Source organism: Cytobacillus gottheilii (assembly GCF_018582665.1).
Lineage (GTDB): Bacteria > Bacillota > Bacilli > Bacillales > Cytobacillaceae > Cytobacillus > Cytobacillus gottheilii.
In genome coordinates, this window is sequence record NZ_CP071709.1 from 1,874,560 (window position 1) to 1,989,902 (window position 115,343).

Annotated in this window: 107 protein-coding genes and 1 pseudogene (2 of these 108 only partly in view); 105 read left to right on the forward strand and 3 right to left on the reverse strand. The window is 40.1% G+C overall.

Annotated elements, in window-relative coordinates:
- On the forward strand, nt 1–500 hold the 3' portion of the coding sequence (pyrF, locus tag J1899_RS09320; protein ID WP_214478474.1) for an orotidine-5'-phosphate decarboxylase. It extends 217 nt beyond the left edge of the window; 500 of the gene's 717 nt are visible here — the last part of the coding sequence; its start codon lies off the left edge, out of view; it ends in the stop codon at nt 498–500.
- Entirely contained in the window at nt 497–1,132 is a 636-nt protein-coding gene (pyrE, locus tag J1899_RS09325; RefSeq protein ID WP_214478475.1) for an orotate phosphoribosyltransferase, read from the forward strand. Before pyrF ends, pyrE begins: the two co-directional genes overlap by 4 nt.
- 302 nt (nt 1,133–1,434) lie before the next feature.
- Here the strand turns inward: pyrE and J1899_RS09330 are convergent, their stop codons facing one another.
- Together J1899_RS09330 and J1899_RS09335 are read right to left on the reverse strand one after the other, a co-directional pair.
- Nucleotides 1,435–1,653: a hypothetical protein gene (locus J1899_RS09330; RefSeq protein ID WP_214478476.1), complete on the reverse strand. Its 219-nt coding sequence runs from the start codon at nt 1,651–1,653 to the stop codon at nt 1,435–1,437.
- 594 nt (nt 1,654–2,247) lie between these two features.
- Nucleotides 2,248–3,957: an Rqc2 family fibronectin-binding protein gene (locus J1899_RS09335; protein ID WP_214478477.1), complete on the reverse strand. Its 1,710-nt coding sequence runs from the start codon at nt 3,955–3,957 to the stop codon at nt 2,248–2,250.
- Between the two features lie 311 nt (nt 3,958–4,268).
- Here J1899_RS09335 and J1899_RS09340 point away from each other — a divergent pair, with 311 nt between their 5' ends.
- The 17 genes from J1899_RS09340 to spoVM all read left to right on the forward strand — a co-directional run bounded on the left by J1899_RS09340 (nt 4,269) and on the right by spoVM (nt 22,573).
- A complete protein-coding gene (locus tag J1899_RS09340) occupies nt 4,269–6,947 on the forward strand; it encodes a calcium-translocating P-type ATPase, SERCA-type (RefSeq protein WP_214478478.1) in 2,679 nt (892 codons plus the stop codon).
- 134 nt (nt 6,948–7,081) lie between these two features.
- Entirely contained in the window at nt 7,082–7,951 is an 870-nt protein-coding gene (locus J1899_RS09345; protein ID WP_214478479.1) for a YicC/YloC family endoribonuclease, read from the forward strand.
- 59 nt (nt 7,952–8,010) lie between these two features.
- Nucleotides 8,011–8,274 (forward strand): extracellular matrix/biofilm regulator RemA, encoded by a 264-nt coding sequence (gene remA / locus J1899_RS09350; protein WP_066446766.1) that lies wholly within the window; start codon nt 8,011–8,013, stop codon nt 8,272–8,274.
- 6 nt (nt 8,275–8,280) lie between these two features.
- The gene (gene gmk, locus J1899_RS09355) at nt 8,281–8,898 is read left to right on the forward strand and encodes a guanylate kinase (RefSeq protein WP_066446765.1); all 618 of its coding nucleotides are present in this window, start codon (nt 8,281–8,283) and stop codon (nt 8,896–8,898) included.
- A gap of 2 nt (nt 8,899–8,900) precedes the next feature.
- Nucleotides 8,901–9,110: a DNA-directed RNA polymerase subunit omega gene (rpoZ, locus tag J1899_RS09360; protein WP_066446762.1), complete on the forward strand. Its 210-nt coding sequence runs from the start codon at nt 8,901–8,903 to the stop codon at nt 9,108–9,110.
- Nucleotides 9,111–9,423: 313 nt separating this feature from the next.
- Nucleotides 9,424–10,632: a bifunctional phosphopantothenoylcysteine decarboxylase/phosphopantothenate--cysteine ligase CoaBC gene (gene coaBC, locus J1899_RS09365; protein WP_066446759.1), complete on the forward strand. Its 1,209-nt coding sequence runs from the start codon at nt 9,424–9,426 to the stop codon at nt 10,630–10,632.
- Nucleotides 10,629–13,034, forward strand: coding sequence for a primosomal protein N' (priA, locus tag J1899_RS09370; protein WP_214478480.1), 2,406 nt, complete (start codon nt 10,629–10,631; stop codon nt 13,032–13,034). The genes coaBC and priA overlap by 4 nt, the downstream gene beginning before the upstream one ends.
- A 334-nt stretch (nt 13,035–13,368) precedes the next feature.
- Nucleotides 13,369–13,854, forward strand: coding sequence for a peptide deformylase (def, locus tag J1899_RS09375; protein WP_214478481.1), 486 nt, complete (start codon nt 13,369–13,371; stop codon nt 13,852–13,854).
- Entirely contained in the window at nt 13,851–14,801 is a 951-nt protein-coding gene (gene fmt / locus J1899_RS09380) for a methionyl-tRNA formyltransferase (RefSeq protein ID WP_214478482.1), read from the forward strand. Before def ends, fmt begins: the two co-directional genes overlap by 4 nt.
- Nucleotides 14,798–16,153 (forward strand): 16S rRNA (cytosine(967)-C(5))-methyltransferase RsmB, encoded by a 1,356-nt coding sequence (gene rsmB, locus J1899_RS09385; RefSeq protein WP_214478483.1) that lies wholly within the window; start codon nt 14,798–14,800, stop codon nt 16,151–16,153. The genes fmt and rsmB overlap by 4 nt, the downstream gene beginning before the upstream one ends.
- On the forward strand, nt 16,154–17,236 hold the full coding sequence (rlmN, locus tag J1899_RS09390) for a dual-specificity RNA methyltransferase RlmN (protein WP_066446746.1): 1,083 nt from the start codon (nt 16,154–16,156) through the stop codon (nt 17,234–17,236). It abuts the gene before it with no gap.
- A 6-nt stretch (nt 17,237–17,242) separates the two neighbouring features.
- The gene (locus J1899_RS09395; RefSeq protein WP_214478484.1) at nt 17,243–17,992 is read left to right on the forward strand and encodes a Stp1/IreP family PP2C-type Ser/Thr phosphatase; all 750 of its coding nucleotides are present in this window, start codon (nt 17,243–17,245) and stop codon (nt 17,990–17,992) included.
- Nucleotides 17,993–18,001: 9 nt separating this feature from the next.
- A complete protein-coding gene (gene pknB, locus J1899_RS09400) occupies nt 18,002–19,972 on the forward strand; it encodes a Stk1 family PASTA domain-containing Ser/Thr kinase (protein ID WP_281420734.1) in 1,971 nt (656 codons plus the stop codon).
- A gap of 20 nt (nt 19,973–19,992) precedes the next feature.
- Nucleotides 19,993–20,874, forward strand: coding sequence for a ribosome small subunit-dependent GTPase A (rsgA, locus tag J1899_RS09405; RefSeq protein WP_214478486.1), 882 nt, complete (start codon nt 19,993–19,995; stop codon nt 20,872–20,874).
- A 2-nt stretch (nt 20,875–20,876) separates the two neighbouring features.
- Nucleotides 20,877–21,521, forward strand: coding sequence for a ribulose-phosphate 3-epimerase (gene rpe, locus J1899_RS09410; protein ID WP_214478487.1), 645 nt, complete (start codon nt 20,877–20,879; stop codon nt 21,519–21,521).
- Between the two features lie 227 nt (nt 21,522–21,748).
- On the forward strand, nt 21,749–22,399 hold the full coding sequence (locus J1899_RS09415; RefSeq protein WP_214478488.1) for a thiamine diphosphokinase: 651 nt from the start codon (nt 21,749–21,751) through the stop codon (nt 22,397–22,399).
- A gap of 93 nt (nt 22,400–22,492) precedes the next feature.
- Nucleotides 22,493–22,573 carry a stage V sporulation protein SpoVM gene (gene spoVM / locus J1899_RS09420; RefSeq protein WP_019381739.1) on the forward strand — a complete coding sequence of 27 codons (81 nt, stop codon included), beginning with the start codon at nt 22,493–22,495 and terminating at the stop codon, nt 22,571–22,573.
- Nucleotides 22,574–22,880: 307 nt separating this feature from the next.
- Here the strand turns inward: spoVM and rpmB are convergent, their stop codons facing one another.
- The gene (gene rpmB / locus J1899_RS09425) at nt 22,881–23,069 is read right to left on the reverse strand and encodes a 50S ribosomal protein L28 (protein ID WP_019381740.1); all 189 of its coding nucleotides are present in this window, start codon (nt 23,067–23,069) and stop codon (nt 22,881–22,883) included.
- A gap of 360 nt (nt 23,070–23,429) precedes the next feature.
- Here rpmB and J1899_RS09430 point away from each other — a divergent pair, with 360 nt between their 5' ends.
- The 86 genes and pseudogenes from J1899_RS09430 to ltrA all read left to right on the forward strand — a co-directional run.
- Nucleotides 23,430–23,792: an Asp23/Gls24 family envelope stress response protein gene (locus tag J1899_RS09430; RefSeq protein WP_066446730.1), complete on the forward strand. Its 363-nt coding sequence runs from the start codon at nt 23,430–23,432 to the stop codon at nt 23,790–23,792.
- A 16-nt stretch (nt 23,793–23,808) separates the two neighbouring features.
- Nucleotides 23,809–25,485, forward strand: a complete 1,677-nt coding sequence (locus J1899_RS09435) for a DAK2 domain-containing protein (RefSeq protein ID WP_066446726.1) — start codon at nt 23,809–23,811, stop codon at nt 25,483–25,485.
- Between the two features lie 351 nt (nt 25,486–25,836).
- Nucleotides 25,837–27,888: an ATP-dependent DNA helicase RecG gene (gene recG / locus J1899_RS09440; RefSeq protein ID WP_066446724.1), complete on the forward strand. Its 2,052-nt coding sequence runs from the start codon at nt 25,837–25,839 to the stop codon at nt 27,886–27,888.
- A 107-nt stretch (nt 27,889–27,995) separates the two neighbouring features.
- A complete protein-coding gene (fapR, locus tag J1899_RS09445; protein WP_066446722.1) occupies nt 27,996–28,571 on the forward strand; it encodes a transcription factor FapR in 576 nt (191 codons plus the stop codon).
- A gap of 6 nt (nt 28,572–28,577) precedes the next feature.
- Nucleotides 28,578–29,570 (forward strand): phosphate acyltransferase PlsX, encoded by a 993-nt coding sequence (gene plsX / locus J1899_RS09450; protein ID WP_214478489.1) that lies wholly within the window; start codon nt 28,578–28,580, stop codon nt 29,568–29,570.
- A gap of 26 nt (nt 29,571–29,596) precedes the next feature.
- The gene (gene fabD / locus J1899_RS09455) at nt 29,597–30,544 is read left to right on the forward strand and encodes an ACP S-malonyltransferase (RefSeq protein ID WP_214478490.1); all 948 of its coding nucleotides are present in this window, start codon (nt 29,597–29,599) and stop codon (nt 30,542–30,544) included.
- A complete protein-coding gene (gene fabG, locus J1899_RS09460; protein ID WP_214478491.1) occupies nt 30,541–31,290 on the forward strand; it encodes a 3-oxoacyl-[acyl-carrier-protein] reductase in 750 nt (249 codons plus the stop codon). Before fabD ends, fabG begins: the two co-directional genes overlap by 4 nt.
- Before the next feature lie 528 nt (nt 31,291–31,818).
- A complete protein-coding gene (locus J1899_RS09465) occupies nt 31,819–32,052 on the forward strand; it encodes an acyl carrier protein (protein ID WP_066446707.1) in 234 nt (77 codons plus the stop codon).
- A 333-nt stretch (nt 32,053–32,385) separates the two neighbouring features.
- The gene (rnc, locus tag J1899_RS09470) at nt 32,386–33,129 is read left to right on the forward strand and encodes a ribonuclease III (protein WP_214478492.1); all 744 of its coding nucleotides are present in this window, start codon (nt 32,386–32,388) and stop codon (nt 33,127–33,129) included.
- A gap of 46 nt (nt 33,130–33,175) precedes the next feature.
- Complete coding sequence (gene smc / locus J1899_RS09475; protein ID WP_214478493.1) at nt 33,176–36,742, forward strand: chromosome segregation protein SMC; 3,567 nt, start codon at nt 33,176–33,178, stop codon at nt 36,740–36,742.
- A 59-nt stretch (nt 36,743–36,801) separates the two neighbouring features.
- Nucleotides 36,802–37,791 carry a signal recognition particle-docking protein FtsY gene (gene ftsY / locus J1899_RS09480; protein ID WP_066446694.1) on the forward strand — a complete coding sequence of 330 codons (990 nt, stop codon included), beginning with the start codon at nt 36,802–36,804 and terminating at the stop codon, nt 37,789–37,791.
- A gap of 292 nt (nt 37,792–38,083) precedes the next feature.
- Nucleotides 38,084–40,468 (forward strand): type 1 glutamine amidotransferase family protein, encoded by a 2,385-nt coding sequence (locus J1899_RS09485; protein ID WP_214478494.1) that lies wholly within the window; start codon nt 38,084–38,086, stop codon nt 40,466–40,468.
- Nucleotides 40,465–41,400: an ABC transporter ATP-binding protein gene (locus J1899_RS09490; protein ID WP_066446682.1), complete on the forward strand. Its 936-nt coding sequence runs from the start codon at nt 40,465–40,467 to the stop codon at nt 41,398–41,400. Before J1899_RS09485 ends, J1899_RS09490 begins: the two co-directional genes overlap by 4 nt.
- Nucleotides 41,397–42,245 carry an ABC transporter permease gene (locus J1899_RS09495; protein ID WP_066446679.1) on the forward strand — a complete coding sequence of 283 codons (849 nt, stop codon included), beginning with the start codon at nt 41,397–41,399 and terminating at the stop codon, nt 42,243–42,245. Before J1899_RS09490 ends, J1899_RS09495 begins: the two co-directional genes overlap by 4 nt.
- Before the next feature lie 29 nt (nt 42,246–42,274).
- Entirely contained in the window at nt 42,275–43,864 is a 1,590-nt protein-coding gene (locus tag J1899_RS09500) for a hypothetical protein (protein ID WP_246586624.1), read from the forward strand.
- Between the two features lie 10 nt (nt 43,865–43,874).
- Nucleotides 43,875–44,873: an AAA family ATPase gene (locus J1899_RS09505; RefSeq protein WP_214478495.1), complete on the forward strand. Its 999-nt coding sequence runs from the start codon at nt 43,875–43,877 to the stop codon at nt 44,871–44,873.
- The gene (locus J1899_RS09510) at nt 44,873–45,739 is read left to right on the forward strand and encodes a DUF58 domain-containing protein (protein WP_066446674.1); all 867 of its coding nucleotides are present in this window, start codon (nt 44,873–44,875) and stop codon (nt 45,737–45,739) included. Before J1899_RS09505 ends, J1899_RS09510 begins: the two co-directional genes overlap by 1 nt.
- 10 nt (nt 45,740–45,749) lie before the next feature.
- Nucleotides 45,750–47,516, forward strand: coding sequence for a vWA domain-containing protein (locus J1899_RS09515; RefSeq protein WP_214478496.1), 1,767 nt, complete (start codon nt 45,750–45,752; stop codon nt 47,514–47,516).
- Nucleotides 47,500–50,268 (forward strand): VWA domain-containing protein, encoded by a 2,769-nt coding sequence (locus tag J1899_RS09520; protein WP_214478497.1) that lies wholly within the window; start codon nt 47,500–47,502, stop codon nt 50,266–50,268. The genes J1899_RS09515 and J1899_RS09520 overlap by 17 nt, the downstream gene beginning before the upstream one ends.
- A 271-nt stretch (nt 50,269–50,539) precedes the next feature.
- Nucleotides 50,540–50,872: a putative DNA-binding protein gene (locus J1899_RS09525; protein ID WP_066446668.1), complete on the forward strand. Its 333-nt coding sequence runs from the start codon at nt 50,540–50,542 to the stop codon at nt 50,870–50,872.
- A gap of 12 nt (nt 50,873–50,884) precedes the next feature.
- Nucleotides 50,885–52,237 carry a signal recognition particle protein gene (ffh, locus tag J1899_RS09530; RefSeq protein ID WP_066446666.1) on the forward strand — a complete coding sequence of 451 codons (1,353 nt, stop codon included), beginning with the start codon at nt 50,885–50,887 and terminating at the stop codon, nt 52,235–52,237.
- A gap of 98 nt (nt 52,238–52,335) precedes the next feature.
- Nucleotides 52,336–52,608: a 30S ribosomal protein S16 gene (rpsP, locus tag J1899_RS09535; protein WP_066446665.1), complete on the forward strand. Its 273-nt coding sequence runs from the start codon at nt 52,336–52,338 to the stop codon at nt 52,606–52,608.
- An 11-nt stretch (nt 52,609–52,619) separates the two neighbouring features.
- Nucleotides 52,620–52,850 (forward strand): KH domain-containing protein, encoded by a 231-nt coding sequence (locus J1899_RS09540; protein ID WP_066446662.1) that lies wholly within the window; start codon nt 52,620–52,622, stop codon nt 52,848–52,850.
- Between the two features lie 304 nt (nt 52,851–53,154).
- Nucleotides 53,155–53,541 carry a YlqD family protein gene (locus J1899_RS09545; protein WP_214478498.1) on the forward strand — a complete coding sequence of 129 codons (387 nt, stop codon included), beginning with the start codon at nt 53,155–53,157 and terminating at the stop codon, nt 53,539–53,541.
- 11 nt (nt 53,542–53,552) lie between these two features.
- On the forward strand, nt 53,553–54,071 hold the full coding sequence (gene rimM / locus J1899_RS09550) for a ribosome maturation factor RimM (RefSeq protein WP_214478499.1): 519 nt from the start codon (nt 53,553–53,555) through the stop codon (nt 54,069–54,071).
- The gene (gene trmD / locus J1899_RS09555; RefSeq protein ID WP_214478500.1) at nt 54,071–54,808 is read left to right on the forward strand and encodes a tRNA (guanosine(37)-N1)-methyltransferase TrmD; all 738 of its coding nucleotides are present in this window, start codon (nt 54,071–54,073) and stop codon (nt 54,806–54,808) included. The genes rimM and trmD overlap by 1 nt, the downstream gene beginning before the upstream one ends.
- 139 nt (nt 54,809–54,947) lie before the next feature.
- A complete protein-coding gene (gene rplS, locus J1899_RS09560; protein WP_066446651.1) occupies nt 54,948–55,292 on the forward strand; it encodes a 50S ribosomal protein L19 in 345 nt (114 codons plus the stop codon).
- 356 nt (nt 55,293–55,648) lie between these two features.
- On the forward strand, nt 55,649–56,200 hold the full coding sequence (lepB, locus tag J1899_RS09565) for a signal peptidase I (protein ID WP_066446650.1): 552 nt from the start codon (nt 55,649–55,651) through the stop codon (nt 56,198–56,200).
- Between the two features lie 40 nt (nt 56,201–56,240).
- The gene (gene ylqF / locus J1899_RS09570) at nt 56,241–57,107 is read left to right on the forward strand and encodes a ribosome biogenesis GTPase YlqF (protein ID WP_214478501.1); all 867 of its coding nucleotides are present in this window, start codon (nt 56,241–56,243) and stop codon (nt 57,105–57,107) included.
- An 88-nt stretch (nt 57,108–57,195) separates the two neighbouring features.
- The gene (locus J1899_RS09575) at nt 57,196–57,972 is read left to right on the forward strand and encodes a ribonuclease HII (RefSeq protein ID WP_214478502.1); all 777 of its coding nucleotides are present in this window, start codon (nt 57,196–57,198) and stop codon (nt 57,970–57,972) included.
- 13 nt (nt 57,973–57,985) lie between these two features.
- Nucleotides 57,986–59,815, forward strand: coding sequence for a hypothetical protein (locus tag J1899_RS09580; RefSeq protein ID WP_214478503.1), 1,830 nt, complete (start codon nt 57,986–57,988; stop codon nt 59,813–59,815).
- On the forward strand, nt 59,812–60,102 hold the full coding sequence (locus J1899_RS09585) for an EscU/YscU/HrcU family type III secretion system export apparatus switch protein (RefSeq protein WP_066446636.1): 291 nt from the start codon (nt 59,812–59,814) through the stop codon (nt 60,100–60,102). The genes J1899_RS09580 and J1899_RS09585 overlap by 4 nt, the downstream gene beginning before the upstream one ends.
- Before the next feature lie 399 nt (nt 60,103–60,501).
- A complete protein-coding gene (gene sucC, locus J1899_RS09590; protein ID WP_151572051.1) occupies nt 60,502–61,662 on the forward strand; it encodes an ADP-forming succinate--CoA ligase subunit beta in 1,161 nt (386 codons plus the stop codon).
- A gap of 306 nt (nt 61,663–61,968) precedes the next feature.
- Complete coding sequence (gene sucD / locus J1899_RS09595) at nt 61,969–62,871, forward strand: succinate--CoA ligase subunit alpha (protein WP_214478504.1); 903 nt, start codon at nt 61,969–61,971, stop codon at nt 62,869–62,871.
- A 79-nt stretch (nt 62,872–62,950) separates the two neighbouring features.
- Complete coding sequence (gene dprA / locus J1899_RS09600; RefSeq protein WP_214478505.1) at nt 62,951–63,829, forward strand: DNA-processing protein DprA; 879 nt, start codon at nt 62,951–62,953, stop codon at nt 63,827–63,829.
- A 411-nt stretch (nt 63,830–64,240) separates the two neighbouring features.
- A complete protein-coding gene (gene topA, locus J1899_RS09605; protein WP_214478506.1) occupies nt 64,241–66,316 on the forward strand; it encodes a type I DNA topoisomerase in 2,076 nt (691 codons plus the stop codon).
- Between the two features lie 419 nt (nt 66,317–66,735).
- On the forward strand, nt 66,736–68,043 hold the full coding sequence (trmFO, locus tag J1899_RS09610) for an FADH(2)-oxidizing methylenetetrahydrofolate--tRNA-(uracil(54)-C(5))-methyltransferase TrmFO (protein ID WP_214478507.1): 1,308 nt from the start codon (nt 66,736–66,738) through the stop codon (nt 68,041–68,043).
- A 55-nt stretch (nt 68,044–68,098) separates the two neighbouring features.
- Nucleotides 68,099–69,001, forward strand: a complete 903-nt coding sequence (xerC, locus tag J1899_RS09615; RefSeq protein WP_214478802.1) for a tyrosine recombinase XerC — start codon at nt 68,099–68,101, stop codon at nt 68,999–69,001.
- A gap of 105 nt (nt 69,002–69,106) precedes the next feature.
- Nucleotides 69,107–69,649 carry an ATP-dependent protease subunit HslV gene (hslV, locus tag J1899_RS09620; protein ID WP_066446621.1) on the forward strand — a complete coding sequence of 181 codons (543 nt, stop codon included), beginning with the start codon at nt 69,107–69,109 and terminating at the stop codon, nt 69,647–69,649.
- A 15-nt stretch (nt 69,650–69,664) separates the two neighbouring features.
- A complete protein-coding gene (gene hslU / locus J1899_RS09625; protein ID WP_214478508.1) occupies nt 69,665–71,071 on the forward strand; it encodes an ATP-dependent protease ATPase subunit HslU in 1,407 nt (468 codons plus the stop codon).
- A 197-nt stretch (nt 71,072–71,268) separates the two neighbouring features.
- Nucleotides 71,269–72,048, forward strand: coding sequence for a GTP-sensing pleiotropic transcriptional regulator CodY (gene codY / locus J1899_RS09630; protein ID WP_066446616.1), 780 nt, complete (start codon nt 71,269–71,271; stop codon nt 72,046–72,048).
- Nucleotides 72,049–72,677: 629 nt separating this feature from the next.
- Nucleotides 72,678–73,070 (forward strand): flagellar basal body rod protein FlgB, encoded by a 393-nt coding sequence (gene flgB / locus J1899_RS09635; RefSeq protein ID WP_214478509.1) that lies wholly within the window; start codon nt 72,678–72,680, stop codon nt 73,068–73,070.
- Nucleotides 73,071–73,072: 2 nt separating this feature from the next.
- Nucleotides 73,073–73,522, forward strand: a complete 450-nt coding sequence (gene flgC / locus J1899_RS09640; protein WP_066446612.1) for a flagellar basal body rod protein FlgC — start codon at nt 73,073–73,075, stop codon at nt 73,520–73,522.
- Nucleotides 73,523–73,537: 15 nt separating this feature from the next.
- The gene (gene fliE / locus J1899_RS09645) at nt 73,538–73,846 is read left to right on the forward strand and encodes a flagellar hook-basal body complex protein FliE (protein ID WP_066446610.1); all 309 of its coding nucleotides are present in this window, start codon (nt 73,538–73,540) and stop codon (nt 73,844–73,846) included.
- Nucleotides 73,847–73,988: 142 nt separating this feature from the next.
- Nucleotides 73,989–75,587, forward strand: coding sequence for a flagellar basal-body MS-ring/collar protein FliF (fliF, locus tag J1899_RS09650; RefSeq protein WP_066446608.1), 1,599 nt, complete (start codon nt 73,989–73,991; stop codon nt 75,585–75,587).
- Between the two features lie 14 nt (nt 75,588–75,601).
- Entirely contained in the window at nt 75,602–76,618 is a 1,017-nt protein-coding gene (gene fliG / locus J1899_RS09655) for a flagellar motor switch protein FliG (protein ID WP_066446606.1), read from the forward strand.
- Nucleotides 76,611–77,372 (forward strand): flagellar assembly protein FliH, encoded by a 762-nt coding sequence (gene fliH / locus J1899_RS09660; protein ID WP_214478510.1) that lies wholly within the window; start codon nt 76,611–76,613, stop codon nt 77,370–77,372. The genes fliG and fliH overlap by 8 nt, the downstream gene beginning before the upstream one ends.
- Nucleotides 77,372–78,688: a flagellar protein export ATPase FliI gene (gene fliI, locus J1899_RS09665; RefSeq protein ID WP_214478511.1), complete on the forward strand. Its 1,317-nt coding sequence runs from the start codon at nt 77,372–77,374 to the stop codon at nt 78,686–78,688. Before fliH ends, fliI begins: the two co-directional genes overlap by 1 nt.
- 5 nt (nt 78,689–78,693) lie before the next feature.
- Nucleotides 78,694–79,137, forward strand: coding sequence for a flagellar export protein FliJ (fliJ, locus tag J1899_RS09670; RefSeq protein ID WP_066446598.1), 444 nt, complete (start codon nt 78,694–78,696; stop codon nt 79,135–79,137).
- Nucleotides 79,138–79,145: 8 nt separating this feature from the next.
- Nucleotides 79,146–79,760: a MotE family protein gene (locus J1899_RS09675; RefSeq protein ID WP_066446594.1), complete on the forward strand. Its 615-nt coding sequence runs from the start codon at nt 79,146–79,148 to the stop codon at nt 79,758–79,760.
- Between the two features lie 31 nt (nt 79,761–79,791).
- Nucleotides 79,792–81,075 (forward strand): flagellar hook-length control protein FliK, encoded by a 1,284-nt coding sequence (locus tag J1899_RS09680; RefSeq protein ID WP_214478512.1) that lies wholly within the window; start codon nt 79,792–79,794, stop codon nt 81,073–81,075.
- Nucleotides 81,076–81,083: 8 nt separating this feature from the next.
- Nucleotides 81,084–81,728, forward strand: a complete 645-nt coding sequence (gene flgD / locus J1899_RS09685) for a flagellar hook assembly protein FlgD (RefSeq protein ID WP_214478513.1) — start codon at nt 81,084–81,086, stop codon at nt 81,726–81,728.
- A 14-nt stretch (nt 81,729–81,742) separates the two neighbouring features.
- On the forward strand, nt 81,743–82,129 hold the full coding sequence (locus J1899_RS09690; protein ID WP_066446588.1) for a TIGR02530 family flagellar biosynthesis protein: 387 nt from the start codon (nt 81,743–81,745) through the stop codon (nt 82,127–82,129).
- Nucleotides 82,130–82,202: 73 nt separating this feature from the next.
- Nucleotides 82,203–83,372 (forward strand): flagellar hook protein FlgE, encoded by a 1,170-nt coding sequence (locus J1899_RS09695; protein WP_214478514.1) that lies wholly within the window; start codon nt 82,203–82,205, stop codon nt 83,370–83,372.
- A 53-nt stretch (nt 83,373–83,425) separates the two neighbouring features.
- On the forward strand, nt 83,426–83,647 hold the full coding sequence (locus J1899_RS09700; RefSeq protein ID WP_151572591.1) for a flagellar FlbD family protein: 222 nt from the start codon (nt 83,426–83,428) through the stop codon (nt 83,645–83,647).
- The gene (gene fliL, locus J1899_RS09705) at nt 83,637–84,068 is read left to right on the forward strand and encodes a flagellar basal body-associated protein FliL (protein WP_214478515.1); all 432 of its coding nucleotides are present in this window, start codon (nt 83,637–83,639) and stop codon (nt 84,066–84,068) included. Before J1899_RS09700 ends, fliL begins: the two co-directional genes overlap by 11 nt.
- Before the next feature lie 43 nt (nt 84,069–84,111).
- Nucleotides 84,112–85,110: a flagellar motor switch protein FliM gene (fliM, locus tag J1899_RS09710; protein ID WP_066446580.1), complete on the forward strand. Its 999-nt coding sequence runs from the start codon at nt 84,112–84,114 to the stop codon at nt 85,108–85,110.
- Nucleotides 85,100–86,353: a flagellar motor switch phosphatase FliY gene (fliY, locus tag J1899_RS09715; protein WP_214478516.1), complete on the forward strand. Its 1,254-nt coding sequence runs from the start codon at nt 85,100–85,102 to the stop codon at nt 86,351–86,353. The genes fliM and fliY overlap by 11 nt, the downstream gene beginning before the upstream one ends.
- 30 nt (nt 86,354–86,383) lie before the next feature.
- Nucleotides 86,384–86,746: a chemotaxis protein CheY gene (gene cheY, locus J1899_RS09720; RefSeq protein ID WP_151572071.1), complete on the forward strand. Its 363-nt coding sequence runs from the start codon at nt 86,384–86,386 to the stop codon at nt 86,744–86,746.
- 29 nt (nt 86,747–86,775) lie between these two features.
- Nucleotides 86,776–87,477 carry a flagellar biosynthetic protein FliO gene (locus tag J1899_RS09725; protein ID WP_246586631.1) on the forward strand — a complete coding sequence of 234 codons (702 nt, stop codon included), beginning with the start codon at nt 86,776–86,778 and terminating at the stop codon, nt 87,475–87,477.
- Entirely contained in the window at nt 87,474–88,139 is a 666-nt protein-coding gene (fliP, locus tag J1899_RS09730) for a flagellar type III secretion system pore protein FliP (protein WP_066446572.1), read from the forward strand. Before J1899_RS09725 ends, fliP begins: the two co-directional genes overlap by 4 nt.
- Nucleotides 88,140–88,151: 12 nt before the next feature.
- A complete protein-coding gene (gene fliQ, locus J1899_RS09735) occupies nt 88,152–88,421 on the forward strand; it encodes a flagellar biosynthesis protein FliQ (protein ID WP_066446570.1) in 270 nt (89 codons plus the stop codon).
- A 1-nt stretch (nt 88,422) separates the two neighbouring features.
- On the forward strand, nt 88,423–89,199 hold the full coding sequence (gene fliR / locus J1899_RS09740; protein ID WP_066446566.1) for a flagellar biosynthetic protein FliR: 777 nt from the start codon (nt 88,423–88,425) through the stop codon (nt 89,197–89,199).
- Nucleotide 89,200: 1 nt separating this feature from the next.
- On the forward strand, nt 89,201–90,283 hold the full coding sequence (gene flhB, locus J1899_RS09745; RefSeq protein ID WP_066446564.1) for a flagellar biosynthesis protein FlhB: 1,083 nt from the start codon (nt 89,201–89,203) through the stop codon (nt 90,281–90,283).
- A 60-nt stretch (nt 90,284–90,343) separates the two neighbouring features.
- On the forward strand, nt 90,344–92,380 hold the full coding sequence (gene flhA, locus J1899_RS09750; RefSeq protein ID WP_214478517.1) for a flagellar biosynthesis protein FlhA: 2,037 nt from the start codon (nt 90,344–90,346) through the stop codon (nt 92,378–92,380).
- Nucleotides 92,377–93,531 (forward strand): flagellar biosynthesis GTPase FlhF, encoded by a 1,155-nt coding sequence (flhF, locus tag J1899_RS09755; RefSeq protein WP_214478518.1) that lies wholly within the window; start codon nt 92,377–92,379, stop codon nt 93,529–93,531. Before flhA ends, flhF begins: the two co-directional genes overlap by 4 nt.
- Entirely contained in the window at nt 93,524–94,390 is an 867-nt protein-coding gene (locus J1899_RS09760) for a MinD/ParA family protein (protein WP_066446556.1), read from the forward strand. The genes flhF and J1899_RS09760 overlap by 8 nt, the downstream gene beginning before the upstream one ends.
- An 8-nt stretch (nt 94,391–94,398) precedes the next feature.
- Entirely contained in the window at nt 94,399–95,499 is a 1,101-nt protein-coding gene (locus tag J1899_RS09765; RefSeq protein WP_214478519.1) for a protein-glutamate methylesterase/protein-glutamine glutaminase, read from the forward strand.
- 19 nt (nt 95,500–95,518) lie between these two features.
- Nucleotides 95,519–97,576: a chemotaxis protein CheA gene (locus J1899_RS09770; protein WP_214478520.1), complete on the forward strand. Its 2,058-nt coding sequence runs from the start codon at nt 95,519–95,521 to the stop codon at nt 97,574–97,576.
- A 202-nt stretch (nt 97,577–97,778) separates the two neighbouring features.
- On the forward strand, nt 97,779–98,252 hold the full coding sequence (locus J1899_RS09775; RefSeq protein WP_066446548.1) for a chemotaxis protein CheW: 474 nt from the start codon (nt 97,779–97,781) through the stop codon (nt 98,250–98,252).
- On the forward strand, nt 98,252–98,893 hold the full coding sequence (locus J1899_RS09780; protein ID WP_066451639.1) for a chemotaxis protein CheC: 642 nt from the start codon (nt 98,252–98,254) through the stop codon (nt 98,891–98,893). Before J1899_RS09775 ends, J1899_RS09780 begins: the two co-directional genes overlap by 1 nt.
- Nucleotides 98,886–99,383: a chemotaxis protein CheD gene (locus tag J1899_RS09785; protein WP_066446547.1), complete on the forward strand. Its 498-nt coding sequence runs from the start codon at nt 98,886–98,888 to the stop codon at nt 99,381–99,383. Before J1899_RS09780 ends, J1899_RS09785 begins: the two co-directional genes overlap by 8 nt.
- Before the next feature lie 82 nt (nt 99,384–99,465).
- The gene (locus J1899_RS09790) at nt 99,466–100,221 is read left to right on the forward strand and encodes a FliA/WhiG family RNA polymerase sigma factor (protein ID WP_082851690.1); all 756 of its coding nucleotides are present in this window, start codon (nt 99,466–99,468) and stop codon (nt 100,219–100,221) included.
- Nucleotides 100,222–100,417: 196 nt separating this feature from the next.
- The gene (locus J1899_RS09795; RefSeq protein WP_066446545.1) at nt 100,418–100,726 is read left to right on the forward strand and encodes a hypothetical protein; all 309 of its coding nucleotides are present in this window, start codon (nt 100,418–100,420) and stop codon (nt 100,724–100,726) included.
- A 12-nt stretch (nt 100,727–100,738) separates the two neighbouring features.
- A complete protein-coding gene (locus tag J1899_RS09800) occupies nt 100,739–101,392 on the forward strand; it encodes a hypothetical protein (protein WP_214478521.1) in 654 nt (217 codons plus the stop codon).
- Nucleotides 101,393–101,542: 150 nt separating this feature from the next.
- On the forward strand, nt 101,543–102,244 hold the full coding sequence (gene rpsB, locus J1899_RS09805; protein ID WP_066446540.1) for a 30S ribosomal protein S2: 702 nt from the start codon (nt 101,543–101,545) through the stop codon (nt 102,242–102,244).
- A gap of 289 nt (nt 102,245–102,533) precedes the next feature.
- Nucleotides 102,534–103,415: a translation elongation factor Ts gene (gene tsf / locus J1899_RS09810; protein ID WP_066446537.1), complete on the forward strand. Its 882-nt coding sequence runs from the start codon at nt 102,534–102,536 to the stop codon at nt 103,413–103,415.
- A gap of 112 nt (nt 103,416–103,527) precedes the next feature.
- Entirely contained in the window at nt 103,528–104,253 is a 726-nt protein-coding gene (gene pyrH, locus J1899_RS09815) for a UMP kinase (protein WP_066446535.1), read from the forward strand.
- The gene (gene frr / locus J1899_RS09820) at nt 104,253–104,810 is read left to right on the forward strand and encodes a ribosome recycling factor (protein ID WP_066446533.1); all 558 of its coding nucleotides are present in this window, start codon (nt 104,253–104,255) and stop codon (nt 104,808–104,810) included. Before pyrH ends, frr begins: the two co-directional genes overlap by 1 nt.
- A gap of 419 nt (nt 104,811–105,229) precedes the next feature.
- Nucleotides 105,230–106,006, forward strand: a complete 777-nt coding sequence (gene uppS / locus J1899_RS09825; RefSeq protein WP_066446530.1) for an undecaprenyl pyrophosphate synthase — start codon at nt 105,230–105,232, stop codon at nt 106,004–106,006.
- A 20-nt stretch (nt 106,007–106,026) separates the two neighbouring features.
- Complete coding sequence (locus J1899_RS09830; RefSeq protein WP_066446528.1) at nt 106,027–106,821, forward strand: phosphatidate cytidylyltransferase; 795 nt, start codon at nt 106,027–106,029, stop codon at nt 106,819–106,821.
- Nucleotides 106,822–106,853: 32 nt separating this feature from the next.
- Nucleotides 106,854–107,996 (forward strand): 1-deoxy-D-xylulose-5-phosphate reductoisomerase, encoded by a 1,143-nt coding sequence (dxr, locus tag J1899_RS09835; protein ID WP_214478522.1) that lies wholly within the window; start codon nt 106,854–106,856, stop codon nt 107,994–107,996.
- Between the two features lie 50 nt (nt 107,997–108,046).
- Nucleotides 108,047–109,309, forward strand: coding sequence for an RIP metalloprotease RseP (rseP, locus tag J1899_RS09840; protein WP_214478523.1), 1,263 nt, complete (start codon nt 108,047–108,049; stop codon nt 109,307–109,309).
- 136 nt (nt 109,310–109,445) lie between these two features.
- The gene (locus J1899_RS09845; RefSeq protein WP_214478524.1) at nt 109,446–111,155 is read left to right on the forward strand and encodes a proline--tRNA ligase; all 1,710 of its coding nucleotides are present in this window, start codon (nt 109,446–109,448) and stop codon (nt 111,153–111,155) included.
- A 233-nt stretch (nt 111,156–111,388) separates the two neighbouring features.
- Nucleotides 111,389–114,265: pseudogene (locus J1899_RS09850) on the forward strand (PolC-type DNA polymerase III); the annotation flags it as partial.
- A 739-nt stretch (nt 114,266–115,004) separates the two neighbouring features.
- A protein-coding gene (ltrA, locus tag J1899_RS09855; RefSeq protein ID WP_214478526.1) for a group II intron reverse transcriptase/maturase crosses the window boundary here: on the forward strand, nt 115,005–115,343 show its beginning. Its footprint extends 1,488 nt past the window's final position; only the first 339 of its 1,827 coding nucleotides appear in the window; it begins with the start codon at nt 115,005–115,007; its stop codon lies off the right edge, out of view.

Sequence of the window (115,343 nt, forward strand, 5' to 3'; positions counted from 1 at the left end):
TGGAACGCCTTGCTCGTCTGCAGATCGATCTAGTGAATGTTCATGCTGCCGGCGGGAAGGAAATGATGGAGAGAGCACTTGCTGGTTTAGAGGCAGGTACGTTATCTGGCCAAAAACGTCCACACTTAATTGGAGTTACCCAGCTGACAAGTACATCTGAAGAACAAATGCAAAAAGAGCAGCTTATTTCAGCCACCTTGAAAGAATCTGTCTTACAATATGCGAGCTTAACGAAAGAAGCAGGCTTAGATGGAGTCGTATGCTCGGCATTTGAATCAGAGGAAATTAAAAGGCTGCTCGGAAGTGAATTCTTAACCGTAACTCCTGGTATCCGCACCGCAGCTGATGAACAGGGTGACCAAAAAAGAATCGCTACCCCTGCATTTGCAAAAGAAGCTGGTGCTTCAGCGATCGTTGTTGGCAGGTCGATTACGAACGATCCTAATCCGCTTGAAAAATATAAACAAATGAAATCACAATGGGAGGGCGTACTACAATGAAAAAAGAAATTGCGCAAAGCTTACTGGATATTGGGGCCGTTGCTCTAAGTCCAAACGATCCATTTACTTGGTCTTCTGGACTGCGCTCACCGATTTACTGTGATAACCGTTTAACATTATCTTATCCAGCAGTGCGCAAACAAATTGCAGCTGGCTTGAAACAAATCATTGAAGATCAATTCCCAGAAGCGGAATTAATCGCAGGCACAGCAACAGCTGGCATCCCGCACGCAGCCTGGGTAAGTGACCTGATGGATTTGCCAATGTGTTATGTGCGCTCAAAGGCAAAAGGACATGGTAAAGGCAAACAAATTGAAGGCAAAGCGACAGCCGGCCAAAAGGTCGTTGTGGTTGAAGACTTAATTTCAACTGGAGGCAGTGCAATTACGGCTGTCGAAGCATTGCGCGAAGAAGGACTTGAAGTGCTTGGTGTTGCTGCAATCTTTACATATGGACTGACAGCTGGCACAGAAAAGCTGGGTGCTGCTGGCGTAACTGCCCATGCATTAAGTGATTTTGAAACACTAGCAGAATTGGCCGAGGCAAAAGGTCATATTGAAGAAAAAGATGTGAACAGCCTGGCACAATGGAGAAAAGACCCGGAAGCTTGGGGGAAGGCTGTTCAGTCATAAGAAAGTTAATGCTTGTTAAGCAGTTCTGATAACGTGGGAAATCTAAAAAGGCTTCATAAATAATTTACGGTTTTTGCAGGGCGAATAACAAGGTGAAAAACAATATAATCGTATACAAAAAAGCTTGAGGAAAGTTAGCAGCCTCAAGCTTTTTTCTTCTTTGATATAAGGGGGTTGTTTAACTGTAGCACGTGTTAGTATAAGTGGAACTTATTATAAACTTCTCTTTTTTTATAATTAATATAAAAAACGCTAAGATAATTTTCACCTTAGCGTTTTGGGGGCTAATTTGATTCTGCTCTTTAGGTAAAACTTTTAGTAAGCTTTCCTACACCAAGACCAATTGAGAGGATTAAAATAAGTGAAAAAATTAAAGCCCAAATATTCCCTCCTCCAAACAAAGAAACCAATACCACACTGAATGAAGGGACACCTAATGCGCTTAGCATGGGTAATGCAATAGCTGTAGCAAGAAAAGCCATTACAAAAGTTAATATCAATGTTTTTTTTCTTTTATTCACAAAATGCACCTCCTATACAACTATATTAACATAAATTTCAAAATTTAATGACTATTGAAATATTTCTTTTCGCTGACCATTTAAATCACGCTTTAGAGATAGATGGTCAACCCTCGAAATCTATTGATATATTAAAAGATGTGATGGCTGTTATTGATGGGTTTTGAGGAGTAGAGGAATTTTGCGATTAAGCAAACTGGTATGTGACGTTTTCTTCAAACACAAATGCTTTGGTTGGAAATTACATATCTCATAAATAAGCGGAAGAATTCCGCTTAAATCGTAAAATCACTCAAAATTGGCTAAAATAGACGGAGGAATTCCGACTAACTAACATAAAAACGTGAAAATAGGCGATTTTATTCTAAATAACCGGAATATCTCCGCTTATTTTGTACGAAAATAGCTCGATTTTGGAAATAACGGTAAAATCTCCGCTTATTTTTCACTGGTTTCATCATCTGGAGGGCAAGAAGAGAAAAATTAATGAGGTCTAGCCAAAAAGAAGAGCGTCTCTGCTTATAATCAGAGACGCTCTTACTTGTTTAGGACTGTTCGTTTCTACCCATACTCTATTTCACACGACACCCCTAATCATTTTTTCAACCGCAAAACCTCATCCTCACTAGGTGTCACATAAACAGTCTGCTGCTGTTCATAGATCACGTAACCTGGTTTAGCTCCATTTGGTTTTTTTACATGGCGAACCCGTGTGTAATCAACTGGAACAGAGCTGGAGCTGCGGGCTTTGCTGAAGTATGCAGCAAGGACAGCCGCTTCAAGGATCGTTTCGTCACTAGGCTCTTTGGTGCGGATGACGACGTGTGAACCAGGGATATCCTTTGTATGAAGCCAGATTTCATCGCGGCCAGCAAGTTTGTTCGTTAAGTAGTCATTTTGTTTGTTGTTTTTGCCAACCAGTATTTCTGTTCCATCCCCAGCTGTGTATGTATCTAGGGTCGGTTTGACATTTTGCTGTTTCTTGCCGTTTCGTTTTTGCTTTTGTTTAATATAGCCTTCTTCCATCAGCTCTTCCCGTATTTCTTCGATATCCCTTGGGGAGGCTGTTTGGATTTGCTGCAGCAGGCTATCAAAATATGCTGCTTCTTCCTTTGCTTTGTCAATCTGTTCATGCACGATAGCAATGGAGTTTTTCGCTTTCGTGTACCTCTTAAAATAGCTTTGCGCATTTTCAGAAGGTGTTTTTTTAGGATCTAGCGGAATCTCAGCGGTTGCGCCGTTTTCGTCATAATAATTGATCACTTCAACGCTTTTCATGCCTTTTTCGATGCTATACATGTTTGCCGTAATAAGCTCACCAAAAAGCTGATGCTGATCTGCGTTTGCAGCTTCGGTTAATGTGCGTTCTAACTTCTTAATTTTCTTCTCGTTTTTCTCTTTTTCCGTCTGCATAAAACGTTCCAGATCGCTTGATTGCTGTTTTACCCGGTCGCGCTCCGCTTTGCCGAAATAAAAACGGTCAAGCATTGCACTTAAAGATGGGTAATGATAAGATTTGCCGTTGGCATGCTCGAGCGAAAATAAATAGAAGTTTTCTTTGTTTTCATTTACGGTAATAGCAGGTGAATAGGCGTGTTCTTCCACCTTTTTCATAAGTGTCATGAAAGCTTTTGGTATGGTCGTCCGGTTTGCAAGTCCTGAATGAAACAATGCTTCTTTAGCAAGCAAAGGTGACAGGCCGCTGAAAGCTGTAACAAGCTGTTTATCAATTTTTCCGCTGTTAAAATCGATCTTTCTTAAAATATCATCTTCTTCTGCAGCAAAAGGATTTGCTTTATGCTGTGCAGGCGGAAGTTTGTATTCCTGGCCAGGCAAAAGGGCACGGTGGCTATTGATGGCAAAGGATACATGCTTAATGCTGTCTAAGATCATGTTCCGTTCCTTATCAACAAGCGTAATATTGCTGTGGCGTCCCATAATTTCTACAATCAGCTGTTTGCTTGAGACATCGCCGATTTCGTTTCTTCCTTTAACCTCAAAAATAATAATCCGGTCCAGTTCAACTTGGTGAATATTTTCTAAAATGTATCCTTCCAGATGCTTGCGCAGCAGCATGCAAAACATTGGGGGAGTGGAAGGGTTATCGTATGCTTCGTTTGTGAGCTGAACGCGTGCATAGCTTGGGTGTGCTGAAAGCAGGAGTTTATGATTTTTTCCGCCCGCTCTGATCATTAATATAATCTCATTTTTATATGGCTGATGAACCTTGTTGATTCTTCCGCCTGTTAATGACTCTGACAATTCCTTTGTCATCGCCCTTGTAAATAAACCATCAAAAGACATGCAAAACATCCTCTACAGTAATTTTCTATTCATATGTATAAATTATTAGTTATTCCTAGAAAAGCGCCTTCCGCTTTTCTACATGTCCAGCTCCAGCGGGTAGCCCCTCTTGGGTCTAAGTCAATCTGTCCAGAAGGTTAAAGAACAACCTTCTAGCCATCTTGCCTTATGCTTGTCGGGGCTGGGCAACCCGCTTCCGCTTTTCTAATAATCATAGCATTTTTTTGGACAAGAATGAATATGCTTTGATGAGAGCTTTGGTTTGTACAATTTATGCTGGTGATTAGATAAGGGGGAAGTGTGATGTCCGGATGAAGTTCCATGAAATGAATGAGCGAGAGGTTGAGCAGGCTCTAAGCAGCAGTATGAAGGAAGGCTTAACTGAAGATGATGCAAGGAAACGACTCAAACAATACGGATATAATGAATTAGAAGAAGGAGAAAAGCAATCCGCTTTGCTCTTATTTTTTAGTCAGTTTAAAGATTTTATGGTTATTGTCTTGCTGGCAGCAACCCTTATTTCCGGATTGCTCGGTGAATATATTGATGCGATTGCCATCATTGCCATAGTCATCGTGAATGGGTTTTTAGGATTTTACCAAGAGCGCAGAGCAGAAAAATCGCTGGATGCATTGAAAGAGTTATCAGCACCGCAGGTCATGGCATTAAGAGACGGTGAATGGATTAAGATTCCTTCAAAAGAAGTAGTGCCAGGTGATTTACTGAAGTTTACCTCAGGTGACCGTGTTGGTGCTGACGTGAGAATCATTGAATCTAACAGCTTGGAAATTGAAGAATCTGCGTTAACTGGAGAGTCACTTCCTGTTTCTAAATCAGTTGGCAGTATAAAAGCAGCCAACATTGGCATCGGTGATATGGAAAATATGGCCTTCATGGGCACGATGATCACCCGCGGCAGCGGATTAGGACTAGTTGTCGGGACAGGAATGAAAACGGCTATGGGGCAAATTGCAGACCTTCTGCAGAGTGCTGAAACCATGATTACTCCATTGCAGAGAAAACTCGAGCAGCTTGGAAAAATTCTGATTGTGGCAGCGCTTCTGTTAACCGTTTTAGTGGTGGCAGTAGGGGTGATTCAGGGTCAGGAATTATATACGATGTTCTTAGCGGGAGTCAGCTTGGCGGTAGCAGCCATTCCTGAAGGGCTTCCAGCCATAGTAACGGTCGCTCTGTCCTTAGGCGTGCAGCGGATGATAAAGAAAAAGGCGATTGTGCGAAAGCTTCCTGCGGTCGAGACACTCGGCTGTGCTTCTGTCATTTGTTCTGATAAAACAGGAACGATGACGCAGAACAAAATGACCGTAACAGATATCTGGTCCGGCGGTAAGCAGTGGAAAGTAGACGGAGTTGGCTATGAGCCGCAAGGCCAGTTTTACCGCAATGAATCAAGGATAGATCCAAAGGATGATAAAACTCTGCAGCAAATGCTAATGTTTGGTATGCTGTGCAATCATGCAGAAGTAAAGCAGAAGGAAAAGGAATATATTGTTGATGGTGATCCAACTGAAGGTGCATTATTAGTTGCTGCCATGAAAGCAGGATATAACCGCGGCAGTCTTTTAAACCAATTCAGTATTATTAACGAATTTCCATTTGATTCAACAAGAAAGATGATGAGTATTGTTGTGAAAGATCAAAATGGCCGCCAATTTATCGTAACAAAAGGGGCGCCGGATGTATTAGCAGGTGTCAGTGATTCAATTTTATGGAATGGTAGACGTCAGCTCCTGTCTAAGGAAATGGCAGGAAACATTCATCATGCCATTGAGCAGCTCGCTTCGAATGCACTAAGAACGATTGCAATTGCATTTAAAGAGGTACCTGCAAACACAGTTATTTTAGAAGAAAGTGAAGCAGAGAAGAATTTAACCTTTATCGGGTTGCAGGGGATGATTGATCCGCCGCGTCCTGAAGTGAAACAAGCTGTTAAGGAATGTAAGGAAGCAGGCATTAAGACCGTGATGATCACTGGAGATCATGTAATTACGGCGACTGCAATCGCGAAGCAGCTTGGTATTTTAACAGGATCTTCGAAAGTTATGGAAGGAAAATCACTGGCAGATATGTCAGTAGAAGAGCTTGAAGATGTGGTTGAAGATGTCACAGTGTTTGCACGTGTTTCGCCTGAACACAAATTAAAAATTGTTAAAGCGCTGCAAAACCGCGGACATATTGTTGCGATGACAGGGGATGGCATCAATGATGCACCAGCGATTAAGGCTGCAGATATTGGTATTGCGATGGGGATTACAGGTACAGATGTAGCAAAAGAAGCATCCTCACTTGTGCTGCTTGACGATAACTTTGCAACAATTAAGTCAGCAATCAAGGAAGGAAGGAATATTTACGAAAACATCCGCAAGTTTATTCGCTATTTGCTGGCATCAAATGTTGGAGAAATCTTAGTAATGCTTTTTGCGATGCTGCTTGCCCTCCCGCTGCCGCTCGTTCCAATTCAGATACTATGGGTTAACCTTGTCACAGATGGATTGCCGGCAATGGCTCTGGGACTTGATAAGCCTGAGGATGATGTAATGAAGCGGAAACCGCGGAATCCAAAAGAAGGTGTCTTTTCAAGAGGTCTTGGCTGGAAGGTTGTCTCAAGAGGATTTCTTATAGGGATTGTGACGCTGCTGGCCTTTATGTTTGCTTATGAAGCACATCCTGACCATCTTGCCTATGCACAAACTGTTGCATTTGCAACATTGGTTATGGCACAGCTGATCCATGTGTTTGATTGCCGCAGTGAAAAGTCCGTGCTGTCGCGTAATCCGTTTGGCAATAAATACTTAGTCTGGGCCGTTATTTCTTCAGTTCTGCTCATGCTTGCTGTTATTTATTATCCGCCGCTGCAGCCAATTTTCCATACCGTTTCAATTGAGGCGAAGGATTGGCTAATGATTTTAGGTTTATCAGCGGTTCCAACATTTTTACTTGCCTTTTCATTTTTGCTAAGTAAAAAGAAATAAAGTATGATATAATCCTTAAGGTAGTAGAGATGCGCTCTATTACCTTCTTTTTTATTTTAACAAGATTACCGCCAGCAATTTGGCAGATATACATACATATTTAGAATGTTGTTTTATAAAGGAAGTGTATATAAATGGTCAGAAGTATGACTGGTTTCGGACGCAGTAAAAAGGAACATGACCTTTTTACGATTACGATCGAGATCAAAACGGTCAATCATCGATTTGCAGAATATATGATGCGTTTGCCAAAGCAATATGTACACTTTGAGGAAAAAGTTAAAAAACGGCTTTCAAAATCGATTAAACGTGGTAGAATAGAAATATTTTCAGCAGTGACAAAAGAAGGCGATTCCGCTAAGGAAATGGTGATTGATTGGCCGCTGCTGCATCAGTACTATGAAAACATGAAGAAAATCAGTGAAAAATACGATCTTCCAGGCCTTGCAGTACAAGATTTAATGCGAGAAGAGTTTTTGTACATAGAAGAAAGTGAAGTATCCACAGATGAATTCGAGCCCCTGTTTATTGAAGCTGTTGAGGAAGCATGCCAGCAGCTTGTTGCTATGAGGATGGCAGAAGGCGAAGAATTGAAAAAGGATTTTCTTAACTTGCTTTCACATCTGCAAAGTTGTATATCGCAATTAAAAGAATATGCACCTTCTGTTGTATTAAAGTATGAGGAACGCTTAAAAAAGAAAATGCAAGAATACTTGTCAGGCGAATTGGATGAGTCGAGAATTGCAGCTGAGGCCGCTATATTTGCAGATAAATCCGATATAAATGAGGAATTAACAAGATTGCAAAGTCATATTCATCAATTCAGACAAACCTTTGAAACAGAAGGTTCTATAGGCAGAAAGCTGGATTTCCTGCTTCAGGAAATGAATCGTGAAGCCAATACGATCGGCGCTAAAGCAAATGATGCCCACATTGCTTCCGAAGTGGTAGAAATGAAGAGTCTGCTTGAAAAAATGAAGGAACAAGTTCAAAATATTGAATAGAAGTTGTTTATGAACGGCCGTAAACGGCAAAAATAAATAACTGATGATTGGAGGACACTATGTCAATCAAATTAATTAACATTGGATTTGGAAACATTGTTTCTGCCAATAGGATTATATCCATCGTCAGCCCTGAATCGGCCCCTATTAAAAGAATCATTCAAGATGCTCGTGATCGGGGATCTTTAATAGATGCGACATACGGGAGAAGAACAAGAGCTGTCATTGTGATGGACAGTGACCATGTTATTCTATCGGCCGTACAGCCAGAAACGGTTGCGGCTAGATTATATGATCGCGATGAAATTGTAGAGGAAGGATAGAACAGGATGAAAAATGAAAAAGGATTGCTAATTGTCCTATCCGGTCCATCAGGTGTCGGCAAAGGAACAGTCAGGAAAGAAATTTTTTCCCAGCCTGACACAGCTTTTGAATACTCCATTTCCATGACAACCAGAAACCCGCGCGAAGGCGAAGTGGATGGCGTGGATTACTTTTTTAAATCAAAAGAAGATTTTGAACAGCTGATTAAAGATGACAAGCTTCTGGAATATGCTGAGTTTGTCGGCAATTATTATGGCACCCCTGTAGATTATGTGAGAGAAACGATCAATCAGGGCAAGGATGTTTTCCTTGAAATTGAAGTACAAGGTGCACGCCAAGTGCGTGAAAAATTCCCAGACGGATTATTCATCTTTCTCGTTCCTCCAAGCCTGTCAGAATTAAAAAATAGAATTGTGACAAGAGGAACAGAAACCATTGATGTGATCAACAATCGCATGAATGCGGCAAAAGAAGAAATCGAAATGATGAATTTGTACGATTATGTGGTTGAAAATGATCAAATTGACCTCGCTTGTGAAAGAATTAAAGCAATTGTTGTGGCAGAACATTGCCGCAGAGAACGAGTAGAGCCAAGATATATTAAAATGCTGGAGGTAGAATAAACATGCTTGATCCATCTATTGATTCTTTAATGACTAAAATTGATTCTAAATATTCCTTAGTATCTGTAGCAGCGAAACGCGCTCGCCAGCTTCAGATAAATCCAGAGTACCAGCTCAGCAACTACATTTCTCATAAGAATGTAGGAAAAGCGCTGGAAGAAATTAATGCAGACGAACTGCTTTACCGCCTTAAAGAAGACAGTACGGATTGATTGTAAAACCTGTCTTGCTGTTATAAAATAATGTTGAACATGCAGGCTGCCTCTCGTAGCAGTCTAACCGTACAGCAAAGAAAACCTCGAAATAACAACCTCTAAACAAGGTTGTTATTTTTATTGGCTTTTTTGAAAAATGCAGATAGAAGCGAGCTGGTGAGTGTGAAGAAATATTCACGCTCGAAATCAAATGACTCAGCAGCATATTTCTTCTCTTTTTCTGCGAAAGGCATGAAATTGATGAAATAAATCCACTGTTCGATGATAATAGAAGAAAGAATGGCGAACTGTTTAAATGGGGGGAACGAATATGCTTAATGGAAAAAAGATTCTGCTCTGTGTGACTGGCGGGATTGCTGTTTATAAAGCTGCAGCACTCACTAGCAAGCTTACACAAGCGGGAGCAGACGTAAAAGTGATCATAAGCGACTCAGCCCAAAAATTTGTTGCACCGCTCACGTTCCAAGCATTGTCGCGAAATGACGTCTATTACGATACATTTGATGAAAAAGATTCAAAAGTGATTGCACATATTGATCTTGCGGATTGGGCTGACCTTATTTTAATCGCCCCTGCTACAGCCAACATAATTGGAAAACTGGCAAACGGCATTGCTGATAATATGATTTCGACTACATTGCTGGCGGCAACAGCACCGATCTGGATAGCACCAGCCATGAATGTTCATATGTACGCTCACCCGGCAGTGCAAAAGAACATCCAAACATTAGCTGACTTTGGCTATTCCTTTATTGAACCAAGTGAAGGCTATCTTGCTTGCGGATATATTGGGAAAGGCAGACTGGAAGAGCCGGAGAAAATTGTAGAACATATGAATTCATATTTTTCTAGTCAAAAAAAACCCTTGTCCGGTAAAAATATTGTTGTGACGGCAGGGCCAACCCGTGAGAAAATTGATCCGGTCCGCTATCTGACCAATCATTCATCAGGGAAAATGGGCTATGCTATTGCAGAAGCTGCTAAAAAGCTTGGCGGGAATGTGACTCTTATTTCAGGACCCGTTTCCATTCAGCCTCCAGCTGGTGTTAAGGTTGTTAAAGTAGAGAGTGCTGAAGAAATGTATCAAGCAGTACTAAAGGAATATGATCATGCGCAAATCGTCGTCAAAACCGCTGCAGTGGCTGATTACAGACCTAAATATGCTGCTGATCAAAAGATTAAAAAACAGCCCGGAGAAGAAGTGCTGCAGCTTGAACGAACTAAAGATATTTTGTATGAACTTGGACAAAAAAAGCAAAGTCAGCTCTTAATAGGATTTGCTGCCGAAACAGATCATCTTGAGGAATATGCCTCCAAAAAGCTGAAAAAGAAAAATGCTGATATGATCGTTGCCAATAATGTGAAAACAGAAGGTGCAGGATTTGGAACAGATACGAATATTGTCACTCTCTATAAAAAGGACGGAAGTGTAATTGAACTGCCGCTCCTCGATAAAAAGACGGTCGCAATGAAAATTCTAGAGGAAGCTTGCCTTCTGCTGGGAGCAAATGGAGAATGAATGTTGCAAGTGTCATTGTAGATGTTCCAGCCAAACAAACGGACAAGCCTTTTGATTATCTGATTCCAGAACACCTTATAGAAATCATTAAGCCTGGAATGCGGGTGATCGTCCCATTCGGGCCAAGAAAAATACAAGGCTTCGTTGTAGGTATTAAGGCAGAATCAGACTTTAAGTCATTAAAAGAGCTGATCGAGCCAATGGATCTTAATCCAATCTTAAATAAGGAATTGCTTTCCCTCGGAGATTGGCTATCAAATCACACTCTCAGCTATAAGATTTCAGCATATCAAGCGATGCTTCCAGCTGCTTTAAAAGCAAAATATGAAAAAAAGCTGAAGCGGATCGCTGTAATTGAAAATCTTGATCCTTCTATAAAGCCGCTTTTTTCAGATCGTGATAGTATCACTTGGGAAGAAGCAACGAGCCATGCATCTATGCGCACGCTGCAAAAAGCGGTAGCAGAGGGCAGCATTGAACTTATATATGAAGTAAAAGAACGTGTGAAAAAGAAGAAATTAAAGGCCATCTATTGTCCAGATCGTGCCCAGTTGGAAAATTGGATAAAATCGCTGCCAGCAAATGCAGCAAAACAAAAAGAGGTACTATCCTATTTTCAGGAACAGGAAGGACCTATATTCCAAAAAGAAATTGAAGACGTATTAGAAGTGTCGTCGGCTGTCATCAAAGGTCTTGTGAAAAAAGGAATGCTGTCTGAAACATATTTAGAAGTGTACAGGGATCCTTTTGCCGAGCGCCAGTTTTCCAGTACGGTTCCACTTTCTTTAACAGAGGAGCAGCATAATGCAATTATTCCAATCTGGCGTTCTGTTGAACAGCATGAACATGAAGTGTTTCTTCTATATGGTGTGACAGGAAGCGGGAAAACGGAAGTTTATCTGCAATCGATTCAGCGAGTGCTCGAACAGGGCAGAGAAGCGATCGTACTCGTTCCTGAAATCTCATTAACACCGCAAATGGTTACTAGATTTAAAGGCAGATTCGGCGATCAGGTAGCTGTTTTACACAGCGGCCTTTCTGCTGGAGAAAAATATGATGAATGGCGGAAGATTCAGCGCAAAGAAGTCAGTGTTGCGGTTGGAGCACGTTCAGCTATTTTTGCACCTTTTGAAAATCTAGGCATAATCATTATTGATGAAGAACATGAAACTAGCTATAAGCAGGAGGAAAACCCGAGGTACCATGCACGGGATGTGGCGATTGAAAGGGCGAAAACATACCGCTGTCCAGTCGTGCTTGGCAGCGCAACACCTGCTCTTGAAACATTTGCACGAGCGCAAAAAGATGTCTATAAGCTGCTCAAGCTTCCAAAAAGGATGAACAACCAAGCCCTGCCAGCTGTTACGATTATTGATATGAGAGAGGAGCTGCGTGAAGGGAACCGTTCGATGTTTTCCAGGGTGCTGCTTGATAAATTAAAAGAACGGATTGAAAAGAAAGAACAGACTGTTCTATTTTTAAACAAAAGAGGTCATTCTTCCTTTGTTATGTGCAGAGACTGCGGTTATGTCATCAATTGCCCAAATTGTGATATCTCATTAACATATCATCAATATAGCAGGCAAATGAAATGTCATTATTGCGGACATGAGGACCATGTTCCATCTGTTTGTCCGGAATGTCAAAGTGAACATATCCGCTATTTTGGCACAGGTACCCAAAAGGTGGAAGAAGAGCTAGTGAAGGTTCTGCCTGAAGCAAAAGTCATCCGAATGGATGTGGATACAACAAGCAGAAAAGGAGCACATGAAAAACTGCTGAACCAATTTCAAGAGGGACAAGCAGATATTTTACTTGGCACACAAATGATTGCCAAAGGGCTTGATTTTCCTAATATCACGCTTGTAGGCGTTCTTTCAGCGGATACGATGCTCCATTTGCCTGATTTCCGCTCCTCCGAAAAAACCTTTCAGCTCTTAACGCAAGTAAGCGGGCGAGCAGGCAGGCATCAATTGGAAGGGGAGGTTATCATCCAAACGTACACACCTGAGCATTACAGTGTAGAACTTGCTGGTACACAGGATTATGACCGTTTTTATGATAAGGAAATGATGATCCGCAAAATTCATAAATATCCGCCTTTCTATTATATATCCTTAATAACTGTAAGCCATGAACAGCTGATGAAAGCAGTGGCAGTGACAGAAAAAATTACAGGATGGGTGAGAGCAAAGCTATCAGACGAAGCAGTTGTCCTTGGACCGGTAGCATCGCCTATCCCCCGCATCAACAATAGATATCGATATCAATGTCTGGTAAAATACAAACGGGAACCACAGCTTAATGGCGCGCTGAAAACGGTCCTTGACCAATACCAGCAAGAAATAGCCACCGGCGGCCTGCAAATATCCATTGACGTCAACCCGTATATTTTAATGTAGTGATTATAAAACGATTACTGTTTCTAAAGAGAAAGACGATCAGCAGACTACTCTTTGATTGGAACGGAATGGTGCGAGACTCCTGCGGGACGAGTGGGGAGCTGAGACCCCGCAGGAGCGTAGCGACGAGGAGGCTCAGCACCCGCCCCGCCGGAAAGCGAGTACCATGGAGTGGAAATCCCTGCTATTTCATTATGTTATATCCTTGATTTCAAAGAAACACTTATGAACTTATAGAAATTTGTGAAAACTAGAGAAAAACAGTATGTAATGCACGTTAATTGAACAAAACGCTGTAAGATACGCGTTACGATAGAGTTGGAGGAAATACATTTTGGCAATTAGAAAAATCGTTATGCACCCTGATCCGATTTTAGAGGAACAGTGTGAACCTGTTAAAGTATTTGATAAAAAATTAACTAAACTTCTAAACGATATGTATGATACAATGATTGAATTTGATGGAGTAGGACTCGCTGCCCCGCAAATTGGACTGAATATCCAAGTGGCCGTTGTTGATATTGATGATGAAACAGGTACCATTGAAATGATCAATCCTGTTGTCGTAGAAACAGCAGGCGAAATTACAGATGTGGAAGGCTGTTTAAGTTTTCCTGGGTTATATGGAGAAGTGTCAAGACCGGAAACGGTAAAGATTAAAGCGCAGGATCGGACAGGTAAATTTTATAAGCTTGAAGCAGAAGGATTTTTAGCAAGAGCGATCCTGCATGAAATTGATCATTTGAATGGCATTCTGTTTACATCCAAGGTTTCAAGATATATAGAAGAACACGAACTTGAAGGGATGGAAGAGGAATGACAAAAATTATTTTCATGGGAACTCCAGACTTTTCAGTCCCTATTCTGCAGCAGCTTTTAAGTGATGGCTATGATGTGATTGCAGTGGTGACACAGCCGGACCGTCCTGTGGGCAGGAAAAAAGTGCTGACTCCTCCACCGGTTAAAGCAGAAGCTGTAAAAAGAGGGATCCCGGTATATCAGCCTGAAAAAATCCGCAATCCTGAAGAATTGCAGCCTATTTTGGATTTACAGCCTGATTTAGTCGTAACGGCTGCATTTGGCCAAATCTTACCTAAAGCATTGCTGGAAGCCCCTAAATTTGGCTGTATTAATGTTCATGCATCACTTCTGCCGGAACTTCGCGGCGGGGCGCCGATTCATTATGCAATCATGCAGGGGAAAGAAAAAACAGGCATTACCATCATGTATATGGCTGAAAAATTAGATGCAGGCGATATATTAACACAAGCAGAAGTCGTTATAACAGAAGACGATAATGTTGGAACTCTTCACGATAAATTAAGTGAGACTGGCTGCAAACTTCTTTCCGAAACATTGCCAAAGCTCATAAACGGTGAATTAGAACCGATCGTTCAAGACGATGCTTTGGCAACTTTTGCTTCCAATATTAAGCGTGAGCAAGAAAAGATTGATTGGACGAAAAATGGTGAAGAAATCTACAATCATATTCGCGGTCTAAATCCATGGCCAGTTGCTTACACAACCGTAGAAGGAGCAGTTTTAAAAGTTTGGAAAGCTGAGAAAGTGGAAATCGCTGAAACTTGTGCTCCAGGCACCATTTTAGCAACAGATGATCAGGGATTAACGATTGCTTCCGGTAATCAAACTGCGATTAAAATAGTTGAACTGCAGCCTTCTGGCAAGAAAAAAATGGATGCAGGAGAATATTTAAGAGGTGCCGGCACGAAGCTGACAAAAGGGTTTGTATTAGGGGATCATTCATGAAAAAGACGTCAAAGAAAAATGTGCGTGAAACAGCACTTGAGCTATTAACAGCAATTGAGAAAAACCAGTCCTACAGCAATCTTCTGCTTAATAATGCGATTAACAAAAATGAATTAAATGCAAAGGATGCAGCGTTGCTGACGGAAATCACCTATGGAACATTACAGCGCCAGATGACGCTAGACTTTCTTTTACAGCCTTTTATTAAAAACAGTAAAAAGCTTGAAAGCTGGGTGATTCAGCTTCTTCGTTTAACGGTCTACCAGCTTGTTTATTTAGACAAAATTCCGGATCATGCTGCTTTAAATGAAGCTGTTGAATTGGCCAAAAAGCGTGGCCATAAGGGAATTGCCGGTCTCGTTAATGGAGTACTAAGGAATTTTCAGCGCAGCGGTGTTCGTTCACTTGATTCTATTACAGATCCAATTGAACGAATCTCCATTGAAACAAGCCATCCAGTTTGGCTGGTCAAACGCTGGGCTGAACAGCTGGGCATCGAAAAAACAAGAGAAATGTGTTTGCTGAATCTTACCGCACCGCTGCAAACAGCCAGAGTTAATACAGTTAAAGCAACACGGGAAGAAGTGCTTCACATGCTGCTTGAGGAAGGGTTTGAAGTAGAAGAAAGTCCGTTTCTGCCCGTTGCCATTAAGTGCAAACGCGGGAATTTAGCCCGTTCAAATGCATTTAAAGAAGGCTATCTGACCATTCAGGATGAGAGTTCGATGCTTGCAGCCTACGCACTTGGCGCCAGTCAGGATGAGGAGATTCTTGATGCATGTGCAGCTCCAGGAGGGAAATCCACTCATATTGCTGAAAGGATGCAAAATAGCGGAACACTCGTTTCGTTAGACCTTCATGAGCATAAAGTAAAACTTATAAAAGATAATGCAAGCAGGCTTGGACTTGAGAACATTACGGCTAAAGCAATGGATAGCAGAACAGTCCAAGAGCATTTTGAAGCAGAAAGCTTTGATCGGATTCTCCTCGATGCACCTTGCTCAGGGCTTGGTGTCATGAGAAGAAAGCCTGATATGAAGTACACAAAAAAAGAAGAAGATCTTTCTAATCTTCATAACATCCAAATGAATTTATTAACCGCTGCTGCCCCTTTATTAAAAAAAGGTGGTATCCTAGTTTATAGTACTTGTACAATTGACAAGGAAGAAAATATAAAGACAGTTGAAGCATTTTTACAAAAACATAAAGATTTTGAAGCGGATGCAGCCTTAAAATCAAGAATGCCAGAGGCAATTAAGCCTTTAGTAACTGATTTTGAGCTGCAAATACTGCCGCAGGATATAGGATCAGACGGCTTTTATATAGCAAGTCTAAGAAAGAAGGTGCAATAAATGGTACAAGCAACAAAAGACAAAACAGCAACAGAACAAAAACCTTCCATTTATTCTTTACAGCTGCACGAGCTGAGAGATTGGTTAAAGGATCATAACGAAAAAGCATTCAGAGCTGAACAAATTTTTGATTGGCTTTATACAAAAAGAGTAACAACGTTCGAGGATATGACGAATTTATCAAAGTCACTCCGCGAAAATCTGGCTGAACAGTTTACCATTACAACATTAAATACGCTAATTCAGCAGCAATCATCTGACGGAACAATTAAGTTTCTATTTGAACTTCACGATGGCTATTCCATTGAAACCGTTCTGATGAGACATGAGTACGGAAACTCTATCTGTGTAACGACTCAAGTTGGCTGCAGAATCGGCTGTACATTCTGTGCTTCAACTCTTGGCGGTTTAAAACGTAATTTAGAAGCAGGAGAAATCGTTGCTCAGGTCGTAAAAGTACAACAGGCATTAGATGAGACGGATGAGAGAGTAAGTTCTGTTGTTATTATGGGAATTGGTGAACCATTTGATAATTATGATTCCATGATGTCTTTCTTAAAGATCATCAATCATGATCAGGGCTTAAACATCGGTGCTCGTCATATTACCGTTTCAACAAGCGGAATCATACCAAAAATCTATAAATTTGCTGATGAAAACATGCAAATCAACTTTGCTATTTCTCTTCATGCTCCGAATACTGAAATTAGAAGCCGTTTAATGCCGATTAATAGAGCCTACAAACTGCCTGATCTTATGGAAGCAATTCGCTATTATATCCAAAAGACTGGTCGCCGTGTCAGCTTTGAGTATGGATTATTTGGCGGTGTGAATGATGGCGTGGAACATGCCGAAGAACTGGCTCAGTTAATTAAAGGCGTAAAGTGTCATGTGAATTTAATTCCGGTTAACTATGTGCCTGAAAGAGACTATGTAAGAACACCTAGAGAGAAAATCTTTGAATTTGAAAAGACGTTAAAGCAACATGGAGTGAATGTGACCATTCGCCGTGAGCAAGGACATGATATTGATGCAGCATGTGGACAACTTCGTGCGAAGGAGAGAACTGAAGAGACGAGGTGATATCGTATGAAGGCTGTATTTAAGACAGATCGAGGTAAGGTAAGGCAGCATAACGAAGATAATGGAGGCATTTATGAAAATGCCAGCGGACAGCGCCTGGCCATCGTAGCAGATGGCATGGGCGGTCACCGCGCAGGCGATGTCGCAAGCCTTATGGCCACTGAGAATATTGGTGACCGTTTTAAGGAATCTCCTGCTATCCAGACCGCTGAACAAGCAGAACAGTGGCTGAAATCAACCATTGAAGAAGTAAATACCATCTTGTTTGAACATGCACAGGCAGAAGCAGAGTGTGAAGGCATGGGCACAACCGTTGTAGCTGCCATTTGTACAGACCGTTTTGCAACCGTTCTAAATGTTGGCGACAGCCGGGGATATATTTTAAATGAAACCGGATTTCAGCAGCTGACTGATGATCATTCGCTGGTCAATGAATTAGTTCGTCAAGGTGAGATTTCGAAGGAAGATGCCGAGCATCATCCAATGAAAAATGTGGTTCTAAGAGCACTGGGAACAGAACCAAGCATTAAAATCGATCTTATGACGATTATGTTCGAAGAGGGAGATAAGCTCTTCCTTTGTTCAGATGGTTTATCAAATAAAGTATCTGAAGCGGAAATGAATGAAATACTACTGCAGGATGTCTCATTTGAGGAACAGGCAGAAAAGCTGATTGATCTTGCAAATCAATATGGCGGCGAAGATAATATCACTCTAGTCATCATTGAATTTGATGATGTATCTGGAAGAGGGTGATGAATTGTGATGATTGGAAAAAGAATCAGCGGCCGCTATAAAGTCTTGGATATGATTGGCGGAGGCGGCATGGCAAATGTCTATCTTGCTCATGACATGATCCTCGACCGTGATGTAGCCGTAAAAATGCTTCGTCTCGATTTCGTTGATGACGAAGAGTTTATCAGACGCTTTCATCGTGAGGCACAGTCTGCTACAAGCCTGGCACATCCTAATATTGTAAGCATTTATGATGTTGGTGAAGAAGATAATATCTATTATATTGTGATGGAGTATGTAAAAGGACAAACATTAAAGCAATACATACAAAAAGCAAGTCCTGTTCGCATTGATGATGCGTTAGAAATTATGAAACAGCTGACAAGTGCCATTTCACATGCACATCAAAACCATATTATCCACCGTGATATTAAGCCGCACAATATTCTCATAGACAACAATGGCAATATAAAAATCACTGATTTTGGAATTGCCATGGCGTTAAGCGCTACTAGCATTACTCAAACCAATTCAGTTCTTGGCTCTGTTCATTATCTATCTCCAGAACAAGCCCGCGGCGGGATGGCGAATCATAAATCAGATATTTACTCGCTCGGAATAGTGATGTTTGAATTGCTTACTGGCAGGCTTCCTTTTTCTGGTGAATCTGCTGTTTCCATCGCTTTAAAGCATTTGCAATCAGAAACACCATCTTTGCGCAGATGGAATCCTGATATCCCGCAAAGTGTGGAAAATATTGTCTTAAAGGCAACAGCAAAAGATCCTTTTCATCGTTATCATTCTGTTGAAGCAATGGAAGAGGATCTTGCTACAGCGCTGAATCCGGAACGTGCAAATGAGCCTAAGTTTCTTATTGCTCAAGATGATGATGCAACAAAAGCGATACCTGTTATCTCATCTGATAAAATGTATCCGCCGACAGAGGAAACGCTTGTCCATGGGAGGGAAACAGCTGTAAAGCAAACGCATGCTGATACAGCAGGAAGCCTGCCCAAAAAAGAAAAAAAGAAAAAGAAGAGCAAGTGGCCAATCATTTTAATATCGATATTCTTTAGTTTAATTGTTCTTGGTCTGTTAGCCGTATTTGTCTTGCCGGATCTGCTTTCTCCTAAAGATATTGAAGTGCCTGACGTAACGGAGGAAAGTATTGATGATGCGATTGATCAGCTCGTTGCTGCAGGTTTTACCATTGGTGAAACAATTACAGTAAACGATGAAGAAGTTGAAGCAGGACTAGTCATTAAAACGGATCCAAAAGCAGGCAGCATGGCAAAAGAAGGAAAAGAGATCGATATTTATGAAAGTATTGGAAAAGAACAATATGAATTAGAAGATTATATCGGCCAGCCATACTCAGAGGTTGAGCGGAGGCTGAGGAATGAAGAATTCCAGGATATTATAAAAAATGAAGTGAACAGCGATGAAGAAGCTGGCACCATTATAGACCAAAATTTCTCAGAAGGTGACCTCGTTGTTCCGGGAGATACTGAACTGGAGTTTACCGTCAGTATTGGTCCAAAGCCGTTACAATTAAAAGATTTAAGCGGTTATAATAACAAAGGTCTTGATGAATATGCTGAATCGACAGGCTTAAAGGTTAGTGTAGCAAGAGAAGAGTACCATGAAAGTGTTCCGGCAGGGCTTGTGATCTCACAAGAGCCAGCCGCTGGTACTGCATTGGCTAAAGGAAGTACTGTGAATGTGGTCTTATCTAAAGGTGTCGAAGAACTTCCGCTTCAAGAGGTGATTGAGGAAGTGGATATTCCGTATGAGCCATTAGAAGAAGGAGCTGAGCAGGAAATCCAGCTTTACATTGAGGATGCGGATCGAAACATGACAGAAGCAGCCGATGTGTTTACCATCACTGAGAATAAAAGAATAAGTATACAGCTCAATATTGCCCATGGAACAAATGCAGGTTATAAAATCATCCGTGACAATAGTGTATTGCTGGAAAAAACGGTGCCATATCCTGAATAATGAGAGTAAGGAGTGCTGCTATGCCTGAAGGAAAAATTATTAAGGCGCTGAGCGGATTTTATTATGTACTGAACGAGGGAAATGTTATTCAATGCAGAGGCAGAGGTGTTTTTCGGAAAAATAAAATTACACCTCTTGTTGGCGATGAAGTTGTCTATCAGGCAGAAAATGATCAAGAAGGTTACATTTTAGAAGTGAAAGAGCGGAAAAATGAATTAGTGAGACCTCCGATCGCAAATGTTGACCAAGCTATTCTTGTGTTTTCAGCGGTTGAGCCCGATTTCAGCACAGCCCTGCTTGATCGCTTCCTTGTTCTAGTTGAATACAATCGTATTAGACCCGTTATATGCATTACGAAAATGGACTTAACATCAGGTGAACAAAAAGAATTAATCTATTCCTATGCAGACGATTACCGTAAAGCAGGCTACGAAGTGATGCTGACATCATCTGAAACAGAAGAAGGCATAAAGGAACTGCTTCCTTTGCTGGAAGGTGAGATCTCCGTATTTGCGGGGCAATCAGGTGTAGGAAAATCATCATTGCTTAATGCATTAAGACCAGATCTTGAGCTGAAAACGGATGATATTTCAACCCATCTCGGACGCGGAAAGCATACAACCAGACATGTTGAGCTTATTTCTGTAGGAGCGGGCCATGTGGCAGACACTCCTGGTTTTAGTTCCCTGGAATTTATGGAGATTGAAGCAGAAGATTTAAACTACTGTTTTCCTGATATTGAAGTTCTAAGTGAAGAATGTAAGTTTCGCGGCTGTCTTCATATTAAGGAGCCGAAATGTGCTGTTAAAGCAGCAGCAGAATCGGGCAAATTGCCTCAATACCGATATGAGCATTATACAAGTTTTTTAGAAGAAATAAAGGATAGAAAGCCGAGGTATTAGTTATGGTGAAAATAGCTCCATCCATTTTATCTGCAGATTTTGCGCGACTGGGTGAAGAGATCAAGGATGTTGAAGCAGGAGGAGCCGACTATATACATGTAGATGTAATGGATGGGCACTATGTTCCGAATATTACAATCGGGCCGCTTGTAGTGGAAGCGATCCGTCCGATTACCGACCTCCCGCTGGATGTTCATCTTATGATTGAACATCCAGATCAATATATTGAAGCCTTTGCTAGAGCTGGAGCAAACTATATTACCGTCCATGTGGAAGCATGTACACATTTACACCGCACCATCCAGCTCATTAAATCTTATGGAGTGAAAGCAGGAGTAGTATTAAATCCTGCTACACCTGCAGAGATGATTAAGCCGATTCTTGAAGATGTGGATATGGTCTTATTGATGACCGTTAATCCAGGATTTGGCGGACAGAAGTTTATTCCTTCTGTACTGCCAAAAATAAAGGCTATCAGGAATTGGGCTGATGAACTCGGACTTGATCTTAAGATTGAAGTAGATGGCGGGGTAAATGAAGAAACAGCTAAACTCTGTGTTGAAGCAGGAGCAAATGTACTTGTAGCTGGCTCAGCCGTGTTCAATGAGAAGGATCGTGCAAAAGCGATTGCAGCCTTGCGTGTATAGGAGATTACCTCTAAAGTCAGCCATAATAGGCTGGCTTTTTTCACATAGTGAAAGAATGAGCACAGCCTGTACGATTTCGCATGGCTAATCTGAAACGGTTATTTAGTTCAAAGGTTTTCCTAATGAAGATTTTTGCGTTAAATGTGTTGACGAGCATGTCCTACAGGGAATACCTATTTAGAAGTTTAATAAATTGCTTTAACAAAGAAGTCACTAAGGAGGATAAAATGAATATTAATATTCTTGCAGGAGGTCCGCTTGAACGGCTGCCATCGTTTGATAAATACAAATCAGAAGAGGATCTATGGATTGGTGTTGATAAAGGTGTTTTTACATTGCTTTCGCAGAATATCCAGCCTTATCGCGCTTTCGGTGATTTTGACTCTGTTACAGAAGAGGAAGGGGCATTAATAGAAGAAAATGTTAAGAGCATTCATCGCTTTCAGCCAGAAAAGGATGAAACAGATATGGAGCATGCACTTAACTGGGCTCTTTCAGAAAATCCTAGAAAAATTCGTTTATTTGGTGCAACTGGCGGAAGAATGGACCACTTTTTTGCGAATGTTCAGCTGCTAATTAAGCCTCTAAATAATAATGATGAGATACCAGTTGAGATCATAGATATTCAGAATAAAATATTTATGACGAAACCAGGAACCTATTCCATTCAAACTGACAGTGATTATCAATATATTTCTTTTATACCGATCTCTGGGGAAGTTGATGGACTAACTCTCAGAGGATTTAAATATCCATTAACTGACTGTCATATTCCGATCAGCTCGACACTATGTATTAGTAATGAACTTGTTGATGATTCTGGTACTTTTTCTTATAAACAAGGCATATTAATGGTGATAAGGAGCAATGATTTATAAATATCATGATTTGTTTTTAACGCGAGGCAGCAAGCGGCAACAGCAAAAAAGCAACGATGGGCAAGGCATGACTTGTGAGGAGGGACATAAAGAATGAGATTTTATACAATTAAACTGCCAAAATTTTTGGGCGGGATTGTCCGCGCCATGCTGGGAACATTTAAAAAAGGATAATCATAGCAAGAGCACTCTTACTTCTTATAGCACCTTTGCAGGGTGCTTTATTTTTTCTATCCTTAAAATCTTTGTAAGCATGGTTAAGACTGGCAGAAACGAAAAAAAGGGTGAAGAGAGCCGATTAACATCCGACTTCTGTTCACAGCAGGGAATACGAGTATATGGAACTATAAGTACATTAGAAAATTCCTCTAAAATGCAGAGCTCCTTTAAAAATGAAAAAAGGACATCTATTAAGATGTCCTTTCGCATATTAATCAAGCCAGATGACCAGCAGTGAAGCTGTCCAACTTAAGCTTTCCTATTATACGCGTTCTACTTTACCTGATTTAAGTGCTCTTGCAGAAACCCAAACACGTTTAGGCTTACCGTCTACAAGAATGCGAACCTTTTGAAGGTTTGCGCCCCAAGTACGCTTGTTAGCGTTCATAGCATGTGAGCGAGCATTGCCCGAAGTTGTCTTTTTACCAGTTACAACACATTTGCGTGGCATGTAATTTCCCTCCTTACTAACCAAAGCTGAAAGATCCTTCATGCTTTATTTGCAATTTGTTAGATCCATCTGTATTAATGAGAAAACAGCAATCTGTTTCCGGCCATTAAAAGATACTTTAATAATTTATCATACATTTACAATCCTTGCAATAGCTGAACTCATTGCTTTCAAGAAAAATTCCTTGACATACAATTTTATTAGACAAGCTATAATAAGAAGTGGAAAGTATAACTTTTAAATATGGTGTTCATATAGTACAATGTTCTGTATGAATAGTGTGAAGAGCTTAAAAGCGGAAAATCTGTCTCTTGTAACTTTCACTTTTCGAAAAGCAATTTCCAAAAGGGGGAACGAATTATGTCCATCGAATTAAAAACGAATTTTGGGCAAATTGATATCTCAAATGATGTAATCGCTACAATCGCAGGAGGAGCTGCTGTGGATTGTTATGGAATCGTAGGGATGGCATCCAAAAATCAAATAAAAGATGGTTTAACCGATATTTTGCGCAAAGAAAATTTTACACGCGGAGTCGTCGTTCGCCAGGAAAATGATGAAGTACATATTGATATGTATATTATAGTAAGTTATGGAACGAAAATTTCCGAGGTTGCTCACAATGTTCAATCAAAGGTTAAGTATACATTGGACAAGACGGTCGGCCTTAGTACAGACTCAGTAAATATTTTCGTTCAGGGAGTTCGTGTAACTAACCCGTAGTGAGGAGGAAAGATTTGTGTCAACTAAAGTTTTAGATGGAAAACAATTTGCGCGAATGATTCTGCAAGGTGCTAACCACCTTTCTGCAAATGCAAAATTGGTGGATGCATTAAATGTTTTCCCTGTTCCGGATGGAGATACTGGAACAAATATGAATTTGTCGATGACTTCTGGTGCAAAGGAAGTTAAAAATAATGTGAATTCCCATATTGGCAAGGTAGGAACTGCTCTATCAAAAGGATTATTGATGGGTGCCCGTGGAAATTCAGGTGTTATTCTATCTCAATTATTCCGTGGTTTTTCAAAAGCAATCGAACAAAAAGAAACAATTAACGGAAAAGAATTTGCTGCAGCATTTGATACTGGTGTAGCCACTGCGTATAAAGCGGTTATGAAGCCAGTTGAAGGTACCATCTTAACCGTGGCAAAGGATGCCGGGAAAAAAGCAGTTGCTGTTGCTGAAACAGAGGACGATCTCATTGTCATTATGGAAGCGATTGTAAAAGAAGCAAAAGCTTCATTAAATCGCACTCCAGACTTACTGCCTGTGCTAAAAGAAGTAGGCGTTGTTGACAGCGGCGGTCAAGGTCTTGTATTTGTATACGAAGGCTTTTTAGCTGAGCTAAAGGGTGAAGAACTGCCTGAAGCCCCACAAAGCCTGCCGAAAATGGATGAGCTTGTTAGCGCTGAGCATCATAAGAGTGTACAAAGCCACATGAACACAGAGGATATCGTATATGGATATTGCACTGAGTTTATGGTGAAATTCGAAGATGAAAAGCTTTCTAAGCAGCCTTTTAAAGAAGAGAAGTTCCGCCAGGATTTAAGTAAATATGGCGATTCGCTGCTGGTCATTGCAGATGATGAATTAGTAAAAGTTCATATTCACTCTGAACAGCCAGGCGACTGTCTCACTTACGGCCAGCGCTATGGAAGCTTAATCAATATGAAAATCGAAAATATGCGCCAGCAGCATAGCAATCTCTTATTCGATGAACCGGCATCTGCTCCTGCAGCGAAAAAACCGGAAGAACAAAAAGAATATGGCATTGTGACCGTTTCAATGGGTAGCGGAATCGCTGATCTATTTAAAAGCCTTGGTGCTCATGCAGTAATTGAAGGCGGGCAAACGATGAATCCGAGCACAGAGGACATCGTAAAGGCGATTAAAGATGTCAATGCTAAAAAAGTCATCATTCTGCCAAATAATAAAAATATTGTCATGGCAGCTGAACAAGCAGCTCAAGTTTCAGAAGTAGAAGCAATCGTTGTGCCTTCTAAAACAGTACCTCAAGGTATGTCTGCTTTACTTGCTTTTAATCCGGGTGCAGAGATCTCGGAAAATGAGCAAAGCATGAAAGATGCTTTACAGCATGTTAAGACAGGTCAAATTACATTTGCTGTCCGTGATACAAGCATTGATGGCCTTGAAATTGCCAAAGATGACTTTATGGGCATTGAAGAAGGGAAAATTGTTGTTAAAAGCAAAGACAAAGTCCAAGCTGCAACAGACCTTCTTGCTAAAATGATTGATGAGGATTCTGAAATTCTTACAGTTCTTAAGGGTGAAGATGCATCTCAAGAAGATGTTGACCGTCTTGTAAGTTTTGTAGAAGAACAATATGGTGAAGTTGAAATTGAAGTCCATGATGGGAAACAGCCGTTATATGCCTTCATTTTTGCAATTGAATAAAAACAAAAATGGCAGCTGACTAGGCTGCCGTTTTTTTATGCCTTCATATACCTAAATGAGCATCTGAATATGAAACACGGATACTCATCTTAGTATGTTTTTGTAATGTTCATATGAAAACTTGCATTTTATAATTCTGTAAAGCGCAGACAAAGAAAGGATAAACGAACTGCACCCAAAAGGGGTATGTGTCTCATAAGTGAACTTCATCTTAAAAATGGAACGGCTGTTTGTATTTATGGTATGCTTTATAAAAGAATGAACGAAAGATAAATAATGTATGATAAAAGGTCGGGGAGGTTCAGCGGCTGCACGGCAGGGAACATCTGCACAAAAGTGCCCGCTTGCGAAATGGTAAATGACATTTTAAAACAGCCAGTAACAGTCGTTAAAGGGATTGGCGGTGAGACTGCAGAAGCACTCGCTGACATGAACATTCAGACTGTATCTGATTTGCTGGAATATTTTCCATACAGGTATGAAGACTACAGGTTGAAAGATTTAGAGAGCATAAAGCATGAAGAGCGAATCACTGTTGAAGGAATTGTTCACAGTGAACCGAGTTTAATGTACTATGGCAAAAAACGTTCAAGATTGACGCTTAGAGTGCTCATTGGCAGAGTACTTGTTCAGGCCGTCATCTTTAACCAGCCATATTTAAAAAATAAAATTACTTTAAACAGCACTGTTACACTGACTGGAAAATGGGATCAGCATCGCCAAATGATTACGGTTAATGAACTGCATGCAGGTCCATATGCGAGTGAAAAAGAATTTGAACCTGTGTATGGTGTAAAAGGGAAGGTTACTGTTAAAGGGCTGAGGCGATTTATAAACCTTGCATTCTCCCAATACGGTGAATATATATCTGAGCTGCTGCCAGAGCGTTATTTATTTTCTTATAAGCTTCTGGATCGTAAAACAGCCATGCAGATCATGCATTTTCCTTCTGGAGGAAACGACTTAAAACAAGCGCGCAGACGCTTTGTCTATGAGGAGTTTTTCTATTTTCAGTTAAAAATGCAGGCGCTGCGAAAAATGGAGAGAGAGAATTCAAACGGTGTTGCTCAATCATATGATTTAGACCAGCTCAATCATTATATAGATTCCATGCCTTTTTCACTGACAAATGCCCAGAAAAGGGTAGTGAATGAAATATTAACAGATATGAAGTCACCATTCCGGATGAATCGTCTCCTGCAGGGTGATGTTGGTTCAGGTAAAACAGCTGTGGCTTCGATTGCATTGTTTGCAAGTAAAACAGCTGGTTTTCAGGGAGCGCTAATGGTTCCAACTGAGATACTTGCCGATCAGCATGCGTCATCATTAAAAGAAATGCTAGCGCCATTAGGTGTAAAATGTGAATTGCTTACAAGCTCAATTAAAGGAAAAAGGCGGAGAGAAATCCTTGAAGAGTTAAAAAATGGCGAAATTGATATTTTAATTGGCACTCACGCCCTCATCCAAGAGGAAGTGGTGTTTAAGAACCTTGGACTTGTTATTACCGATGAACAGCACCGCTTTGGAGTGAATCAGCGCCGAGTGCTAAGAGAAAAAGGGGAAAGCCCTGATGTCCTATTTATGACAGCAACCCCGATTCCGCGTACACTTGCCATTACTGCTTTTGGCGAAATGGATGTCTCGATTATTGATGAAATGCCTGCTGGAAGAAAGGCAATTGAAACCTACTGGGCTAAACCAGACATGCTTGATCGTGTCCTGCGTTTTATGGAGAAAGAGCTGTCAAAGAATAGGCAGGTCTATGTAATCTGCCCGCTCATAGAAGAATCAGATAAGCTTGATGTTCAAAATGCCATCGATGTGCATGCAACAATGATGCAGTATTTTCAAGGCAGATACCATACAGGTTTAATGCACGGCAGGCTTCACTCTGATGAGAAGGATGCCGTAATGCAGGCGTTTAGCCGGAATGAAGTGCAAATCCTAGTTTCTACCACCGTTGTAGAGGTTGGTGTTAATGTTCCCAATGCAACCATGATGGTGATTTATGATGCCGAAAGATTTGGCCTCTCACAGCTCCATCAGCTCCGCGGACGAGTTGGAAGGGGAGACCAGCAATCTTATTGTATTTTACTTGCCGATCCTAAATCTGAGGTTGGCAAAGAGCGGATGAAAATTATGACCGAAACGAACGATGGCTTTGTTCTAAGCGAAAAAGATTTGGAACTGCGCGGACCTGGTGACTTCTTTGGGAGAAAACAAAGCGGCTTGCCCGAGTTCAAGGTTGCTGACATGGTTCATGATTATCGCGCGCTGGAGACAGCCAGAAATGATGCTGCAGAATTGATTCAGTCAGAGTTTTTCTGGCAGGATGGTGAATATGCAGACCTTAGACAGTATCTGAAAAATAGCGGTGTACTGGAAGGCGAAAAATTAGACTGACCTCACGAGCAAAAAGGGTAAAAAGCTTATTTTTTCTTGCAATAAGCAGCGATCAATTATATACTACTATTAGTACCTAGTCTTAATATCTCGAACGGTGTGATGATATGAGGAGAAATAAAAAAGAAAGACAGCTATTATTGGCTGATACAATAAAAGAAAATCCCTTTATCACGGATGAGGAGCTGGCAGAGAAATTTTCGGTTAGTGTCCAGACCATCCGCTTGGACAGGCTTGAATTGTCGATCCCTGAATTAAGGGAGCGAATTAAGAATGTGGCAGAAAATCGTTTTGATGACGAAGTCCGCTCTTTGCCAATCGAAGAAGTGATTGGTGAGATTATCGATATCGAATTGGATAATACAGCTATTTCTTTATTTGATGTAAAACGGGAGCATGTTTTTCAAAGGAATAACATAGCGCGGGGCCACCATCTGTTTGCTCAAGCCAATTCCCTTGCAGTTGCTGTAATTGATGACGAACTTGCCTTAACTGCTAAAGCAAACATTCAATTTACCAGAGCCGTTAAAGAAGGCGAGCGGGTTGTTGCGAAAGCAAAGGTTGTTCACATAGACCATGATACAGGACGTACAGCAGTTGAAGTAAACTGCTATGTGAATACTGAACACGTATTTAAAGGTGAATTTGATATGTTTAGATCAAAAAATAATGCAAAAGGATGAATGAGCATGAAAATAGCTATTGATGCAATGGGAGGCGATCATGCGCCTAAGGAAATCGTCCTTGGTGCATTGAAAGCTGTTGAAACCTATAATGATATCGAGATCGTCCTTGTTGGGGATGAAGAGCAGATCAAACCATTATTATCCTTAAATGAACGAATCTCAATTATACATACAGATGATGTTATATTAGCTACAGATGAGCCAGTTCGAGCAGTGAGACGAAAGAAAACAGCCTCAATGGTAGTTGCCGCACAGCAGGTTGCAGATGGCGCTGCAGATGCTTGTATTTCAGCAGGTAACACCGGTGCCTTAATGGCAGCAGGATTGTTCATCGTAGGAAGAATTGAAGGGATTGAACGGCCTGCTTTATCACCAACACTTCCGACAATTGGCGGAGAAGGATTTGTTCTTCTTGATGTTGGTGCGAATGTAGATGCAAAACCTGAGCACTTAGTGCAATATGCGGTAATGGGGTCGATATACGCAGAAAAAGTGCGGGGAGTACATAAACCGAGAGTAGGACTCTTAAACATTGGCACAGAAGAAAAAAAGGGAAATGAACTGGCCAAAGCAGCTTTCGACCTTTTACAACAGCAAAGCGAAATCCATTTTATCGGAAATGTTGAAGCGCGTGACTTGCTTGATGGCGCTGCAGACGTAGTAGTAACTGATGGATTTACCGGCAATATGGTCTTAAAAACAATTGAGGGTACTGCGCTGTCGGTCTTTAAAATGTTAAAAACCACTTTAACGAGCAGCTTCAAGAGTAAAATGGCTGCAGCTCTAATCATGCCTGATTTGCGTGAATTAAAATCTAAGATGGACTATGCAGAATATGGCGGCGCGGCATTGTTTGGTCTAAAAGCCCCTGTAATTAAGGCGCACGGTTCATCAAATGCAGACGCTCTGTTTAGCGCAGTCAGACAAACAAGAGATATGGTGCAGAACAATGTGGCTGCTACAATTAAAGAAGTATTAGAACAGAATCAATCATGATCGATTGATGATTTAGGAGGTTTACTATGGGAAAAATCGCCTTTGTATTTCCAGGACAAGGGTCCCAGACAGTTGGAATGGGACAAGCTTTAGCCCAAACAGATGAAGGAGTGAAAGCTATTTTTGATGCTGCTGATACTGCATTGAATTTCTCACTTTCATCTATTATTTTTGAAGGTCCAAAGGAAACACTGACACAAACAGCAAATACACAGCCGGCTTTATTAACAACTAGCATGGCAATCCTGCATCATTTTCAGAAACAAGGCATCACAGCAGACTATGTTGCGGGTCATAGTTTGGGAGAGTATTCAGCTTTAGTTGCAGCAGGAGCGATCTCTTTTGAAGATGCAGTGGCTGCGGTTCGAAAACGCGGTGAACTGATGGAAGAAGCTGTGCCAAATGGCGAAGGTGCCATGGCAGCTGTCTTAGGGCTTGATCGTGAAAAGCTTGCTGAAGTAACGGCTGAAATTTCAGCTATGGGCAACGCTGTTCAGCTGGCAAACTTAAATTGTCCTGGTCAAATTGTTATTTCCGGCTCAAAAAAAGGAATAGAATTGGCCGCTGTAAAAGCAAAAGAAGCTGGCGCAAAGCGTGTATTGCCACTTGAAGTAAGCGGGCCGTTTCATTCATCATTAATGAAGCCAGCAGCAGAGAAATTTAAATCTGTCATTGATGGAATTGCTGTAAAAGAGGCATTGATTCCGGTACTTGCTAATGTAAATGCAAAAGCAATGACTTCACCTGAAGATATTAAAATTAATTTAGTGGAGCAGCTTTATTCTCCTGTTCTTTGGGAAGATTCAGTTCGGGAAATGATTGCATTAGGTGTTGATACATTTATTGAAATTGGTCCTGGAAAAGTTCTTTCCGGCTTAGTGAAAAAAATTGATCGATCAGTTAAAACTTATGCTGTATCTGATGAAGAATCATGTTTGGTAGCATTGGAAGCATTAAAGGAGGAAGCACAATGAAATTGCAGGGAAAAGCGGCAATCGTAACAGGAGCATCTCGCGGCATTGGGAAAGAGATTGCATTGGAATTAGCACGTCAGGGTGCCAATGTAGTTGTTAACTATGCTGGAAGTGAACAGCGTGCCAATGAAGTAGTTGATGAGATTAAAGCATTGGGCACTGAAGCCTTCGCAATCCAATGTGATGTAGCAAGCAGTGAGTCAGTAACAGATATGGTAAAAGCGGCGATCGAAAAATTTGGCACCATTGACATTCTGGTTAACAATGCTGGGATTACAAGAGACAACTTATTGATGCGAATGAAGGAAGATGAATGGGATGATGTCATCAATACGAATCTAAAGGGTGTCTTCTTATGCACGAAAGCTGTAACAAGACAAATGATGAAACAGCGCAGCGGAAGAATTATTAATATCTCTTCGATTGTAGGAGTGAGCGGAAATCCCGGACAAGCGAACTATGTGGCTGCTAAAGCTGGCGTAATTGGTTTAACTAAAACTGCTGCCAAGGAGCTTGCGACTAGAGGAATTACTGTTAACGCCGTTGCTCCTGGTTTTATTACAACAGATATGACCGATCAGCTTGCTGAAGATGTTAAAGAGATGATGCTGAAGCAGATCCCTCTTGCACGTTTTGGTGAGCCGTCTGATATAGCGAATGTCGTTACATTCCTAGCATCAGAAGACAGCCGCTATATGACAGGCCAAACCCTTCATATTGACGGCGGAATGGTTATGGTTATGTAACTATTATGGTGCGATGCTGTTCTTAGAAAATCACTATTAGAGTCCTTCTTCATGACCTTCATAAGAAGGAACTATTTTTATGTTGAACTAGCGAAAAATAAGCGGAGATTTTTCCCTTATTTCAAGAAATGAGCTATTTTCGAGTGAAATAAGCGGAGATTTTCCGGTTATGGTGATAAAAATCGTCCATTTACACGTTTTTCGCCTAGTTAGACGAAATTCCTCCGTCTATTTAAGCTCATTTTAAGTGATTTTACGATTTAAGCGGAATTTCTCCGCCTATTTTTGAGAGATTTGTACTTCTTCAGGTGCTTTAGGAACAGACATAAAGACATGCCTGGCTGGTTGAAAAAAAGGTACGAACATCATGCTCAGCACCTGCCAGCAGGAAAGTGTTTATTCTGAACGAATCTTTGTACATTTAAGCGATCACAACAAAGTTTGCAATAATAGCACTGAAAAAATAAAGATAGACGTTTATTAATTGATTAAAATACTCTATAATGTCTTGAGGGGAGGTGAACAAGCATGGCAGAAGTATTAGAACGTGTAACAAAGATTATCGTTGACCGTCTTGGTGTAGAAGAATCCGAAGTGAAATTGGAAGCTTCTTTCAAGGATGATCTTGGCGCTGATTCCCTTGACGTAGTTGAACTAGTAATGGAATTGGAAGATGAGTTCGATATGGAGATCTCTGATGACGACGCTGAAAAGATTGCTACAGTGGGTGACGCTGTTAACTACATACAAGCACAGCAGTAATCGTCTTTTCTTGAAATGGCATGAGGGAGAGCATCTCCCTCATCCATTACAATTGTGTTTATTGTCCGCTGTTACTTGTACTTATAGAAAGTCAAGTGAAGTAAAACTCTTGTTGTCCGCCTAGCAGGCTTGACGATCGGCAAGTGTTTACGGTAGCGGTTAACAGGTAATATCGGACAGTAAATACGTTTCTGCAGTGATATTACCATAACTTGGGAGCTGATAAGCTTTCCAAGTTTCTTTGTGTTTTTTTTCATTTTCGCTTAAAATCAAACTATCACTGACAGGCTGTTTCCTGGAAAATATAAATTATGGAACAAGGTGGATGCAAAAATGCGCTATTACAATAAAGAGAAAGATAAAAAAACATCACGCGCACATGATAAAAGGTTTAAAGAGTTTCAAGAAAATAAAGGGATTATTTTTCGCAATGAAAAATTGTTAAAACAGGCATTTACACATTCTTCATATGTGAATGAGCATCGCAGAAAGCCTTATGAAGATAATGAACGGCTTGAATTTTTGGGAGATGCTGTTTTGGAGCTGACTGTTTCAAAATTCCTCTATATTAAATATCCAATGATGAGCGAAGGAGAACTGACGAAGCTGAGAGCAGCTGTTGTCTGTGAGCCTTCATTAGTTGCTTTTGCGAATGAACTTTCATTTGGAGAGCTTATTCTTCTCGGAAAGGGAGAAGAAATGACTGGCGGCAGATCGAGACCTGCACTGCTTGCGGATGTATTTGAAGCGTTCATTGGGGCTTTATATTTAGATCAGGGAATTGATACGGTTGTCGATTTTCTTGAAAAGGCGGTATTCCCGAAAATTGATGCTGGAGCTTTTTCACATGTGATGGATTTCAAAAGTCAGCTTCAGGAGCTGATTCAGCGTGATGGTTCAGGAGCAATAGAGTATAAGATATTAATGGAAAAAGGTCCTGCTCATAACCGGGAATTTGTTTCAACCGTTTCTTTAAATGGAGCAGAGCTTGGCACAGGTACAGGACGATCAAAAAAAGAAGCAGAACAGCATGCTGCCCAAATGGCTCTGCAGGTTTTAAAAAACCATATCAACTAAACAGATTTTTTCAGCATGAAAGATGGAGAGGCTAGGGGGAGCAAACTTGTTATTAAAACGGCTAGATATAGTAGGGTTTAAATCATTTGCCGAGCGGATTGCGGTTGATTTTGTCCCTGGAGTAACAGCAGTCGTCGGCCCAAACGGAAGCGGAAAAAGCAACGTAACTGATGCTATTCGCTGGGTTTTAGGAGAACAGTCGGCCAAGTCACTGCGCGGAGCGAAGATGGAGGATATTATCTTTTCTGGCAGTGATTCAAGAAGACCGCTCAATTTCGCCGAGGTTAGCTTAACATTAGAAAATGAAGATCATTTTCTGCCAATCGAATACAATGAAGTCAGTGTTACACGCCGTGTTTACCGTTCTGGCGACAGTGAGTTTTTTATCAACAAACAGCCATGCCGTTTAAAAGACATCGTTGATCTGTTTATGGATTCCGGGTTAGGAAAAGAAGCGTTTTCAATTATTAGCCAAGGGCGTGTTGAAGAAATATTAAACAGCAAACCTGAAGAGCGGAGAACGATTTTTGAGGAAGCTGCCGGCGTTTTAAAATATAAAACGAGAAAGAAAAAAGCAGAAGGCAAACTTTTCGAATCTCAGGAAAATTTAAACAGGGTTAACGATATTTTGCATGAACTGGAAGGACAGGTTGAACCGCTGAAAATTCAAGCCTCTATTGCGAAAGATTACTTGCAGCAAAAGGAAGAGCTTGAACAGATTGAAGTGGCTCTGACAGTTTATGAAATCGAGGAATTACATGAAAAATGGCAGAGATTATCCGTTCAGCTTGAAAAACAGCAGCAGGATGAACTGCAGCTGACAAGTGCCATTCAAGCAAAAGAAGCTAAAATTGAGCAGATGCGTGATCATGCCGGAGCTCTGGATGAGTCTGTCAATGATCTGCAAAATATTCTCCTTCATGCCAGTGAGGAACTGGAAAAGCTTGAAGGCCGAAAAGAAGTATTAAAGGAACGGAAAAAAAATGCCTCACAAAATAAAGAACAGCTGGCAAAATCCATTGAAGAACTAACAGAAAGAATTGCTCAGCTACAAGTTCAAAAAGATGAACTGCAGGCAGCTAAGGATCAATTGCAATCTGAAGCAAATCTCCTTAAGAAACAATTGACTGAGAAACAGGAGCAGCTAAAGCTTTTTGCAGAAGATAACGAACAGGTTATTGAATCATTAAAAAGTGAATATATTGAGATTTTAAATAAACAAGCTGCGTCCAAAAATGAAATGCAAATGATTTCTCGTCAATTAAGCCAGCAGGATGCAAGAAATGAAAAACTCGAACTTGATAATGAAAAGTTCATTGAAGAACGCTCACTGATCACCGAACGTAAACTGCAGGCAGAAAACGGACTAAGTGAAGTGCATGCAGCCCTGGAAGAACAAATTCACCTGTTCCGCGAAGCACAGAAAAAGGCTGAAGCAGTAAAAAACAATTATGAAAAGCAAGAGAAGACCCTTTATCAGGCGTATCAATATTTACAGCAGGGCAAATCAAGACAAGAGATGCTTGAAGAGCTCGAGGATGATTATTCCGGTTTCTTCCAAGGGGTAAAGGAAGTTTTAAAAGCAAGAGGAAACAAACTAAATGGCATTGAAGGTGCTGTTGCTGAATTGATTTCCGTTCCAAAACAGTACGAAACCGCCATTGAAATTGCATTAGGCGGAGCGATGCAGCATGTTATTGTTCAAACCGAGCAGGATGGCCGCAGTGCGATACAATATTTAAAGGGCAATGGATATGGACGTGCGACGTTTTTGCCTTTGAATGTTATGAAGGCGAAGTTTCTGCAGGCTAATCAGCAGCAGGCTGTGTCTGGTCACGATGCTTTTGTTGGACAAGCATCATCTTTGATTGAATATAACAGCAAATATGCTGCAGCAATTGAAAGCTTGCTTGGAAATGTAGTCATTGCCACAGATTTAAAAGGTGCCAATGAACTGGCTAAACTGCTATCTTATCGGGTTCGGATTGTGACACTTGATGGAGATGTCGTAAATCCAGGCGGATCTATGACGGGCGGGGCTATTAAGCAAAAGAATTCTTCGATTTTAAGCAGAAAAAGCGAGTTAGAGGAACTAAAAGCAAGGATCACTGATATGGAAGGAAAAACTGCTTCGCTGGAAGATCTGGTCAAAAAGCTAAAGCATGATGTACAGCAGCAGGCAGACCAATTGGAGATTCTGAAAGAAAAGGGAGAGCATCTGCGTTCACAAGAACAAAGAATGAAAGAGGATCTCCGTGAGATTGAATATGAGGAAAAAAGGATAAATGAACGTTTATCCATCTATGATCTCGATAAGGCACAGTATAGTGAGGATAAAGACAATCTTGTGTCAAGGCAGAAAATCCTGCAGCAGGAGCTGCAGCAATTCGAAGTTCAAACAGCAGAGCTTGATGAACAGATTCGTCTTTTAACAGAACGAAAATTTACAGACCAAACGTCCAAAGAAGCACTGCTCGCTGAAATCAGTGACTTAAAGATTACTTTTGCAGCGAAAAGTGAACAGCTAAATAGTGCAGCTGAAAGGCTGAATCACACTGTAAACGAATGGACCTCATCCTCAGATAAGCTAAACTTGATTCAGGATGATTTAAAGCTTTTATCATCAGAAATGACGAACAGCTCTTCAGGAGAAATTCAGCTTGAAGAGGCAGCTAACCGAAAGCTGCAGGATAAAAATGAAACGGTCAGTCTGATTGCAAGCAGAAGAGCTGAACGATTAAAGCTGCAGACAGAGCTTGAGGATTTGGAGCTTGAAGCGAAAGAATTGAAACGCACGCATAAAGGCTTAAGTATTGCTCTGAAAGATGATGAGGTGAAGCTCAATCGAATTGATGTTGAGCTTGAAACACGCCTTGCTCATCTGCGGGAAGAATATTTATTATCGTTTGATGCTGCGAAAGAAGCTTACCCGCTAACGATTGATGCTGAAGAGGCTCGTAAAAAGGTTCGCCTCATTAGAATGTCAATCGATGAGCTCGGCACCGTTAATCTTGGTGCAATTGAGGAATATGAGCGTGTGTCTGAACGTTATGAATTCCTGCTAGAGCAAAAAAACGACCTTCAGGAAGCAAAAGATACGTTATACCAGGTTATTGATGAAATGGACATTGAAATGAAAAGAAGGTTTGAGCAAACATTTAACGGCATCCGTTTTCACTTTGAATCTGTGTTTCAGTCACTGTTTGGCGGCGGCCGAGCCGATTTGCGCTTAACCGATCCTGAAGACCTTTTGAATACAGGTGTTGAAATTGTTGCACAGCCGCCAGGGAAAAAGCTGCAGAATCTTGGTTTATTATCAGGTGGTGAACGGGCTCTGACAGCCATTGGATTATTATTTTCAATTTTAAAAGTAAGACCTGTTCCATTTTGTATTCTCGATGAAGTAGAAGCTGCCCTTGATGAAGCCAATGTCCATCGGTATGCACAATATTTAAAACGATATAGCGGTGAAACACAGTTTATCGTCATAACACACCGCAAAGGGACAATGGAGCTTGCAGATGTACTGTATGGCATTACCATGCAGGAGTCTGGCGTTTCTAAGCTTGTTTCTGTAAGACTTGATGAATCACGGGAAATGGTTCCAATCTAAGGTTCAGCCGGGGAAATTCCCCGGCATACATATATAAAACCAATAAAGGATGTGACCAAATGAGTTTTTTCAAAAAATTAAAAGAGAAGATTACGAAACAAACAGACAGTGTAACAGAGAAATTTAAAGAAGGCTTAACGAAAACACGTGATAATTTTTCAGGCAAGGTGAATGATCTTGTTGCTCGTTACCGAAAAGTAGATGAAGACTTCTTTGAAGAGCTTGAAGAGATATTAATACAAGCGGATGTCGGTTTTGATACTGTTATGAAGCTTGTCGATGAGCTAAAACTCGAAGTGAAGCGGAAAAACATTCAGGATCCTGCAGAAGTACAAGATGTTATTTCTGAAAAGCTGGTTGAGATTTATGAACAGGGAGGCAACTCATCTTCTGCTTTAAATATTCAAGAAGGCGAATTAACGGTTATCCTTTTTGTTGGTGTAAACGGTGTTGGGAAAACAACAACCATCGGTAAACTTGCTCATAAATTCAAAAACGAAGGCAAAAAAGTGGTGCTTGCTGCCGGGGATACGTTCCGTGCAGGGGCCATTGAGCAGCTTGAAGTGTGGGGAGAGCGTGTCGGCGTTGAGGTCATTAAGCAAGGCGCAGGTTCTGATCCTGCTGCGGTAATGTACGATGCTGTGCAGGCGGCGAAGTCACGCCAGGCTGATATCCTTATTTGTGATACAGCTGGACGTCTGCAAAACAAAGTCAATCTGATGAAAGAGCTGGAAAAAGTCAAAAGAGTCATCGAACGTGAAATTCCAGGAGCTCCTCATGAAGTTTTACTGGCCCTTGATGCCACTACAGGCCAAAATGCAATGCTTCAAGCCAAAACCTTTAAGGAAGCAACAAATGTTACAGGTATTGTGCTAACAAAGCTGGATGGAACGGCAAAAGGCGGAATTGTCATTGCCATCCGCAATGAACTCGACATTCCGGTTAAATTCGTCGGACTAGGTGAAAAAATGGACGACCTTCAGGAATTTAACGCCGAGCAATACGTCTATGGCCTATTCGCCGACAACGTTGAAAAAGCAGAAGAATAAACACTTCAAATATCATTTTATTCAAAAATGATGACCCGAACTATTAACAGATTTTTTTAATGATCTGTAAAATAGTTCGGGTTTTTTTGTGTTTATAGGTCGCAAATTTTGAGAGCCTGGCTGTAATGAAAGTTTTATATAAACAGTACAATTAAAAAAACTTCCCAGTAAGTGAAGGGGTATATCCTTTTCCTTTCGTCTATTATGTAGATGAAAAAATTGTAAAAACATGAACACTAATTGCAATTTATAACGTCTATATTATTGAAGATAGCTATGGAGGGGTATGCAGATGAAAAAAACAAAGATATTGATTTTGCTATTATGTTCGTTATTCTTTTTTTCTTATCTTTTCCCGCAGCAGGTTTCTGCTGCAGAAGAATCCGGATTAACCATTACGGTTGACGAAGGTTTTGATGGAAAAGTGAAACGGGGAGAAGGCTTTCCAGTTGTTCTAAATGTCGAAAATTCAGGAGAGGATTTTAGCGGAAGTGTGCTAGTTAGCTTTTATCCTTCCTACAACTCGGGAGGGTCTATTCCTGTAAAAATTGAAGTGCCTGCAGGAGAGACTAGAACATTTCAACTATCACTTCCTGGCATGACAGAGGATCATCAATCCTATTATCAAAATGAACCATCCATTCATGTTTTTGAAGGTGACTGGAAGGATGGGAAACAGCTTACATATAAAGGCGATAAAGCCGTTAAGCCGAAGTTTATTGATGATGCCACCACATTTATTGGCGTATTAAGCGAAAACTACGACCGGCTTAAGGAGCTAAGGACTACATCATCTGCGACAATGGCAGAATTAAACCCAGACATATTGCCAGCACAAGCAATGGGATTAGAATCTATTGATGTCATGATTGTTGATGAATATTCATTATCACAGCTTAGTGACGCTCAGCAAACCGCTTTAAAAGAATGGATCAAAGTGGGCGGCACGCTCATTGCGGGAGCTGCGCCAGATGCACAAGCCACTTACGGTGAATTATTTGAACTATTGCCAATGAAACCTGATAAGGAGGCAGATGCTTCCGCGGAGTTTTTAAAACTTGGATCATCTATTGAAGAAATGCCTTTTAATGAACTTCCGTTTTTTACAGGCGAAGTGGCAGAAGGTGCCGAAGTATTAATCAAAAATGGGGAGCTGCCTGCTGTTGTAAGATCACTATACGGCAGCGGTATGATCCTGCAAAGCAGCTTTTCACTCGGGGATGAACCTCTCTCTGCCTGGAAGGACTATGATACATGGTTTGTAAACTTATTAAAGTTTAGTGATGCCGGTCAAATATCGAATGCAAACATGCATGGAGGCTTTTATGATTCGCTATATTGGGAGTTTGCAGAAGCGAATGAATATTTCCCTGCATCAACTGTTTCAATTGAACAGCTTATTGGGTTACTGGCAGTCTATATCATTATAGTTGTACCTATCTTGTATTTTGTCCTGCGTAAAATGGATAAACGGGAGCATTCCTGGTGGGTTATTCCTGCCCTTTCAATCCTAATGGCAGCAGTCATTTTTACAATCGGGGCAAAGGATCGGATCTCTCAGGCACAGTTAAACCAAATGGGCGTTTACTACGAGGAAAACAATCAGTTATCAGGTTTGCAGGCGGCTACATTGCTATCAAATACAGGCGGTGAATATGCCATTGAATATCCTAGCGGAGCATTCCGTCCTGTAAGCGGCGGCGGTGGGGGCAATTCCCTTTATGATCCAATGCGGGGTGCAATCTTCGCTGAGCAAGTAAAAACCAGTTCTGTCATTTTTCCAAAGATGGATTATTGGTCCACACAAACCATTTATGGCAAAGCAAATCAAACTGCTGAAGGCGGATTTGCTTCTGAATTAACATTATCAGACAAAATATTAACTGGGACAATCACTAATCACTATGATTATGATTTTTCAGAGGTCTTTATTTGGTCGGGTTCACAGAAAATTAAGCTTGGTGCCTTGAAAAAAGGAGAAACCTTGGAGGTTAATAAACAAATTAATCAATCCATTTTAACGAAACCAACTTCAAATGGATACGGCGGAATCAACTATAATCAATCAGATATTGATAAGGTGAAGCGCGAGCAGCTTGAATATTCAGCCGTCAACTATGTATTAAATGAGCATATGGAAGCAGCAAAGCCGGTGATTGCCGGAATCACTTCACAGTCTGTCATTGATGTAACGGTAGCTGATAAGGATGAAAAGCAAAATAATATCAACATGATCCTCTCTTCAGCAGATGTGCAGCAAAACATAACTGGTGCCTTCACTTTAAAGCAAGAGACCTTAAAGACGGACCTTCAGGCAATCTCAGGACATATTTATGAAGAAATGATGTATGGAACAGATTATGAGGTTAATCTTGATAATGGAGAATATGAGTATAAGATCGAATTGCCCGAACAGCTTAAAGGAAAAGATGTGACACTGACTGAGCTAAAGCTTGCTTTCCGAAATCCAACAATTGAATATTCGCTTTTAAACGCTGCTTCAGACGAATGGCTGCCGCTGGAATCAGATAAAACAGCCACGTTAAAGGAAAGTGACAGTGTGAATGAATTTGTATCTCCAGAAGGAGTGATCGTCTTGAAATTAACGAAAAACACGGGTGGAGATCCTTATGTACAAATGCCGAATATCAGTATTAAAGGAGAAGTAGCCCCATGATCGAAATTATGAACTTAACAAAGGAATACGGGAGCTTTAAAGCGCTGGATTCATTGAATTTAAAAATTGAAAAAGGGACGGTTTTTGGATTTGTCGGTCAAAACGGAGCAGGAAAGTCTACCACTTTTTCTATACTTGCAACACTATTAGCTCCCTCTTCTGGAACTGCCTATGTAAATGGCTATAATGTGCAAAAGGAACCTCGGGAGGTAAGGAAGCAAATTGGTTATATGCCTGACTTCTTTGGTGTTTATGACCAATTAAAGGCAGATGAATATTTGCATTTTTACGGAGCGAGCTATGGAATTCCATATCAGGAAAGAGAAAAATTGATTCCGCAGCTGCTCGAACTTGTTAATTTATCGCATAAAAGAGATTCATATGTTGACTTGCTTTCAAGAGGGATGAAGCAGCGGCTTTGCCTCGCGCGCTGTCTCATTCATGATCCTGAAGTGCTGATCTTAGATGAACCAGCCTCCGGATTAGATCCCCGTGCCCGCATCGAAATGAGGGAGATTTTAAAAGAGTTAAAAACAATGGGCAAAACGATTCTTATATCCTCACATATTTTGCCTGAGCTTGCCGAAATGTGTGACCAAATCGGTGTAATTGATCAAGGAAAGCTAGTAGCTGAAGGATCGGTCGCTGATATTCAAGATAAGTTAAGAGGAGAAAAAATCATTTTTGTCAAAGTACAATCAAGCCTGCGCGAAACGGTGTCCTTTTTCGAGGATGATCCGTTTATCTCAAATGTACAGTTAATGGACGATGATCATACAATCCGCTTTATTTATAAAGGCAGCGCTGAAGAGCAGACGGCATTACTAAAAAATGCGATGGTGAAAGGATTGCCGATTACCAGCTTTGCTGAAGAAGAGGCTGACCTGGAAGATATCTTTATGGAAATTACAAAGGGGGTTGAAATGTCGTGAAAAATTTCGTCATAAATCCTGTCTTAAATAAAGAGTTCAAGCTGCGCTTCCGTTCATTTAAAAGCTACCTGGGGATATTATTTTATTTATTGGCGCTTGGAATTATTATTATTGGGTTCGTTTTTATTCAATCGCTTTCCAATAGCTTTGGGTTGTTTAAACCGGAAGAAAGCAAAATGATGTTTATGCTGTTAAGTATGCTGCAGCTTGCTTTGATTTTATTTATTACTCCCGGTTTGACTGCAGGAGTGATCAGCAGTGAACGTGAACGGCAAACATTAAATATGATGCTGACCACTACACAAAGCTCAACAAGCATCATTTTAAGCAAGCTTGTTTCCGCTATTTCCTATTTGCTCTTGCTGATTGTGGCAAGCCTGCCATTATACAGCTTCGTCTTTTTGTATGGAGGCATTTCACCAGCTCAAATGCTGACAACCATTGCATTCTATGTTTTTACCATTATCGCATTTGGCAGTCTTGGTGTGCTATTTTCTACTCTCATTCGCAAAACGATTGTCTCGATGGTTACCGCATATGGGTTAACGATGTTTTTGGCAGGCGGTACCGCTTTTCTGACTTTGCTGCTTATGCAGCTTGGCTATAATTATAGCGGCAATCCTTCCAATGTACAGCATGTGCCTTTTGCTTATTTTGCTGCGATGCTAAATCCGGCAATTGCTCTGTTTGGTACGTTTGAGCCAGAAATCATTGACGAAATCACAAATGTGACGGGCATTGAATTTCCTTTATGGGCAGCCTATTTGATTTCGTACACAGTTATAACAGCAGGAGCAATTTTCTTTAGTATTAAGAAGCTTCGTCCAAATATGAAAAAAGGTTAATGGAAATGAAATGAAAAGGACTGATTGCGATGGAAGATCGCCAGCAATTTGCTAAACTGCTGAAGCCTGTAAAAAACCAGCTATTCTTATTGCTTACGCTAAAAGAACTGCAATGGCTATCGATATTTGCTGCAGGCGGGAGTCTGGTGCTGTTCATAGCTGCACGTTTTATGACCGTTCCTTTTTTACGGTACTACATTTATAGTCTTGCTTTTCTTTTTATTCTTGCCCTTTTCGTTCGAGTCATTTTAAAACGTCCGGATGATAAGCAGGCTGCGCTCGTTTTTAATCATTATGTTCCGGATGACCGGGTAATTTCGGCCTATTCCTTCCAAAATGAATCCGGGGAGCTGGCTCAGCTCCAGCTTGCTGATGCAGTGGAAAAAATGAAGCATGCGGAATCTTCCGTTTTAAAAAGGAAGAAAAAGTTTTTTTATCCAAATTGGCTGGCGGCAGCTGCTCTTATGTTCCTATGTGCAGCACTGTTATACATGTTCCCTAATGACAAAATGGATGCTGCCGGAGAACGGGAAAAAGAGATCAAACTGGCATCCGAAATGAACAAGGAACTAGAGAAAAAGATAGATGCAGAAAAAAATAAAGAGGTTAAGAAATCACTGGAAAAAGTAAAAGAAAAACTCGCTGAAACAAAATCAGCCGAAAAAGCAATGGAGGAAATGCAAAAACAGTTGAAAAATATGGAATTACAAGCTTTGAAGGCAAAGGAGAAACAAACTGCACTGCAAAACTTTCAAAAAGATGCAAAAAAGAATGATTTAGCCAGTCTTGGTGAAAAGCTGGATCAGAAGAATATAGAAGAGATCAAAAAAGAGTTGAAAAGCTTAAATGATAATTATGACAAGCTATCTGAGCAACAAAAGCAGGCATTAGAAAGTATTACTGACAAGAATGAACAGCTTTCAGAAGAGGAACTTGCTAAAGCAGCAGAACAGCTGGAACAGCTGCTTCAATCTGAGGAGTTTTTAGATCAGCTTGCTGCCGCCCAAAACTCATTATTAAATACTGGCACTGCCCTTCAGAAACAGCTGGCAGCCAGCGGTCTTTCTGCATCTCAGCTTGCTTTATCATCAAATGCCAGCACTGGAGAAGGAACAGCTCCTAATTCTCAAGATGGAGAAGGGGCAAATGGTGAAGGGGAAGGGGAAGGGGATGGTGAAGGAGATAGTGAAGGTGATGGGGAAGGAACAGGTTCCGGCTCAGGTTCTGGTTCCGGTTCAGGCTCAGGTTCAGGCTCAAGTTCTGGTTCCGGTTCAGGCTCAGGTTCAGGCTCAGGCTCAGGTTCTGGTTCAGGCTCTGGTTCGGGCTCCGGAACAGGCAGCGGTGCGGGCCTTGGACAGGGATCACGTGAACTGCTTACCGTACCACAATCTCTTGATGGAAAGGTTAATAGAGAAACCGATAACGGAAAGCTTGGCCAGGGGACACCATCGCAGCAGTTTGAAGCAGATGGTCCTGTATTAAAGGGGAATATCCGCCCTTATAGTGAAGTATATGGGGAATATGAACGGGCATATCGGGAAAGTGCGGATCGATATAAGCTGCCGGCAGATTTAGAGGATATTGTTAAAAATTATTTTACAAATATTGATCCGAGCTAGGAGTGGTAATATGTCAGCAATTGAAGAAAAAGCACAAACCTTCGCGCAAGCAAGTGAAATGTATCTGAAGGTAAAAGAAGAAATTCAATCTTTTATCGTTGGACAGGATGAAGTCATTGATCATGTGATTTGGAGTATTTTCGGAGGCGGGCATGTCCTGTTGGAGGGATTGCCTGGTTTAGGAAAGACGATGCTGATCAAAACGATATCAGAATGTCTGGACCTATCTTTCTCTCGTATCCAATTTACACCGGACATTATGCCTTCAGATATTACAGGCACGATGCTCCTGCAGCCAGATGCAGATGGAAAGCAGCAGTTTTCATTTCATGAAGGGCCGCTTTTTGCCAATATTGTATTAGCAGATGAAATTAACCGGGCGACACCAAAGACGCAAAGTGCACTGCTTGAAGCGATGGGGGAAAAAACGGTTACAATTATGGGCGAAACGAAGCAAATGGAAAAGCCATTTTTTGTTTTGGCAACACAAAATCCAATTGATATGGAAGGAACTTATCCGCTTCCTGAAGCACAAACGGACAGATTTATGTGTAAGGTAAATGTTTCGTACCCAACGAAGCAGGAATTGCTAGAAATTGTGAAAAGAACGACTGGACCAGTAACGAAAAAGCTGCAAGTTGTAGCGAAAAAAGAAGAAGTGATCAAGCTTCAGCAGCTTGCTAAAGAAATACTTGTTTCGGATGAGATCATTGAATATGCTGTCAAAATCATTTCAGCTTCCCATCCTAATACAGAGGATGCCAGTGAAAGTGTTCGCAAATATGTGCAATATGGAAGCGGGCCGCGTGGTGTACAAAGCTTAATATCAATGGCAAAAGCTCGGGCAATGTGTCTTGGTCGCTATCATGTGTCCATTGGCGATTTGAAACAAGCTGCCTTCCCGGTTTTGCGTCATCGCCTGATTCTTAATTTTGAAGGAGAAGCAAACGGAGTGGCTCCTAATGAGATCATTGAAGAAATCCTGGCGGCAGCTGGAGAGATTCAGTAATGAGTAAAACATACAGCTATCTGGGGAAGCTTCAAAAAAAGAAGCTGCTTGTTAAGACGAAGAAAAGAGGATTGCATGCAGGCTCAAGGCAATCAGCACGCTTTGGTTCTTCTCTTGAGTTTTCAGATTTTAGAGCCTATCAGCTTGGTGATGATGTCAGGCAAATTGATTGGAATGTGTATGGGAGAACTCAAAAGCATTATATAAAACGGTTTCTGGATGAACAGGAATTATCAATCAGCATCTATTTAGACGGTACTGCTTCAATGCAAAAGGCAGAGAAGAAATGGGAAATGGCCCGCGAACTGGCTGCTGCATTGTCATATACGGTTCTATCAAGTGATGATCGGCTTTATTTTGCAGCAATATCTGGTGAATATATTCAGCCTGTGAAAAAAAGAGGAGCCATATACAGCAGAAAAGTATTTTTAGACATTCTGCATCTGCAGGCCCAAGGAGTATCTGGAGCATTTTGGACAGCCTTGCCAAAGGTGATCAGCAAGAAAGAGCAGCTTTCCGTTCTGATCTCAGATGGTCTCGAACCTCTGTCTGTGATGGAAGAGGTCTTTCAACAGCTTGCGGCACTTAAGCAAGAGTTCTGGCTGATTCAAGTATTAAGCTCAGAAGAATTGTTTCCGGACTATTCAGGCGATTTAAAGCTTTTGGATGCTGAAAACGGCACGGTTGTAAATGTGAGTATGAATTCTGCCATATTAACAGAATACAAGACTAGAATTCGTCAACATAATAAAGAATTAGAATCTTTATGCAAAAAGTATGGAGGTCATTATTTATTGGCAGCAGATGACCGTGATCTGCAGACAATTTTATTTACAGACCTTCCGGCAAAAGGGCTTATGAGATGAGGTGTCATATATGCAGTTTATAAGTCCGCTTTATTTCTCACTGATCCTGTTTTTAGGTGCCGTCATTTTATTTTATTTTTTCCGTAAGCAATATACCGAAAAGTCTGTATCATCAAATATGCTCTGGCAGCAGACGCTGAATGAGTGGCAGGCTTCGCCGTTTTTGAAAAAAATGCAGCAAAATCTATTGTTCTGGCTGCAGATTTTAGCACTTTTATTGCTGATGCTTGCCTTAACAGGCCCAGTTTTCAAGCAAAATGCCGTTGTTGGTGATGACGTCATCTTTGTGATTGATACATCAGCCTCTATGTCAGCGGATTTTCAGGAAAAAGATCGCTTTACAGCTGCAAAAAATGAAATGCTCCAAATTACAGATATTCTGAATGGACAAAATGTTACGATCATCCAAGCAGGTCAGCAGCCTCAGATATTGTTAAACAAAGAAAGCAATAAAAGTCATGCAGAACAAGTGATTACTTCTCTGGAATTGACCTATGATCACGAATCAATGGATGAAGCATTGCGCCTGGCTAATTCACTGGCAGGAGAAGGTAGTGCTATTCATGTTTTTTCTGACAATGTCGAAGAAGAATTGGCAGCCGATGAACTTCCTGAACGTTATGTGCAGGTGCATAACATAGGAGAGAATGATGTGAATCTGTCATTAATTTCATTTGGTGTAACCTATACGGAGGGCAGGACTAGCGGCGTCGCTGTCATTGAAAATCAAAGTAATGAAGTACAAAATGCAGAGTTTTCCATTCTGGGAGAAGAACAGCAATTATTTCAACAATCGGTCGAAATTGAAGCTGGAGAAAGGGAAATCATCCAAGTTGGTGAATTAAAAGAACTGCCGCTATATGAAGGGGTCATCTCTACGAAGGATTCCTACAGTGCCGATAATCAGCTGACCGCCGTTTTATCAAGCGGATCACCGCAGGTTTATAGTTTAGGTGAAACCAGTTCATTTGCTGTACGGGGATTTGAAACCATTGGGGCCGAGGTGATTCAAGCGGCCGTTGGAGAATGGGATCAAGATAATGGGCAGGGTATCATTCTCGCAGAAGGAGATACATTGGAAGAGCTGCCGAATTTGCCAGCAATCTATTTTCACTCCTCAGCAGAGAAAGCAGAACTGAATGAAGCTATAACTATACAGGAAGATCAGCTGCTGCAATACGTTGACCATGACTCCCTCTATATTGGGCAAGCATCAGAACCTCTTGAAGGAAACTGGGAAACAATCATGCAAAGCGGGAACCATCCGCTGATTCAAAAAGGAAGTCATAATGGACAGCCTTTAATAATTGTCAATTTTTCATTATCAGATTCAGATTGGCCCCTGCATCCAGGTTTTCCAATCTTTTTATTTAATGCATACGAATGGCTTTCTCAAGAAACAGATTTTCTTGGGTATTACCAGCCTGGAGAAGAAAAATGGCTGAATGTGAGCAGTTCTATGCAAAGTATTGATATTTTTAATATTGAAGATGAAAACTTGTATTCTTTAAATTTAGAAAATGAAAGCTTTAGAGCACCAGTCCAGCCTGGTTCCTATCAGGCTGTGTCTCAAGATCATATTTATCATTTTGCGGTTGCGCTTGATGAAAGAGAGAAGCAGATCACATCTGGCCAATCGTTTACGTTAAATGCAAGAACGCTAGAGGCAAAACAAGCATCAAGTGTTAATGAGTCATTATGGTTCTGGCTCGCGCTGATTGCCCTTGTTTTCATAGCAATCGAGTGGGAGGTATACAGGCGTGGGCATCGAGTTTAAATATCCGTATCTATTATTATTGCTGATTCCTGCAGCACTTCTCATCTTTTTATATATGAGACAAGCAATGAAATCGAGCCAGCGAGGATTTTCTTTAATAGCTATTATTAGAAGCCTGGTGTTTGTGTTGCTAATAGGTGCATTAGCAATTCCTCAGCTGCTGCTTCCTTTAAAAGGAGAAACAGTTGTATTTCTGACAGATCGATCTGCCAGTGTAAAGGATGCCGACTCCATCTCATTAGGATGGATTGAGGAGGCTGCAGCAAATAAAGGAGCAGACGATCAGCATGCCGTTGCCGCTTTTGGGGAAGATATCGTTCTTGAACAAAATCGCAGTGCAGATCAATCCAGTATCACACAATACAATGGAAAGCTTAATCCTGCCGAAACGAACCTGGAAGATGCCCTTTCGTTTGCTTCTACCATGATCCCCAATCAGGCAGGCGGCCGGATCGTTGTTTTTTCAGATGGAAATGAAACATCCGGTCACAGTGAGAATGCTATACAATTATTGAAAAACCGCGGAATTGAAATTGATTATATGCCGCTGCCGAGTGTGACAGGAGAGGACCTTGCAGTATCGAATGTAGCTCTTTCTCCTTCCATTTATCTGGGGGAAGAAGTTCCGATTACGGTAACGATTGACAGCAATACCGAAAAACAAGCGGACATTCGCCTTTCTGTCAACAATCAGGAGGTCATTCAGGAAAAGGTTGACGTTAAAGAAGGAACAAATTTATACAGCTTCCGCTACCAAGCTGCAGAGGGCGGGATGAATGTATTTAAGGCGGAAGTAGCAGCAGCGGGCGACACTTTTACAGAAAACAATGTCATGCATGCCATCTCCACTGTTCAAGCAGCCCCAAAACTGCTGATTGTCCAGAATGAAGAAACTTCTCAGCTGCCATCTGTATTTGAGGATGCTGGTCTTGAAACAGATGTACTGACACCTGAAAAGCTGCCTACGTCACTATCAGGATACTTATTATATCAGTCTATTTTGTTTAATAACGTAGCAGCTACATCAATTACTGAGCAGCAGATGTCTTTAATAGAGCAGGCAGTCAGAGAATTTGGTGTCGGGTTTGTGATGGCTGGAGGAGATGAAAGCTTTGGTCTTGGCGGTTATTTTAAAACACCAATCGAAAAGCTGCTCCCTGTTGATATGGATATTAAAGGAAAGAAAGAAATGCCTTCACTTGGTTTGATGATCGTATTGGACCGATCAGGCAGCATGAGCGGAAATAAACTCGAACTAGCCAAGGAAGCGGCTGCACGATCTGTTGAACTTCTCAGGGACGAAGATACCCTTGGTTTCATAGCATTTGATGACAGACCTTGGGAAATTGTTGAAACTGGACCTTTAAAAGATAAAGAAGATACAGTCGATAAAATTCGCTCTGTCACACCTGGTGGCGGTACAGAAATATACAGTTCATTAGAAATTGCTTATGAAGAGCTGGAAGAATTAAAGCTGCAGCGCAAACACATTATTTTACTGACAGATGGCCAATCAGCGACAAATAATGATTATGAAAGCTTAATTGAAGAAGGAAAAGAGGGCAATATTACACTATCAACTGTTGCATTAGGCGGAGATGCGGATCGTGCCCTGCTGGAAGAATTAGCTTCATTGGGAACTGGGCGTTTTTATGATGTTGCCGATTCTTCTGTTATTCCAAGTATTTTATCTCGGGAGACAGTCATGGCAACAAGAACCTATATCGAAGACCAGCCGTTTTATCCTGCCATCGGGCCATATCCTGATTGGCAGGGGCTGTTTAATGATGGAGTGCCGCAGATGAATGCTTACATTGCCACAACAGCAAAAGACCGGGCAATGGTGCCGCTATTAAGCGAGAAAGAGGATCCTGTGCTCGCTCAGTGGAGGTATGGGATGGGGCAAAGTATCGCTTTTACATCTGACCTCACTGGAAAGTGGTCTGGCGATTGGGCAAGATGGGGGAAATGGCCGCAGTTTTTAAATGAAATGGTAACGAAAACGCTGCCGCAGTTTGAGTCTGAACCTTTTAATATTACAGTTAATAAAACAGCTGAAAATACAGTGTTAACTGTAGAATCGCAGTCGAAGCAATCTCTGCCGATTGAAGCATCGATTATCTCTGAAGACGGGGATGAAGTCGATGTCAGTACAAATATTGTAGCGCCGGGAGAATATGAAATTGTTGTTCCCGAATCGTCTGGCATGTATTTTTTATCAATTGCACAAACAGATGAAACTGGGCAGCAGCATGCCTTTCAAACAGGCTTTACAATTCCTTACTCGGATGAATATCTAATACAAGGTACAAATGAGGATGTTCTGAAAAAGCTGGCTGAGGAAACGGGAGGCAAGAAACTGGAACAGCCTGAGGAAGCATTCCGGCCGCTTACAAAAGCTGCTTATGATACTCAGCCAATCAGTAAAATGCTGCTGCTAGCTGCTTTCTTGCTCTTTTTTAGTGAAATTGCCATCAGGCGATTTGGATTGCATTACCTGCTTTTGAAAAAATGGAGCAATCGTACAAAGAAGAAAGAAAATGTCCAGCCTTCAGCAATTCAGCAAAAGCGGGAACAGCCTAAAAAAACTGGAGATAAGAAAGAAGTTAAACCAGCAGCTGAGGCACCTGCAAAGGCTCAAACTGAAAAATCAAATGAGAAACTTAAGCCAAAGCCGAAGACCCTGACGCCAGACGAACGAGCGGAAAATATGAACCGGCTTTTGGATGCGAAAAATAGAAAGAAAAGATAAAAAGAAAGAAAAACACTTTATTTTGTAAAAGGTTAACCCGGTCAGACTAAACGACTGGGTTAACCTTTTAGCTTTCATGAAGTTAAGTGTAAGTCCAGTTGATCTTCTTTCATGCTTTCCAGTCGGCAAATTTCCTTTGCAAAAGGTTGAATCCGCAGTAATCTGTGTCTTAACTCTTATGCTTGATTTGCTTGGCTTTTTCTTGACACACTACTTTGAACTATGTAAACTGAACATGTAAAGGCTTTTCACTTAACAAGGGGGTATGCTTATGTTAGAAAAGACGACGAGAATGAATTATTTGTATGATTTTTATCAGTCGCTGCTAACTCCAAAGCAAAGAAGCTACATGTCCTTGTATTATTTGGATGATTATTCTCTCGGTGAAATTGCTGAAGAGTACGAGGTTAGCCGTCAGGCTGTTTATGATAATATTAAACGTACAGAAGCAATGCTAGAAGAATATGAAGAAAAGCTGCTATTGCTGCAAAAATTTCAAGAGCGCAATAAACTGATTGCACAAATCAAGGAACTTTTAACTGAAGAAAATCCTTCAAAGCAAACAATCGGTGAAGCGGTTGCAGAGCTTGAGAAATTAGATTAGGAGGCGGCATATATGGCATTTGAAGGTTTAGCCGACCGACTGCAGAATACGATTCAAAAAATCCGCGGCAAAGGAAAAATCGGGGAAGCTGACGTTAAAGAAATGATGCGTGATGTGCGGCTTGCACTGCTTGAAGCCGACGTTAACTTTAAAGTGGTCAAAGAATTTGTCAAAAAAGTTAGCGAACGTGCTGTTGGGCAAGAAGTAATGAAAAGCTTAACACCCGGTCAGCAAGTCATTAAAGTGGTTAAAGAGGAACTGACAGAGCTTATGGGCGGGGAGCAAAGCAAAATTGCTGTCGCAAACCGGCCGCCAACCGTGATTATGATGGTAGGTCTGCAGGGTGCCGGTAAAACAACCACTACTGGAAAATTGGCGAATCTTTTGCGCAAAAAGTACAACAGGAATCCAATGCTTGTTGCAGCAGACATTTACCGTCCAGCAGCAATTAAGCAGCTGGAAACGCTAGGCAAACAGTTAAGTATGCCTGTTTTCTCATTGGGAGATCAAGTGAGTCCTGTTGAAATTGCCAAACAGGCAATAGCTAAGGCAAAAGAAGATCATCATGACTATGTCCTCATTGATACGGCAGGCCGTCTGCATGTCGATGAAGCATTAATGGATGAGCTTACGCAAATAAAAGAGCTGACGAAACCGGATGAAATTTTCCTTGTCGTTGACGCAATGACAGGGCAGGATGCAGTTAATGTTGCATCAAGCTTTAATGATCTGCTTGGCTTAACGGGCGTTGTATTAACAAAGCTTGATGGAGACACGCGAGGCGGGGCTGCACTTTCGATTCGATCCGTTACCAATACACCGATTAAGTTTGTTGGTTTAGGGGAAAAGCTGGATGCTTTGGAGGCTTTCCACCCTGAGCGGATGGCATCCCGTATTTTAGGTATGGGCGATGTGCTTACCTTAATTGAAAAGGCGCAGGCAAATGTTGATGAGGAAAAAGCAAAAGAGCTGGAAAAGAAAATGCGCAGTGCATCATTTACACTAGATGATTTTCTTGAACAGCTTGGACAGGTCCGCAATATGGGACCTCTCGATGATCTTCTGAAAATGATGCCTGGAGCCGGCAAGATTAAGGGATTAGACAAAATGAAAATCGATGAGAAGCAAATCACGCATGTTGAGGCGATTATTCAATCGATGACAAAAGCAGAGAAAGAGCATCCTGAAACAATCAACTCGAGCAGACGAAAGCGGATTGCGAAGGGAAGCGGCAGAACTGTCCCTGAAGTAAATCGTTTATTGAAACAGTTTGATGAAATGAAAAAGATGATGAAACAGATGACAGGAATGCAGCAAAAAGGCAAGAAAAAAGGCGGCTTTAAGCTTCCGTTTAAGCCTTTTTAACGTAAAAAAACAGTATGTAAAGAAAAAACACTTTACAAACTAATTAGAACTTGATATTATACTATCTTGTGTGAAACTATTCGGAGGTGCTTATTAAAATGGCAGTAAAAATTCGCTTAAAACGTATGGGAGCAAAAAAATCTCCTTTTTATCGTATTGTAGTAGCAGATTCTCGTTCTCCTCGTGATGGACGTTTTATTGAAACAGTAGGAACTTACAATCCAGTTGCAGAGCCTGCAATCGTTGATATCAACGAAGAGCTAGCGCTTAAATGGCTTCAAACTGGTGCTAAGCCATCTGACACAGTACGTAACTTATTCTCTAAAGAAGGCATTATGGAAAAATTCCATAACGCTAAGCACGGCAAGTAATTTGTTGCAAGATGAAAGAGCTGATCGAAACAATCGTTAAACCCCTTGTTGATTTTCCGGATGAAGTTCAAGTAGATGTTCTTGAAGAAGACAACAGAATAACCTACCAGCTTTCAGTCAACAAAAATGACATGGGCAAAGTCATCGGAAAGCAAGGGCGGGTTGCAAAAGCAATTCGAACTGTTGTATACGCAGCAGCATCATCACAGCAAAAGAAAATCTACTTAGAGATAACAGAATAACTATAGATCAGCTGCAGCGGCTTGCTTTGCCCCTCGGGGTGGCTAGCCACTGAAGCTAGACTAGAGAATGAGAAAAAAGGAGGGGAAACCCTCCTTTTTTCTTATAGAGACAATATAGTTTTCTGTTTTACTTAAAATTAATTAAATAGCCGCTGAGCTGAAAGTTCTGGTACAGTTGCTGATTTCGACTAAATAGAAGTGCAGCTAAGTCCCTGTCTTGCTTTTCCAGGCTTGCCAAACGACAGGTTTCCTTTAAATTCAGTTATAATAATAATAGCGAGTTTGACTAGGAGGCGATATCACATTGAAGCTCATACAGACGGTGACTATAAAACAGGTGCTCACGGAAACGACAAAAAAACAGCTGGAAACAGAATATGATACAGAACGCCAGCAGCTGCTAAAAGAAATCGACCAGCTTCATTTTGAAATGAAAAAGCTGGAAAAAACAAAAAAATATCAGGTCGGCAGTTTGCGAAATCAGTTTGAGAAGGAAATTCAAAAGCGGGCTGAAAAAGAAAAACTGCTTGATTTTCAAATACAGCAATTACATATGCTACCTTTAGGCAGTGAAATAAAGTCAGACGAAGTACAAGCGCTCTTGGAGATAAAAGAAGGCGATCGATGGGATTCTTTTAAGGAAAAGAAATACATTATCATCAAGGACGGGATTGTAGATGAAATTCGCTAGAGGTGATCAAAATGCAAAAATACTATAATGTAGGAAAAATTGTTAATACTCATGGAATTAAAGGAGAAGTAAGGGTTATATCGAAAACGGACTTTGCAGATGAACGCTACAAGCCAGGCAATAGTCTTACCCTTTTTATGCCTGAAGCCAAAGAACCGATTGAGCTTACTATAAAATCACATCGAAAACACAAGAATTTTGACCTTTTAACATTTGAGGGGTATGAAAATATTAATGAAATTGAAAAAATGAAAGGCGGCATTCTGAAGGTTTCTGAGGATCAGCTTGGTGCCTTAGAGGATAACGAATTCTATTACCATGAAATTATTGGCTGTGAAGTGACAACAACAAGCGGTGAAGAGATTGGAAAAATTAAAGAGATCCTTTCTCCCGGTGCAAATGATGTATGGGTCATTAAAGGAAAAGGCGGTAAAGAACTTTTAATCCCTTATATTGAGGATGTTGTGAAAAGTGTAGACGTAAAAACGAAGCAAATCGTTATAGAGCCGATGGAAGGGCTGCTTTCATAATGAAGATTGATGTTTTAACGCTTTTTCCAGAAATGTTTGAAGGTGTTTTTGGTCATTCAATATTAAAAAAAGCAGCGGAACAGAAAGCTGCACAATACAACGTAATCAACTTCAGAGACTATGCTGATAATAAACATAAAACAGTGGACGATTATCCTTACGGCGGGGGAGCGGGCATGGTTTTAAAGCCGCAGCCGATCTTTGACGCGGTGGAGGATGTGAAATCTTCTAGTGAAGCCAAGCCTAGAGTGGTCCTATTATGTCCGCAGGGTGAACGGTATAATCAAAAGAAAGCGGAAGAATTGGCAGCTGAAGAGCATTTGATTTTTATCTGCGGTCATTATGAAGGCTATGATGAGCGCATCCGAGAGCATATTGTTACAGACGAAATTTCAATCGGTGATTTTGTTTTAACAGGCGGCGAGCTTGGGGCTATGGTGATCATTGATAGCGTTGTTAGACTTCTTCCGGGTGTCTTGGGCAATCAGGAATCTCATCAGAAGGATTCATTCAGCACAGGAATGCTTGAGCATCCCCACTATACAAGACCAGCAGATTTCAGAGGTTTAAAAGTCCCAGACGTTTTAGTATCAGGCAATCACGCCCATATTGAGGAATGGAGAGTAAAGCAGTCTTTGAAAAGGACATATACAAGAAGACCTGATTTGCTTGATGACCTTGAATTATCGGAAACACATAAAAAATGGCTGAATGAAATAAAAAAAGAGGATAAATAGCATTGAACTTACTTTGTAAATATGCTATGATAATTTTTGTGACTTAGGCTGAACAAGTTTTAGCAGAGGTCTTATAACGATGTTCCGCTGCAAATAGAAATGTTGTGCATGAGCGTCTGTTCGAGAGGAGTTGAAAACGATGCAAAAATTAATCGAAGAAATCACAAAAGAACAACTTCGTTCTGACCTTCCTGCGTTCCGTCCTGGTGATACTGTACGTGTACACGTTAGTATTGTTGAGGGTACTCGTGAGCGTGTTCAGGTATACGAAGGTGTTGTGATTAAGCGTCGTGGTGGCGGAATCAGTGAAACTTTCACAGTTCGTAAGATCTCTTATGGTGTAGGCGTTGAGCGTACATTCCCTGTTCATACACCAAAGATCGCGAAGCTTGAAGTGATCCGTCGCGGTAAAGTTCGCCGTGCTAAGCTTTACTACTTGCGTAACCTTCGCGGTAAAAAAGCTCGTATTAAAGAAATCCGATAATGTTAAAATGCTAAAGGAGCTTGATTATCAAGCTCCTTTTTCAATAGAAAAACTTAATAGTTATTGGGCTGAGCAAACGCCTTCCGCTTTTCTATGATCCAGCTGCAGGCGTTAGGGACTCGAGGTCTTAAGTCAATCTGTCCTAAAGGTTAAAAAACAACCTTTACGCCATCTTGCCTTAAGCTTGTCGTCCCTGAGCAAACGCCTTCCGCTTTTCTTGATAATATTACATAAATGTTAAATAATATAAAAATAGAGCTTCCCATCGTGTGTATGTGGAGAAACAGTTGTACAATAAGTTGAGGATATTTATTGTACTTATTTTAGACAGGAACTTTTTGAAAGATGGTGGGAATATGGCGAAAAAGAAAAATGAATTATGGGAATGGACGAAGGCTTTATTAATTGCGGTTGTTTTAGCGGCGGTAATCCGCTATTTTTTATTTGCGCCCATCGTAGTAGATGGATTGTCTATGATGCCGACCCTGCATGATCAGGATCGGATGATCGTAAATAAATTTAGCTATACAATTGGAGAACCTGACCGTTTTGATATTATCGTTTTCCACGCACCAGAAAATAAAGATTATATCAAGCGTGTAATTGGCCTGCCAGGCGACACGGTGGAGTATAGGGATGATACCCTTTATGTGAACGGAGAAGCCTATGAGGAGCCATATTTGGACGAATACAGGGCCAAGGTCATTGATGGACCGTTAACAGAGCCATTTACCCTTGAAGACAAAATTGGGGAGACAACCGTACCAGAAGGCCATTTATTTGTCATGGGGGATAACAGGAGATTCAGCAAAGACAGCAGACATATAGGGGCTGTGCCAATGGAAGAAGTGCTCGGAAAAGCGAGTGTCATTTATTGGCCGATTGAAGATGTACGTTTAGTGAATTAACACCTAGAGGAAGATAGCTTAAAAGAAAGAGGTGAACACATTGACAATTCAATGGTTTCCCGGCCATATGGCAAAAGCGCGCAGACAAGTAACAGAAAAGCTTAAATTAGTAGACATTATTTTTGAACTTGTTGATGCCCGTATTCCTTATTCATCACGAAATCCGATGATTGATGAAATCATCCAGCATAAACCGCGGCTTGTTTTATTAAACAAAGCGGATATGGCAGATCCTCATGCAACAAAGCAGTGGATTGAATATTTTAAAAGCAAAGGCATTAAGGCAATTGCGATCAATTCACAGGCTGGGCAAGGGATGAAGGATATTACAGCCGCAGCACAAGAGACACTTCAGGAAAAATTTGACCGCTTAAGAGCAAAAGGTGTAAAACCTCGTGCTATCCGCGCGATGATCGTAGGCATTCCGAACGCCGGAAAATCGACGCTCATTAATCGGCTTGCTAAAAAAAATATTGCGAAGACAGGGAATATGCCTGGTGTCACGAAGGCACAGCAATGGATTAAGGTAGGAAAAGAGCTGGAACTGCTTGATACACCAGGGATACTATGGCCAAAATTTGAAGATCAAAATGTAGGCTTAAAGCTGGCGCTGACTGGAGCTATTAAAGACACTATTTTAAACCTTCAGGATATAACGGTTTATGCACTGCGTTTCTTTTCTGAAAAATATCCTTCAAAGCTGAAAGACCGCTTTAGCCTTGAAGAAATCCCAGAAGATATTGTAGAGCTATTCGATGAAATTGGAAAGCGCAGAGGCTGTCTGATGGGTGGAGGCGCTGTTGACTATGACAAAGTGACCGAACTTGTCATCCGGGAGTTTCGTTCCGAGAAATTTGGAAAAATCTCTCTAGAGTGGCCGTCTGAATTAAATCAAGAAGCAGAATAAAGCAAATTAGGTCTTCTGACAAAGAAGGCCTTTATTTTTTGCCGTACAAACCGATAAAAAACGAAAGAGCTTTAAAAGGAGCAGCAGAATGAAACAAAGTATTGCAGAAATTAAAAATAGGCTTATAAACGTTCAGGAAGAGAACGATCCATACCTAAAGCAGCTCTCGATGGATGAACGCAAGGGAGTTCAGTCCTTAATCAGTGCATGGCGTAAAAGAAGAGCACTGGAAAAGAAAGAGCACGACAAATTTAAAGAAATGACCTTTTTTGAAGAAAAATATCATAGTCAGGGATATGAGCTGATTGCTGGTGTTGATGAGGTAGGTAGAGGGCCGCTTGCTGGGCCAGTTGTAGCGGCAGCGGTCATTTTGCCTGCAGATTTCTATCTCCCTGGGATTGATGATTCAAAAAAGCTTAACGAGCAAAAAAGACTGAGCTTCTTTCATGCGATAATGGAACAGGCTGAAGCGGTCAGTATTGGCGTTATAGAGGTAGAAGAAATAGATAGGATTAATATATATGAAGCGTCAAAAAAAGCGATGATAACCGCTGTAGGCACTTTAAAGACACAGCCGGATTTTCTGCTGATTGATGCCGTAAAATTGAATGTTCCCTATCCTTATGAGGCTATAATTAAGGGTGATGGCAGATCTATTTCCATTGCAGCTGCATCCATTGTGGCAAAAGTAACGAGAGACAATATGATGAAAGCTTTAGACGAACAACATCCCGGCTACGGCTTTGCAAGCAATATGGGGTATGGAACAAAGGAACATTTACAAGGGATTGAAACACACGGTGTATTACATATTCATCGAAAAAGCTTTGCACCGATCAAGGAATATTTAGCAAAAAGCAGATAAGAGGGTGAACATAATGGGGCAGATGGGGATCGCGAGCCTTTTTATGAAGAATGATCATAACATCAGTAACAAAACAGCACAGTTTAGACCCGGTCAGATTGTAAGCGGGAAAATCATTAAGCATTATCCAAACCAGACAGCAGAAGTGCAAATTGGCGGTCAAAAGGTTATCGCACAACTGGAAACTCCGCTTGCTGTTAATGAGCGCTATTGGTTTCAGGTGCAAAATGGGGAAGGTACCGTGCATTTGAAAGTTCTTGAAGGCCAAGGGCTAAATGGAAGAATGCCAACTGCTACCCCGGAGAGCCTCTTGCAGCAATTTCAGCTGCCTGTTACTAAAAATCATCTTGCTCTGCTTCAATTCTTTACAAAAGAACAGCTTCCGCTGACGGCTGAAACCTTCAAGCAGGTTGCAGAGTGGCTGAAAAACAGCGAACCTTCCGGCAGCGGGCTGCATGCAATAAAAGAGATGTTTACTCGGCAGCTGCCGTTTACAAAGCAAGTGTTTTCATCCTTGCAAGCTGTTTTCGAACAAGAGTCATTAACATCACTTCTGCAAAATTTGCAAAAAGAGCTGTCACAGACTCCGGCAGCAAGGGGCAATGCGCAGCTGACAACATCTTTACAACAATTGACAGAATCCTTTCAGGAAAAGGCTGGGAAAGAGCTTATATCGCAAGTGTTAAAGCAATGGCTGACAGCTCCCGATCCCAGCAGAGCAAGTGCAGCTTTTAAACAGCTTCAAGCACTTGGTGTGCTGCCTGAGAACAGTAATGAGCAAAATAGTTTAAAAAGCGTTATCCGGACAATCTCTGAGCAGCTGCCTGCAGGAAAAGCGGAGATCACATCGGTATTAAGCGACATAGTAAGAAGTAATCAACCTTCAGAGCGGCATCATTTTATTATGAATTTGACGAAACTGCAGGCGTTGATGCCAGACCAGGGTCCCCAGCAGGAAGCGCGCCAGAACCTGCTAAATGGAGTTAGATCAAATGCCATACAGCTGCCTTTAGAAGCGGGAGCACTTCACAGGGTGATTCAGCCTGCTTTGCAGCATGTTTTAACAGATGTACAGGACTTGGGAAGTATTCTAAACCAAAATCAGCAGCTGAATAATAGTCTGATTCGAGCAGGACAACTGCTGCTTGACAGAGAACAGACACCACTAATGAATAATCCTCAGGAATCTTCTGTGCCGGCAGAAGATTCTGCTCTGATTAGAGATCAGATGAAAAGTATAGTGAAACTTTTAGGTTTTTCACATGAACATGACGCACTGCAGGTGATCAAAAACCCTGATAATGAAGGTGTGAAAAGCTTGGATTCTATTAAATCCCTCCTGCTGAGCAATTTGCGTGAGGATTTTTCCCCGGCATTGAAAGACGCAGCTGATAAGGTAATAAATAGAATTACAGGTTTTCAGCTGCTTTCCCAAGAAGTAGGACCTATACAGCAATATGTTTACCAAATTCCCTTTTCATTTTTAGGGAAAACGAATGATGTGACGATGCAGTGGAGCGGGAGAAAAACAACTGAAGGAAAAATTGATCCGGATCATTGCCGTATCCTTTTTTATTTGAACCTCGATTCGTTAAATGAGACTGTTGTTGATCTGCATGTGCAGACAAGGGTTATTAACATGACTGTAATCAATGATACACCGGATATTAAGTCGGTCGTTCAGCCTTTTATTCCAATGTTAAAAGAGCGCCTGATGGAGCATGGCTATAAACTTTCTGCTCTTGAGTTCAAAATGAGTATAGATAATAAACAGCAGCCTGTCCAAACATCATTTCTATCAAAAAATCAGCCTAAATTCAGCGGATTGGATATTAGAATATGAAAAAAGAACATGAACGCAAAACAGCAGTGGCGCTCTCGTATGATCAAAATAGCGAAAGTGCTCCAAAAATTACGGCAAAAGGCAGCGGCTATATTGCCGAAAATATTCTCGAAAAAGCACGGGAAAACGATATCCCCATTCAGCAGGACGCCTCACTAGTAGAACTGCTTGGAAACCTAAATATTAATGAAAACATTCCAGAAGATCTTTACCAGGCAGTAGCCGAAGTTTTTGCATTTATCTATCGTGCAGACAAAGCAGCCGGGAAAAAGAGCAGAGGTTATTAATTCTTGAACCTTGACTAAACTCAAGCAATTGGCAGTTATATTTGTCATATTGTTTGGGTTTTTCTATTGTCTCGGATTAAATGGTTTTAGGCAGTCTGATTTAGAAGAATTTAAAAAAAGGTTTTCCAGGCTTTGTTACTAATTTTTCCAAAAAGCATGATTACCAAAACAAAATAAGAGAACCATTAATTTCTAAAAAAACTGAATAATCTTATTCTACTAAAATATTGCAAGTTTCTTTTCAAAGGCTAAACGATGATTTTTAAAGGAAAAAAGTCTTTTGTGCATTAAAATTGTAAAGAATTTAAATATTTCATCTATAATGCTAGACAATGCTAGTGTCATTTTATAAAATGAAAGCGCAGTCTAATTTTGAAGAGCTTGATAGGAGGATGGGAAATGAATATACATGAGTATCAAGGTAAAGAAGTCCTCAGACAATACGGGGTAGCAGTTCCAAATGGAAAGGTTGCTTTTACGGTTGAGGAAGCTGTTGAAGCAGCAAAAGAACTTGGCACAGACGTTTGTGTGGTAAAAGCACAAATCCATGCTGGCGGAAGGGGTAAAGCCGGCGGTGTCAAGGTAGCGAAAAACCTTGACGAAGTCCGTACATATGCATCTGAAATTTTAGGAAAAACACTTGTTACACATCAAACAGGTCCTGAAGGTAAAGAAGTAAAACGCTTACTAATTGAAGAAGGCTGCGATATTCAAAAGGAATATTATGTGGGTCTTGTTTTAGACCGCGCAACTTCTCGCGTTACACTTATGGCATCAGAAGAGGGCGGCACTGAGATTGAAGAAGTAGCAGAAGAGACTCCTGAAAAAATCTTCAAAGAAGAAATTGATCCGGTTGTAGGCTTAACAGCTTACCAAGCGCGCAGAATTGCTTTTAATATTAATATTCCTGCTAAGCTTGTAAACCAGGCTGTTAAATTTATGATGGGCTTATATAGCGCTTATGTTGATAAAGATTGTTCAATTGCTGAAATCAACCCGCTTGTTGTAACAGGTGACGGAAAGGTAATGGCACTTGATGCGAAACTTAATTTTGATTCAAATGCCTTATATCGTCAAAAGGCAATTGTAGATTTCAGAGATTTAGAAGAAGAAGATGCAAAAGAAATTGAAGCATCAAAATACGATTTAAGCTACATCTCCTTAGATGGAAATATTGGCTGTATGGTTAACGGAGCCGGCCTTGCGATGGCAACGATGGATATTGTTAAACATTACGGCGGCGATCCGGCAAACTTCCTGGACGTTGGGGGCGGCGCTACAGCTGAAAAGGTAACAGAAGCATTTAAAATCATCCTTTCTGATCAAAATGTAAAAGGAATCTTTGTCAACATTTTCGGCGGAATTATGAAATGTGACATTATCGCAACAGGTGTAGTGGAAGCTGCAAAACAAGTTGGTTTATCCGTACCTCTAGTAGTTCGTCTAGAAGGAACAAACGTAGAGCTTGGCAAGAAAATTCTTGCAGAATCAGATATTGATATAATCGCAGCCGACTCCATGGCTGACGGAGCACAAAAAATCGTTTCCCTAGTCGGATAAAGTGATAATGCTGCTTTCTAAAAAGAATGTTATTAAACTTAGTTTAAGTAGTATTTTTTAAGTATATGCTGGGCGATTGAAACGGAAGGGTACGAGACTCCTGCGGGAGAAGTGAGAATGGTGAGGCCCCGCAGACGCGTTAGCGTCGAGGAGGCTCAGCGCTCACCCGCGGAAAGCGAGTACCCTGGAGTGGAAATCAGTCTTATATATTTTGAAAAATAGTAATTTAAGAAAGCGAGCCAACAACACTTATACACTATTAAAATGTGATAAAAGATAACCCGGAAAACAGGAAGGAGAATTAACGTGAGCGTTTTTATCAATAAAGATACAAAAGTAATCGTTCAAGGAATCACAGGCTCAACAGCCCTTTTCCATACAAAACAAATGCTTGAATACGGTACAAAAATTGTCGGCGGTGTTACTCCTGGTAAAGGTGGAACTGAGGTCGAAGGAGTACCTGTATTCAACACAGTAAGTGAAGCAGTGGAAGCAACTGGTGCAAATGCATCTGTTATCTATGTTCCGGCTCCTTTTGCAGCAGATGCAATTCTTGAAGCAGTTGATGCTGAACTCGATCTTGCTATTTGTATTACAGAACATATTCCTGTTCTGGATATGGTGAAAGTTAAACGTTATATGGAAGGAAAGAAAACACGTTTAGTTGGACCAAACTGCCCAGGTGTTATTACTCCTGATGAATGTAAGATCGGCATTATGCCTGGCTATATTCATACAAAGGGCCATGTTGGTGTTGTATCCCGTTCTGGTACTTTAACATATGAAGCGGTACACCAGCTAACACAAGCAGGAATTGGCCAGTCTACAGCTGTAGGTATCGGCGGGGACCCTGTTAATGGAACAAACTTTATCGACGTGTTACAAGCGTTCAATGAAGATCCTGAAACAAAAGCGGTTATCATGATCGGTGAAATCGGCGGTACTGCTGAAGAAGAAGCTGCTGAATGGGTAAAAGCTAACATGACAAAACCTGTTGTTGGCTTTATTGGCGGCCGTACTGCACCACCAGGAAAAAGAATGGGCCATGCTGGCGCGATTATTTCTGGCGGAAAAGGAACAGCTGATGAAAAGATCCGTGTTATGAATGAGTGCGGTATTGAAGTAGCAGACACTCCATCAGTAATGGGTGAAACTTTAATTAAAGTATTAAGAGAAAAAGGTCTTTACGAACAATGTAAGACACATTAATAATATGGCAATAGGAAATAGTCCTCCAAAATCATGGAGGACTATTTCTGCATCATAAAAAAATAGCAGGAGGCTTACAATGGACGAATTCACAAGAAGATTATCCCATCTTCAGCAATGCAGAGGCATAGGCTGGAAGACTATTTATCATATGATAAAAGTAAACCCTACATTATCAGATCTTTATGAACAGAATTTCTTGCAACATTTCTCTTCTCTTTTTAAATCCTCTCAATTATTCAACACCGCTTTATTTGACCTTCACACAGATGTGATCCTTAAAAAAATTTCTCTCTATGACCAACATCATATAAATCTAATTACAATAGCAGATCAATGTTATCCTCAAAGATTAAAGGAAACATTTCAGCCGCCATGGGTACTATATGCTAAAGGTAATAGATCTCTGTTAAATCATAATGATTGCCTTGCTGTGGTTGGGTCTAGGGAGGCGACCACCTATGGTCAAAAAGCAATAAAATGTTTATTTCCTAAACTAATTTCCGAAAAAGTTGTAATTGTTAGTGGATTAGCAGCAGGAATCGATACCATTGCACACGAAACAGCTATTAAGGAAGGCGGACAAACAATTGCCATCATAGCAGGTGGATTTTTTAATATTTATCCAAAAGAGAATACTTCCTTGGCAGAGCATATAATGAAAGACCATCTCTTGCTCTCTGAGTATGCTCCTGATTCTAAGCCGGCCAGATGGCAATTCCCGCAAAGGAATCGAATTATCAGCGGGATATCTAAGGCTACACTTGTTGTACAGGCAAAAAGAAGAAGCGGTTCTCTCATCACAGCAAGTACCGCCCTGAACGAAGGAAGAGATGTTTTCGCCATTCCTGGAGATATAACCGATCCCGCTTACGAGGGAACAAATGAGATTATTCAAAAAGGTGCAAAGCTCATTATCAGAGCAGAGGACATTCTGGAAGAGTTAAGATACAATTGAATTTCTGTAATTCTCAATTATTTCTTGTATGGATTTTATTCTTTAAAAAGTGTGAAAAAAGCTTTTTTATAAATAAAAACAACTAAAAATAAAGGAATTTGTGTAAAAAGCTTGAATTTCTATAAAAACTGTTATACATTTTGCAACAGATGTTTGTCACCGATTTCATAAAAAATAAAAACGATTATGATGGATAATAGGTTAATAAGTAGTAGAAATTCTGATGAAATGAGGACTCATCAGCTTAAGCACAACCCTGTTTAAATTTGACAAAGCTGAATAATATGATAAATAATATGAATATTTCCTGTAGATTTAAAAAAATTGCAAGCTAAAATAGATTCAAAAAAATGAACAATAAGGGAATCATGACGATAATGATAAATTCACCCCTCTTAAGGAGGACAATAGATGTCTGAGTTTTTAGTAATAGTGGAATCACCAGCAAAAGCAAAAACGATCGAGCGTTATCTCGGTAAAAAATATAAAGTAAAAGCTTCGATGGGACATGTCAGAGACTTGCCTAAGAGCCAGATGGGCGTAGATGTAGAAAATAATTTTGAGCCTAAATATATCACCATTCGAGGCAAAGGCCCTGTTCTGAAAGAATTGAAAACAGCGGCTAAAAAGGCTAAGAAAATTTATCTCGCAGCTGACCCGGATCGCGAAGGAGAAGCAATTGCCTGGCATTTAGCACATAGTCTTGATATTGATATAGCTTCAGATTGCAGAGTCGTCTTTAATGAAATTACAAAGGATGCAATCAAAGAATCATTTAAACATCCGCGTGCCATTAATATGGACTTGGTTGACGCTCAGCAAGCGAGAAGAATGTTAGATAGACTTGTAGGCTACAATATTAGCCCGCTGCTTTGGAAAAAGGTCAAGAAAGGGCTAAGTGCAGGAAGGGTTCAATCTGTTGCTGTAAGATTAATTATTGACCGTGAAAAAGAAATCAAGGATTTCATTCCCGAAGAATATTGGTCAATTGATGGAGAATTCCTTAAAGGAAAAACAGCTTTTGAGGCTTCCTTTTACGGAGTAGATGGGAAAAAGGTTGAATTAGGTTCAGAGGCAGCTGTAAAGGATGTTCTCAAAAAGATGAAGGGCAACAGCTTTACTGTCACCTCTGTTACAAAAAAAGAGAGAAAAAGAAATGCAGCTGTTCCTTTTACAACTTCCTCTCTTCAGCAAGAAGCGGCACGAAAACTAAACTTCCGTGCAAAAAAGACCATGATGCTTGCGCAGCAGCTGTATGAAGGAATAGACTTGGGCAAAGAAGGTACTGTGGGTTTGATCACATATATGAGAACAGACTCAACAAGAATATCTGAGGTTGCTCAAACCGAAGCGGCAAATTATATTGAACAAACCTTCGGAAAAGAATATCTATCAATTGATAAAAAGAAAGAAAAGAAAAACGCGAATACACAGGATGCCCATGAAGCGATAAGACCGACAAGCACATTAAAGGAACCATCCAGTATGAAGGACTTCTTATCACGTGATCAGCTTCGTTTGTACAGATTGATTTGGGAACGTTTTGTTGCAAGTCAAATGGCTCCTGCTATTATGGATACAATGAGTGTTGACTTAAATAATGGTCCAGTGATTTTTAGAGCGACAGGATCAAAAGTGAAATTCCAAGGTTTTATGAAAGTATATGTAGAAGGATCTGATGATCAGTCAGAAGAAAAGAATAATATGCTGCCAAATCTCCAAGAAGGAGATGAGGTTCTAAAAAAAGATATTGAACCAAAGCAGCATTTTACACAGCCGCCGCCAAGATATACAGAGGCAAGACTCGTAAGAACAATGGAAGAATTGGGAATTGGCCGTCCATCTACATTCGCTCCAACTTTGGACACGATTCAAAAACGGGGTTATGTTTCATTGGATAATAAGCGTTTTATCCCGACTGAACTTGGTGAGATCGTACTTGAACTTATTCTCGAGTTTTTCCCTGATATCCTGGATGTTGAGTTTACAGCTAAAATGGAACAGGATCTTGATTACATTGAAGAAGGCAAAGTAAACTGGGTAAAAATTATTGATGATTTTTACGGTGATTTTGAAAAACACTTAGAGGTAGCAGAAAAGGAAATGCAATCCGTTGAGATCAAAGATGAACCTGCCGGTGAAGATTGCGAGATGTGCGGCAGCCCAATGGTATTTAAAATGGGCAGGTACGGAAAATTTATGGCGTGCAGCAATTTCCCAGACTGCCGAAACACAAAACCAATTGTTAAAGAAATTGGTGTAAAGTGCCCTAAATGTAAGGAAGGTAATATAATAGAAAGAAAAAGTAAAAAGAAACGGATTTTCTATGGCTGTGACCGTTTTCCAGAGTGTGACTTTATTTCGTGGGATAAGCCGCTTGCGCGCAGCTGTCCAAAATGTGATAACACTCTCGTGGAAAAGAAGCTTAAAAAAGGCGTACAAGTACAATGTGTGGAATGTGATTATAAAGAAGAACCACAAAAGTAGAGCAGGCAAACGCCTGCTCTTTTCAATTTTTTAGGAGGCTGAAACCTTTATATTGTCCTTGTTGGGGAGATTATTTGAAAAAAGAGTGCTCTTGCTTTCCTTTTTTCTTTTCGTGTTGTACAATGCAGATTGGATATTTAACATTATCCTGTTGAAAAAGAATATTAAACGCTTTTTATAGCAAAAATGAGCGTATCCTGACAAAACGAAACTTTAGGACGATCTTAATCGTATACTATTCATAAGGACGCTAAATCCATGTCAAATGCAAAGGTTTACAGTAACTATTCCTTTACATGATGATTCAATAAATCGTTTCTATGACCATCTTACATACTTTATCACTTTAAAGCGGTGTGAGTTCAACTTTTAGAAGTTATAAACCATTAGCATGATTGTATATACTGGAGGAATTGAAATTGGAAAATAGAATTGTGAATGTAGTCGGCGCCGGTTTGGCTGGCAGTGAAGCAGCTTGGCAAATTGCGAATCGTGGAATCCAAGTTCGCTTATATGAAATGAGACCGGTTAAACAGACACCTGCTCATCATACAGATAAATTTGCAGAATTAGTGTGCAGCAACTCTTTGCGTGCAAACAATTTAACTAATGCAGTAGGGGTATTAAAGGAAGAAATGAGAAATCTAAACTCTGTGATCATAAACTCTGCAGATCAGAGTGCAGTTCCAGCTGGGGGAGCACTTGCAGTTGACCGCCATGACTTTGCTGCCCGTGTCACAGAGCAAGTGAAGAATCATCCAAATGTAACGGTCATTCAGGAAGAGGTAACCGAAATTCCAGAAGGTCCAACTGTTATCGCAACTGGACCGCTGACTAGTCCTGCATTATCAGAAAAGCTAAAGCAGCTTTCCGGTGAAGATTACTTATACTTTTATGATGCTGCAGCACCGATTATTGAGAAAGACTCAATCAATATGGACAAGGTGTACTTAAAATCCCGTTACGACAAAGGTGAAGCAGCATACCTAAATTGTCCAATGACCGAAGAGGAATTTGAAACGTTTTATCAGGCATTAGTATCTGCAGAAACGGTTCCTTTAAAAGAATTTGAAAAGGAAATCTTTTTTGAAGGCTGTATGCCAATCGAAGTAATGGCGGGCCGCGGTAAAAAGACCATGCTATTTGGTCCAATGAAGCCGGTTGGTTTAGAGGATCCTAAAACAGGAAAACGTCCATATGCAGTCGTACAGCTTCGCCAGGATGATGCAGCGGGAACTTTATATAATATTGTAGGTTTCCAAACGCATTTAAAATGGGGACCGCAGAAAGAAGTTCTTCGTTTAATACCAGGTTTGGAAAACGCTGAAATTGTACGTTATGGTGTGATGCACAGAAACACATTTATTAATTCTCCTAAAGTTCTGCGTGCAACATACCAATTCCAGAATCGTTCTGATCTGTTCTTTGCGGGACAAATGACTGGAGTGGAAGGATATGTTGAATCAGCAGCTAGCGGACTAGTAGCTGGAATTAACGCAGCAAGAATGGTTGAAGGGAAAGAGCCGCTTGAGTTCCCGCACGAGACTGCGATTGGCAGCATGGCACGATATATCACAACTGCTAATGCGAAAAACTTCCAGCCGATGAATGCAAACTTTGGATTATTCCCTGATTTACCAGTGAAGATTAAAGGGAAAAGTGAAAGAAATGAACAGCATGCAAATAGAGCATTACAAACAATTCAGAACTTTGTGAAAAATTTGTAAAGTTTCTTGCAAGAGCTGCTGATGTGTGATACTATTTAGTAGCTCTTGCGAGGTGATTTATTTGAATGTAAACGTTTCTTTAGATCTATTTATTGAATATTTACAAATCGAAAAAAATTATTCACAGTATACCATCGAGCATTATCATTATGATATTCGGGAATTTTTTTTGTTCATGTCTGAACAAGGAATTGAAACAATCAGCCAAGTTCAATATAGTGACGTGAGAATTTTTTTAACAGACCTCTACAATAAGAAGCTGAAAAGAAAATCAGTAGCAAGAAAAATTTCATGCCTACGCAGTTTTTTTAAATTTCTCGTTAGGGAAAAGATCATCGTGGAAAATCCATTTTCACTAGTGTCTATCCCTAAAAGTGAGAAAAGGCTGCCGCAGTTTTTTTATGAAGAAGAGCTCCAGGTATTATTCGAAGCCTGTGAAACAGATACAGCTTTAGGGCAGCGTAATAAAGCCCTGCTTGAACTTCTATATGCAACTGGCATGCGTGTAGGGGAATGTACAAAGATTCGATTGAAAGACTTAGATTTTCACATTTCTACCGTACTTGTGCATGGGAAAGGAAGCAAGGATCGTTATATTCCATTTGGCAGCTTTGCTCAGGAAGCATTGGAAGCTTATATACATAATGGCAGAAAAGAATTGCTGAAAAAAGGCGGAGAAGATGATCATTTGTTTTTAAATTATCAAGGGAAGGGAATCAGTGAAAGAGGGATTCGCAATGTCCTTGATAAGTTGATCGAGAAATCGTCTCTAAATGGAAAGATTCACCCTCACATGCTGCGCCACACCTTTGCTACGCACCTATTGGCAAATGGAGCAGATATGCGGACTGTACAAGAGCTATTAGGACATGCTTTCTTATCTTCTACACAGGTTTATACACATGTAACAAATGAATATTTGCGGAATACCTACATGACTCATCATCCTAGAGCTTAAATTTTGTCATAACTGTTTCGTTTTTTGGTTATTAATGAATATAGATCTTTTTAATGGGCGCTTGTTCCCTATTAAATAAATGACTCTCCAGAAGGAGGAATTAGGATGTCTCAATTTCATGCAACAACAATCTTTGCTGTACAGCATAATGGTGAATGTGCCATGGCTGGTGATGGACAGGTTACATTTGGAAATGCTGTAGTAATGAAGCACACAGCAAAAAAGGTGAGAAAACTTTTTAATGGAAAAGTGGTTGCCGGATTTGCTGGATCTGTTGCTGATGCATTTACATTATTTGAAAAGTTTGAAGGAAAGCTTGAAGAATATAATGGCAATCTGCAAAGAGCAGCTGTTGAGCTTGCAAAAGAGTGGAGAAGTGATCGAGTACTCCGAAAGCTTGAAGCAATGCTGATCGTAATGAATAAAGAAGGTTTATTACTTATATCAGGTACAGGGGAAGTCATTGAACCGGATGACGGCATTTTAGCCATTGGTTCTGGAGGTAATTATGCGCTTTCAGCAGGGAGATCTTTAAAAAGATATGCAGGTGAGCATTTAACTGCAAAGGAAATTGCTAAAGCATCTCTTGAAACGGCTGCGGAAATTTGTGTGTATACAAACCATAATATCGTTGTAGAAGAATTATAGAGAGGAGTGCTCAATATGGCAAAAGGAACAAATTTAACACCAAGGCAAATTGTTGATAAGCTGGATCAGTATATTATTGGGCAAAAGGACGCAAAGAAGGCAGTTGCTGTTGCATTGCGCAATCGCTATCGCAGAGCATTGTTAGATGATCAGCTCCGTGACGAAATCAGTCCGAAAAATATCTTAATGATCGGGCCAACAGGAGTAGGTAAAACGGAAATTGCCAGACGGATGGCTAAATTAGTTGGCGCACCTTTCGTAAAAGTTGAAGCAACAAAGTTTACCGAAGTTGGTTATGTAGGCCGTGATGTTGAGTCAATGGTAAGAGATCTGGTTGAAACTTCTGTAAGGCTTGTCAAAGAGGAAAAGATGGCAAGTGTGAAAGAGCGTGCAGAAGAAAATGCTAATCGCAGACTTGTATCTTTATTAGTGCCAAGCAGCAAGAAAAATACTTCCTATAAAAATCCGCTTGAGATGCTTTTTGGCGGCGGAAATGAACAAGCTGAACAGGAACAATCTAATAGTGAAGATATTTCCCTGCAAGAAAAAAGAAAAGTCATCAAGATGAAGCTAGAACTTGGCGAACTTGAAAACGAAATGATTACTGTGGAGGTTGAAGAACAGCAGCCTTCAATGTTTGATATGCTCCAAGGGTCAGGAATGGAGCAAATGGGCATGAATATGCAGGATGCATTAAGCGGTTTTATGCCTAAGAAGAAAAAGAAGCGTAAGCTGACTGTAAGAGAAGCAAGAAAAGTCTTAACAAATGAGGAAGCTCAGAAGTTAATTGATATGGATGAGGTTGGCCAGGAAGCCGTCTTTAGAGCTGAACAATCAGGGATCATCTTTATTGATGAAATCGATAAGATTGCCAGCAAAAATAACGGAGGTTCTTCGGCGGATGTATCGCGTGAAGGTGTGCAAAGAGATATCCTGCCAGTTGTAGAGGGATCAACAATAGTGACCAAATACGGCTCCGTGAAAACGGATCACGTACTCTTCATGGCTGCAGGAGCATTTCACATTGCGAAGCCTTCTGACCTGATACCAGAATTGCAGGGGCGTTTCCCGATTCGTGTTGAACTGACAAAGCTGACTGTTGACGATTTCTTTAAAATCCTTGTTGAGCCGGATAATGCGCTGATTAAACAATATCAAGCTTTATTGGAAACAGAAGGTATACAAATTGAATTTTCTGACGATGCTATTCGTAGGATTGCTCAATTTGCATTTGATGTGAATCAAAATACAGATAATATCGGTGCGAGACGACTTCACACCATTCTGGAAAAACTGCTTGAGGACTTATCCTTTGAAGCGCCGGAAGTTACTTTAGAAAAGATTTCAATCACTCCTCAATACGTTGAAGAGAAACTTGGTGCCATTTCACGTGATAAGGACCTTAGCCAATTTATCCTGTAAGTCGTTTTTAAAGCAAAGAGTAAGGGTATTATGAAAACACTCCTGCATTGAAATAGGATTTAATGAAGAGTTTTTAGCTAGGCTTTTTCCAGCAATATGTACAAACATAGGTTCTTCGAGAAACTGTAAAATGTACCTGAAAACAGCCTCAAAATATGATAATTGTTAATTGTGTTAGCAAATAGGAGGAAGTAAGAATGGATTTATTATCAAAAACAAGAAAGATTAATGCAATGCTTCAAAAAGCTGCTGGGAAACCGGTTAATTTCAAAGAAATGGCTGAAACGCTAAGTGAAGTCATTGAAGCGAACATTTTTGTTGTTAGCCGCCGCGGTAAGCTTTTAGGCTATGCAGCTAATCAGCAAATTGAAAATGAGCGTATGAAAAAAATGCTTGAAGAGCGTCAATTTCCTGAAGAATATACAAAAAACTTATTCAGCATTCAAGAAACTTCATCAAACTTAGACATCAATAGCGAATATACAGCTTTCCCTGTGGAGAATAAAGATCTGTTCCGTGAAGGTTTAACGACGATCGTACCAATTATTGGCGGCGGGGAACGTCTTGGAACATTGATTTTGGCTCGTGTACAAGAACAATTCCATGATGATGATTTAATTTTAGCTGAATACGGTGCAACAGTTGTTGGAATGGAAATTCTTCGTGAAAAAGCTGAAGAAATTGAAGAAGAAGCTAGAAGCAAAGCAGTTGTTCAAATGGCAATCAGCTCACTTTCTTATAGTGAATTAGAGGCGATCGAGCACATCTTTGAAGAATTAAATGGAAATGAAGGATTACTTGTAGCTTCTAAAATTGCTGACCGTGTCGGCATCACTAGATCTGTTATTGTTAACGCTTTGAGAAAGCTTGAAAGTGCTGGTGTTATTGAGTCACGTTCATTAGGAATGAAGGGAACTTACATCAAGGTTCTTAACGATAAATTCTTATTCGAGCTTGAAAAATTGAAGTCAAACTAAAAACTTCAAAAAGTATCCAGTTGAACTGGATGCTTTTTTTTTATACTATCAAGATTGTAGACCATACAGTTAAAAACAATGCACGATTCAAATCGGGGATTTCCTAAATTAAAATCCAGCCCGGACTATAAGAAAGTTTTTCCTTATTCTTTCAACTATAGTTCGGGTTTTTATCTGCCTATTACTGGTTTTCTATAGGAACATTCAATTTCAAGATGAGGTAAATACTGTTCCAGTCTCTATTTATTTCTATTTATATTTCATTTGTTACGAAAAACCAGTGAAAGTATATTTAGTTGAAAAATAGTAGGTTAGTCTTATAACAAGGTGTAACTTTATCCATTTGAGTAAAAACTCCTATATTGTGTTTGTGGCTATTACATCATATAATCGCAGTATGCCTATAATTCGACAAATAGCGCGCTTTGCGTTTTTATGATAAGAGAGAATAGTCTTATACAAAAATTAATGAAAATAGTCCGAATGAATCACTAAAATTAACATAATGCACATAGACTTATTATTTCAAATTCATTACAATAAGATTTAAGTTGAAAATTGTCGTAATTCGTCGGAGAATATGTGTTTTTTTCAGATAATTATTGATTAAGGAATATGAGGTGGCAAAATTGAACTTGTTTTCAGGTACGATCTCGACGATTGAAGGTGCGTTAAATTACTCATCACAAAAACAAAAAGTGATCTCTCAAAATATAGCTAATGTGGATACACCGGGTTATAAGGCGAAGGATGTCAGCTTTAAAGACACTTTAAATCAAGCGATGGCAGGGGCTCAGAAAGCATATCGAACGGATGCCAGGCATTATGATTTTAAAACAAATGCTGCTGCAAACGGAATTGTGTCACAAAGAAACGTTTCTTATAACGAATCAGGCAACAGTGTCGATATTGACAAAGAAATGTCTGATTTAGCCACAAATCAAATTTACTATAATGCGCTTGTTGACCGGATGAGCGGTAAATTATCAAGTCTGCAAAACGTTCTTAAGGGAGGCAGATAATCATGACAATTTTTCATAGTATGAACAATACGTCTTCTGCCTTAACCGCTCAAAGACTTCGTATGGATGTTATCTCATCTAATATGGCAAATGTTGATTCAACAAGAAGTTTGAATGGCGGAGAAACATATCGCAGGAAATCAGTCGTATTGCAGCCGAAAGAAGGACAATTCTCGTCATTTCTAAATAAAGCAATGGGACGATCCAGTCAAACTGGAATAGGAAACGGTGTGAAGGTAACGGAGGTAGTAGAAGATGAGACGCCATTTAAAATGGTGTATGACCCTACTCATCCAGATGCCAATGAGGATGGCTATGTGGAGATGCCGAATGTGGATCCACTTAGAGAGATGGTTGACCTTATGAGTGCAACTAGATCTTATGAAGCGAACGTAACCGTATTTAATGCGTCTAAAAATATGATGATGAAATCATTAGAGATTGGGAAGTAAAGGAGGGATTGCTAAATGAATAATGTAACATTTTCGCCCGTGTCGCAATCTGTACAAAACATAAACAATACAACAGTGAATCGTACTACACCATTCGAAGCGCAGAAGGATTTTGCGTCCGTCCTTAAGGATTCTATTAATAAAGTTAATGAAACACAAATTGAATCTGACAAACTAACTGAAAAATTAGCTCGCGGAGAAAACGTTGATTTGCATCAAGTCATGATTGCTTCACAAAAAGCGAGTGTAACAATGACAGCTACTCTTGAAATACGGAATAAAGTGATCGAAGCATATCAAGAGATGATGAGAATGCAAGTTTAATAGAAAAGAATAAAATTTATTTGGACTATGCGCCCACAATGCATATACAGCTATAGCTTCTGAGAAGACATGAATTTAAGAAAATAGAAATGAATAATGAATTTTTTCTGAGAGGCTATGGCGGAACCATCGGGGGGTAATGATGAAAGAATCGTTTCAAAATTTCATAACAAAATTAAAAGAGTTTTGGAGATCGCGTTCAAAAAAGCAAAAAACTTTATATATCGGTTCTTCTATTCTTTTAATTATATTAATAATTGCCGGTTCAATCTGGGCAACTTCTACAAGTTTCGTTCCTTTATACAGCAATCTATCGCCATCGGAAACAGGGGCAATTAAAGAGAACTTAACGGCAAGGGGTATACAGTCTGAAATAGCTAATGACGGTACGACCATTTTAGTACCAGAAGAGATGGCTGATACGTTACTGGTTGAACTTGCTGCTGAAGGTCTGCCTAAATCAGGCGGCATAGATTATTCCTTCTTTAGCCAGAACGCTGGAATTGGAATGACAGAAAATGAATTTAATGTATTGAAGCTGGATGCTATGCAGACGGAGTTAGCAACGTTAATCAAAGGGGTCGATGGGGTTAACGATGCAAAGGTTATGATTAACCTTCCTGAGAAAGGCATCTTTGTTAATGATTCAACAGAAGCAGCATCTGCTTCTATCGTGCTTGATACAAAACCTGGTTATCAGTTTGAGGACTCACAAATCCAGGCTTTGTATCATCTTGTTTCAAAAAGTGTACCAAACCTACCTACTGATAATATCGTCATCACTAACCAATATTTTGAGTACTTTGATCAAAAAAATAATGAAAATTCTCCAGGGTCTACTTTTGCTGCACAGCATGAGATCAAAAAAGAAATTGAACGCGATGTGCAAAGACAAGTTCAAAGCATGCTTGGAACATTAATGGGACCAGACAAAGTGGTTGTTTCTGTTACTGCTGATATTGACTTTACCCAGGAAAACAGAGAAGAAAACCTTGTTGAGCCTGTTGATGAAGAAAATATGGAAGGCATCGCGATTAGTGCGCAGAGAGTTACAGAAACCTTCACTGGGAACGGAGATCAAGCTGGCGGAATTCCGCAAGGAGAAGATCCAGCAGATGCGTTAGGCACCACATATGTAGAAGGTGCTGAAGGAAATGGCGATTATGAACGAATTGAAGAGACAATTAACAATGAAGTGAATAAAATTCGCAGAGAAATTGTTGAAAGTCCTTATAAAATTAGAGATTTAGGCATCCAGGTTATGGTTGAGCCTCCTACTGCTGATGACCCTAACTCACTGCCGCAGGAACGAATTAATGATATTACCCAAATGTTAGGAACGATTGTAAGAACTACAATCAATAAAGATTCTGTAGAAGGAGAAATCACCGACGAAGCATTGCAAGATAAAATTCTTGTATCTGTTCAGCCGTTTAATGGCAAGGTGGAATTTTCTGAAGAAGCAGCAGCTGGCCTGCCATGGTGGGTTTATGCTATAGGCGGATTATTAATTTTAATTATCGCCGTTTTAATTTTCCTCTTTATTCGAGCTAGAAAGAAAGCGAATGATATCGCTGAAGAAGAAGAGGTTCTTGCTGAACAAAGGACATTTAATGTTCCGGACGTGAACGAAGAGACTGAAACAGAAGGTACTTTACGCCGCAAGCAATTAGAAAAGATGGCAAAAGAAAAGCCGGAAGACTTTGCTAAACTATTAAGAACTTGGATCGCAGAAGACTAAGGGGGGACTAAATCGTGGCAAGAAATGAACAAAAAGAATTAACAGGCAAGCAAAAAGCGGCCATTCTGCTAATCTCCCTTGGGCCTGATGTTGCTTCATCGGTATACAAGCATTTAAGTGAGGAAGAAATTGAAAAACTCACATTGGAAATTTCCGGGGTCAAAAAAGTGGAATCAGAGGCAAAAGAAGAAATCCTTGAGGAGTTTCACCAAATAGCACTAGCACAAGATTATATTTCACAAGGCGGAATTGGCTATGCGAAAACAGTCTTAGAAAAAGCTCTTGGTACAGAACAAGCGTCAGTCATTATCAACAGACTGACTTCTTCATTGCAGGTACGTCCATTTGACTTTGCCCGCAAAGCAGACCCTGGACAAATTTTCAACTTTATACAAAACGAGCATCCGCAGACAATCGCATTGATTCTTTCTTATTTAGATTCAGCGCAGGCGGGACAGATTCTTTCAGAACTGCCTCAGGAAATGCAGGCTGATATCGCAAGAAGGATCGCTGTAATGGATAGCACATCACCGGAAATCATCAACGAAGTAGAACAAATACTTGAAAGAAAGCTTTCAGCAACTGTTACACAGGATTATACGCAGACAGGCGGAGTTGAAGCGGTTGTAGATGTATTAAATGGTGTGGATCGTGCGACAGAAAGAACGATTCTTGATGCATTAGAAATTCAGGATCCTGAATTAGCCGAAGAAATTAAGAAAAGAATGTTCGTCTTTGAAGATATTGTTACACTCGATAATCGCGCTATCCAGAGAATTATCCGTGATTGTGAAACTGAAGATCTTATGCTTTCGCTGAAAGTATCCAGTGACGAAGTTAAAGAAATTGTCTTTAGCAATATGTCTTCGAGAATGGTTGAGACGTTTAAGGATGAAATGGAATACATGGGTCCTGTAAGACTGCGTGAAGTTGAAGAAGCACAGTCAAGAATTGTCGGCATCATCCGCAGACTAGAAGAGTCCGGTGAAATTATCGTGGCCCGTGGCGGAGGAGATGACATTATTGTCTAGACTATATAAGGCTATAAATGACATCCCTGAAAAAGACCAAAAGATCATTAGAATTAAAACATTTGAAAATACAGAAGGCAGCCCTGAGCTGAGAAACCATGCACATACAGAAGCTGAGATTCAGCAGATCCTATCCCATGCAAAAATGGAAGCAGAGCAAATGCTGAATGCAGCCAGAGAAGAAGTTAATAGGCTGGAAGAGCATATGCAAACAGAGCGGGAATCTCTACAGCAGGAAAAACAGGCATTGTTTGAGCAAGCTCAGTCTGAAGGGTATAGTGCAGGCTATGAAGATGGCAGGCAACAAGGTTATCACGATTATGCAGAGTATATAGCCCTTGCTCAACAGACAGTCGATCTCAGCAAAAAAGACTATGAATCAACTGTAGATCAAGCTGAAAGGACGATTCTGCAGATCGGCATCAAGGTTGCTTCAAAAATTATTAACGAAGACCTTTCGGGAAATGCAGAACATTATATTTCATATGTAAAACGTGCTCTAAAAGAAGCAAGGGAACAAAGTGATGTTCAGCTTCATGTGCACCCGACACAATACGAGCTGCTAGTAAACCATAAGGATGAACTAATGGCTGTGTTTCCGAAAGAAACAAAATTGTACATTTTTCCAAATGACGAATTGCCTGAAAGCAGCTGTGTAATAGAGTCTGAAAGCGGCCGAATAGATGCTGCTGTTGATAGTCAGCTAAATGAAATAAAGGTCAAGCTGTTTGAAAAATTGGAGAGTGACCATTAATGCAGATGAATGATGCACTGGATTATCTTGATGAAATAGACAGCTTTAAGCGATACGGAAGAGTAAATCGTGTGGTGGGGCTAATGATTGAATCTCAAGGTCCAGAAAGTTCTATCGGTGATGTCTGCTATATCCATATTGGAAAAAAGAAAAAATCAACCATATTGGCTGAAGTAGTTGGATTTAAAGGTGAAAATGTCATCCTAATGCCTTATACAGAACTTAATGAAATTGCACCTGGCAGTTTAGTGGAAGCAACGGGCAGTCCCTTAGAAATTAAAGTTGGTTCTGCATTAATTGGAAAGGCGATTGATTCATTAGGAAGACCGCTTGATGAGAGCAGTTTGCCAAGAGGGCTAACTAGTGTCCCTACTGATCAAAATCCGCCAAATCCGCTAAAAAGGCCGCCGATCCATGAGCCGATTGAAGTTGGAGTACGTATGGTTGACAGTTTGCTATCTGTTGGAAAAGGACAGCGTGTAGGTATTTTCGCGGGAAGCGGTGTAGGAAAAAGTACCCTGCTCGGTATGATCGCGCGTAATACAACTGCCGACTTAAATGTCATTGCTCTAATAGGTGAACGTGGCCGTGAAGTACGTGAATTTATTGAAAAAGACCTGGGACCTGAAGGGTTAAAAAGATCTATTGTTGTTGTTGCTACTTCAGACCAGCCTGCATTAATGCGGATTAAAGGTGCATATACGGCAACAGCCATAGCCGAGTATTTTCGAGATAAAGGCTTAAACGTTATGCTAATGATGGACTCAGTCACCCGTGTAGCAATGGCACAGCGTGAAGTTGGACTGGCAGTTGGAGAACCTCCTACGACTAAAGGGTATACACCATCTGTCTTTGCGATTCTGCCTAAGCTCCTTGAGAGAACGGGTACTAATGAAGTCGGAACTATTACGGCATTTTACACGGTGCTTGTTGATGGTGATGATATGAATGAACCGATTGCAGATACAGTGCGAGGAATTTTGGATGGGCATTTTGTTTTAGATCGTGCTCTTGCCAATAAGGGTCAATATCCTGCCGTTAATGTATTAAAAAGTGTCAGCAGGGTCATGAATCAGATCTCAGCACCCGCACATGTGCAAGCAGCTGAAAGGCTGCGTCAATTCTTAAGTATTTATATCAATTCAGAAGATCTGATAAACATTGGGGCATATAAAAAAGGATCATCTGCAGAAATCGATGAGGCCATTAGACTTTATCCGCTGATTACAGCATTTTTAAAACAGAGGACACATGAAAAAATATCGATTGACGAAAGCATTCAGCAACTTTATCGCATTACCGGGAAAGGAGACTGACCCAAGTGCAGTTTCAGTTTAAATTCAATAAAGTACTGTCCATCCGCGAACGTGAAAAAGATGAAGCATTTGAGCTTTATAACCAATCTGTTAAACGATTTGAAGATGCTGCTGAGAAGCTTTATGAATTGCTTAAGAAAAAAGAGGATTTGGAATCCCTGCAATCAGAAAGATTACTAAGCGGTTTGCCTGTCCAAGAAATCAGACATCATCAGCAGTTTGTAGGCAACCTGGAAAAGACCATTCATCATTTTCAAAAGATGGTGATGAATACAAGAAGTCAAATGAATTATTTTCAGGATCGATTAATGGAAAAAAATATAGAAGTGAAAAAATACGAAAAGATAAAAGAAAAAAGCAAAGAACATTTTTATGAGGAATTAAAACAGCTAGAGGGCAGACAAATGGATGATATTTCGATACAGCATTTCGTCAATCGAGGAAATTAGGTGGTCGAATGGGAAAAAAGAATGAACTTGAAGGAAATCAAAATACAACAAGCAAGTTTCAAAAGTTTCTATATTGGTTTCTAATTCCCCTGCTTTTTGCGCTTGCAGTTATGCTGCTTGTTTTCACTTTACTTGGTCACAACGTTTTCCAAGTCACGAAAGAATATGGACAAAAAATTCCTATTCTTTCTTCTCTCTTTACTGAAGATCAAAATGCCAGTATGGAAGAATTTGAAAACAAAGTGTTTGAGCTTGAAGCCGATATAAAAGACAGGGAAGCTAGAATTACACAGCTTGAAGGACAGCTGGAAACAAAGGACCTTGATATAGAGCGAGCACAGCTTGAAAAGGAAAGATTACAGCAGGAAATAGATGAACTTAGAGCAATTCGGGATGAAAATAAACGGGCCTTTAAGGACATTATTAAAACCTATGAAACGATCTCCGCCAAAAAAGCTGCTCCAATTATCACAGAAATGGAAGATTCTGAAGCAGTGCGCATATTAGCAAATGTCAAACCGGATACGCTGGCATCAATTATGGAAAACTTAGATCCGGCAAATGCTGCACGAATGACAGGATTGCTGACAGCTGCAAAAGAAAACGAGGATGGTGCTGAGTAATTCTGCTTCCACGTAGAAGGGAGGTGAAAAAATGCAAGTTGCAGGATTAGGATTAATCAACAGTTTAAAAGCTTCCGGCAATAAATTTGCAGCTGGGGATGGAGCTGAAGGCTTTACTTCTATGCTAGCAGGTTTAATGGGAGGCAAAATAACCGCTCAATCAAACGAAGACAATCTTAATGGCGTAAAAGACATGACGGAAGCTGAATTGGCTGAATTTCTCGCTTTGTTTAATACTGATCAGCTTCTCGATTTAGAAAATGGTCTAGAGCTTTTTTCTAAAATAATGATGGAGTCCGATCAGTCACTACTGCAAATTCTTTCAGAAGAGATGGGGATTACATTAGAGGAACTTGGTGAACTTCTCACAAAGTTATTAGCTTCGTTTAAACAAGAAGGAAACAGCGGCGCGTCTGAAGAGGCTGACGCTGAACTGGATATCGAAATGGAAGGTAAGGAAGGTCAAGAACTTCAAAACATGGAATTGGCTATTATGCAGATGCTTGAAAAATTGGCTGCAGTAAAGTCTGCTTCATTTAATGGAAGTGGTGATCGAGACTTTCTGATGGGAATGAAAGCCGTTAAGCTTTTTGACCTCTTATCTGCACATCAGGATATCGCTGGGAAAGACGTAAACCTAAAGGATTTCTTAAAAAGTTTTCATGATGGGCTTCAGGAATTGATGAGTACAAAATCAGCAGCTAATCGTGAAATGGCCTTTAAATTATTTTCTGGAGTATCAGAAGAATTGTCAGACCAGCTTAATTCAAATGCAACTGGCTTAGAGACGTTTAAACCAAAAACGGAAGGTTTATCTGCTGGTTTTCTGCAATTCCAGCAAATGGCAAAACCTGAACAACTGACCCTAATGTTGAGTCAAAACGGAAAACCAGTTTCCACACAGCAGCTCATGCAGCAGTTTGAGTCAATTCTGGCCAAAAGTCATTTAATGAAAAATGGTGAAACTCAAAGACTATTTATTAAATTAAATCCAGAGCATCTAGGTGCTTTAAGAATTGAATTAATCCAAAAAGATTCGACGATGATTGCAAGAATACTAACTTCAACTGCAGCCGCTAAAGAAGCACTAGATGCGAACTTAAACGGATTAAAAAATGCATTTTCTGCGCAGAATCTTCAAGTAGAGAAAGTGGAGATTACCCAGCAGATGAATCAGCAGGAAAGATTCTTTCATAAAGAACAGCAATCTGAACAAGAGCGCCAGCAGTCTCGACAGCCAGATAAACAGCAGCAGGAAACTGAAAATAGCTTTGGAGACTCCTTTGAGGAAGCATTATTGAATACGGAAGCGTAGGTGAGAAAATGACAAATTCTATTGATTCTGCTTTATTGCTGTCAAACTATCAAAATCAAACAAAAAAAACGGGCAGTGATGTGTTAGGAAAAGATGACTTTTTGAAGATTTTAATGGCACAGCTGCAAAACCAGGATCCTTCAAGCCCAATGGAAGATAAAGACTTTATTGCGCAAATGGCTACTTTTTCATCATTAGAGCAAATGACAAACATGAATACAACACTTCAAAGCTTTCTGAAAATGCAGGAGCAAAGCCAGATGATCTCCTACAATGCTTTTATTGGAAAAGAAGTGAGCTGGCATAAAGTATCTGAAACAGAAAGTGAAAATGATGTCCCAGTCATTGAAGAAGGAACTGGAAAAGTAGCTTCCATTCAATTCAAGGATAATAGCGTGAATTTTATACTTGAAGATGGAACTAAACTGACTCCAGCTAACATCTCACAAGTAAATGAAACTTCGAAGGAAAATGCGATGCTTCAAGCAAGCATGATGATTGGCAAAACAGTAACATATCTGGATGCTGATAAAAAGGAGCATATCGCTTCTATTCAGTCTGTGTCCTTCAAAAATGGCAAAACATCTTTCCAGCTTGATGATGAAGCCAAAACAGCTATTTCTTCTTCACAGATTGTAAAAATTGAATCTTAAAAGGAAGCGATTGGATGAGCAACTATATGTTTCGTCCGATTCATACCCAGCCGGTTATAAAACCGCAGCCACAACAGAAACTACAGCAAAAGGCCGCTGAGAAGCCCTTTACAGAGCATTTAAAATCAGCATTAGGCGCCAATGAGAAGTTATTGATTAGCAAACATGCTAAAGAACGACTGCAGCAGCGTGGCATTACCATTGACGATGAAAAGTGGAAAAGCATTGAAAGTAAAGTGTCAGAAGCCAAAAGAATGGGTGTAAAAGAAGCACTTGTATTGCTGAAAGATGCAGCTCTAATCGTTAGCGCGAACAATCAAACCGTTATTACCGCCATGGATCGGACAGAAGCCGAATCACAGATTTTTACTAATATTACTGGAACAATTGTAATGGACTAAATGGCTGGACCTTAAGAAGGAAGCCAACACCTGCCGACTGACAGACGCAGGTAATATGGGAGGAGAAAAAAACATGCTACGTTCAATGTATTCAGGAATAAGCGGGATGAAAAATTTTCAGACAAAGTTAGATGTTATTGGTAATAATATAGCAAACGTGAATACCTATGGCTTTAAAAAAGGGCGTGTAACGTTTAAAGACACAATGAACCAGACGGTTGCAGGCGCGAGTGCAGCACAGGAAAACCGCGGTGGTAAAAATGCGATGCAGGTAGGTCTTGGTTCTACTCTTGCTACAATTGATACCATTCACACGGGTTCAAGCTTACAAACAACTGGACGCTCATTGGACTTGGGTATTGATGGAGATGGCTATTTCGTTGTAAGTCAAGGTCAATCACAATATTACACAAGAGCAGGAAACTTTTATTTAGATGATAACGGCACTCTTGTGAATGCAGACGGTTTAAAGGTTCAGTCTTATGAAAATGGTGTTTTAAGTGATATCACAGTCAATGTTAATGCAATGCTTCCTGCTGTGGTAACAGATGAAATTACCCTTGAAGGCAATTTGCCATCAGATGCAAGTGGAGCAAATGAATTAGTACAGCAAATTAAAGTTGTAGATGCAAATGGTGATGCACAGGTTCTGGATTTGGAATTTAAAGGAACGGGCAACAACTGGACTGTTCAATTGTGGAATAGAAATGTCGATCCTGCACAGCCTAGTCCTGCAACTCCGCAAGCAATTACGTTTCCGAATCAGGCGAACTCCAATATTGCATTGAGTGGATTTACTCCTGCACAAAACGTAACGCTAAATTTTAGCGGTCTAACAAATCAGCCTGGTTCTATCACAGCAATGGCAAATCCAAACGGAAACACTGCTGGTATGCTGGAAAGCTTTAATATCGGTTCTTTAGGTGAAATTAATGGTGTATATTCAAATGGTGAAATTGGGACACTAGGCCAGCTTGCTATTGCTAAGTTCAGTAACGGATCTGGTCTTCTAAAAGCAGGAAACAGCTTATTCCAAGAGACTGTTAACTCTGGTGTTGCCAATATTAATGTTGCAGGTGAAGGTAGAGGAGTTGTCGCAGCCGGGTCACTTGAAATGTCAAATGTTGACCTTTCCGAAGAATTTACAGAAATGATTACTGCACAGCGCGGATTCCAATCCAATACACGTATCATTACAACTTCAGATGAAATACTGCAGGAACTTGTTAACCTAAAACGATAGATTAAGGGAGGGACAGGGTTAAAGGCAGCTCGTCTTTAACCCTGAAAATCAAAGTGATAAAAGTATCTCGGTTAAATGGAAAATCATTTATACTTAATGCCCTGTTAATTGAAACAATAGAATCTTTTCCAGATACAACGATAATGCTCACAAATGGACGTAAGTATGTTGTAAAAGAATCAGAAGAACAAGTATATGCTATGATAACATCACTATATAAAACAATAGGCCTTGCAGGAATGCAGCATGCGGGAGGCAATGAAGATGAAGAATAATAAACTGTTAATGATCATGATATTTATACTTATTGCCATAGCGCTTGTTGGGGCTATTGTGTATTTTACTGTCACAAATCTTAATGCAGGACCTGAAGAAGAAAAGGAACCTTCCATTGATGAGGTCATTGAAGCTTCAGTTGAAATTCCGGAGATTACGACCAACTTAGCAAGCGGTGAATATTTGAAAATTTCCTTTATGGTTCAAACCGATGACAAAAAGGCAAAGGAAGAACTGGAAAAGCGCAGTTTTCAAGTGAAAAATATTATTATTCAGGAACTTGCTGATATGAACGCGGAAGAAGTTCAAGGAAAAGACGGTCAGCTTTCCCTGCAGGAAAATTTAAAAGCTAAGGTCAATGAATTAATGCAAGAGGGACAAATCGTGAAAGTCTATATTACAGAATCCCTCCTCCAATAAATAATTGAAATCATCTACTTACATTCTAAATGGAGGTGGGAACATGAGTAGTGAAGTTTTGTCGCAAAATGAAATTGATGCATTGCTGTCGGCTATATCGACAGGCGAGATGGATGCTGACGAGCTGAAAAAGGAACAGAGTGAAAAGAAGGTTAAGGTTTATGATTTTAAAAGAGCTCTGCGCTTTTCAAAAGATCAAATCAGAAGTTTAACAAGAATACATGAGAACTTCGCAAGATTATTAACAACCTTCTTTTCTGCTCAGCTTAGAACATATGTCCAAATCTCAGTAGCATCAGCCGATCAGATACCATATGAAGAATTTATCCGCTCAATCCCGAAAATGACGATACTGAATGTATTTGAAGTACCGCCGCTTGAGGGAAGAGTTTTAATAGAGGTTAACCCAAACATCGCCTATGCTATGATGGATCGAATGATGGGCGGGCGCGGCACCAGCTTAAACAAAGTTGACAATTTAACGGAAATTGAAACGAAAATAATGTCTAATACATTTGAAAAAGCGTTTGAAAACCTGCAGGAAGCTTGGAGTACGGTTGCAGAGATTGATCCGATTCTGTCGGATTTTGAAGTAAATCCGCAATTTTTGCAAATGGTATCTCCCAATGAGACGGTAGTTGTTATATCATTGAATACGACAATAGGTGACACAAGCGGTATGATCAATATTTGTATTCCGCATGTTGTCCTAGAACCCATTATTCCGAGGTTATCTGTTCACTATTGGATGCAGACTGAGAAAAAGGATCGGGTGCCAGGGGAACTGGAACGGCTTGAGAAAAATATCCAGCGGGCAGAGGTGCCGATTATTAGTGAGCTTGGAAGCTCAGATATTTCCGTTCAAGACTTCCTAATGCTTGATATCGGTGATGTCATTGAATTAGACAGGACAATTGACCAGCCGTTAATAATCAAAATTGGTGACGTTCCTAAATTTACAGGTCAGCCAGGAAAGATAAACAAAAAGCTTGCTGTGCAAATTTTGGACATTGTGAAAGGGGGAGAAGAGAATGATGAGTGATGGCATGCTTTCACAAGATGAAATTGATGCACTCTTAAGAGGAACAGATGGTGATCAGCCTTCAGAAAAAGAAGCTGCTGAATTAAATATTGATGAGTTAATCTCACCTATGGAACAGGATGCTTTAGGAGAGATCGGAAATATCTCCTTTGGCAGCTCAGCTACTGCTTTATCTGCTCTATTGAATCAAAAGGTAGATATTACAACACCTACTGTCTCCGTCATTCTTAAAAAAAGGCTAATTGAGGAATTTCCTCATCCATATGTGGCCATTCAAGTTAGCTATACGGAAGGTTTTTTAGGAAGTAACCTATTGGTCATTAACCAAGAAGATGCGGCTGTTATTGCTGATTTAATGCTTGGTGGAGATGGGAAAAACCCTTCTGACTTATTGGATGAAATTCGATTAAGTGCTGTGCAGGAAGCCATGAACCAAATGATGGGTTCTGCTGCCACTTCCATGTCGACGATTTTTGGAAAAAAGGTTGATATTTCACCACCAACTATCGATTTATTAAATTTACCAGATGGCGAGGGTATGGAAACAATTCCGCCCGATGATAAATTAATTAAAATTTCTTTCCGTTTAAAAATTGGTGATCTGATTGATTCAAATATTATGCAGCTTCTTCCGCTTAGCTTCGGAACGAAACTGGTCCATGAATTAATGAATCCAGGTTCTGAAACAGACTCAGCAAGCAGTCCTGAACAACCTGCTGCTGTAGAGTTGAACAAACAGCAAGAGACTGTTCATGAATCACAACACACTGCACAGTATACAATGCAGCCAGAGCAACAGCCAGTACCTCAAGCTCAGCCGATGCCGCAGCATCAAGCTCCGCCGCAAGCCCAGCAAATGCAGCAGCAAAGCTACCAGGCTCCGCCGCAGCATATTGGCACAAGCTTTCAGGGCAGCATTCAGCCCAACGTTCAGCCTGCTGTGTTCTCGGAGTTCGATCCATACCAGAATCAGCCTGCAGAAACTAAAAATCTGAACATGCTGCTGGATATTCCGCTTCAGATTACCGTGGAGCTAGGAAGAACAAAACGCTCTGTCAAAGAAATTTTAGAACTTTCCGCAGGATCGATTATTGAATTGGACAAGCTTGCTGGTGAACCGGTGGATATTTTAGTCAACAACCGCTTAATTGCCCAAGGTGAGGTAGTGGTTATTGACGAAAACTTTGGAGTTCGGGTGACAGATATTATCAGCCAGACAGACAGAATTAAAAAACTGAAATAAACAATTAGAATAATGGGGGTAATGTTGGAAATGTCGCACAAAATATTAATAGTAGATGACGCAGCATTCATGAGAATGATGATTAAGGACATTTTAACGAAAAATGGTTTTGAAGTAGTAGGAGAAGCTGCAGACGGTGCACAGGCTGTAGAAAAATATAAAGAAACATCTCCTGATTTAGTAACTATGGATATCACAATGCCTGAAATGGACGGAATTACAGCATTAAAAGAAATTAAAAAAATTAATCCTAACGCAAAAATTATCATGTGTTCTGCAATGGGTCAGCAGGCAATGGTTATTGATGCCATTCAAGCTGGCGCGAAAGACTTTATTGTTAAGCCATTCCAGGCTGATCGTGTAATCGAAGCAATTTCAAAAACGTTAGGATAAAGACTAGAACATATAGAGGGTGCAAAGCGTTGTTAAAAAAAGGACTGCAAATCGTCATGCCGGTTCTTTTCATCTTTGCTGTGCTGGGGCTGCCAATAACAGCCTCAGCTGAGCAAATTGAAAGTGTGAAGGACTATTTAGAACAAAAGGGCGATAGTGAAAAGACCGAAAGTACAGAGGAACAAGAAGAAACAGATACAGGTGCAGAAACAGAGCCAGAAACAGAAACTCCAGGGCAAGTTGCTGAAGCAGACAATATTGGATTTAGCTTTTGGGATGTTTTTAAAATGATTGCTGCAACCATCTTTGTTGTCGGTCTCTTATATGCACTTTTAAAAGTCATCAATAAGAGAAATAGGACCTTCCAATCAACACAATTAGTGGAAAACCTAGGAGGAACTTCTTTAGGCAATAATCGATCCATTCAAATTATTAAAGCTGGAGAATCATTGCTTATTGTCGGTGTTGGTGAGAATATTCAGGTTCTGAAGGAAATTAATGATCCGGACGAATACAGCCAAATGCTCTCAATTTATAACAGCAAAATGGATCAGCTTGTTCAGCCAAGCGATATTGTGACAAAGGCAATAAATGCTCTGAGAAATCCTCAATCGCAAAAAGAGAAAGGGAACAGCTTTCAAACGATCCTAAAAAAACAAATGGATGACATGGCGCAAAGCAGAAAAAAGATCCTTGATGAAATGAAGAAGAAAGGATCTGACGACCAATGAATGAGTTTATGGAAATATTTAATGGCAGTTCGCCTGAAAATGTCTCGACATCTGTAAGGCTTGTCTTATTGTTGACCGTCTTGTCTTTAGCGCCAAGCATTCTGATATTAATGACATGTTTCACAAGAATCGTGATTGTTCTCTCCTTTGTCAGAACGGCGCTTGCTACACAGCAAATGCCACCAAACCAAGTAATTATTGGATTAGCTCTGTTTTTAACCTTTTTTATTATGGCCCCAACCTTTCATGAGGTAAATGAACAGGCGCTGACGCCATTATTTAACGAAGAAATTAACTTAGAAGAAGCCTACGAACTTGCTGCTGTTCCTTTTAAAGAGTTTATGAGTGCCCATACCAGGCAAAAGGATCTTGCATTATTTTTAGAATACTCAGGAGCAGATACACCGGAAACAATTCAGGATATCCCTCTGACCGCGCTCGTGCCTGCCTTTGCCATTAGTGAAATCAAAACAGCCTTTCAAATTGGTTTTATGATTTTTATTCCATTCCTTGTCATTGATATGGTAGTAGCAAGTGTGCTTATGTCGATGGGGATGATGATGCTTCCGCCAGTGATGATCTCTCTCCCATTTAAAATTCTATTATTCATATTGGTAGACGGCTGGTATCTAGTTGTAAAATCTCTTCTACAAAGTTTTTAAGCAGGTGAAAAAATGACGCCAGAAGCAGTAATCTCAATTGCCGAGCGCGGTGTAATGACAGTTTTATTAATATGCGGACCATTGCTTATTTTGGCGCTAGTTGTCGGGTTGGTTGTCAGTATATTTCAGGCGACCACGCAAATCCAAGAGCAGACATTAGCATTTATACCGAAAATAGTTGCCGTTTTTGTTGGCTTAATCTTTTTCGCGCCATGGATGTTAAGTCACTTAATATCCTATGCAAATGAAATTTTTACAAATTTAACAAGGTATGTAGGTTAACATGTTAGATTTTTTACCATCTTTCCCTGCATTTTTACTTGTACTTGTTAGGGTTACATCATTTTTTCTAATGATGCCCCTTTTTTCTTATCGGTCCATTCCGAATTCTCATAAGATTGGTTTGGGATTCTTTATGGCCTGGATTATGTTTTATACGATGGACATCCCTGAATTTGAGATCGATGCAAATTACTTTATGCTAATTATCAAAGAAGCTCTAGTAGGTTTAATGGTTGGATTCATTGCCTATTTAATGATGGCTGCTATTCAGATTGCTGGAGGATTTATTGATTTTCAGATGGGCTTTGCGATCGCAAATGTGATTGATCCTCAGACTGGTGCACAAAGTCCGCTGACAGGTCAATACCTTTATACGGTAGCTCTTCTTTTTCTATTATCGGTCAATGGCCATCATTTGCTCCTTGATGGCATTTATCACAGCTATCAGTTTGTCCCAATCGATCAGCTGTTTATTCCATTTGGCAATGCTAATATGGCTGAATTTGTCATTAGAGCTTTTAATTCTATGTTCATTATCGCTTTTCAAATGTCAATTCCTGTTGTCGGCAGCTTATTTCTTGTTGATGTAGCACTTGGCATTGTAGCTCGGACTGTGCCGCAGCTAAATGTATTTGTTGTTGGACTGCCGTTAAAAATTGGAGTTAGTTTTATTGTTTTAGTCGTTGTCATGAGTGTAATGATGGTTGTCGTTTCGGAAGCCTTTGAAGCAACTTTAACAACCATGCGCGGACTGATGGAATTGATTGGAGGCTCATGACATGAAGCTTTTATCCTTGGACCTTCAGCTTTTTGCAGGTGAAAAAACGGAAAAAGCGACCCCAAAAAAGAAACAGGATTCACGTAAAAAGGGTCAGGTAGCAAAAAGTCAGGATATCAATACGGCACTAGTGCTGCTGGCTGTTTTTTTATTTTTATTCTTTGCCGGTTCCTATTTGATTAATATTTTGATTTATATTATGAGACACTCCTTTCAGGAATATATCATGCTTGATTTAACCGAAGAAGGAATTCAAGTAATTTTTCTGGATGTTTTAAAAGAGCTTGTTATATTTCTCGGTCCGATCATGGCGGTTGCGATGGTTGGAGGAATTATTGCTAATTATGCTCAAGTAGGTGTCCTTTTTTCAACAGAAGCGATTCAGCCGAAGCTTGAAAAGTTAGATCCAATTAAAGGCTTTAAAAGAATCTTTTCTGTTCGGGCACTAGTGGAATTGCTTAAATCAATGTTGAAAATTGGCTTTGTTGGTGTTGTGGCTTTCGCGATATTATGGATGCGGATTGATGAAATTCTTTATTTATCACAGAAGTCAATCGGAGCTGCGATGGCTACAATTGGCAGTCTGACCGTACAGATGGGTTTATTTGCAGTTCTTGCTTTGTTATTTCTCGCTGTTCTAGACTATTTTTATCAAAAATACGATTTCGAAAAAAATATCCGCATGTCAAAACAGGATATAAAGGATGAGCATAAGAACTCTGAAGGGGACCCGCTCATTAAATCGAAAATAAAACAGAAGCAAAGAGAAATGGCTATGAGAAGAATGATGCAGGAAGTGCCAAAAGCAGATGTAGTGATTACAAACCCTACCCATTATGCCATTGCGTTAAAGTATGATGATGCTGTTTCAGATGCACCCATTGTAGTTGCGAAAGGGGTAGATTTTGTAGCACAGAAAATCAAGCTCATTGCCAAAGAAAATGATGTTGCTGCTGTTGAAAATCGGCCGCTGGCAAGAGCGCTGTATAGTCAAGCAGAAATTGGGGAAGCAATTCCTGAAGAGTTTTTTAAAGCGGTAGCAGAAATACTTGCTTACGTTTATCGAATTAAGCACAAAATTTAATAGGAGATCCATAACCCTATTGAGATTGCTTCGTGTTTGTAATGTTAGGAGAGAGAATAAATGGCAATAAGAGACTTAACGGTGCTGCTGAGTGTCATAATGATCGTTGCGATGCTCATTATCCCGCTTCCGCATTGGTTATTAAGTATATTAATCATTGTGAATATGGCCTTGGCGCTCATGGTATTATTAACGGCAATGAATATGAAGGAAGCACTTGAATTTTCAATTTTTCCTTCATTAATTTTGCTGATGACCCTGTTCAGACTTGGATTAAACGTCTCAACTACGCGCTCTATTCTGTCAGAAGGTGATGCAGGAAGGGTTGTCGAAACATTTGGTTCTTTTGTGACGGGCGGCAATATATTAGTCGGAATGGTTGTATTCTTGATCCTTGTAATTATACAGTTTGTTGTCATTACAAAAGGTTCAGAGAGGGTGTCGGAAGTAGCCGCAAGATTTACCCTTGATGCAATGCCAGGAAAGCAGATGAGTATTGATGCTGATTTAAATGCCGGCATGATTTCTGAACAAGAAGCAAAGGAAAGACGGGAGAAAGTAAGCCGCGAATCAGATTTTTATGGAGCAATGGATGGTGCGAGTAAGTTCGTTAAAGGTGATGCCATCGCAGGAATCATAATTACAATTATTAACTTAATTTTCGGGATTGTCATTGGTATGGTTCAACTCGGCCTTCCTATTGCCGAAGCAGCAACAACGTATTCGATGCTGACAGTCGGGGACGGATTAGTAAGTCAAATACCTGCTCTATTAATTTCGACCGCTACTGGTATTGTTGTGACTAGAGCAGCTTCAGATGGAAATATCGGGAAAGATATTACATCACAGCTTTTCGCTTATCCGAAAATGCTATATGTTACAGGAGGAACCATCCTTTTGCTGGGTATTTTCACTCCGATTGGCATTTTTCTTACCCTTCCAATTAGCGGGTTGCTTATTGTAGGAGGATACATGATATCTCGTGTACCTGAAACAAATAAAGAACAGCTTCAGGAAATGGAAGAAGAAATTGAAACGAGTGAAATGAAAAGTCCTGAGAGTGTGGTAAATCTGTTAAATGTTGATCCAATTGAATTCGAATTTGGATATGGTCTTATTCCGTTGGCAGATGCGAATCAGGGCGGTGATTTGCTCGATCGGATTGTCATGATTAGAAGACAGCTGGCTATTGAGTTAGGGCTTGTAATTCCTGTTGTCCGTATACGTGACAACATACAGCTGCAGCCAAACGAATATCGCTTAAAAATAAAAGGCAATGAGATGGCACGCGGCGAACTGCTGCTCGATCACTATTTGGCCATGAGCCCAGGCATTGAAGATGACTCTATTGAGGGAATTGATACAGTCGAGCCTTCATTTGGTTTGCCGGCTAAATGGATTTCAGAACAAATGAAGGAACAGGCTGAAATATTTGGCTATACGGTAGTCGATCCTCCTTCAGTTGTCTCTACACATATTACTGAAATGATTAAAATGAATGCACATGATCTGTTAGGCAGACAAGAAACAAAGCAGCTAATCGATCATTTAAAAGAAAGCTATCCGATTCTTGTTGAAGAAGTGTCACCAAGTCCTTTATCGGTAGGAGAAGTTCAAAAGGTATTAGCAAAGTTACTAAAAGAAAATATTTCAATCCGCAATTTGCCGATTATATTTGAGACACTTGCCGATTATGCAAAGTCTACAAGTGACACGGACATCCTCGCGGAATATGTCCGCCAGGCGCTGGCCCGCCAAATTACGAGCCAATATTATCAGCCTGGTGAATCATTAAAAGTTGTTACCCTTTCCGGCAAGGTTGAGAAATTGATTGCTGATGCTGTCCAGCAAACGGAACATGGATCTTTCTTATCATTAGATCCAGGTGTATCGCAATCGATCCTTGAATCAATTGCCTCACAAGTGGAACAATTATCTTTAATGGAACAGACGCCAATTGTTCTCTGCTCTCCAGCAGTAAGAATGTATGTGCGTCAGTTGACGGAAAGGTATTTTCCGCAAATTCCAATCCTTTCTTATAATGAACTTGAAGCAAATGCTGAAGTGCAAAGTGTAGGGGTGGTGAATGCTGAGTGAAGGTAAAAAAATATGTTGCAGAGTCCATGCCTGAAGCGATGAAAAAGATCAGAGCTGAGCTGGGTAACGATGCAGTCATCTTAAATTCAAGAGTCATACAAACAGGTGGGTTTTTAGGTTTCTTCAAGAAACAGAATATTGAAGTGCTGGCAGCTGCTGATTCAAAGCCTGAAAAAGAACAAAAACCAATGATCAAAAATAAACAAAGTAATCAAAAGGACATGGCAAAATTCACAATAGAAGGTCAAAAGTTACCAGTGAATGAAAGTAATAATGACCCTATTCTTAAAGAATTGAACGATTTGAAAAAGCTGGTAGGAACGATGGGCAAAGAACATAATCAAAACACAGCCCATCTTCCCGCTCCACTGCTTCGCGTACATAACCTGTTAAACGAGCAGGAAATTGATCAGCAAGTCATTTTTTCAATTGAACAAAAACTTCTTGAAAAATGGTATGCAAGCGGCGAGAGTGCAGAATCGTCTGTAGAAAAGTGGCTTGAGTCTGAAATGAATGAAAAGTTAACAAACATCCCATTTGGAGGCATTTCTTTTCAGAAAAAATATGTGAATGTAATTGGCCCAACAGGTGTCGGGAAAACCACAACACTTGCAAAGATTGCAGCAGAATGTGTGATGACTCATAAAAAATCAGTAGCTTTTATTACAGCTGACACGTACCGAATTGGAGCAGTTGAGCAGTTGAAAACATATGCGGAAATTTTAAATGTACCACTTGAAGTGTGTTATTCACTCGAAGAATTTAATATTGCTGCTGAAAAGTTCTCACAATATGATCTTGTTTTTATTGATACTGCAGGACGAAATTTTCGTAACAAGAAATATGTTGAAGATCTTAAGCGGACGATCGACTTTGAACATGATATGGAAACATATCTTGTCCTTTCATTAACTTCAAAGCAGCGTGATATGGAGGAAATATATACTCAATTTTCAAATATCCATATCGATAGGCTTGTTTTTACAAAAGCGGATGAAACTTCGAGCTATGGAGCAATGTTTAACCTTATTTATAAGCATCAAAAAGGCGCAGCTTATATTACAAATGGCCAGGATGTACCAGATGATTTGATCTATGCTACACCAGAAGCTATTACTAAAACAATAATCGGGGTAGATTCTAATGTATGATCAGGCTGCCAAGCTTCGTTCTAGAGTTGAAAACAATGGTGAAGGAAGTAAGACGCGTACCATTGCGGTTATGAGTGGAAAAGGCGGAGTAGGAAAATCAAATATATCCTTAAACATGGCTCTTACGCTAAGTGGGAATGGATATAAAGTCCTGCTGATTGATATGGATATTGGAATGGGCAATATTGATATTCTCATGGGAACCTCTCCACCGTACACCATTGCTGATTTTTTTCAAAATAATGTCGGGCTGGAAAGAATCATTGTCTCTGGCCCGCAATCGCTTCATTATATTGCTGGTGGAACGGGTCTTTCACATTTCATTGATTTTGATCCTATGCATATGAGCCGGTTTATGGATGAATTCCAGCAGCTGCTCTATCAATATGATTTTGTTTTTTTCGACATGGGAGCAGGTATTTCAGAGCACTCATCCAAATTTATTCTGTCTGCTGAGGATATAATTGTTGTAACTACGACAGAGCCTCCTTCCATAACAGATGCATACGCAGCAGTTAAGCATGTAAAATTGCTTAATGACCGTATCCCTTTTCATTTTATTGTGAATAGGGTACAAAACGAGAAAGAAGGAAAGGAAACGTTTCAGCGCATAAATGGTGCCCTTAAGAAGTTTTTAGGAATTGAAACGGCCTTTCTTGGTTCGATCCCTGATGATCAAAACATCTCAATGGCGGTAAAAAGACAGATTCCTCTTGTCCTTTATAATGATAGGTCACCGGCAGCAAAGGGAATCAAACAGGTTGCAGACCTGCTTATAAAGCCAATTGATGATATTCAGTCTATGAAAAAGAAAACCAATTTTGTTGCAAACTTAAGGCGTCTTCTCTTTGAAAGGTAGTGTGATTAATGAAGAGAATAAATGTGCTTATTGTTGATGATTCTGCTTTTATGCGAAAATTAATTGCAGATTTTCTCACTGAAGATCCTCGGATCCATATCATCGGTACGGCACGCAATGGAGAAGATGGGCTCAAAAAAACCATCGAGCTTAAACCGGATGTTGTCACGATGGATGTAGAAATGCCCGTATTAAATGGTTTAGATGCATTAAAGCTAATTATGGAAAAAAATCCTGTACCCGTTCTCATGCTTTCCAGTACGACGAAGGAGGGGGCAGAAAATACCATACAGGCAATCGCCTATGGTGCAATTGATTTTATTGCCAAACCATCCGGAGCCATTTCTTTAGATCTGCACAAAATAAAGCAGGAATTAATAGAAAAGGTTGTTTCGGTTAGCAGCGCAAATATAAAGCAGCTGGTGAAATATCCACTGGAAAAGAAAATACCTACTAATTCACCGCAAAATTATAGTAAAATAGAACCAACAAAGATATTAGGGCAAAAGGATGGTTTTAAGTCTTCGTGGAAACCAACAGATAGTAAAATTGTCTGTATAGGCACATCCACTGGAGGTCCGCGGGCTTTGCAGGCTGTGCTCACAAGATTACCTTCCGCCATTCCTGCACCTATTGTCATTGTGCAGCATATGCCTGCAGGTTTTACACATTCTCTTGCAAATAGATTAAACCATCTATCTCAAATAACCGTAAAGGAAGCAGAGGATGGAGAGATCTTACAAAAAGGAACTGCCTATATAGCACCAGGAGGCTATCATCTGCAGGTTATGAAGAAAGGAACTTCATTGCAGGCAAAGCTGAATCAGGCAGAAGCCAGGAATGGTCATAGACCATCGGTTGATGTCATGTTTGAATCTGTGAGCATGATTGAGGGATTTGCAAAGGTAGCTGTTATTATGACCGGCATGGGATCTGACGGTTCAAAAGGTTTAATGGCCCTAAAAGAAAAGGGAAATGTAAAAGCCATTGCTGAATCGGAGGAATCATCCATCGTCTACGGAATGCCTAAATCCGCAATTGCCACTAATCTAGTTGATGAAGTAAAAAAGGTAGACCTTATAGCTGAAGCTATAATCAAATATGTATAATGCCAAGGAGTGCATTCGCATGGAAATGAGCCAATATTTAGAAGTATTTATTGAAGAAAGTAAAGAACATCTACAAGCATGTAACGAACAACTGCTTGAACTCGAAAAAAATCCCGAAGACCTTAAGATCGTGAATGATATTTTCCGTTCTGCCCATACGTTAAAAGGGATGTCGGCAACAATGGGGTATGAGGATTTAGCTAGTCTGACACATCAAATGGAAAATGTGCTAGATGCCATTCGCAATCAAAAGATAAAAGTAAATTCAGAAATACTGGATGTTGTTTTTTTATCTGTTGACGATCTTGAGGCAATGGTCGAATCGATCGCAGGCGGCGGAGATGGAAAACGCGATGTTTCCTCTGTTGTTGAGAAGCTAAAATTAATTGAGCAAGGGAAAAGCCCTGCTGGAGCTCTGGCAGCTGCTGAAACGGCTGTTGCAATAGCAGAACCTCCACAATTCAGTGCAGCAAAGAGCAGCTATGATGAGTTTGAATTAACAGTGATCGAGCAATCAAATGAGCAAGGGTTTCATGCTTATGAAATTACTGTTCAATTGCGTGAAGACTGCCTTTTAAAGGCTGCACGTGTATTTATGGTATTTGAAGTCTTGGAAACAACGGGTGAAGTAATTAAATCAAGTCCTTCTGCAGATCAGCTTGAAGAAGAACAATTTGATCATGAATTTACCGTAACAATTGTGACGAAAGAATCAATTGATGACATCCAGAAGAAAGTAATGAAAGTTTCAGAGGTAGAAAAAGCAGATGTTCATGCTATTTCCGTAGAAGAACTGAAAAAGCAGGCAGCTGATGTGGAGGACTCCACACAAACAACTGTTGAAGATACTCCTGTCTTAGCTGAAGTTGTAGATATAGCTCCACCTGAAGCTCAAAAGGATGATAAAAAAGCGTCAGCGAAGCAATCGAGCAACAAAACCATTCGCGTTAATATTGAACGTTTAGATATTTTGATGAACTTATTTGAAGAGCTTGTAATTGACCGGGGAAGACTTGAGCAGATTTCACGGGATTTAAATAATCAGGAGCTTCAGGAAACAGTTGAACATATGTCCAGAATTTCTGGTGATTTGCAGAATATTATTCTTAACATGCGAATGGTTCCTGTTGAAACAGTTTTCAATCGTTTTCCGCGGATGGTCCGTCAGCTTGCGCGTGATTTAAATAAAAAAATCAATCTGCAGATTATTGGAGCAGAAACTGAATTAGATCGTACAGTTATCGATGAAATTGGTGATCCGCTAGTCCATTTAATCAGAAATGCACTTGATCATGGCGTAGAAACACCAGAGGAAAGAAAAGCAAAAGGAAAAAACGAAGAAGGAAATGTTGTATTAAAAGCATTCCATAGCGGAAATCATGTCTTTATTGAAATTGATGACGATGGAGCAGGCATCAGCAGAGATAAAGTATTGGCAAAAGCTTTGAAAAATGGAATTATCACTGAACAAGCTGGAGCTGCAATGACAGATAAGCAGGTTTTTGAGCTTATTTTCGCATCTGGTTTCTCTACTGCCGATAAAATATCTGATGTATCTGGCCGCGGTGTAGGTCTTGACGTTGTTAAAAACACAATTGAATCTTTAGGCGGATCTGTGACAATCGATTCGAAACTCGGCCAAGGTTCCACTTTTTCAATTCAATTGCCATTAACATTGTCCATTATTTCGGTCATGCTTGTGGAAATTCAAAAAGAGAAGTTTGCTGTTCCTCTATCATCTATTATTGAGACAGCGATTGTAAAAGAATCAGATATTCTCAATGCACACAACCAAAAGGTAATTGATTTTAGAGGCAAGGTTGTACCTCTTTTATTCTTGAAGGATATCTTTGAAGTGCCAGTTTCAGAACAGGGTGATGAATTTTACTCTGTAGTCATTGTTCGAAAAGGAGATAAAATGGCTGGACTAGTTGTTGATTCCTTTATCGGCCAGCAGGAAGTGGTGCTAAAGTCACTTGGCAGCTATTTATCAAATGTTTTTGCCATTTCTGGCGCAACAATCCTTGGAGATGGACAAGTAGCATTAATTGTAGATTGCAATGCACTAATAAAATAAGCATAAAGCTTTAGCGGATGGTGCGTTATTCAAGCGGGAAAATTATTAAAATCGCTAAGGAAACGTACCGTAATCCGCAAAATTTTAAGGATACACCTTATTACTATACGTGCAATAAGTGAATACTGGAAAAGTGCTAAAAGTGCTTTCCCATCATGAATATAAGCTGATGTTAAGGGGTTAATAAGAGGAGTGGACATGCATGGTTGAAGAGATGACAGCTGATTTAAAATTGATCGTTTTTCAGCTAAAAGATAAGGAATATGCAATTCCGGTTAGTCAGGTGCTTTCAATTGAAAAAGTAGAACATATTACAAGAGTTCCGGGTACGGCCAATTATGTAAAAGGTGTTATCAATCTTCGTGGAATTGTAACGCCGATTATTAATCTTAGAAGCCGATTCGATTTAGAGGAAGAAGGCTACAATGATCATACACGCGTCATTATTGTGGCTGTTAATGACATGGAAGTAGGATTAATCGTTGATTCTGCTAATGACGTCATTGATATTTCTGAGGACTCTATTGAACCTTCACCAGAGGTTGTCGGAAATGTGGAAGCTGATTATGTATTAGGAGTTACGAAGATTGAAAAAAGGCTTCTTATTCTAATCGATCTGGAAAAAGTTTTAAATGTAGACGATATACCTGGATTAAGCGGAAACACAGAAGAATGATGAATTACATGAATACTATTTCATCTGTTCATTTGGACATTTTGAAAGAGATTGGTAATATTGGGGCAGGACATGCAGCGACCGCTCTGTCCACCCTTTTGGATAAAAAAATCGACATGACGGTGCCAGATGTCAAGATTGTAACTTTTGATGAAATGATGGATATGGCCGGCGGTCCTGAAAACATTGTTGCTGGCGTATTTCTTCGGATTGAGGGAGAGGCACCAGGGAGCATGTTCTTTTTGCTTCCGATTGAACAGGCTACTGCTTTTATTCAGGACATGCTGGATGACCAGCACTTCGATTTGCAGGAATGGCAAACAAATGAATTAGCACTTTCAGCATTGCAGGAACTCGGAAATATTCTTTCCGGTTCTTATTTATCAAGCCTATCTGATTTTACGAAACTTTCTCTCTACCCATCTGTACCTGCCTTAAGCATTGACATGGTTGGTGCTATCGTCAGCTTCGGACTTGTTGAGCTTTCTCAAGTGAGTGATTATGCGATCGTCATTGATACGGCCTTTAATGAAGAGCAGAAAATGGAAAAACAGGAGGTAAGAGGGCATTTTTTCCTGCTGCCTGATCCAGATTCCTTTTCAATCATCTTTCAAGCATTAGGAGTATCAGATCATGACTAGTACGCTCGAAGTTATTAAAGTTGGAATAGCTGATATGAATACCGTTAAAGCGCCACAAATCATTCGAACATCAGGACTTGGCTCATGTGTCGGTGTCATTATCTATGATGAAATTAAAAAAATTGCAGGTTTAGCACATGTTATGCTGCCGGAATCTTCCTTAGCAAGAGAACAGAAGATTAATAAAGCCAAGTATGCAGACACAGCCATTATTGAACTTTTAGCTCTTTTATTAAAAATGGGAGCGTGCAAAACAAATCTTCGCGCTAAATTAGCCGGCGGAGCACAAATGTTCAAGTTTTCCGGCGGAAGTGATTTAATGCGCATTGGTCCTCGCAATGTCGAGGCGGTCAAGAAAGAGTTAATACGATTAAATATTAGAATTATTTCTGAAGATACAGGTGGAAGCAGCGGCAGGACAATTGAATTCAATCCTGAAACTTCACTTTTAAATATACGTACTGTTAATCAAGGAACAAAAGATATTTAGTATTTCGATCAATGGCGGTTTAGCCGCTTATTATAACAATCATGATCAATAAGAACTGGAAGTGTCCCGAGGAGGGTTTGTTTTGCATCAAACGACTGAGGAGCAAATGTCTTGGCAGAATTGGGTAAATGTCCGTGATCCAGAAGCTGGTGACTATCTTGTAAAGAAATATATGCCGCTTGTCAGTTATCATGTTCAGCGCATATCTGTTACCCTGCCCAAAAGTGTATCAAGAGACGATATTAAAAGCCTTGGGTTAATGGGTCTTTATGATGCCCTGCAGAAATTTGATCCTGCTAGGGATTTAAAATTTGACACTTATGCTTCTTTCCGAATTAGAGGAGCCATTATTGATGGATTAAGAAAAGAAGACTGGCTTCCTCGGAGTACAAGAGAAAAGGCGAAAAAAATAGAGGCCGCCTCCGAAAGGTTAGAGCAGCAGCTAATGCGCAATGCAAGTATCGAAGAAGTGGCTAAAGAGCTGGATATGCCTGTTGAGGATGTTTATTCATCCATCAATGAACAATTCTTTTCGAATCTTTTATCTATTGATGAACAGCCAAGTGATGATGATCATGAAGGCTTTTCCCATATGATTAAAGATGAAAAAGCATTAATACCTGAGCAAAAGGTGTTAAAAGATGAAGCCCTAAACGAAATGACTCAATTAATTACAAACTTGAATGATAAAGAACAGCTTGTGCTGAGTCTGTTTTATAAAGAAGAATTAACATTGACTGAAATTGGCGAAGTAATGAATTTATCGACCTCCCGTATTTCACAAATCCATTCGAAGGCTATTTTTAAGTTGAGAAAAAGCTTGGATAAAGTTATATAAAATGGATATCCAATATACGTCCTAACCTAAAGAGTAAAGCCCATTTTTAAAAGTGGATTTCAAACAAATGCGCTTTTAATAGCATCATTTGCTTGAAATCCACTTTTTATTTCATTACATAACGAACGAAAAGTACTTATTGGTTAACCTGATCCTTTTTGTAAATGACAATTACAAAAACAAAGGAAGTGAGTCCATGAGTCTTAAAGCAATTGAAATGCAGGTTGCACTTCCTAGAACCCAGGATGCCGGCAAACTGCAGGAACAGCTTCAGCAAAGAGGCCAGGTTATGCAGGATATAGCCTCTCAAGCAGCCTTAAAGGAAGAAGAACGAAAAAGGACCTCAGTAATAGCAAATTCAGATGCGAACAGTGTATCTCTAACGGACAAAGATCAAAAAGGCCAACAGCAGCAGGAACAATCTGAACGCAAGCACCAGAAAAAAGATCAAACAGTTAAAGAATCTCATCCTTATAAAGGGAAACTAATTGATTATAGCGGATAGAGGGTATAAAAGATGACAGTAATGCTATTAGTTATAAGTCTTTTCTTAAATATATTAGCCTTTGTGGCAATCATTAATTTGTATATGAGACAAACGCGGCTGATTGAAAGCGAAAAAAATCAAGCAAAAGCCACAGAGGAAATGGAAGAAATCATCTCCACCTATTTAACGCAAATGAAGGAAGAAAATGATGAGTTTTTACAAAAACTCTCTGATTTGCATACGCCAGATAAAGCTCCTGCCAAAACATCTCCTGAAAAAACAGAGAATAAAAGAGCAGAGCCCCAAAAAGATTTAGAAGATCCTCCAGCCTTTCAAGCTAGAATTGGAAAAGCATCTATGTATCAGGCTGCGAAGGTTTATCAGCAAAATAAAGCAGCAAGCGAGAATAGCAGAGCAGATATTAAAGACGAAGCAGCAAGCGAGAATGGCAAAGCAGCCATAAATGACGAAACTGCAAATCAGAATGTTGAACCGGATGCTGAAAAGGACATTCATTCAGAAGCCGAAGAGATAAATGATACCACACAAACCCAGCAGCCAACTCTGTTAAGCCAGGCTCTGGTCTTAAAGAATCTAGGACTTACAAACGATGAGATTGCTAAAAAACTTAATAAAGGAAAAACAGAGATACAATTATTGTTGAAATTTCACGAAAAACAATAAGAATAACTTGAATATGTAACATGATTATGCTATATTAACAAATGGTGTTAATACACACGTTCATTGATTCAGCCGAATGGTGCTGTCAAACAGTTGGCGGCTGAAGATGATATGAGCGGAGGAAATCAAAACCATTAGGAGGAAACACAAATGTCAGTAATTTCAATGAAGCAATTACTTGAGGCTGGTGTACACTTTGGTCACCAAACTCGCCGCTGGAACCCTAAGATGAAAAGATACATTTTCACTGAGCGTAACGGCATCTACATCATCGACCTTCAAAAGACTGTTAAGAAGGTTGAAGAAGCTTACAACTTCGTTAAGGAACTTGCTGGAAACGGTGGAACAATCCTTTTCGTAGGTACAAAGAAACAAGCTCAAGATTCTGTTAAAGAAGAAGCAATCCGTTCTGGTATGTACTATGTGAACCAGCGCTGGCTTGGTGGTACTTTAACAAACTTTGAAACAATCCAAAAACGTATTGCACGTTTGAAAGATATCGAAAGAATGTCTGAAGATGGAACTTTCGAAGTACTTCCTAAGAAAGAAGTTGTTCAGCTTAATAAAGAGCATGAGCGCTTAGAAAAATTCTTAGGCGGAATTAAAGACATGAAGGCTATTCCTGATGCATTATTCATCATCGACCCTCGTAAAGAGCGCATCGCTGTTGCTGAAGCACATAAATTAAACATCCCAATCGTTGGTATCGTTGATACAAACTGTGATCCGGATGAAATCGATGTTGTTATTCCTGCAAACGATGACGCAATCCGTGCTGTTAAACTATTAACAGGCAAAATGGCAGATGCTATTCTTGAAGCTAAACAAGGCGAAGAAGTTACAACTGCTTAATCAAACACTGTAAACGGCATTCGCCCAGACATGGAGAAAGGTCTTCTGGACAAAAGATTCGTTTTTTGACAGAACGACCTTTTCCCTGAGGCACTGCCGTTATCGGTATGAAAAGTGGATAATCCACTGGATTACATTTAAAAAGGTGATAACAGGGAGCACCCTTTTATCACCTTTTTTTAAAGAGATTCAGCCATCTTTTCTTGCGAATCTTACTAATCTCGTTTCACAGCAAGAATAAATGGAAATGATAAAATTACATACTTCAACTTTTAAGGAGGATTTCATAATGGCAATTACTGCTCAAATGGTAAAAGAACTGCGTGAAAAAACTGGCGCAGGTATGATGGATTGTAAAAAGGCTCTTCAAGAAACTGATGGTGATATGGAAAAAGCTGTCGACTTCCTTCGTGAAAAAGGAATCGCGAAAGCTGCTAAAAAAGGTGACCGTATCGCTGCTGAAGGTTTAACAGCTATTAAAGTTGAAGGAAACGAAGCAGTTCTTCTTGAAGTAAACTCTGAAACTGATTTCGTTGCTAAAAACGAAGGTTTCCAAACTTTAGTACAAGAACTTGCTGACCACCTTCTTGCTAGCAAACCTGCTACAGCTGAAGAGGCAGTAACTCAAACAATGGCAAACGGTGCAACAGTTGAATCACACATCAACTCCGCAATCGCTAAGATTGGTGAAAAGTTATCTCTTCGCCGTTTCTCTGTATTAACAAAAACAGACAATGATGCATTTGGTGCTTACCTTCATATGGGCGGACGCATTGGTGTGTTAACAGTTCTAGAAGGTACTACTGATGAAGATGCTGCGAAAGACGTTTCTATGCACATTGCTGCATTAAACCCTAAGTATGTATCTCGTGATGAAGTATCTGCTGAAGAAGTAGAGCGCGAGCGTCAAGTTCTTACTCAACAAGCGTTAAATGAAGGCAAGCCAGAAAACATCGTAGCTAAAATGGTTGAAGGCCGTTTAAGCAAGTATTTCGAAGATGTTTGTGTAAACGATCAAGCGTTTGTTAAAAACCCAGATCAAAAAGTAGGCAAGTTTGTTGAATCTAAAGGCGGTAAAATCCGTGAATTCGTTCGCTTCGAAGTTGGAGAAGGAATCGAAAAACGTGAAGATAACTTCGCTGAAGAAGTTATGAGCCAAGTGAAAAAATAATTTGCTTATATGCAAATCTTGAAAACTCAGGGAACACTTTGTGTTCCCTGTTTTTCAAGACTTTTTTCTAATAAAGCATAAATTTTAGCGGAAAAAGAATGTGGAGGTTTTTATGAGCGCGCCTAAATATAAACGTGTTGTTTTGAAATTAAGTGGTGAAGCTTTAGCAGGTGAGCAAGGCTTCGGAATAAATCCATCCGTTATTAAATCGGTTGCAGTTCAGGTCAAGGATTTGGCTGAGCTTGGTGTTGAGGTCGCAGTTGTTGTAGGCGGCGGAAATATTTGGCGCGGTAAAATTGGTGAAGAGATGGGCATGGACAGAGCCAATGCAGACTATATGGGAATGCTGGCGACAATCATGAATTCACTTGCTCTTCAAGACAGCCTAGAACAGATGGGAATTGAGACGCGAGTACAAACATCCATTGAAATGAGACAAGTTGCAGAGCCATATATTCGCAGAAGAGCGATTCGTCATCTTGAAAAGAAACGCGTTGTGATCTTTGCTGCAGGCACCGGCAATCCTTATTTCTCCACTGATACTACGGCTGCACTAAGAGCTGCTGAGATTGAAGCAGAGGTAATTCTTATGGCCAAAAATAACGTTGATGGAGTTTATTCAGCAGATCCGCGCGTTGATAAAAATGCAAAGAAATATGATGAACTATCATATCTTGATGTTCTAAAAGAAGGTCTGGCTGTTATGGATTCAACAGCGTCCTCTCTATGTATGGACAATAATATACCACTAATTGTGTTCTCAATCATGGAAGAAGGCAATATTAATCGTGCTGTAATGGGTGAACCAATTGGTACAATTGTAAGGGGGAAATCATAATGACAAAGCAAACCATTGATAATGCTAAAGAGCGTATGACAAAAGCAATTGGGGCTTATACACGTGAATTAGCGGGAATTCGTGCAGGTAAAGCGAATGCTTCCTTGCTTGACCGCGTTACTGTAGATTATTACGGAGCTCCAACTCCAATTAATCAGCTGGCTGGCGTATCAGTTCCAGAAGCTCGTCTTCTTGTTATTCAGCCATATGATAAATCTGTACTTGGAGAAATTGAGAAGGCTATTTTAAAATCTGATCTTGGCTTAACACCTTCAAATGACGGCAGCATTATTCGTTTAGCTATTCCACAGCTAACAGAAGAACGTCGTAAGGAATTAGTGAAAGTTGTTAAGAAAGAAGCTGAAGAAGCTAAAATTGCAGTTCGAAACATCCGTCGCGACAGCAACGATGAGCTTAAAAAGAATGAAAAGAACGGTGAGATTACAGAGGATGATCTTCGCGGTTACTCAGATGATATTCAAAAATTAACTGATGATTACATCAGCAAAATTGACAATATTACAAAAGATAAAGAAAAAGAGATTATGGAAGTTTAATCACTTCTCAAATAGTGTTAAAACCCTCTATTTTTAGGGGGTTTTTTTACACTATGGGGGAAAAGCATGTGTCCTGCCAGATCGTTCAATTCATGTGAAAAACGGCTCGGTACTCTAATTTAAAAGCATTTCATGTATTTTTTTAACAATGATGAATAGAAAACTTCATTTAAGCGTAATTTTTAAAGATAAAACGGAAAATTTTTGGTATGATTAGATGAGCTTTGAAATGTTAAGCAGTTTATACATAATTATGATCTCAGCGTTTTTATATATTATTTTATTTGAGAATGAATTTAGCCTATAATAAATAGGATTATTCCTTTCAGAAGTTCAGTAATCATCAATTCCTTTTAGGAAGCATGACCATGGCACAGAGTTCACTGAAGGCAAGTAACCTATTTTAAAGGAGTATATATATGTTCGATAAGATGAAGTTTTGGAAGAATAATATCAGCTCTTCCAGTTTGAGAGAACGGGCAGAAAAAATACAGGAAGGTGCAGTGCCTTCGCATGTCGCCATCATTATGGATGGAAATGGGAGATGGGCTAAAAAAAGAGCACTGCCAAGAGTGGCTGGCCATCATGAAGGAATGAAGGTAGTCCGGAAGATAACCCGTTTTGCAAATCTGCTTGGGATTGATACGCTGACCCTCTATGCTTTTTCAACTGAGAATTGGAAACGTCCTAAGTTAGAAGTAGAATACTTAATGAAATTGCCGGAAGAATTTTTGGGCACCTTCTTGCCGGAATTGATAGAGGAAAATGTGCAAGTGCGTATGATCGGCGATAAACAGTTATTGCCTAAGCATACTTTAAATGCAATTGAAAAGGCTATGAATGAAACAAAAGATAATGACGGTCTCATTTTGAATTTTGCGATGAATTATGGAAGCCGAGCTGAGATCATCAATGCAGTTCAAAATGTCTTAAAAGATATTAAAAGTGGTATAATAGATGAAAATCAGCTGGATGATGAGCTGTTTTCTAAATATTTAATGACGTGTGAACTAAGTGATCCTGATTTGTTAATTAGAACAAGCGGGGAAATTCGCTTGAGCAATTTTATGCTGTGGCAGCTTGCCTATTCAGAATTTTGGTTTACAGATGTATTATGGCCAGATTTTACAGAAGAACATCTTGCCGATGCAATCGAAGCATTCCAAAGTCGTCAAAGACGATTTGGAGGAGTATAATAAAGGATGTTGAATAAACAATGAAGCAAAGAAGTATTTCAGCAGTGGTTTTTGTCGCAATTTTATTGCCTATCGTCATCTTTGGAGGACTTCCTCTTACCGTTTTTACGTATATAATCGCTACAGTTGGTCTTCATGAGCTGTTAAGAATGCGCAATTTACATATCTGGTCTATACCCGGAGTTCTATCGACTTTATTATTATGGACCATCTTATTGCCGGCTGATTATCAATATATCTTAACTGATTGGAATAGCTCCCGCTTTGATATAATCATCTTGTTTCTATTCTTGTTTCTTTCCTATACTGTTGTATCGAAGAACAAGTTTCATTTTGATGATGCGGGGTTTGTGATTTTAACGGTTTTATACATAGGTGTAGGTTTTCATTTCTTTATTGAAACGAGATTTGCTGATAACGGTCTAATTTTTATTTTTTATTCCTTGTTTTTAATGTGGGCAACAGATTCAGGAGCATATCTGATTGGAAAAGCGATCGGGAAGAGAAAACTGTGGCCGGAAATTAGCCCAAACAAAACAATTGAAGGTTCGCTCGGCGGAGTTGCATGTGCGCTTATCGTAGCTATTTTATTCATGATTTTTACAGATATGAATCTATCGCCAGTTCAGTTAATCGTGATGACTATAGTATTATCAATTTTTGGACAAGTTGGAGATTTAGCAGAGTCTGCTTTTAAGCGTCATTATAAGGTGAAGGATTCTGGGAAAATTATGCCCGGACACGGCGGGGTTCTAGACCGCTTTGACAGCTTGCTGTTTGTTTGGCCATTAATTCATTTACTGCATTTTATTTAAATGCCAGCCTGGTTTTGATAGGAGAGGTAAAATTGAAACATATAAGTTTAATGGGAGCTACTGGTTCAATCGGTACTCAAACGCTAGATGTTTTAAAAGAACATCCGGATGAATTTAGATTATCGGCATTTTCTGTCGGTAAGAATTTAGATTTGGCTAGAAAAATCATTGTTGAATTTCAGCCAGAACTAGTCTCAGTTTCAGAAAAAAATGATATGGAAGTTCTTAAAAGCGAATTTCCAGGCATATCTTTTACATATGGACAACAAGGGTTAACGGAAGTTGCCGTTTATCATAAAGCAGATGTATTAGTAAATGCAGTCCTTGGGAGCGTTGGTTTAGAACCCACTCTCCAAGCAATCGAAGAGAAAAAGACGATTGCGATAGCTAATAAGGAAACGCTCGTTACAGCGGGGCACCTTGTCATGGAAGCCGCTAAAAAAAATGGTGTGGCTCTGCTTCCGGTGGACAGTGAGCATTCTGCCATTTTTCAGGCATTACAAGGTGAAAAAGAGAAGAATATCGAAAAACTAATATTAACCGCCTCTGGAGGCAGCTTCCGCGATAAAACTAGGGAAGAACTTCAGAATGTAACAGTCGAACAAGCATTGAACCACCCAAACTGGTCAATGGGTGCAAAGATCACGATAGACTCTGCTTCTATGATGAATAAAGGACTTGAAGTAATAGAGGCTCATTGGCTGTTTTCGATGCCATATGAAAATATTGATGTTCTGCTTCATAAAGAAAGCATCATCCATTCAATGATTGAATTTCATGACAGCAGTGTGATCGCCCAGCTTGGCACGCCCGACATGAGGGTGCCGATTCAATATGCGCTGACATATCCGGATCGACTGCCTTTGCCTTCAGCCAATCGCTTGAATTTAGCTGAAATAGGAAAGCTGCATTTTACAGCTATGGATTTCAATCGCTTCCGCTGTTTACAGCTTGCCTATGATGCTGGTAAAGCGGGGGGCAGTATGCCAACCGTTTTAAATGCTGCAAATGAAGCAGCTGTGGCCGCCTTTTTAGAAGGGAAAATTTCATTTCTTCAAATTGAGGAGTATATTGAGCGGGCATTACATGCACATCAGCATATTGCTAATCCAGGTCTTGCTGAGATAAAATCAGCTGATGCCGAAGCGAGAAAATATGTATCTTCTCTTATTTAAAATACGTCTCCGCAAGTATTAGTGAGCGTGATAGAAAAGGTGGTTAAATTTTGAGTACAGTTATTGCCTTTATCGTTATTTTTGGTGCATTGGTTTTTTTCCATGAATTAGGCCATTTGATCTTTGCCAAAAGAGCAGGTATCCTTTGCCGTGAATTCGCAATTGGATTTGGACCGAAAGTGTTCACTCATAAAAAAAATGATACGGTATATACCATTCGCCTTTTGCCAATCGGCGGCTTTGTCCGGATGGCTGGCGAAGACCCAGAAATGGTTGAAATTAAACCAGGTTATCGAGTAGGGCTTCTTTTTAATGACAAAAATGAAGTTCAAAAAATTGTTCTTAATAGAAAAGATAAGCATCCGGATGCTCGTATTATCGAGGTTGAAGAAGCTGATTTAGAACATAAACTGTTTATTAAAGGCTATGTCGAAGGTGAGGCAGAGGAATTACTGCAAACATTCTCTATTAATCGAAAAGCTGTCATTATCGAAGATTCGGTTGAAACATTAATTGCTCCTTATGATCGCCAATTTGCTTCAAAAACCTTGCCGCAGCGTACAATGGCGATTTTTGCAGGACCGATGATGAACTTTGTCCTTGCTTTTGTTGTGTTTGTCATTATTGCCTTATTGCAGGGAATGCCAACGAGTGACCCTGTTTTAGGTAAATTAACGGCTGATGGTGCAGCATATGAAGCTGGCCTGCAGCAAGGAGACGTCGTCCATAGTGTAGATGGCGCAGAAGTATCAACATGGGAAGATATCGTTGAAATTATTCGCGAAAGCCCTAATGAAGAAATTGACTTTCACATTGCCCGTAATGGCGAAGAGTTAACCGTTCCTGTTACACCTGCTCTTCAAGAGGACGAGGCAGGATCGCGCGGTGTAATAGGCGTTTATCAGCCTATGGAAAAGTCACCGTTAAAATCGATTGTCTATGGTGCACAGGAAACATATAATTGGACAAAGCAAATTTTTGTTATCCTTGGTACAATCCTGACAGGCCAATTCTCAATTGATGATTTATCAGGACCGGTTGGCATTTATGTTTCAGTTGATACGGTTGCTCAAACAGGGATCTATAACCTTATGAAATGGGCAGGTATTCTAAGTATTAACTTAGGTATTATGAATCTCTTGCCAATCCCTGCATTAGATGGAGGAAGATTATTATTCTTTGCAATTGAAGCAGTCAGAGGAAAACCTTTGGACCGCACAAAAGAAGGAATGGTTCATTTTGTAGGCTTTGCCCTTCTGATGCTGCTGATGATCGTTGTTACATGGAATGATATTCAGAGATTCTTTTTATAAAACGGGAGCATAAGGCCTTCCGGCAATATAAAATTAAGACTGAGATGGGTTAGATTCCTCGCCTTTTTAAGCGTTCAGTTAAGCTTTGGGGAAGGAATTTAACCCTTCTTTATGATAATAAAAGAGGTGCTATTAGATGAAACAGAGTATGACGTTAATTCCAACACTAAGAGAAATTCCAGGAGATGCAGAAATTAAGAGCCATCAGCTTCTTTTAAGAGCAGGTTATATCCGACAGAACGCAAGCGGCATATACAGCTATTTGCCTTTAGCACGCAAAATGCTGCAAAAGATTGAACAAATTGTCCGTGAAGAGATGGACAATGCAGGCGCGGTTGAATTATTGATGCCGGCCATGCAGCAGGCAGAGCTTTGGCAGGAATCAGGACGCTGGTATACATATGGACCAGAATTAATGCGAATGAAGGATCGTCATGAACGTGATTTTGCATTAGGAGCAACACATGAAGAGGTAATTACAAGCTTGGTAAGAGATGAAGTGAAATCATATAAAAGATTGCCGCTTGCTCTTTATCAGATTCAAACGAAATTCCGTGATGAAAAACGCCCGCGATTTGGGGTTCTGCGCGGCCGTGAGTTTATTATGAAGGATGCATACTCCTTCCATTCATCCAAAGAAAGCCTGGATGAAATGTACGACCAGCTTTTTGAAGCCTATAATCGCATTTTCACACGCCTGCAACTGAATTTTAGAGCGGTTATCGCAGATTCAGGAGCAATGGGCGGTAAGGATACACATGAATTTATGGTGTTATCTGAAATCGGAGAAGATACGATTGCTTACTCGAACGAATCAGATTTTGCTGCAAATATCGAGATGGCACCAGTTGCTGCTGTTTATAAAAAGAGTGAAGAAGCAGTACAGCCGCTGGAAAAGGTGAAAACGGAAAATCAAAAAACCATTGAAGAAGTATCTTCCTTCTTATCCGTTTCTCCTGAAAAATGCATTAAAACGCTGCTGTTCAAAGCAGATGATAAATTTGTGGCAGTCCTTGTGCGCGGTGACCATGAAGTAAATGATATTAAGCTGAAAAATGTACTTAATGTCAGTGATGTTGAATTAGCAACAGCTGAAGAATCCGCGAAAGTCTTTAATGCACCAGTTGGTTCTGTTGGTCCTATTGGTCTTAAAGATGTGGAGATCGTTGCAGATCAGGCAGTTGAAGTGCTTGTAAATGCGGTTTGTGGTGCAAACGAAGAAGATTACCATTGCAAAAATGTGAATCCTGGCAGGGACTTTGAAGTATCTGCTTATGAAGACATCCGCTTCATCCAAGAAGGAGATCCTTCTCCAGACGGAAAAGGCATCATTCAATTTGCAAAAGGAATTGAAGTTGGACATGTGTTTAAACTGGGAACTCGTTATAGTGAAGCAATGGATGCGATGTATTTAGATGAAAACGGAAGAAACCAGCCAATGATTATGGGCTGCTACGGAATTGGTGTTTCACGCTTAATCGCTGCTGTTGCTGAACAGTATAATGATGAAAAAGGTTTCATTTGGCCGATGGAAGTAGCTCCATATGATTTACACGTTATCGCAGTAAATACGAAAGATGCTGATCAAGTATCATTAGCAGAAGAACTTTACGCACAGCTGAAAGCAGCTCGCTATGATGTTCTTTTCGATGACCGTGCCGAGCGTGCGGGCGTTAAATTCGCTGACTCAGACTTAATTGGCTTGCCAATTCGAATCACAGTAGGCAAAAAAGCTTCTGAAGGCATCGTAGAAATCAAAGTAAGAAGCACCGGAGACATGTACGAAGTGCACCAATCAGAACTGCTGGCAAAAATTGAAGAAATTGCAAAAGAACTGAAAAAATAAGTATATAGCCATAAGAGTAGTCGTAAATAGGTTCCCATTTCTGGGAACCTGTTTTTAATATTCTCAGTCAATGAAATCATTTTACCAGTATAAAAAATACATTCAGAATATAGGACATGTGATATAATGAAGACCGTCGAAAAATGTCCGAAGCTAACAGAGACAATCTATTTTGAGAGGAGTGTGAACTGTTGGGAGAGCAAAAATCTAAAAAAGAGCAGTTTCTGCTGTTAATGCAGCAGCTTGAGTTAACAGAAGATGCTCTTTTGCCATATTTTCAAAATGCTGAACTCGAAAAGGTTATTCTTGAGAAAAAGGCACGCAAATGGCATTTTCAATTCGTATTTGAAAACATTCTGCCATGTACTATTTATAGCAGATTATCTGCACAGCTTGCGAAGCATTTTTCTTATATCGCTCATACGTCCTTTTCGATCAAAGCAGTCAATCAGCAATACACAGAACAATCGATTCTTGATTACTGGAACAACTGTGTTCAAGAGCTGGAAGGAATATCTCCGCCTCTTCTGAAACTGCTGAATGAGCAAACTCCCGCCGTTCAAGGCAGCAAAGTAACCATTTCTGTTCGTAATGAAATGGAAGGAATGTCGATTAAAAGCAAGTATGCCGCTTTGCTTTCAAATATTTTTCAATCCTTTGGCTTTCCTTTGCTAACAGTTGATACTGCTGTGCAAGAGTCTGCATCAAATGATGAATATGAAAAATTCCTTGAAGCGAAGCAAAAAGAAGATCAGGAAAGAGGCTTGCAGGCTGCATTGGAAATGCAGAAGAAGGAGCAGGAAGCTGAAAACTCTGACACACCAGTACTTAAAGGTCCGCTTTCAATTGGCTTAACCATTAAAGATGATGCTGATTACCGCAAGCTGATTGATATTATAGATGAAGAAAGAAGAGTAGCAGTAGAAGGGTATGTTTTTGCGGCCGAAACGAAGGAATTACGGAGCGGACGAACACTTTTAACCTTCAAAATTACGGATTATACAAGTTCAATCATGGTTAAAATGTTTTCTCGTGATAAAGAAGACGCAGCGTTATTCCAGCTGGTGCAAAAAGGAATGTGGCTAAAGGTCCGAGGCAGCATTCAAAATGATACCTTTGTTCGTGACCTGGTTATGATTGGCAATGATATCAATGAAATCAAACCAGTACAGCGACAGGATACTGCACCCGAAAACGAAAAACGTGTTGAACTCCATCTGCATTCACCAATGAGCCAGATGGACGCAGTAACATCAGTAAGCACACTTGTTGCACAGGCGAAAAAATGGGGGCATAAAGCAATTGCAATTACTGATCATGCGGTTGTGCAATCTTTCCCGGAAGCCTTTGGTGCCGGAAAGAAAAACGATATTAAAATATTGTATGGCGTTGAGGTTAATCTTGTAGATGATGGTGTGCCAATTGCCTATAATGATGCACATCGACTGATTGCGGAAGATACGTTTGTGGTATTTGACGTAGAAACAACCGGTCTTTCTGCTGTTTACGATACCATTATCGAGCTCGCAGCTGTGAAGATTCGCGGTGGAGAAATTATTGACCGCTTTGAATCATTCGCAAATCCTCACCATAAATTATCGGCAACAACCATTAATTTAACAGGAATAACCGATGACTTGGTTGAAAATGCGCCAGAAGTGGAAGACGTTTTGAAAAAGTTTTATGAGTGGACTGGGGATGCAGTGCTTGTTGCTCACAACGCGTCCTTTGATATGGGCTTCCTTAATGTCGGCTACAAAAAAATAGGTTTAGGGAAATCTCCTAATCCTGTTATTGATACACTTGAACTGGCAAGATTTCTTTATCCAGATATGAAAAATCATCGTTTAAATACATTAGCGAAAAAATTCGATGTTGAGTTAACACAGCATCACCGTGCTATTTACGATGCTGAGGCGACAGGATACCTGCTGTTAAGAATGTTAAAAGATGCAGCAAATCAAGGCATCGAATATCATGATCAGTTCAATGATAATATGGGAAAAGGAAATGCTTTTCAGAGAGCTCGTCCATACCATTGCACACTGCTCGCTCAAAATGAAACAGGCTTAAAGAACTTGTTTAAGCTAGTGTCCATTTCTCATATTGATTATTTTTATCGTGTGCCTAGATTGCCGCGGTCCCTTCTGCAGAAGTACAGGGAAGGACTATTAGTAGGTTCAGGCTGTGATAAAGGTGAAGTATTTGAAGGCATGATGCAGAAATCGCCAGATGAAGTAGAAGATACTGCACAATTTTATGATTATATAGAGGTTCATCCGAAAGAAGTGTATTCACACCTAATTGAGCTTGAACTTGTCCGCGATGAAAAGGCGTTAAAGGAAATCATCGGCAAGGTAGTAGAACTTGGTGAAAAGCTGAACATTCCAGTAGCAGCAACCGGTAATGTTCACTACTTAAATCCCAATGATAAAATTTACCGCAAAATTCTCGTGAACTCACAGGGCGGTGCCAATCCGCTCAATCGTCATAATCTGCCGGATGTACATTTCAGGACGACAAACGAGATGCTAGATTCTTTTTCCTTCCTGGGAGAAGAAAAGGCGAAAAAAATTGTCGTTGAAAACACAAATGCGATCGCGGATATGATCGATGTAATCAAACCGATTAAAGACGATCTGTATACACCAAAGATCGAAGGCGCCGACGAAGAAATGCGGACCATGAGTTACGATATGGCCAAAAGCATTTACGGAGACGAGCTTCCTGAAATTGTTGAGGCAAGACTTGAAAAAGAACTGAAAAGTATCATTGGTCATGGATTTGCCGTTATTTATCTGATTTCACATAAGCTTGTTAAAAAATCGCTGAATGATGGATACCTGGTAGGTTCAAGGGGATCTGTCGGATCTTCGTTTGTTGCAACCATGACCGAAATTACTGAGGTGAATCCGCTGCCGCCTCATTATGTTTGTCCGAACTGCAAAACCTCAGAGTTCTTTGACGATGGTTCGGTGGGATCAGGCTTTGACCTGCCTGATAAAGATTGCCCAAATTGCGGCGGTGTCTTTAAAAAAGATGGCCATGATATACCGTTTGAAACCTTCCTTGGTTTTAAAGGGGATAAGGTACCCGATATTGATTTGAGTGCGCCACGTTGCCAATTGAAAAGATTGGTCACTAGCGATTTTGCTAGGAGAACTGTTAATTCGAAGTGTGGAATGATAGGGTAACGCCTTGAAACACACTCACTGAATCTGCGGCAAGCGATGGATACATTGTAATTAGTTGACATCGTTTGGAGCCCGCTAAAGTCGGCTGAAGTTTACCCTAGCACTTTATGGTGTGGAAACATCCTTTTATAGGGTTGTAAATGATAGGCCGGGTGTCTACAAATCTTCTATGGTTAGAATGGATAGAGTTATCTGGACGAATCCTCGACTGACTCTTCGTAAATGTCACTAAGTAGAAATGCTTAGGGGTCTAATAGGACCTTCTAGTGTGGATGAGTAAGCGTTAGGTTATGAAAATCCATATAGCTTTATAGGGGCTATCAAGCTAGACGGAGTTTAGAGGAAACCTACGGAAGAATGAATAGATAGAGTTAACGGAACGTGGGAAGCTTTGGAGACTTTAGGTGATTACACACTGATTGAGAGTCTTTCTTCAGAAAGCTCAACAATGAGTATAATGAAGATTTACCAAAGTGGCAGTAAAGCCGTAGTACCGCTTGCAGGAACTGCTGATGACGATCAAATATACAAATAGGTCCGAGGGAAAAACAGTTCTAAGGGAAGGGCTTAAGTCGTCTTTTACGATCTAAATCCTACAAAAGTCAGTATTCTTGTATGACTAAATAGAAACGAAAGCCTTGTTGGAGGTGATTAGTTGGCTGACTTAATGGTTCAAAAGCTAAGAAATAATGAATATTTTAATGTTCAAGAAACATTTGACCATTTGTATGCTGAAAGTAAAAAGGGAAGATATTTTAATAAGCTGTACGATTTAATCACTTCAGAAGAAAATATTCTTCTCGCTTTTCGAAATATGAAGAGCAATACTGGAAGCAAAACCAAAGGAACAAACGGTCATACCATTAAACATCTAAACAGGATGAATAAAGATAAGCTCATAAGAATGGTTCGAAGGAAGCTGCTAGACTACAAACCCCAAATGGTAAGGCGGGTGATGATTCCAAAGCCAAATGGTGATAAGCGACCTCTAGGT

Bases quoted from the DNA above. Each gene is read 5' to 3' on its own strand.
- rlmN (WP_066446746.1), top strand. From the start codon at position 16,154: ATGGTACAAGCAACAAAAGACAAAACAGCAACAGAACAAAAACCTTCC.
- tsf (WP_066446537.1), top strand. From the start codon at position 102,534: ATGGCAATTACTGCTCAAATGGTAAAAGAACTGCGTGAAAAAACTGGC.
- J1899_RS09430 (WP_066446730.1), top strand. From the start codon at position 23,430: ATGTCCATCGAATTAAAAACGAATTTTGGGCAAATTGATATCTCAAAT.
- J1899_RS09690 (WP_066446588.1), top strand. From the start codon at position 81,743: ATGAGCAACTATATGTTTCGTCCGATTCATACCCAGCCGGTTATAAAA.
- spoVM (WP_019381739.1), top strand. From the start codon at position 22,493: ATGAGATTTTATACAATTAAACTGCCAAAATTTTTGGGCGGGATTGTC.
- pyrH (WP_066446535.1), top strand. From the start codon at position 103,528: ATGAGCGCGCCTAAATATAAACGTGTTGTTTTGAAATTAAGTGGTGAA.
- J1899_RS09765 (WP_214478519.1), top strand. From the start codon at position 94,399: ATGAAGAGAATAAATGTGCTTATTGTTGATGATTCTGCTTTTATGCGA.
- J1899_RS09575 (WP_214478502.1), top strand. From the start codon at position 57,196: ATGAAACAAAGTATTGCAGAAATTAAAAATAGGCTTATAAACGTTCAG.
- J1899_RS09845 (WP_214478524.1), top strand. From the start codon at position 109,446: ATGAAACAGAGTATGACGTTAATTCCAACACTAAGAGAAATTCCAGGA.
- fliI (WP_214478511.1), top strand. From the start codon at position 77,372: ATGCAGATGAATGATGCACTGGATTATCTTGATGAAATAGACAGCTTT.
- J1899_RS09580 (WP_214478503.1), top strand. From the start codon at position 57,986: ATGGGGCAGATGGGGATCGCGAGCCTTTTTATGAAGAATGATCATAAC.
- rsgA (WP_214478486.1), top strand. From the start codon at position 19,993: ATGCCTGAAGGAAAAATTATTAAGGCGCTGAGCGGATTTTATTATGTA.
- pyrE (WP_214478475.1), top strand. From the start codon at position 497: ATGAAAAAAGAAATTGCGCAAAGCTTACTGGATATTGGGGCCGTTGCT.
- J1899_RS09510 (WP_066446674.1), top strand. From the start codon at position 44,873: ATGAGTAAAACATACAGCTATCTGGGGAAGCTTCAAAAAAAGAAGCTG.
- rpmB (WP_019381740.1), bottom strand. From the start codon at position 23,069: ATGCCACGCAAATGTGTTGTAACTGGTAAAAAGACAACTTCGGGCAAT.
- J1899_RS09800 (WP_214478521.1), top strand. From the start codon at position 100,739: ATGACAGTAATGCTATTAGTTATAAGTCTTTTCTTAAATATATTAGCC.
- J1899_RS09525 (WP_066446668.1), top strand. From the start codon at position 50,540: ATGTTAGAAAAGACGACGAGAATGAATTATTTGTATGATTTTTATCAG.
- sucC (WP_151572051.1), top strand. From the start codon at position 60,502: ATGAATATACATGAGTATCAAGGTAAAGAAGTCCTCAGACAATACGGG.
- J1899_RS09340 (WP_214478478.1), top strand. From the start codon at position 4,269: ATGAAGTTCCATGAAATGAATGAGCGAGAGGTTGAGCAGGCTCTAAGC.
- J1899_RS09465 (WP_066446707.1), top strand. From the start codon at position 31,819: ATGGCAGAAGTATTAGAACGTGTAACAAAGATTATCGTTGACCGTCTT.
- dprA (WP_214478505.1), top strand. From the start codon at position 62,951: ATGGACGAATTCACAAGAAGATTATCCCATCTTCAGCAATGCAGAGGC.
- fliP (WP_066446572.1), top strand. From the start codon at position 87,474: ATGAATGAGTTTATGGAAATATTTAATGGCAGTTCGCCTGAAAATGTC.
- codY (WP_066446616.1), top strand. From the start codon at position 71,269: ATGGATTTATTATCAAAAACAAGAAAGATTAATGCAATGCTTCAAAAA.
- J1899_RS09780 (WP_066451639.1), top strand. From the start codon at position 98,252: ATGAATTACATGAATACTATTTCATCTGTTCATTTGGACATTTTGAAA.
- J1899_RS09490 (WP_066446682.1), top strand. From the start codon at position 40,465: ATGATCGAAATTATGAACTTAACAAAGGAATACGGGAGCTTTAAAGCG.
- uppS (WP_066446530.1), top strand. From the start codon at position 105,230: ATGTTCGATAAGATGAAGTTTTGGAAGAATAATATCAGCTCTTCCAGT.
- J1899_RS09675 (WP_066446594.1), top strand. From the start codon at position 79,146: ATGGGAAAAAAGAATGAACTTGAAGGAAATCAAAATACAACAAGCAAG.
- hslU (WP_214478508.1), top strand. From the start codon at position 69,665: ATGGCAAAAGGAACAAATTTAACACCAAGGCAAATTGTTGATAAGCTG.
- rpe (WP_214478487.1), top strand. From the start codon at position 20,877: ATGGTGAAAATAGCTCCATCCATTTTATCTGCAGATTTTGCGCGACTG.
- J1899_RS09415 (WP_214478488.1), top strand. From the start codon at position 21,749: ATGAATATTAATATTCTTGCAGGAGGTCCGCTTGAACGGCTGCCATCG.
- J1899_RS09585 (WP_066446636.1), top strand. From the start codon at position 59,812: ATGAAAAAAGAACATGAACGCAAAACAGCAGTGGCGCTCTCGTATGAT.
- rsmB (WP_214478483.1), top strand. From the start codon at position 14,798: ATGAAAAAGACGTCAAAGAAAAATGTGCGTGAAACAGCACTTGAGCTA.
- J1899_RS09775 (WP_066446548.1), top strand. From the start codon at position 97,779: ATGGTTGAAGAGATGACAGCTGATTTAAAATTGATCGTTTTTCAGCTA.
- recG (WP_066446724.1), top strand. From the start codon at position 25,837: ATGGTAAATGACATTTTAAAACAGCCAGTAACAGTCGTTAAAGGGATT.
- frr (WP_066446533.1), top strand. From the start codon at position 104,253: ATGACAAAGCAAACCATTGATAATGCTAAAGAGCGTATGACAAAAGCA.
- cheY (WP_151572071.1), top strand. From the start codon at position 86,384: ATGTCGCACAAAATATTAATAGTAGATGACGCAGCATTCATGAGAATG.
- J1899_RS09785 (WP_066446547.1), top strand. From the start codon at position 98,886: ATGACTAGTACGCTCGAAGTTATTAAAGTTGGAATAGCTGATATGAAT.
- fabD (WP_214478490.1), top strand. From the start codon at position 29,597: ATGGGAAAAATCGCCTTTGTATTTCCAGGACAAGGGTCCCAGACAGTT.
- ftsY (WP_066446694.1), top strand. From the start codon at position 36,802: ATGAGTTTTTTCAAAAAATTAAAAGAGAAGATTACGAAACAAACAGAC.
- rplS (WP_066446651.1), top strand. From the start codon at position 54,948: ATGCAAAAATTAATCGAAGAAATCACAAAAGAACAACTTCGTTCTGAC.
- trmD (WP_214478500.1), top strand. From the start codon at position 54,071: ATGAAGATTGATGTTTTAACGCTTTTTCCAGAAATGTTTGAAGGTGTT.
- flgC (WP_066446612.1), top strand. From the start codon at position 73,073: ATGACAATTTTTCATAGTATGAACAATACGTCTTCTGCCTTAACCGCT.
- ffh (WP_066446666.1), top strand. From the start codon at position 50,885: ATGGCATTTGAAGGTTTAGCCGACCGACTGCAGAATACGATTCAAAAA.
- fliM (WP_066446580.1), top strand. From the start codon at position 84,112: ATGAGTAGTGAAGTTTTGTCGCAAAATGAAATTGATGCATTGCTGTCG.
- rpsB (WP_066446540.1), top strand. From the start codon at position 101,543: ATGTCAGTAATTTCAATGAAGCAATTACTTGAGGCTGGTGTACACTTT.
- fmt (WP_214478482.1), top strand. From the start codon at position 13,851: ATGACAAAAATTATTTTCATGGGAACTCCAGACTTTTCAGTCCCTATT.
- J1899_RS09680 (WP_214478512.1), top strand. From the start codon at position 79,792: ATGCAAGTTGCAGGATTAGGATTAATCAACAGTTTAAAAGCTTCCGGC.
- rimM (WP_214478499.1), top strand. From the start codon at position 53,553: ATGCAAAAATACTATAATGTAGGAAAAATTGTTAATACTCATGGAATT.
- J1899_RS09770 (WP_214478520.1), top strand. From the start codon at position 95,519: ATGGAAATGAGCCAATATTTAGAAGTATTTATTGAAGAAAGTAAAGAA.
- J1899_RS09395 (WP_214478484.1), top strand. From the start codon at position 17,243: ATGAAGGCTGTATTTAAGACAGATCGAGGTAAGGTAAGGCAGCATAAC.
- fliR (WP_066446566.1), top strand. From the start codon at position 88,423: ATGTTAGATTTTTTACCATCTTTCCCTGCATTTTTACTTGTACTTGTT.
- remA (WP_066446766.1), top strand. From the start codon at position 8,011: ATGTCAATCAAATTAATTAACATTGGATTTGGAAACATTGTTTCTGCC.
- J1899_RS09695 (WP_214478514.1), top strand. From the start codon at position 82,203: ATGCTACGTTCAATGTATTCAGGAATAAGCGGGATGAAAAATTTTCAG.
- flhB (WP_066446564.1), top strand. From the start codon at position 89,201: ATGAAGCTTTTATCCTTGGACCTTCAGCTTTTTGCAGGTGAAAAAACG.
- flgD (WP_214478513.1), top strand. From the start codon at position 81,084: ATGACAAATTCTATTGATTCTGCTTTATTGCTGTCAAACTATCAAAAT.
- J1899_RS09760 (WP_066446556.1), top strand. From the start codon at position 93,524: ATGTATGATCAGGCTGCCAAGCTTCGTTCTAGAGTTGAAAACAATGGT.
- fliQ (WP_066446570.1), top strand. From the start codon at position 88,152: ATGACGCCAGAAGCAGTAATCTCAATTGCCGAGCGCGGTGTAATGACA.
- flhA (WP_214478517.1), top strand. From the start codon at position 90,344: ATGGCAATAAGAGACTTAACGGTGCTGCTGAGTGTCATAATGATCGTT.
- J1899_RS09795 (WP_066446545.1), top strand. From the start codon at position 100,418: ATGAGTCTTAAAGCAATTGAAATGCAGGTTGCACTTCCTAGAACCCAG.
- fliE (WP_066446610.1), top strand. From the start codon at position 73,538: ATGAATAATGTAACATTTTCGCCCGTGTCGCAATCTGTACAAAACATA.
- fapR (WP_066446722.1), top strand. From the start codon at position 27,996: ATGAGGAGAAATAAAAAAGAAAGACAGCTATTATTGGCTGATACAATA.
- rpoZ (WP_066446762.1), top strand. From the start codon at position 8,901: ATGCTTGATCCATCTATTGATTCTTTAATGACTAAAATTGATTCTAAA.
- J1899_RS09345 (WP_214478479.1), top strand. From the start codon at position 7,082: ATGGTCAGAAGTATGACTGGTTTCGGACGCAGTAAAAAGGAACATGAC.
- fliF (WP_066446608.1), top strand. From the start codon at position 73,989: ATGAAAGAATCGTTTCAAAATTTCATAACAAAATTAAAAGAGTTTTGG.
- rnc (WP_214478492.1), top strand. From the start codon at position 32,386: ATGCGCTATTACAATAAAGAGAAAGATAAAAAAACATCACGCGCACAT.
- J1899_RS09505 (WP_214478495.1), top strand. From the start codon at position 43,875: ATGTCAGCAATTGAAGAAAAAGCACAAACCTTCGCGCAAGCAAGTGAA.
- plsX (WP_214478489.1), top strand. From the start codon at position 28,578: ATGAAAATAGCTATTGATGCAATGGGAGGCGATCATGCGCCTAAGGAA.
- gmk (WP_066446765.1), top strand. From the start codon at position 8,281: ATGAAAAATGAAAAAGGATTGCTAATTGTCCTATCCGGTCCATCAGGT.
- fabG (WP_214478491.1), top strand. From the start codon at position 30,541: ATGAAATTGCAGGGAAAAGCGGCAATCGTAACAGGAGCATCTCGCGGC.
- topA (WP_214478506.1), top strand. From the start codon at position 64,241: ATGTCTGAGTTTTTAGTAATAGTGGAATCACCAGCAAAAGCAAAAACG.
- rpsP (WP_066446665.1), top strand. From the start codon at position 52,336: ATGGCAGTAAAAATTCGCTTAAAACGTATGGGAGCAAAAAAATCTCCT.
- pknB (WP_281420734.1), top strand. From the start codon at position 18,002: ATGATTGGAAAAAGAATCAGCGGCCGCTATAAAGTCTTGGATATGATT.
- coaBC (WP_066446759.1), top strand. From the start codon at position 9,424: ATGCTTAATGGAAAAAAGATTCTGCTCTGTGTGACTGGCGGGATTGCT.
- J1899_RS09335 (WP_214478477.1), bottom strand. From the start codon at position 3,957: ATGTCTTTTGATGGTTTATTTACAAGGGCGATGACAAAGGAATTGTCA.
- J1899_RS09485 (WP_214478494.1), top strand. From the start codon at position 38,084: ATGAAAAAAACAAAGATATTGATTTTGCTATTATGTTCGTTATTCTTT.
- J1899_RS09830 (WP_066446528.1), top strand. From the start codon at position 106,027: ATGAAGCAAAGAAGTATTTCAGCAGTGGTTTTTGTCGCAATTTTATTG.
- hslV (WP_066446621.1), top strand. From the start codon at position 69,107: ATGTCTCAATTTCATGCAACAACAATCTTTGCTGTACAGCATAATGGT.
- J1899_RS09515 (WP_214478496.1), top strand. From the start codon at position 45,750: ATGCAGTTTATAAGTCCGCTTTATTTCTCACTGATCCTGTTTTTAGGT.
- lepB (WP_066446650.1), top strand. From the start codon at position 55,649: ATGGCGAAAAAGAAAAATGAATTATGGGAATGGACGAAGGCTTTATTA.
- fliL (WP_214478515.1), top strand. From the start codon at position 83,637: ATGAAGAATAATAAACTGTTAATGATCATGATATTTATACTTATTGCC.
- fliY (WP_214478516.1), top strand. From the start codon at position 85,100: ATGATGAGTGATGGCATGCTTTCACAAGATGAAATTGATGCACTCTTA.
- J1899_RS09540 (WP_066446662.1), top strand. From the start codon at position 52,620: ATGAAAGAGCTGATCGAAACAATCGTTAAACCCCTTGTTGATTTTCCG.
- J1899_RS09500 (WP_246586624.1), top strand. From the start codon at position 42,275: ATGGAAGATCGCCAGCAATTTGCTAAACTGCTGAAGCCTGTAAAAAAC.
- priA (WP_214478480.1), top strand. From the start codon at position 10,629: ATGAATGTTGCAAGTGTCATTGTAGATGTTCCAGCCAAACAAACGGAC.